Consider the following 113,187-nt stretch of genomic DNA (forward strand, 5'->3'; position numbering starts at 1 on the left):
GGTCGAGCAGCGTCAGCTCTTGATCGACGCACCGACAAGCCAGATTAATTATGCGAACTTGAGAATCGCCACACTAGAAGACCTTCCCGAAAATGGCACTACCCTAATTGCCAAGCGCGTCGAGATCGCCATGAAGCAGCGCCAGGGAAAAGAACTTAAGAAGAAGAATGTGCTCGTGGAGATGCTGAAGGAATTCGACAGCTGGACGACAATCAGTGACCTACCAACAGGCACCGCTGACAATGCCGAACGTTTATTCAAGAATATCAATGCTGCATTTGGGGTGGAGAGCTAGCTTGTCTTAAACAACAAAGCAGCCATTGATTTATGCCTCATGGACTGCGGCTCTTAGCCGTATGTGGAATTTTAGTCCATCCTGATGAGGTAGCTGAGGCAGTTGACGACCCAAAGCCGACATGTCGGGAAATGCGGAATACTCATTCATCTGTGTTTAACAAATGCGGAGGAAAAGGAGGCATTGCCGACCTTCATCACCCCCGCGCGGTAATTATTAATGGAAGGGTTTTGTATACATGCTTAATAGGTTGATCGATAAAATAATCAAAGGTGGCTCTCGGCCTGTTTTTAATGAGCTAACAAAGGCTGAGATAAAAGATAGAACAAAAATTCTGTTCATAGATGACAATAAGTTCAAGGTCATAGATATCTTGAAGAACAATGGGTGGAGAAATACTCAGTGCTTAGACGATATTGAGGACCTTGATGATATCAGAGTTAGGGAGTCACACATATTATTCATTGATATTCACGGCGTTGGGAGAGGGCTTGGTTTTTCAAACGAAGGTTTGGGGTTGGTTAAGGCACTAAAGGAAAGGTATCCCGAGAAGAAGGTTGTAGTATATTCTTCTGAAAGTAAGGGGGACAGGTTTGAAGAGGGTTTTGAATATGCTGATTCACGGCTTAAGAAAAACGTGGATCCGATAAGGTTTTTAGCCTTGGTGGATGATTATTCAGATGAGTTTTTTTCTTTGGATGCATGTGCGAATAGATTAAAGGAGATTCTCAGGGAAGATTTCAAGGTTTCTATGACTGTGGATGAAGTTAAGCAGAAAATTTATCAATTTCAGAAGAAAGGGGATTTTTCAGAAGACTCTGTTTCGCGTGCTTTTAATATTGGCAACGCAGGGAGTGTTGCCTCTATCATAGGGCTTTTCCTTGGAGCTTCGAGTTGAAATTCATTTATTTATATGATGCTTCCGTTGGTAGGTCCGATAATTTGGAAGATGGGTGTAAAGGCTGTGTATCAAAAGCTAATGCTTCCGTTAACTCCTTGAAGTGCCCAGTATTCCACGATAATAGAATGCATACGAAGAGGTCGAGTGAAGAAGGTGTTTTTTTCTTCTGCACATCTTACGAAGAAAAGTCGAAAAACAGTTTTCGAGGAAAGCTTGAAGGCTATGAGGAGTTAATTCGTCAGCTTGTCATTGAGAAGAACGAGCAGCGAGAAGAAGAAGCTGTTGGTTTTAAAAGACATTTACATAACTTGGTGAGCTTAAATGCTGTTGCTATTCAGTCGATTTATGCAAACATTCCACAGGAGAGCTTTATCCAGAGTAGGCGCGAAGAGCTCTTGTCGACTATCACTGAGCATGTCCGCTCTTCCCCTGAGATCTCTGCAAAGCTAATAGTAGACCTGCTTAAAAATGAAGTATTAAAGAAGGCTGAGCTTTCGGCTTATAATAAGATTTTCCACGATGAATCACCAGACTTTTTCTACTATTCTGCGCACAAGATTGTTTTGCTTGTTCTCAATTCTTTTTGGGATGAGTTTAAGGAGAAAGATGTCAGGGTATCTATGGATAGTTTTTATGGGAAGGTTAAGATAGACTTTGATGCGTTTGCAGCTGTTCTGACTCATGTCTTCCATAACTCAGCAAAATACATTCTTCCGAGAAGTAAGCTCTCCATATTTTTTCAATCTACAGGAGAAGGGGCTGTTAGGATAAGTTTTGAGATGATTAGTCTGAGAATAAAAAGAGAAGAGGAGGATCTGATTTTCAAAAAGAGCTTTTCCGGTGAAGAGCCAAGACGTTTAAAAAGAGATGGTGAGGGTCTTGGTTTGTGGGTTGTTAAAGAACTGCTCGGTTCAATGGGGGGGAGTATATCTGTTGAAACTGATATCGACAAGAGAAAGAGGAGGAATAAAATGGGTGTTAATTATGAGCTGAATAGATTTAATATCTTTCTTTTGCAGAGTTGATGGCCTCAAGCGACCCCCTCCAAAGCTGCACAGGCTACAGTGCAGCGATCAGAAAAGTGAGTCCGCCTTATGCACCAAGATGCTGAATGAGGTGGGCTTATACTAAGTGTTTGTGCGCGTCCGCTTCTGGCCGATAGCGGCTGTATGCAATATGGTCGTTTTCTTTACGCATGCTAACCGCCCCTCCAGGACGCCCTGGAGGGGCGGTTTTGTGTAAAGAAATCGCGTAAATGTTTCTACGCACAGGAAAGGTGGGTTTTGTTTCTGGCTTTCTGGTCAGCTTTGACTTCCGGCGCCTAATGACGCATGTCGAAAGCCACGCAGCGAATCAGGGCTTTCACCGGCATGCCTTGCCTGAGCCCTAACTCGTCATAGGACTTCCGTGTCAGGCGTGCTCGCAGGTGGTGTCCGCCCACACACAGTAGCAGCTCAATCGAGGTCGGGTTGTCCTGCAGGGTGCCGACTTGCTTGATGACAGCGTCAAGGTGGTTGCGATAGCTGCTTTGGGCAGTCTCCGAGAGTGCCAGAGCCACGTCGCGCACCGGTACTCTGACTCTGCATCTGGCCCCCACCTGGGCCTCGATGTGCGGTACCACCAACGTCTGGTCATCGCCAAGGTCCAGGTGCGTGAGAGCGTACTCACGATCATGGCTGGCGACTCGCGTGTCGAGCACCGAGGCAGCATCGAAGCCACCCACCTGTGCCGTCAGGTCGATGCGGTTAAGCACTCTGTCCAGGCTATCGCTGGCGGCGATCGTGCCGTTGTCGATCAGCACCAGATGATCGGCGATGGCGCTGATCTCCTTGGGGTCATGGCTGATGTAGACGATGGGGATTTCAAGGTCGCGGGTCAGCGACAGGATGTAGCGCAGCAGCTCTTGCTTGCGCGGACCATCCAACCCGGTCAACGGCTCATCCATCAGCAAGAGTTCCGGGTCGGTCAGCAGCGCTCGGCCGATGGAAACACGCCGGGCCTCGCCGCCCGAGAGCATCCCCGGCATGCGATCCAGCAGATCCCCGATGCCCAGCAGGTCGACGATCGGATCGAAGCGTAAACGGGCCGACGCCGGCATACCGTAGGTGAGATTGCCCCGTACTCGGTAGTGAGGAAATAGCCTGGCCTCCTGGAAGACCACTCCGACCCGTCGACGATGTGGCGGCAGGAAGTGGCTACGAGAGGTGTCCACCAGGCAGCGCTCGCCAATCTGTATGATGCCTTTGTCAGGACGATCCAGCCCGGCAATCAGGCGCAGCAGGCTCGTCTTGCCGCTTCCGGAGGCACCAAAAAAGGCTGACACTCCGTGAGTCGGAAGCGCCAGATCAACGTCCAGCGTAAAAGTGCCCAGCTGCTTGCTCACATCCAGCCGCAAGCCGTGTTCGTGCCTCGTCGAGGTGGGCATGCCCCGGCCCAGGGTGGCATCCATGAGAGACTCCTCAGGCGTCACGTTCGCGCAGACGATGGCGCGCATGGCGGGCCAGCCACTCGGAGGCCAGCAGAGAGAGCATGGCGATGATGATCGCCAGCAGGCACAGTCGAGCGGCGGCGGCCTCTCGGCCGGGCGACTGAATCAGGGTGTACAGGGCCAGCGGCAGGTTACGTGTCTCGCCGGGGATGTTGGAGGCAAAGGTGATCGTCGCGCCGAATTCGGAGAGGGCTCGCGCAAAGGCCAGCAGGGTGCCGGTGAGTAGACCGGGGATGGCCAGCGGCAGAGTGATGGTCACGAAGATCCTCCAGCGGCCGGCTCCCAGCGTACTGGCCGCGGCTTCCAGTTTGGGGTCGACTGCCTCCAGCGAGAGGCGGATGGCACGTACCAAAAGGGGGAAAGCCATCACGCCGCTGGCCACGGCAGCGCCCTGCCAAGTGAAGGGCAGGCCAATACCGAACAGATCGTGTAACCAGCGGCCCAGCCAGCCCTGGCGACCCATCGTGACCAGCAGCAGGTAGCCAACTACCACTGGGGGCAGCACCAGGGGCAGGTGCACGAGTCCATCGAGCAGCGCTTTGCCACGAAACTCGTGGCGTGCCAATAGCCAGGCGATGGCGATACCCGGCGGCAGAATCCATACCACGGCACTGATACCGATCTTCATGCTGAGGAGAATGGCTTCCCACTCGGCCGGAGTCAGCATCGCCTGCCTCGCTTAGCGGGAGGTGTCGGCAGGCGAGAAGCCGTGTGTTGCGAAGATGTTTCTCGCTTCTTCGCTTTCCAGCCAGGAACGGAAGGCTGCCGCTGCCGCGTTGTCTTCGGCATCGATCAGAGCGACCGGATAGACGATGGGCTCATGAGTATCCAGAGGGAACAGGCCCAGGGTACGCACGGCGTCACTCGCCTCGGCGTCGGTCTGGTAGACAATACCGACGGGGGTTTCGCCACGCTCCACCAAGGCCAGTGCGGCTCGTACGTCATTGCCACGGGCCAAGCGATCCTCGAGGTCTTGCCACTCGCCGAGTGCCTCCATGGCCTGCCGGGCATAGATGCCCGCCGGCACATGGTCGGGATCGCCAACCGACAGGCGCTCGCCCGAACCGAGTAGGCTCATGAGAACCCCGTCTTCACCCGGGATGAAGTCGTGGATCTCGCTGCTGGAGGGGGCCACCAGGGCGAGGCGGTTCTGCAACAGGTTGGCGCGTTCCTGAAGCAGGACACCCTGCTCTTCGAGCCAATCCATCCAGCTGATATTGGCGGAGATGAACAGATCCGCGGGGGCACCATTCACGATCTGGCGAGCCAGCGTGGACGACGAGGCATAGACCGGCACGATGGTGAGGTCCTGATGCTCCGACGTGTAAGCCGCGATGATGTCATCCATGGCGTCGGTCATGGAGGCTGCCGCAGACACCTGCAGGGTCGCCGCCTGAGCTAGCGATACGGTACCGAGTAATGTCAGGGCCAGCAGCCCGCAGCGAGCCAGGCGATGAGTTGTAGCGTCGAATGAGGGCATACGGGCACCGTTATGTACAAGTGAACATAGCGGTACTGTAACGAGCGGCTGCCGGTTTGCCAAGCCATTGGCTACTCAGTCTTCAGCAGCTAAGGCGTCGGGTCGCATGAGCTTCAATAAGGCGTCGGCATGTTCGCAGACGTCACGGTCCAGGCGACGTTGTAAGGCGCGGTAATGGTCGAGTACCTGGCGCCCGAGAGGTGTCACCTGGGCCCCTCCCCCCTCGGCTCCACCAGCCGCGGTAGTAATCAAGGGAGAGGGGAAGTGCCGGTTCATGGTGTCAATCAGCTGCCAGGCTTTCTTGTAGCTCATGCCCAGCTCACGACTCGCGGCGGAGATCGAGCCGCAGGCGTCGATCCGGTCGAGCAGGTCGGCCTTACCGGGCCCCAGAACGACGTCCTTCTCGGCCACGAGCCGAAGCTGGAAACAGGGCTGGTCATGGTAGGTGCGAGTCATGCGGGTATCACAGCCAAGGAGTTTGACTTCATCTTACTGCGCGTGGGCGATGACCAGTAGGCCAACCCAGCTGCGGGTATCTTGTCCTGGCATGACCACCAACATGACGTCATTATGTAAAGAAAACCAAGGTTTTCTTGTGGTGGAATGCAACCATTCAGATGGGGGAAAGGTTTAATCCAACTATAATAGCCCCCGAGGGTTAGTCCGCTTTTGGCCGATAGCCCGGATGTTGCATCGGGCTGATCAGAAGTGCTCAGGTTTCAGGCTCGGAGAGTGTGATCCCTCTTTGGGCCTGAAATTGGCTACATATTGATCAAATTACTGAGTTCAAGATGCACTGCCCCCAACCCCCATGTGTTTTCTGTGCCGGGGACAGCACGCCGCGGCGCTATCCCGGCACCAGCTTGCTGGCCAACTTCAGAAAGAGGTCCTGCTCCGGGTACTGGCTGCTCAACATCAGCCGAATCGTGCGCGTGTTGCGGGTGATGACGGCGCCGATCTTCAGCAGCTTCAGGCGGAGGGTGTTGACCTGGGCCTGGGCGAAGGCTGTGCGCCTGAGGTAAACCCGACGCAGCCGCTCCAGGAGTAGGTAGGCCAGCCCCGAGAGCAGCAGTCGGTACTGGTTGGGCCACCATTCGTGGCAGCTGGTGCGGTCGGAGAACAGGAACTGCTGCTCCTTGATACGGTTCTCCATCTCGCCCCGGGCACAGTAGCGGTGGTCATAGAGCCACTCGGCGCTGCAGCCGCGCAGGCTGGTGACCACATAGCGGGTGTTGAAGCCACGCCGGCTGGTCTCGGACTTGACGATCACCCTTCGTCGACGCTCCTTCCAGCTCTTGGCAGCGTACTCGATGAAGCCGAAGACACGTTCCTTCTCCCAGCTCTTCTCGAAGCGGATGGCCGATTCGTAGTCGATGTCCAGAGCCAGCTTGGCCAAGCGCTTGTTGCCGGCGAGGCCGATGATGTAATCGACGCCATGGCGGTCACACCAGTTGAGGATCAGCGGACGGCAGAAGCCGCTGTCGCCTCGGAAGACGATCTTCACCTCAGGCCACGCCTGGCGCAGCCGACGGACCAACAGAGCGAGGATGGCACCGGCGTGGTGAGCGGCATCCAGCGAGGCCGGACGCAGGTAGCTGACCAGCAGCTGGTCGCCACAGAACACGAACAGCGGCAGGAAGATGTAGTGGTTGTAGTAGCCGTTGAAGTGCCGCCCGAGCTGCTGGCCATGCACCCGATCGTCGGTAGCATCGAAGTCGAGGTAGAGCGGCTTCTTGGGTGGCCGCCGGAACGAGCGGATGAACTGCTCGATCATCTCCTCGTGGATGGTGATCGCCCAGTCCCGGTCAGCTTGCTGCTCGAAGCGGCACAAGGTGGACTGACTGGCCAGCACGCCATCGGTATCGACGGCGGTCTGCAGGGCGATGTCGTGACGCAACGCATGGTGGTCATTGAGATCCTCATAGCCCAGTGCCAGGCCGAACACGCGCTGCCGGACCAGGGTTTCGGTGCGGTGCAGGCAGCGCTGAGCGTCGCGCTCGTCGCTGAGTCGGCGAGCGACGGCGCGGGTCAGGCCCATCTCGCGATCGAGCTGCCGCAGCAGCAGGATACCGCCGTCAGAAGTGACATCACCGCCATCAAAACGGGCGATGATCTGACGACCTTTGCAGCGTGGAAAGGAAGCGGATGGCGTGGTACATTTTGTCATGGCGGCTGAAGCGGTTGGTTCTTGTGTAGGAGCTTGAATTATAACCGATTTTCAGCCGCCTTTTTCATGTCTGATGCAATATCCAGGATAGCGGCTATGCCCCAAATGATCGCTTCCTTCATTCACGGCGTTTCAAAAAGGCACTTCGCTTGCTGAGGAATTCCTTCCCTTGATTTTGTCCCATGATAGTCAGCAAGAGACTTTTGTAATGCCGACTGTCTGAAAAAAATGGGTATTCGGGCAATAAGATAGGCGGACGGAATAGCGGACAAAAGGGATGCCACTGGCACTGATCGGCTATTCCCAGGCTTGCCAGCTGAGCCGAAACCGATCTATATTCGGCTCACTATATGAGCCGAAAGATGTGCGATTCGGCTCATCCGTATTCTCGGAGGTCTGGCATGACCGATCACGCCTCGACATGGATCTGGCAGCATCCTGGCTGGCCGAACTTTACCTGGCAGGCGGCAGAGATTCAGCCACGGGTCCAGGCATGCTGGAGGGATCTCGGTATTTTGGTCGGTCGGTCTGGGGCCCTGACATCCGCGGATGACCAGGACGCCGATGCGAGAGCCGCACTGGATACGCTGTTGCAGAGCATTGTCACGTCCTCGGCCATCGAGGGGGAGCGGCTCAATGTGGCCTCAGTCCGCTCATCCTTGGCCCGACGCCTTGGCGTGGAGGAGCCTGAGGGCGTTACCTCACCACGTTCCGAAGGCCTGGCGGAGCTGATGCTGGATGCGACCCTCAATCCTGACACGTCGCTGGACACCGAGAGGCTGTTTCAGTGGCATCGCTGGTTGTTCCCTGATGCTAACGCTGGCCTGACGACGCTAAGGCCCGGACAGTGGCGCGGGGTCGAGCCCTTGCAGGTGGTCTCGGGTCGCCTGGATCGTCCCAAGGTGCATTTCGAGGCACCGCCGAGAGAGGGGTTGGAACACGAGGTTGCCCAGTTCCTCGCGTGGTTCGAGTCCAGCCGGCATGACCCCGAGCTCGATCCCCTGGTTCGGGCGGGCCTGGCACACTTCTGGTTTTTGACGCTGCATCCGTTTGAAGATGGCAACGGCCGGATTACCCGGGCCATCGCCGATCGCGCCTTGGCGCAGGCGGATCAGCAGAGTGTCCGCCTGTATGCCATGTCGGCGGCCATCCTGGAGCGCCGCGCTGACTACTATCGCCGCCTGGAAGCGAGCCAGCGTGGCACACCAGACCTGACGGCCTGGCTTGTCTGGTTCCTGGAGACTCTGGATGCCACCTTGCTGGATGTCCTGGCGCAGGTCGAGCGGACGCTGGCCAAGGCCCGCTTCTGGCAGCACTTCAGGGCGGCTGGCCTGTTGCCTGAGCAGGTGAGGGTGCTGAACCGCCTGCTGGATGGCGGTGAGAGAGGCTTCGAACACGGTATCAGTGCGTCGCAGTACCAGAAAGTCGCCAAGGTCAGTAAGGCAACCGCCACCCGTCACCTCGCTGGGCTGGTCGAGAAGGGTTGCTTGGTTAAGCTTCCCGGAGGTGGCCGCAGCACGCGCTATCAGGTGCCGGAACGGCTCCGTCAGGACGGCGGGGAATAGACGTCCCCCATGACGACGGGGCGATCCTGAAGATACTCACCATCCGCCCTGCCGTATGGCCGTGAAGCCCGTCACGTCGGGATTGTAGAGATAGAGCCAGGCAGGGCCGAAGGCGGTGGGGTGAACGGCGCGATCATAGAGGCCCTGCCGGGGCTGGTGGGGGCGGTAGTCCTCCAACTGGTCGAGGCCGGTCAGCAGCCGGACTTCCACCTCGAAGACCTCGATCTCCACTCCGTGCGAGGACTCGAGCTTGGCCCCGGGGAAGGGGCCAAGGTCGTATAGGGTCACGTCGGCCAGGCGGTCGCTGCCCATGAAGCCGGCGCCATCAAGCCAGTGGTGATTGCGCAGGCCGCGCTTGAGGGTGCCGTAAACGGCGACCAGCGGCGTGCGGGGGATGGCCAGAGCAGGGGGCGGCATGTCGGGTCTCTCGTCAGCCGTCGATGCTAGAATGCTAACACGCTGCCTGGCGACGGGGCTGGCCTTACAGCCTTGGTGCGTCGTAGTTGATCGGCTCGTCGGTATAGACACAGACGTTGGCGTCGGCGATGTCGCCGGCGGGGTCTTCCAGGTGGGTGGCGAAGAACTCGCGGATCTCGCGGCGCTGGCAGTGGGCCTCGAAGGCCTCGCGGTTTGCCCAGATCTCGTGGAAGACGATGGGGTAGCTGTCGCCCTGAGCGAAGGGGTTGTCGATCTTGCGGGTCACCGTGTAGAGCAGGCAGGCATCTTCCCGGTGGGCGTTGGGCTCCAGCGCCTGCAGGGCGCGGAAGAGCGCCTCCTCACGGCCGGGCTTGGGCTTGAAGCTGGCGGTGCAGTAGATCTTCTGTGACATCGCGGCTGTCCTGATGAGTGAGTAGGGCGCCGACGATACCACCCCAAGGCAGAGCGAACGAATCGCGGGCAACCGCGTGCAGGCCGAACCCGGGGAGAGGTGTGGCGCCAGGCCCTCAGGTCAGGCGCTTGAAGCCTTCACGAAAGCGCTGCCGGGCGTGTTCCCAGCGGGAGGCGGGCGGTGCGGCAGGCGCCTGGGGCAGGGCCGCGCTGGCGCGCTGCAGGGCATCGAGGATGGCATCCAGGTGGCGGTGGCAGAGGGGGGCATCCAGGCCACCCGGGCAGCGCTTCAGCAGGGCGTCGCACTCGTCGCTCGCCTGGGCCAGGGCGCGGCGGGCCTCGTCGTTGTCCTCGGCCTGCGCCTGGCACTCCTTGAGCTCCCGCGAGAGCATCATCAGCATCTTGCTGTCGAGCCAACAGGGCATGGTGTCGCTGGCCTTGCCGGCCATGGAGTTCTTGATCGCCTGGAAGGAGACCTGCAGGAAGACCGCCGTGTAGTAGGCCTTGGGACGTTGCAGGCTCATGGGGGTCGGCTCTTTCAGGGAAACAAGAATTGTTATCGATAATGGCCAAAGCCGGGCCCGGGGTCAATGCCCCGATCAGCGACATGGGGCCGCAGCATGTGGCGAGTGTGATCGGGAGGGAGGAATACTTTTTTACGATAGGAAACTATTTTTCTTATCGTATACTTCGTGCACCCTAAGGTTCCGTTGGCACCCGCTCCCTGTTGCCGGTGCCAGTCCATCCCCGATCTGGAGCGGCGCGCGCCGGCTTCCGGCCCGAGCCGGGTTCCCGATCCCTCGCGGACGGCGTGAGCCCGAGTGCAACGAGGTATTTCTGATGAGCAAACAACCCTTCCTGATCGCCATGACCTTCATGTCGATCATTATCGGCGGTGGCTTCGCCTCGGGCCAGGAGGTGCTGCAGTTCTTCACCGGCTACGGCGTCATCGGGATCGCCGGCACCCTGGTAAGCGCCCTGCTGTTCGCGTTTCTCGGCATGCAGATCGCACGGATGAGCTCCAGCATGCAGGCGCGTTCCCACAAGGAGGTGCTGGTGGCGCTGTTCGGCACGCGGGCGGGGCTTGCCATCGACCTGGTGCTTTCCTTCTTCCTGTTCGGCGTCGGCGTGGTGATGCTGGCCGGCAGTGGCTCCATCTTCGCCCAGCAGTATGGCCTGCCGCCGCTGTTCGGCGGGGTGCTGCTCAGCGTGCTGGTCATCCTGACCCTGTGCCTGCGGGTCCGGGGAATCATCAACCTGATCAGCGCCATCATGCCGGTCCTGCTGCTGCTGGTGCTGACCATCACCGTCTACTCCTTCTTCACCAGCAGCGCCTCGCTGGAGACGCTGGAGGCCGTGGCGACCGAAGTGCCGACCATCAGCAAGGGCTGGCCGGTCTCGCACTGGTTCATCGGCGCACTGCTCTACGCTTCCTTCAATATCGCCGTGGGCTTCCCCATGCTCTCGGTGATCGGCGGGCTGACCCGCGATTCCCGCGAGGCGGCGCTGGGGGGCATCCTGGGCGGGGTTGGCCTCGGCGTGCTGATCTTCCTGCTCAACATCGGCCTGTTCGCCAACCTCGAGCGCCTCGTCGGGGTCGATATGCCGTCGCTGATGCTGGCCACGGCGGTGTCGCCGCTGGTGGCCATGGTCATGTCGCTGGCCCTGATCTGCATGATCTACAGCACGGCGGTGGGCATGTTCTTCGCCTTCACGGCGCGTTTCGCGACGCCGGAGACCAGCCGTTTCAAGGTGTTCAGCGTGCTCTTTACCACTGTGGGGCTGGTGCTCAGCCAGTTCGGGTTCAGCACCCTGATCGGCACCGTCTATCCCATGCTGGGCGTGGTGGGGCTGGTCCTGATCGTGGCGCTGGGCTACCGCTGGCACACCGCCCGCCGCGAGGCCAGGGCGGGTCTGGCCAGTTCGTCCAGCTATTGAGCATCCTGATGACTCGCCCGGGCTTCGACACGGTTTCTGCCGAGTTCTTTGACCCGGTAGAGGCTGCCGTCGAGCCTGAGCACCACCATGCCATCCCAGGACGCCTCGAACAGGGCGTTCCAGAGGATGGTCTCGTTATTCCCGGATGATGGCATGGGCGGATTCCCGAGCCTCAAGGTGTGGGTGACTGGTTATCATAGTACCTCACGTTGCGTCATCCTGGTGCACTGTTGACCGGCGAGGTGGTGGCGGCGGGAGTGGTCTACGCTTGGCACCACACAGCGAGGTTCGGAGCGAGTCCATGCGCTATCTCTACCTGATGCGCCATGCCAAGGCGAAGTCGTCACGTGCCGATCTGGCCGATCATCGGCGTCCCTTGCGGCGGCGAGGCCGGCATCAGGCCGAGGCGATGGCCGCTCCACTGCAGCGCTGGGGTGCACTGGAGGGTGACATTCACGTCAGCAGCGCCAGGCGCTGCCTGCAGACCCTTGAGGCCGTGGACAGCGTATTGCCCGGCCTCGGGGTCGCCGATCGGGTACAGCTTCACGATGATCTCTATACCTTCGAGGGGCAGGCGCTTCTCGAGTGGCTGAGACGCCTGCCGGAGGCGAGTGAGCGCGTGCTGGTGATTGGTCATAACCCGGCCCTGCTGCAACTGGCCCGCTGGCTGTGTCCCGAGGCGCCGGCGTCGCTGCCGACCGGCGGCCTGGTGTGCCTGGCGTTGCCCGTGCCCTCATGGCAGGCGTTGGCCAGGCATGGCGCCGAGCTCACGGCCAGCCTGACGCCCGCCGAGGCAAGCCATGGTCTCTTCAAGCGCCGGGCCCCGGTCGCACCCGATCTGCGCAAGGCCGACCCGGCGAGCCGGGTTCACGCGCTGCTGTGCCACCAGTATCGCCTGGTCCTTGCCCTGGAGCCGGGCGTGATCGCCGGCATCGATCCCGAGTTCCTGCACCAGTATCGGGTCAATCTGCGCCGCAGCCGTGCCATCGGCGAGTCTCTGCTCGCCATCGCCAGGGTGCCCGGGTTGAAGAAGCGGCTGAAGCGGCTCAAGCGCCGTGCCCAGGCCACCAGCGAGCTGCGCGACCTGCACGTCTTCCTGGAGAGCCTGGATGCTCGGCCGGCGCCGCTCTCGGAGCGGATCCGGATGACCCTGCATGACTGGCTGGCCGCCCGCGAGCGGGAGCGGCATGAGGCGCTGTGCCGGCAGCTCGGTGAATCCGAGTATGCCGAGGAGATGGCGGCATGGCAGGCCTTCCTCGATGGCAACCGCTTCCAGCAGGCGCTGGCTGGCCTGGATTCACGGCGCGTCGACAGGGTGCTCGTGGAGCGCATCGCCGAACACGATCGCGAGCTTGCCGCCCTCGGCGTCGCCAGCCCCGACGAGGCCTTCCATGACCTGCGCAAGGGGGTGAAGCGCATCCGCTACCTGGCCGAACTGGACCCCAAGCGCCATCGGCGGCTGCTGAAAGGGCTGAAGCGTCGCCAGGGAGTGCTCGGCGATTTCCAGGACCTGTGCAGCCGCCAGGCCTGGATCGAGGCCTTTGCCGCCGCTTCCCGCAATGCTCCCAGGCGCCGGCAGGAGTGCGCTGCCTGGTGTGCCGCCCTCGAGGAGCAGAAGCGCGACCTGCGTGAGCAGGTTGTCGCCCTCGCGCCGCTGGCATCCTGAGCCCAGGCGCAGGGCCGGGTTGAACTGCGTGGCCGGCTCCTCCACCTTTGACCTTTTCCCATCATCTATCCAGGAGTTGAGATGACTGCCACTGTACTGATCACTGGCGCCAACCGCGGCGTCGGCCTGGCCCTGGCTCGCCACTATCACGCCGCCGGCTGGGCGGTGATTGGCGTCTGCCGCAGTGGCGGTGAGGAGGCCGCCGAGCTGCGCGACGTCGCCGAGACGCTGATCGAGGGCATCGAAGTGACCCGCGCCGAGGATGTCGAACGCCTCAAGGGGGAGCTGGCGGGTCGCCGCCTGGACCTGCTGATCAACAATGCCGGGATGCTCAGGGATGAATCACTGGGCGAGATCGACTTCGACTCCATCCGCAGCCAGATGGAGATCAACGCCTATGCGCCGCTGCGGGTGAGCGAGGCGCTGCTGGGGAACCTGGGCGAGGGCGCCAGGATCGCCAACATCACCAGCCGCATGGGCTCCATCGCCGACAACGACTCCGGCGGCCGCTACGGCTATCGCGCCTCCAAGGCGGCGCTCAATGCCTTCGGCAAGTCGCTGGCCATGGACCTCAAGCCGCGCGGCATCGCCGTGGCCCAGATCCACCCCGGGTATGTGAAGACGCGCATGGTCAACTTCGGCGGCATGATCAGCGCCGAGGAGGCCGCCGCGGGTATTGCCCAGCGCATCGAGGAGCTGACCCTGAAGAACAGCGGCGGTTTCTGGCACAGCAACGGCGAGGCGCTGCCCTGGTGACGGCGACGCCGTCCAGCGCCCCGGCGCCCGGCTTGGCGCAGGGAACAACCGGAGGAGCGCCATGGCGTCCACGAACGGTGCGATGAGCACCGGCAGCCCGGCATGGCCGGTGGCCACCATCGCCCTTGCCCAACTGCTCGGCACCTCGCTGTGGTTCAGCGCCAACAGTGCGACGGATGACCTGATGCGCGCCTGGCAGGCCAGCGCCGCCGATATCGGCTGGCTGACCAGCGCGGTGCAGAGCGGTTTCATCCTCGGCACCCTGATCATGGCGCTGGGCGGCCTGGCGGATCGCTATCGTGCCAGTCGTATCTTCGTGTGCAGTGCCATCGCCGGAGCGCTGTTCAACGCCGGCTTCGTCTGGCTCTCGGAGGGGCTGGCCAGCGCTATGCTGTTCCGCTTCCTGGTGGGCCTGTCACTGGCGGGCATCTACCCGGTGGGCATGAAGCTGATCGTCAGCTGGGCGCCGGAGCGAACCGGCCAGGCGCTGGCGCAGCTGGTTGCCATGCTGACGCTGGGCACGGCGCTGCCCCATGGGCTGCGGGAGGTGGGGGCCGAGCTCCCCTGGCAGGCCGTCATCCTCGCCTCCTCGGGGCTGGCGCTGCTGGGAGCCCTGCTGATCCTGTGGCTGGGGGATGGGCCGCACCTGCCGGATGCCCGCCAGCGCCAGGCGTCGGCCAGCGGGGCGGCGCGTCGCGCCACGGTCCTGGATGCCTTCAGGCTGCCGCGTTTTCGCGCGGCCGCCCTGGGCTACTTCGGCCACATGTGGGAGCTCTACGCCTTCTGGACGGTGGTGCCGCTGCTGGTGTCGCACTCGGTGCTGGCCGCTGAGTATGGCGTGCTCGGGGTCTCCGGCATGGCGTTCGGCATCATCGCCGTGGGCGCGCTGGGTTGCCTTGTCGGCGGCCTGCTGTCGCGCCGTCTGGGCAGCGCCAGGGTGGCCCTGGGTGCCCTGGCCGGTTCGGGCCTCTGTGCCCTGCTTTTCGCGCTGTTCTGGGAGGGGTTGCCGGCTCCCGCGCTGGGCCTGCTGCTGCTGGTGTGGGGGGCCACCGTGATCGCCGACTCGCCACAGTTCTCGGCGCTGGCGGCCAAGGCCTGCCCGCGCGAGCTGGTGGGGGCCGCCCTGGCGATCCAGAACTCCATCGGCTTTGCGATTACCGTCGTCTCGATCGCCGCCACCACGGCGCTGTTCGAGCGGGTCGGGCTGAATGCCGCCTGGCTGCTGGTCCCCGGACCGATCTTCGGCCTGCTCGGCTTTGCCTGGGCGTCCCGGCAGGGCGCTCACGACGACGGCGGCGCCCCCCTCAGGCGCTGACAATGCTTGCCCGGCTGGTGCCGTTACCCTGCGGTTCGACCTGGATCTGCACCGGGATGCGCTCGTGCATCTCCTGGACGTGGGAGATCACGCCCACGCGACGGCCCAGCGCCTGCAGGCCGTCCAGGGCATCCATGGCCAGGGCCAGCGACTGCGGATCGAGGCTGCCGAAGCCCTCGTCGATGAACAGTGACTCGATGGTGAGCTCCCCCGAGGCCATGGAGGCGAGCCCCAGCGCGAGGGCCAGCGAGACCAGGAAGGTCTCGCCGCCGGACAGGGAGTGAACCGAGCGGCGCTCGTCGGCCATGTCCTGATCCACCACCAGCAGGCCGAGGTCGCTGCCGCCGCGGACCAGCCGGTAGCGACGGCTGAGCCCGGCCAGGTGAGCATTGGCGTGCTCGAGCAGCTGCTCCAGGTTGTAGGCCTGGGCGATACGCCGGAAGACCTTGCCGTCGGCGGAGCCGATCAGCTCGCTGATGCGTCCCCAGCGGCGGTATTCGCTGCGGGCGGCCTCCAGTTCGTCCTGGGCGGCCTTCTGGCGCTCGAGCCTGCGCTGGTCGTCACTCAAGGCGAAGGCCGATTCATCCCGGGCCCGCTGGGCCGCCTCCAGCCTGGGACCCAGTTCGGCCCAGGCCTCGTCGAGGGCCGCGCGGCGCTGCTGCAGTGTCCCGGCGACCGCCTCATCCAGCAGCGCCTGATCATCCTCGTCCTCGGTCAGCGCCTGGTCCCTGCGGTGGCGCAGCAGGGCGTCGCGCCGCTCGGCCAGGGTGGCGGTGGCCCGCTGGCGTTGCTGGTCGCTTGCCTCGATCCGCCGTTCCGCCTCCCTGGCCTCGTCCTCGGATTGGCTCAGCAGCCGCGCCAGGGTGTCATCATCCAGCCCCGGGTGGGCGCGGCGCCACTCGTCGAGCTGCTGCGTCAAGCGCTGCTGCTCCTGGCGTCGCTGCTCCAGCTGCCGGGCCTCATGCTCCGCCAGCTGGGTGAGGCGCTGGTTCTCTCGCTGGACGTCGTGGAGGTGAGCCAGGGCGTTGTCGCGTGTCTGGCGGGTGCTCTCCTGGTGCGCCTCGAGCTGCTGCTGCCAGGCGTCGGGTGAGGCGTGGTCGCCGAGTCGCTCGGCGAGGGTGCGGGCGAGCTCGTCGCGCTGCTGGCGCAGCGGGGGCAGCTGCCCCTCGAGTTCGGCCAGCTGCCGGTCGGCGCCGGTCTTCTCGGCCTCCAGGCGGGTCAGCGCGAGACGCCCCTCCTGGAGCGCCTTCTCCAGCGGGGCCAGCTCCGCCTCGGCCCGGTTCAGCTCGTCCAGTGCCTGGCGCTGCCGGTGGCGCTGCGCCTCGCTCTGCTCGCGCTGGGCCTGCAGCCAGCCGTCGCGCTCTGCCTCGTCGACGGCGGTGAGCTCCCCGTGCAGCGGATGTCCCACCAGCGCCTGTCGGGCGCTGTCCAGGCGCTGCTCGGCGGCCTCGAGATCGGCAGCCAGCTGCTTGAGCGAGCGCTCCACGCCGCGATAGTCACCCACCAGTTCGTCGCGTCGCTTCTGGGCGGTATCGCGGGCATTTCGGGCCTCGTCGAGCTGGCGCGCTTCCTCCTGCTCCTGGGCGGCCAGCTGGGCCGCCTCGGGTGTGGCCGGTGGCCGCTGCCGCCAGGGGTGGTCGAGTCCACCGCATACCGGGCAGGGCTCATCCTGCTTCAGGGCCTCGCGCAGGCGCACCACGCTCTCGCTGCGCACGGCGCGGCTACGCTCGATCAGTGCGCTGACGCTCTCGAAGTTGGCCTGGCTGCGGTCGAGGCGTTCACGGGCGGTCTGACCCTCGGCCAGCAGCCTGTCCCGGCGTGAGCGCTGCTCGTCGAGCTGGCCTGTCAGCCGCGTGTGGGCCTGGGTGGCACGGCCGAACTCCTGCCAGCGACTGGCCAGCTCCTCCAGGGCGAGGTTACGCCGGGCAGCCTGGTCATGAGCCTGCTGAGCGGCCTGGCGGGCGCTGTCGAGGTCGGCGTGGCCGCCCAGCAGCCTGTGCAGCGCCGCCTGCCAGTCGTCGCGCTGGCGCTGGCGGTCCTGCTGTGCGGCCTGGGCCTGGCGGTGTTGACCGGCCAGCTCATCGGACTGTCGTCGTTGCCGGTCCAGAGACGCCTCCAGCTCGCCGAGTCGCTGCTCCAGGGTGGCCAGGCGCTGGGCCTGTTCGCGGGCCTGGCGCAGTTCGGGTTCGGCCCGTCGGCGGGCCTCGCCGGCCTCCTCAAGCGCCCGCTCTGCCTGTTCGAGGGCCTGGCCGGCGGCCTGCTGCTCGGTGTCGGCCTCCTGCCGCGCCTTCAGGGTGCCGGCGTGGGTCGCCTGCAGGGCGGCGATCTCGTCGGGCAGCTCGGCCTGTCGGCCGAGGGCGTGGCGCTGCGGGGCGATCAGCCGGTGCCAGTCGCGGTCGGCGCGCTGCCCGGCGAGTGCCTGCCACTCCTCCTCGGCGGCCTGCCGCTGGACAAGGCCGTCACGCCAGGCCTTGTTCAGGCGGTCATCGTCGTCGTGCCAGCGCCGCTCGGCCTTGAGCGATTCCGCCTGCTTCTGCAGCTCGTCGAGGGCCCGGCGGCTGGCCTCGGCGGTGCGCTCCAGTTCGGCGCGGACCTCGGGCGCGGCGGGCAGGTCGTCGGCGAGCCGTGTCTCCAGGGCCTCCACGGCCTTCTTCGCCTGGCTGGCGCGGCGGTAGGCGGCCATGGAGATCTCGGAGTATTCGCGGGTGCCGGTGAGGCGCTCGAGCAGGTCGCTGCGCGCGTTGTCGTCGGCCTGCAGGAAGGCGGCGAATTCGCTCTGGGCGAGCAGCACGGCGCGGGTGAACTGTTCGAAGGTGAGCCCCAGGCGCTCCGGCAGCAGGCGATCGAATTCGCGCTTCTGGGCGGTCAGCAGGCGGTCGTCGTCGAGGTCGGTCAGCGACTGCTCCACCGCCTGCAACCGCCCGCCGGGCTTGTGGCGGGCCCGGCGCACCGCCCAGCGGGCGCGGTAGCGACGCCCGTCGCGGCCCAGGAAATCCACCTCGGCGTGGCCCCCGGCGGTGCCGCGGCGCAGCAGGGTGCGTGCATCGCCGGTGGTCAGGGTGGAGTCCGCGGTGTCATCGATCTGGCTGTCGCGGCTCGGTGCCTGGCGCAGCCGCGGGGTGCTGCCGTAGAGCGCCAGGCACAGGGCGTCGAGCAGGGTGCTCTTGCCGGCACCGGTGGGCCCGGTGATGGCGAACAGGCCGGCATCGGCCAGCGGTGGCGCGGTGAAGTCGAGCTCCAGCGGGCCGGGCAGGGAGGCCAGGTTCTCCAGGCGCAGGGCGAGGATCTTCACGCCGGCTCCTCCCCGTGGTCGGCGTCCTGTACCTCCTGGCGCAGGCGGTCGAAGTCGGCCAGGATCTCGTCGTCCGGTGGCTCGCCCCAGCGCCCCTCCCAGGTGCGCTCGAAGAGCTTGCGCGGGCCCAGGGTCTCCAGGTCGACTCGCGCTTGGCCATGATCGCCGTCGACCCGGGGCAGGCGACGCTCCAGGCGCAGCAGCCGCAGTGCCTTGCCCGCCAGGGCGGCATCCATCCGGGCACGCAGGTCGGGAATCGGCGCGTCCAGCTCCACGCGTACCTCCAGCCAGGGCCATTGCTCCCTGGACAGTCCCGGGTCATCTTCCAGCGTCTCGAGTTCGGCCAGCACCGCCTCGAGCGGGCCGGGGCCGATGCGATGCATGGCCACCGGGCGCGGCACGGGGATCGCCGTGGCCTCGAGAAGCGCCTCGCCATCGAGGGTCACCTCCACCACCTGGTGGGGATAGGCGACCTCACTGAAGTCCAGCGGCAGGGGGCTGCCGCTGTAGCGGATGCGCGCCTCGCCGACCTGCTGGGCGCGGTGCAGGTGGCCCAGGGCCACGTAGGCGATCTCGGCCGGGAAGAGAGCGGCGGAGATCGACTCCTCGCCACCGATCACGATGGGGCGCTCGCTGGCCTCGGAGACCGCGGCGCCATGCAGGTGGGCATGGCTCATGGCCACCAGCGCCTGGCCGGGCAGGCGCCGGTCGCGAGCGGCCTCGATCAGCTGACGATGCACGCGGGTGATGCCCGCTACATAGTCGTTGGGGCCGTCGTCCTTGGGGGAGGCGTCGCTTGAGGCGTCGTCGTCGCTGGCCACTCTTGCGCCGGTGACCTCGGCTGGGCGCAGGAAGGGCAGTGCCAGGCACCAGGCGCGAGTCTCGCCTGTCGCGTCGGTGAGCGGCACCAGCAGTCGTTCGGCGTCGAGTCGGCCGTCGTCCAGCCAGCTGACCCGACCCAGGGCGTGGGTACGCAGGCGGCGCATCAGAGGGGCGGGCAGCTCGATGCGGTTGCCGCTGTCGTGATTGCCGGCGATCAGCACGAGATCCAGGTGCGGCAGCCGCTCATGGGCGGAGACGATGAAGTCATAGAGCAGTTCCTGGGCGCGCAGGGAAGGGTTGACCACGTCGAAGATGTCGCCGGCCACCAGCAGGGCGTCTGCCTCGCGTTCCACCAGGGTGTCGAGCAGCCAGGTCAGGAAGGCGCGGTGCTCGGCGTGGCGCTCCTGGCCGTGGAAGCTCTGGCCCAGGTGCCAGTCGGCGGTGTGGATCAGCTTCATGGTGGTCTCCCTTCCTGCCGGTATCCGGAAGGCGATAGTCTACGCCACTCGATAGCGGCTGTTCAGGAGGCCCCATGTCTCTCTCCCCCCTCCATGAGTGGAATCTTGCGCCTCGCGACGCCATCGCCCTGCAGCGGCGCCTCTCCGGCCGCGTCGAGCGCGAGGATCGCCTGGGTGAAGTGTGTCATATCGCCGGGGTGGATATCGGCTTCGAGGACGGCGGGGATATCACCCGGGCGGCGGTGGTGGTGCTGGCCTGGCCGCCCGGCGAGGACGGGCGGTTCGAGGTGGTGGAGCAGGTGGTGCAGCGCGAGCCCACGCGGATGCCCTATATCCCGGGACTGCTGTCATTTCGCGAGGTGCCGGCGGCGCTGGCGGCCTTCGATCGGTTGAGCGTGCGCCCCGAGCTGGTGATGGTGGATGGCCAGGGCATCGCCCACCCGCGCCGGCTCGGGGTGGCCAGCCACCTGGGGCTGTGGCTCGACCTGCCCACCATCGGCGTGGCCAAGTCGCGGCTGTGCGGACGCCATGGCGAACCGGGTCCGGCGCGGGGCGACTGGACGCCGCTGGTCGACGGCCCCGACGACGAGGTGGTCGGCGCGGTGCTGCGCTCGCGGGTCGGGGTGAAACCGCTCTTCGTCTCCACCGGTCACCGGGTCGCGCTTTCGACGGCGCTGGCGTGGGTGGTCGCGTGCTTGGGGCGTACCAAGCTGCCGGAGCCCACGCGGCTGGCGGATCGTCTGGCCTCTCGGCGCGGGGGTGTGCGTTAGTCGACGGTCGGCGGGGCAGGGGAGGGGAGCCGCCACTGCGCTATACTGCCGGCCCACCCTCCTGCCGAGCCGACCATGACCCAAGCCGTTGATCCCCTCGCCGCTACCCGCCAGTGGGTGGAGACCTTCGTGGTCGCCCGCAACGTCTGCCCCTTCGCCGGACGCGAGGTGGCCCGCGACACGATCCGCTACGTCATCCTGGACGCCGGTGACTGGGAGCAGGCCCTGCTGACCCTGGTGGCCGAGTGCGAACGCCTCGACGAGACCCCCGCTATCGAGACCACCCTGCTGGTGCTCACCCCAGGCCTCGAGGCCTTCGACGACTACCTGGACTTCCTGGAGGTGGCCGAGGCGCTGCTGGCCGACCAGGGCTATGAAGGCACCTACCAGCTGGCGAGTTTCCATCCGGAGTATCGCTTCGCGGATGCCGAGCCGGAGGATCCCGCCAACTTCACCAACCGCTCGCCCTTCCCGATGCTGCATCTGCTGCGCGAGGCGGGGCTGGAGCAGGTGCTCTCGCACTACCCGGATCCCGAGGCGATCCCCGAGCGTAATATCGCGGCGCTGCGCGAGGTGGGCCAGGCGCCCCTCGCCGCGGCGCTGGCCCGGCTGCGCGGCGGCGACTGAGCGCTTGGTCGGGCTAGACGATATCCAGTGGCACCTTGCGGCCCGGGGCCGGAAGGGCGGCGTCCAGCCGGGCCAGGGCGTCGTCATCGAGCCTGACGTGCAGGGCGGCGGCATTCTGCTCCACATGGTCGACCCGAGCCGCCTTGGGGATGGCGATGACGTCCCGGCGGCCATCGTGAGGGCGGATCGCCCAGGCCAGCAGCACCTGGGCCGGGGTGATGCCGTGGCGTGCGGCGATGCCCAGCACCTCGGGGTGGCCGAGCAGGTCCTCGCGCAGGCCGCCGGCCTGGGCCAGCGGGCAGTAGGCCATGGTCGGCATGCCATGTTCGCGTTGCCACGGCAGCAGTGAGTGCTCGATGCCCCGGGAGCCCAGGTGGTAGAGCACCTGGTTCACCGCGCAGGCCTCGCCGCCGGGCAGGGCATGCAGCGCGCGCATCTCGTCGATGTCGAAGTTGGAGACCCCGAAGCGGCGGATCTTGCCGGCCTCGCGCAGGCGATCGAAGGCCTCCAGGGTCTCATCCAGCGGGATGCTGCCCGGCCAGTGCAGCAGGTAGAGATCGAGGTGGTCGGTGCGCAGGCGCTTCAGGCTCGCCTCGCAGGCGGCGATGGCCGAATCCCGGCCCGCGTTCCAGGGGTAGACCTTGGAGACCAGGAAGGCCTCGTCGCGCCGCCCGGCCAGTGCCTCACCCACCACCTCCTCGGCGCCGCCATCGGCATACATCTCGGCGGTATCGATCAGGGTCAGGCCCATGGCCAGGCCGTGCTGCAGGGCGCGTATCTCGCCGCTGCGAGGGGCAAGCCCCTCACCCATGTACCAGGTGCCCTGGCCGATGGCCGGCAGCTCGATGGCGGGTTCATGGGCGGTAGCGGGCAGGGTGACGCCGGTGGCGGACAGCATGGCGTGGCTCCTTTTATTTATTGGAAAATTCTTCCATGTATTCTGGATGCTGGTCGTCGGCGTTGCAATCAGCCCTTGAGTCATGGGAATCCGAGCCCCATGATCTATGGTGTGAAGGTGAGATATCCCATCGCACAACACAAGGAGCCGATATGTCGATCGAGAACTTTGCCAGCGCACAGTGGAAGGGCAGCCTGAAGGAAGGAGGCGGTACGCTCTCTACCCGAAGCGGGGTGTTGAAAGATACGCCGTATGACTTCCGCCGGCGCTTCGAGGGTGCCGAGGGCACCAATCCGGAGGAGATGATCGGCGCGGCGCATGCCGGCTGCTTCACCATGGCCCTGTCGCTGGTGCTCGGTGAGGCGGGCTACACTGCCGACAGCCTCGATACCAAGGCCAAGGTGACCCTGGATCCGGACACCCTGTCGGTCACCGCGGTGCACCTGACCACCGTCGGTCGGGTGCCGGGCGCCGATCAGGCGGCCTTCGAGGAGGCGGCGAATGGCGCCAAGGAGAACTGCCCGATCTCCAAGCTGCTCAAGGCCGAGATCACCTTGGAGGCGACGCTGGAGGGGTGACGTCAGCGCCGCTGATCCAGCCCAGCGCATCAAGCATCGGGGCCACCTGTGGGTGGCCCCGATGTGTTCTGGGGCAGTGCAGGCAGAGTCACGCCGGGCGCCAGGAGGCCCGTGCGGCACTCACCAGGGCGCGAATCAGGCGCTGCTGCGGGCGGTTGAAAACCAGCCACTCGGGGTGCCACTGCACGCCGATCAGGAAGTCGTGGTCGCGGGACTCGATGCCCTGTACCAGGCCGTCGCGGTCGCGGGCGACGATCTCGATGCCGCGTCCGGCCTGTCTGACGGCCTGGTGGTGGAGGCTGTTGATGCGACACCAGCTGACCCGCAGGATGCGATGCAGCTGGCTGTCACCGACGATATCCACGGTCTTGCGCGGCAGTACCGTGCGCCGCCGCTTGAGTCCCTCATGGCTGGTGTAGATGTCCGGGTCCAGGGTGCCGCCGAGGTAGACGTTGATCAGCTGGGCACCACGGCAGATGCCGAGCACCGGGATGCCCTGGGGGATGAAGGTCTCGAGCAGCTCCAGCTCCAGCTCGTCGCGCTGGGGATCGACGCGCACATCGATCTGCACCTCGGCATCGTAGAGGTGCGCCTGGATGTCGTCGCCGCCGCCGATGATCAGGCCATCGAGGCGCTCTGGCCAGGGGCGTGAGGGCGACAGCCGCCGTGGCCGGCCACCGTGGCGCCATACGGCAAACCAGTCGAACAGCCAGGCGATATGGCTCTTGCGATCCGAGGTGGTGATGCCGATCAGCGGGCGCTCGCTCATGTGGCCTTCACCCAGCCGCGCAGACGCAACCACAGGCGGGTGAGCGGCGAACGGGTGTGCTTGGCGACATAGCCGGCGGCACGCTGGCGGAGCGTATCCGTGTCGGCGGCCAGCTTCTCCACCTCCAGCCAGCGATTCCACTCCACCGCCGATCCCCAGCCCGGCTGCGCGAGGCGCGCGTCGGGTAGCCGGTAGTGGAAGGTGGGACGGGCCTTGACCAGCTTGTTGCGGAACAGCTCGTGAGGGTAATCCGGACGCAGATGGGCGAACAGCGGGGTCATGTCGAGCTCGCGGTTGCGGGTCGGGTTGTCGGCCAGGTAGTCGCCGATCAGGGTGTCGAGGTCCGGCGAGTAGTCGGCGGCCAGCACCTTGAGGGCGTAGGCCTTGGGGAAGGGGTTGGCATGGGGCAGCACCTCGCGGGTGATGTCCACGTCGATCTGCTCGCGCAGCCACTCGGCGGTAAGCAGATAGGCACGCAGATGATCGAGCAGGCTCTCCACCTCGAGGCTGGGTACCTCGGGGTTGAGGTGCAGGCCGAAGCCGTAGAGCAGGCTGGCGTCGGTCCCCTTGGCGCCATGCTCGCGCAGGGCCTCGAACAGCCTATCCAGCTCGCCTAGCTCGTCCCAGGGGATCGGCGGACAGACGATCTCGGTGGGCACGAGCCCGGTGACCACATCGCCGATCAGCTCGCGGGTGCGGTTATGGAAGTCGATGCGCATCTGGTGGCGATGGCGCTCCCACTCGCTGTCGCCGCTGGGCATGGCCTCCAGCACTTCCGCATCGGGATGGGCATACTGGGTATCGAGCTCGATGGTGAAGGTGCCCCAGCGAGTCTCTTCCACCTTGAGGCGGTGAGGGCTGATCACCTTCACCTCGCCACCGAACAGCTCGCACACCATCGCAGCGGTATCCTGGGGAGGCAGGCCGGCAAACTCGATCTCGACCCCCACGCGGCGGGTCTCGCCGTCGGGGGTATGCGGTTCGGGTGGCGGTAGCGGCGTCATGGCGGCATCCTGTGCGTCACATGGGAGCGTCTGAGAGCGTATCATATCGGCCTTTCCTCACGACGCCTCGATTCCCATTGCCTGAATCTGCCAACGCCTCGATCCGTCAACAACAGGGAGATGTGATGTTGCCCCACCGCCGCCTCGGTTCCTGTACCACTGCCTGGATGCTTTTCTACGGACTGCTGCTGGGGCTGGCCGTCTGGCTGCTGCCCGCGGCGGCGGTTCAGGCCCAGGCAGTCAACCTGCCGGGCCTGGTGACCTCCGCGGAAGATCAGCAGCAGCATGATCCCCAGGCCTTCCAGGAGTCGCTGGAGCGCATCATCGTGACTCTCGAGGACGCCGAGCGGCGCAGCCAGCTGCTGGAGAGCCTGCAGGACCTGCAGAAAGTGCACGGCGAGGCCACCGAGGAGAGCGGCATCACCCCGCGCGAGGGGCTGCTTGGCGCCCTGGCAGAGACCATCAGTGACCTGGGCCAGCAGGCCGAGGGGCAGGATTCCCCGCTGGCGCGCTGGCAGGCCCAGCTGCAGCAGGGCTGGCGTGACCTGAGTGCCCTGGTGGCCGAGACCGGCAATGCCGACCTGATCCGCTTCGCGGTGGAGGCGGCGGTGCTGCTGGTGATCTGGGGCGGTCTGCTGGTGATCCTGATCGCCCTGGGCCGCCTGCTGGCGAGGCGGCGCGGTTGGCCCCTGGACCTGCCCCGCGAGCCGCGGGCCTGGCTGCTTACTGTGCACTTCCTGCGCCGCATGCTGCCCTGGGCACTGGCCTTCGCGCTGGTCCTGGGGATCGCCCAGCTGGTACCGCCCAGCAGCGGTCGCGTGCTGGCGCTGGTGGTGGCCTATATCGCGCTGTGTGGTCGCACCCTGTCGGTGGTGGTGGAGACCTTCGTTTCGGAGTTTACCCGCGGCCACCGCTTCGTGGCGGTGCAACTGGTGCAGCACTACGGCCTGCGACCCCTGTTCGTGATCGGCGCCCTGGTGGCGCTGGGCGATGCCTTCAATTCCGGGCGTCTCACCGGTCTGCTCGGTGCCGAACTCGCCGGGCTGCTCTCGGTGCTGGCCAACATGCTGGCGGCGCTGCTCAGTGTGCGCTTCATCCTCAGCTTCAAGCGGCCCATCGAGCACATCATCCGCAACCGCCCCTGGCGCGAGCGCCGCGAGACCGGCGCCAGTGCCAGCATCGTGCAGGTACTGGGCAGCCTGTGGCACGTGCCGGCGCTGCTGCTGGTGGGGGGCTCGCTGGTGGCCATCTTCGTCACCGGTGGTGATGTGGGCACCGCCCTGGCGCGCTCGATCATCTCGGCGGCGCTGCTGATCCTGGCCCTGGTGGTCACCGGCCTGGTGCGTCGCCATGGTGAACGCCGCAAGCGTCAGCAGCGCCGGCGGCGTGTCAGCCAGTACCGCGTTCGCCTCGAGCGTTTCGGCTATGTACTGGCCCACGTCGCTACCTGGCTGGCCTTCGCCGAGCTGTCGTTGCAGGTGTGGGGCGGATCCCTGCTGGGCATCGGCAGCCAGGGCGTGGCCAGTGCGCGCATCGGCCAGGCACTGCTGGCCATTGCCCTGACCCTGCTGCTGGCCTGGCTGGCGTGGATCTTCGCCGACACCGCCATCCAGCGGGCGTTGACCAGCTCGGCGCGCTCCCGCGGGCGGCGGGTCAACCAGGCCCGTGCCCAGACCATCACGCCGATGATCCGCAACGTCATCTTCACCGCCATCGTGATCATCGCCGGCATCGTCGGGCTGGCCAACCTGGGGGTGAACGTCACACCGCTGCTGGCCGGTGCCGGTGTCATCGGCCTGGCACTCGGCTTCGGCGCCCAGACGCTGGTGCAGGACCTGATCACCGGCATCTTCATCCTGATCGAGGACTCCCTGGCGGTGGACGACTTCGTCGAGATCAACGGTCACATGGGCACGGTGGAGGGGCTGACCCTGCGCACCGTGCGCCTGCGCGACCTCGACGGGATCGTGCATATCATCACCTTCAGCCGCATCGACTCGATCCACAACATGTCGCGGCAGTTCGGCATCGCGCTGATGAAGATCCGCATTCCCTACGAAATGAAGATCGACGATGCCATCACCCTGATGCAGGAGACCGCCCAGGCGCTGCGCCAGGACCCCATGATGCGCCACTACATCTGGTCACCGCTGGAGATGCAGGACATCCATGCCTTCGAGGATGGCTGCCCGATCCTGCGTATGCGCTTCCGCACTGCACCGGAGATGCAGTGGGACGTGGCGCGGGCCTTCAACCTGCTGCTCAAGCAGCGCATGGAGTCCCAGGGCGTCGACCTCGGCGTGCCGCGGCTCAGCGTCAGCATGGAGGGGCGTGGCGGTGGCCGCCTGGATGGTTCCAGCGAGCATGGCGATGAGCGGGCCAGCGAGCGCGATGCCGCCGGTCGCGCCCCGGGGCGTGCCGGGGTTGCCGACCCGCACCATCAGACGAGCAGCAGCGGCGGCTCGCCGGACCCGGGGCAGTAGATGCGCAGGTATCGTGAACCTTGCAGCGAGGCCCATGCGTGATCCACGTCGAACGCCAGGACAGCCTGCACCTCAAGGTCTCCCGCGTGCTGCAGGAGGAGACCTCGCACCGGCTCGATCTCTACCTGTTCGTGCCCGGCGAGCTGGGGCTGACCGGCCAGGTGATCGCCGAGGAGGACTTCTACCACGCCGCGATCCAGGTCAAGCGCACCTACTTCAGCGATCGCTACCGGCTACCGCTGGTGCTCAGCCGCCTGGCCGAGCGTGGCAGGCTGGATGCCGAGCACTACCGTCTCAGCCTGAGCCTCTACGCCTATCAGTACGTGGTGGCCATGGAGAGCGCCGCCGGGCCGTTGATCGATGATGCCCGTCGTGCGCTGAAGGCAGAGAAAGCCGAGAAGGCAGAAAAGGGAGAAAAGGCAGATACAGCCACCAACGGGCGGGCGTCGGAGGGGCGTAGCCAGCCGGTGAAGGAAGAGGCGGGCGAGCAGCCCCCCAGCCTCGAGCAGCGCCTGGCCGAGCATGTTGACCTGGCGGTGAGCATCCTGCGCCGCCTGCGCCGTCATGAGCCCAGCGAGGAGAGTCTGCACCGCTATTTCGCCACCATCGACAACTACCTCTCCTGGTTCACGGAACAGCGCCTGCTGGCACTGCTCGCCGGACTGCCGCGGGGGGCGCGTTTCCGGCCGGTGCGCGCACGCCTGGTGGCGATCTGCCGCGCCGAGGACGACTACCGTCGCGAGCGCGAGTACAACTCCGAGCGGGTGACGCGTGACCCCACGCGGATGTCCAACAAGATGCGCCTGCTGCGTAGGCTGATCGAATACCCGGTGACCCTCAAGCAGAAGACCCAGGAGCTGGGTAACGCCGAGCAGAAGGCAGTGAAGGCGCTGGCCACCGCGGTGGTGATGGTGTTCGTCTCGCTGGGTCTGCTTCGCGTGCGCGACACCCTGGCCGATATCACCGCGCTGTTCGTGCTGGCCATGGCCGGCATCTATGCGCTGCGCGAGGTCTTCAAGGACGACCTGCGCAACACCCTGTGGCGACTCCTGCGCCGTGGCCGACCCAAGTGGCGCCGCCAGTATCTGGACCCGACCCGCAATCAGGTAGTGGGCCGCCAGCTGGAGTGGTTCGACTACAAGCGCTACCCCAGGCTCGACGAGGAGATCAAGCGCGTGCGCAAGCGCAGCGTGGCCCAGCGTGAGGAGATCGTGCTGCACTACCGCTCACGTTCGCGGATGTCGCCGACGCGCTTCCTCAGCGGCTATGACCACACCCGCGAGACACTGGCCCTGGACCTGTCGCCGATCGCTCGACTGATGGACAAGGGCAGCCGGCGGGTCTACCGGCTGGAGGAGGGCGACCAGGTGGTGCGCGAGGAGGTGGAGAAGCGCCACCTCCTCAATCTGGTGATCCGCGAGACCCAGGGCGATGGCCCACCCACCCTGCAGCGCTGGAAGGTAGTGATGAGCCGTTCGCGGATCGTCGACGTGGAGCGGGTCCACGCCGAGGGTCCAGGGCATGAGGACGAGCCGGGCGGGTGAGTCTCCGGAAGGGGCAGCCGCTCAGAGGGCTTGGCCGAGGTTCTCCGGCCCGAAGGCGTCGGGGAGCAGCTCGGCCATGCTGTACTCCTTCAGCAACTCGCCGTCGGCATCCACCACGCGGATGCGGGTGTGCTCGTCGGCGAACTCGCGGATGCGCTGGCGGCAGTCACCGCAGGGGGTGCAGAGGTGTTCGCCGGGCCCGATCACCCACACTTCGCGCAGGCGGCGCTCGCCGGCGCTGACCATGGCGGAAATGGCCGAGGCCTCGGCACACAGCCCCTTGTAGTGGGCCACCTCGACGTTGGCGCCGGCGTAGCGGGTGCCGCTCTCGCCGATTACCAGCGCGCCCACCGGGTGGCGGGAGTAGGGGGCGTAGGCGTTGCCGCGCACCGCCACCAGGGTCTCGATCAGGGTCGCATCGGCTGCGCTCACGCCTTGCCTCCGGCCGGTGCCACTGCCATGCCCAGGGCGACCAGCAGGTCATCGAACAGGTCGGAAGCACCGAAGCGGAAGTGTCCGGGGGTGATCCAGTTGGCGCCCATCACCCGCTCGGCCAGTGCCAGGTAGGCCTGGGCATCCTCGGTGGTGCGCACGCCACCGGCGACCTTGATGCCGACGTCGCGGCCGCTGGCCTTGATCGCCTCGAGCAGGATCTCGGCAGCCTCCAGGGTGGCATTGACGGTCACCTTGCCGGTGGAGGTCTTGAGGAAGTCGGCGCCGCCCTCGATGGCGAGCTCGGCGGCGCGGCGGATCAGCGCCGGGTCCTTGAGCTCGCCGGTCTCGAGGATCACCTTGAGGGTGGCATCGCCGCAGGCCTGGTGGCAGCAGGCGACCAGTTCGCGACCGGTCTCCTCGTCGCCGGCCAGCAGGGTGCGCCAGGGGAAGACCACGTCCACCTCGTCGGCCCCGGCGGCCACCGCCTCGCGGCTCTCGCGGGCGACGGCCATGATGTCGTCACCGCCATGGGGGAAGTTGGTCACCGTGGCCACCCGCACCTTGCCGGCGAGATCCAGCGCCTTGAGGGTGCGTTGGGCGGTGGTGACGAAGGCCGGGTAGACACACACCGCGGCGGGGGTGCCGGCGGGGGTGCGAGCACGACGGCACAGCGATTCGATGCCGCGGTCTGTGTCGTCGTCGTTGAGGCTGGTGAGGTCCATCAGGGGCAGCGCCTGGCGGGCGGTGCGCTGGAGGTCATTGGTCATGGAAGCATCCATTGGTCGCGGGGTGTCAGGGTGTCTGGTGGCGCCCCGGGGGCGGGGCGCGAAGGCGGGGCGGACGCCGGTATCAGCCGGCCGCCGCCAGCGCCATGAAGAAGCCAGCGATGGAGGCCGACATCAGGTTGGAGAGGGTGCCGGCCAGTACCGCCTTGAGGCCGTAGCGGGCGATCTCGTGGCGGCGAATGGGAGCGATGCTGCCCAGGCCGCCGAGCAGGACGGCGATGGAAGAGAGGTTGGCGAAGCCGCACAAGGCAAACGACAGGATCGCCATGGTGTGAGGAGTCATCACCTGGCCGGTGGCAGCCACCACTTCCTCGCCGCTCAGGTAGGGGCCGAGGTTGATGAATGCCACGAACTCATTGACCACGATCTTCTGGCCGATGAAGGAGCCGGCCAGGGTGGCCTCCTCCCAAGGGATGCCGAGCAGGAAGGCGAGCGGTGCGAACAGCCAGCCGAGTATCCACTCCAGGCTGAGCTGCTCGAGGCCGACCCAGCCGCCGATGCCCCCCAGCATGCCGTTGATCAGGGCGATCAGGCCGATGAAGGCGAGCATCATGGCGCCGATGTTGGCGGCCAGCATCAACCCCGAGGAGGCTCCTGCTGCGGCGGCGTCGATCACGTTGCTGGGCTTGTCGACGTCCTCCTCGTGCTCCTCCTCGATCTTCGAGACGCTGTCCTCGGGTTCGCGGGTCTCGGGCATGATCAGCTTGGCGAACAGCAGCCCGCCCGGGGCGGCCATGAAGGAGGCGGCCACCAGGTACTCCATGGGCACACCCATGGCGGCGTAGCCGGCGAGCACCGAGCCGGCCACCGAAGCCAGCCCCCCGCACATCACCGCGAACAGCTGCGAGGGGGTCATGCGGGCGATGAAGGGGCGCACCACCAGTGGCGCCTCGGTCTGGCCGACGAAGATATTGGCGGTGGCGGAGAGCGACTCGGTGCGCGAGGTGCCCAGCGCCTTCTGCAGGGCGCCCCCCAGGATGCGGATCACCCACTGCATGATCCCCAGGTGGTAGAGCACGGCAATCAGCGAGGAGAAGAAGATGATCACCGGCAGCACCTTGATGGCGAAGACGAAGCCGATGTTGTCGACCTCGGCCAGCCCGCCGAAGACGAAGCCGATGCCGTCGTTGGCATAGAGCACCACCTGGCTGACGGCGTCGGAGATGGCCTTGAGCACGGTCTGGCCGAAGGGCACGTAGAGCACGAAGGCGCCGATGCCGACCTGGATGGCGAAGGCGCCGCCTACCGTGCGCAGGCGGATCGACCGGCGGTCGTAGGAGAAGATCAGGGCGATGATTATCAGCGTCACCATCCCGACGAGGCTCATGAAGAGTGTCATGGGAGTCCTGCCCGTTTGTCGTGGATTGTTGCAGCAGACGGTGCCAAGCGAAGCGGGCAAATATACCAGTCTGGCCGGCAGGCTTCGACCGGAGCCCTCGATCCTGCGTTGACAGTTTTTGGCCTGGATCAAGGCGAAGCGTTCAGGGCATTGCTATGTTGCTTGTACAAGCCCCTGAACCCGCTGGAGAACATCGATGCAAGCCGCCGATATCATGACCCGTAATGTCATCACCGTAGGCCGAGACAGTGAAGTGCGCGAGATCGCCAGCCTGCTGCTCGAACATGGCATCAGTGCCGTGCCGGTGGTGGACGAGGCCGACAAGGTGCTGGGCATCGTCAGCGAGGGCGACCTGATCCGCCGCGTCGAGGACGACAAGCGCAACAAGTCCTGGTGGCTGCGGCTGTTCGCCGTCAACGATCCCGGCGAGTACGTCAAGTCACACGGGCGTCGCGCCCACGAGATCATGACCCCCGACCCGCTCACCATCGACGAGACGATGCCACTGGCGAAGATCTCGCGCCTGCTGGAGAAGCACCACATCAAGCGTGTGCCGGTGGTGAAGGAGGGCAAGCTGGTGGGCATCGTCAGCCGCGCCAACCTGCTTCAGGGCTTCGCCGTGGCCGGCCCCGAGGCCTCTGCCAGTGCCGATGATCGCGAGATCCGCGAGGCGATCCTCAAGGAGATCGACGAGAACACCGGCGTGATGGTCGACCGTATCAACGTCATCGTCAGCCAGGGCAAGGTGGAGCTCTGGGGGCTGGTGGAGAGCGACAAGGAGCGCATGGCGGTGCAGGTCGCGGCCGAGAACACGGGAGGCGTCAAGGAGGTCAAGAACAACCTGGGCTACGTACCGCGTGGTTTCGGGGCAGCCTGATCGTCGCATCAACGAGTGACAGCAAGCGAAGCCTGACAACGTGAAGAGGGCGGCCCAGGGGCCGCCCTCTTCGTATCATGCATGCCGTGATCGCCTGCGGATCCCCTCACGCCTCGTCGGGCGGAGTCGAGACCGGCTCCGAGACCTTCTCCAGAGCCTGGCGCAGGGTGTCGATGGTGCGCTGGTGATGGTGGAGCTTCTCGAGGCCGAACAGCCCGATGCGGAAGGTCTGGAAACCTTCCCCTTCGTCGCACATCAGCGGTACGCCGCCGGCGACCTGCAGCCCCGCCTCGGCGAAGCGGCCGACGATGCCGGGGTCGTCGGTATAGCAGACCACCACGCCGGGGGATTCGTAGCCGGGGGCGGCCACGCTCTTGTAGCCGAAGTCGGCGAGCACTTCACGCACGCCGCTACCCAGCGCCTGCTGCTCGTCACGGACCTTGTCGAGGCCGTACTGCTCGATCTCCAGCATGACGTCGCGCAGCGTCACCAGGCCATCGGTGGGCAGGGTGGCGTGATAGGCATGGCCGCCATTCTCGTAGGCTTCCATGATCGAGAGCCACTTCTTCAGGTCACAGGCGAAGCTGGTGCTGGTGGTCTCCTCGATGGTCTCGCGGGCCAGGCGGGAGAGCATCACCATGGCGCAGCAGGGCGATGCACTCCAACCCTTCTGCGGCGCGCTAATCACCACATCGACGCCGAGGTCCTGCATGTCCACCCACATGGTGCCGGAGGCGATGCAGTCGAGCACGAACAGGCCGCCCTCCTCGTGGATGGCATCGGCCACCTGACGGATGTAGTCGTCGGGCAGCATCATGCCCGAGGAGGTTTCCACGTGGGGGGCGAAGACGATGTCGGGCTGGGTGTCGCGAATGGTGTCGATCACGTCCTGCAGCGGCGCGGGGGCAAACGGCGAGGTAGTGTCATCCTCGTCGAGGCGACGCGCCTTGCGCACGTTGATGTCTGCCGGGATGTGGCCCATCTCGAGGATCTGGCTCCAGCGGTAGCTGAACCAGCCGTTGCGCAGTATCAGGGCGCGCCGGCCCTTGGTGAACTGGCGGGCGACGGCCTCCATGCCGAAGGTGCCGCTGCCGGGGACGATGACCACACTATGGGCGTTGTAGACTTCCTTGAGGTGCGAGGAGACCTCGCGCATCACCTCCTGGAAGCGCGCCGACATGTGGTTCAGCGAGCGGTCGGTATAGACCACCGAGTATTCCAGCAGGCCATCGGGGTCGACATCGGGAAGCAAGCCGGGCATCTCTTTCTCCATCTTGGTTCTGGCCTTCCAGGACGAAGGCAACGGGTTCCTCAAGCATATTCCGATTGGCCAGCCGCGGCCAGTCACCGCGGCTGCTGCCTGGATGGCTCAGTCTGCCTGGGCCGCCTGGATGGCGGTCAGCGCAATGGTGTAGACGATGTCATCCACCAGGGCGCCCCGGGAGAGGTCGTTCACCGGCTTATTGAGGCCCTGCAGCATGGGGCCGACGCTGACCACATGGGCGCTGCGCTGCACCGCCTTGTAGGTGGTGTTGCCGGTGTTGAGGTCGGGGAAGACGAACACCGTGGCGCGGCCGGCCACCGGGGAATCCGGTGCCTTCTGGCGGCCCACGCTTTCGATGGCTGCGGCGTCGTACTGCAGAGGGCCGTCGATGCATAGGTCCGGTGCGCGCTCCCGGGCCAGCCGGGTGGCCTGGCGCACCTTCTCCACGTCGGCGCCGGAGCCGGACTCGCCGGTGGAGTAGCTGATCATCGCCACCCGCGGCTCGATGCCGAAGGCCGCCGCCGAGCGGGCGCTCTGGATGGCGATCTCGGCCAGGGTCTCGGCGTCGGGGTCCGGGTTCACCGCGCAGTCGCCATAGACCACCACCTGTTCGGGCAGCAGCATGAAGAAGATCGACGACACCTGGCGGTAGTCCGGGGATGTCTTGATCAGCTGGAAGGCGGGACGCACGGTGTTGGCCGTGGTGTGCACCGCCCCGGAGACCAGGCCGTCGACCTCGTCCTCGGCGAGCATCATGGTGCCGAGCACCACGTTGTCCTGCAGCTGATCCTCGGCGGTGAGCTCGTTCACCTTGCCGGCACGGCGCTCCACCATGGGCGCCACGTAGCGCTGGCGGATGGCGGCGGGGTCGATGATCTCGAGCCCCTCTGGCAGCTCGATGCCGCGCTGACTGGCCACCTCCTGGATCTCCTCGCGCCTGCCGAGCAGCACGCAGCGGGCGATGCCGCGCTGCTGGCAGATCACCGCGGCCTCCACGGTGCGTGGCTCGTTGCCTTCCGGCAGCACGATGCGCCGGTCGGCACGCTGGGCCAGCTGTACCAGCTGATGGCGGAAGGCGGCGGGGGAGAGCCGGCGCGGATAGCCCCGACTCAGGGTCTCCTTGAGCCATGGCAGGTCGAGGTGGCCGGCGACGAAGCGCGTCACCTGCTCGGCGCGTTTGGCATCGTCGATGGGGATGTCGTTGGCCATGCGGTCGAGGCGCTTGGCGGTATCGAAGCTGTCCGAGTCCACCGCCAGCACCGGCAGGCCACTGCGCAGCGCGGGACGGCAGATATCCACCATCGACTCGCTGGGCCGCTCGCCGTGGGTGAGCAGTACGCCTGCCAGCGGCACGCCATTCATGGTGGAGAGTGCGGAGGCCAGCAGGATGTCGTCGCGATCGCCCGGGGAGACGATCAGCCGCCCCGGCTTGAACACGTGAAGCGCCCGGGAGGCGCTGCGCGCACACAGGCTGGTGCCCATCACCCGGCGCGTGGAGGCCTCGCCCTCGTGCAGGAACTGGGCGCCCAGCGCGCGGGCCACATCGATGACCCGCGGCGCGGAGAGGGCGTCGTGCCAGGGCACGGCGCCGATCAGCCGGAACTGCTGGCCATCCAGGGCGGGCAGGTACTGGCGCAGGGTGTCGGCCAGTTCGCCGTTGGTGTGCGCGGCCAGTTCGGGAGCGGCGAGCGGGGGCGCGGTGGCCGTTTCCGGCAGCGGGCGCACGCGCATCAGGATGCAGCCCAGGGTGCGCGAGGAGCGCGCGCCGTCGAAGGGCTGGGCATGGATATCGAGCTGCTCCGCCAGCTGGCGGGGATCGCTCAGGTCACCGTCGGCCACCAGGATCACCCTGGCATCCAGGGCGCGGGCCAGCTCGGCGTTGAGCTGGCCGGCATAACTGCTCTGAGGGCTGGCCACCAGGCCCTCGACCACCACCAGGTCGGGGCGTGTCTCCTCCTCGCCGGCGGCGGCTCGCGTGTGCCTGGCGACCGCCTCCTCCATCAGGTCGGCGATGCGGTCGTCGCGCAGCAGCCGCTCCACGCGCATCTGTGGCAGTGGCTCGGGGGGTGTCAGCCCCAGGGTGCTGCGAGCCAGCGCCGTTGAGCGGTCCGGACCGGGCCCGTTGAACTCATCCTGACGGAAGGGTCGCAGGAAGCTGGCCTTGAGGCCCAGGGTGTCCAGGGCGCGAATCAGCCCCAGGCAGGCGGAGGTGAGGCCGACACCGGTGCCGGTGGGCACCAGCAGCAGGGTGCGGGGATCGGGACGCGTCATGCGGGAGTCTCGCTGAGGAGTTGGCGGGTCTCGAAGGCGATCTGGCCCTCTTCGTCGGTAGGGATCACCCAGAGTTCGGGCCCGGCGGCGCCGGCATCGATGCGCCCTTCCTGGCCGCCCACGGTCTCGGCGTTGGCCGTGGCCGAGAGGCGCAGCCCGAAGTGGGGCAGGGCCTCTATCACCCGGGCACGCACCGCGCTGGCATTCTCGCCGATGCCGCCGGTAAAGACGATACCGTCGAGTCGCGGCAGGGAGCAGGAGAGGGCGGCCAGGGACTTGGCGATGCGATAGCAGAACACCTCGATGGCGAGTTCGGCGCCGGGATGGTGCTCGGCGGCGGCCTGTTCCAGGCGGCGCATGTCGTTGGAGATCCCGGAGAGGCCCAGCAGGCCGCTCTCCTTGTTGAGCAGGGTGTCGATACGCTCCAGCGACCAGCCGAGCTGCCGGCCCAGGTGGGCGTGCAGCCCGGGGTCGACGTCGCCGCTGCGGGTGCCCATCACCAGGCCCTCCAGGGGAGTCAGGCCCATGCTGGTATCCACGCTCTGGCCCTGCCACACGGCGCAGGTCGAGCAGCCATTGCCCAGATGGGCAACCAGCCAGCCGCCATGGGCGCGGGTGGAGAGATGATCGACGCGCCCGCTGACGTAGGCGTGGCTGCTGCCATGGAAGCCGTAGCGACGGATGCCGTGCTGGGCATAGAGGTGCTGGGGCAGGGCGTAGCGGTAGGCGCGCGGCGGCAGGCTCTGGTGGAAGGCGGTATCGAACACCGCGACCTGGGGCAATGCCGGGAACAGCGCCAGGGTGGCGCGCACCCCCACCAGGTTGGCGGGGTTGTGCAGCGGAGCCAGGGCGCCGGTGGTCTCGATGGCGCGCAGCACGGCGGGGTCGATACGCGTGGCGCCGGTAAAGCGCTCGCCGCCGTGCACGATACGGTGGCCCACCGCGGCGGGGGGCGGGCCGCCCAGGCGCTCGAGGATCACGGCCATGGCTTCGGCGTGGTCGGCGCCGTGCAGGGGCTGCGAGAACTCGCGTCCGTCGGCATCGACCCCCTTCAGGCGCGCATCGTTGCCGCCCAGGCGCTCGGCCAGGCCCGACTGGCGAGGCAGGGCCGGGTCCTCGGGTACCAGGGCATACTTGATGGAGGAGGAGCCGCAGTTGATCACCAGGACCGGGTCGCGCATCGGGTAGTCTCGTGGACAGGGTGAGACGTTAGGCTAACATGGTGACCCGCCACCGGCAGTGGCCGTTGCTTGATACCCGTCATGTTCCGGGTCGAAGGCCCTGCCCACCAGACCGTTCGCGCAAGGAAGCCCCATGTCTCAAGCCTCCGCTCTCCCTCGCCCGCTGGCCATTGCGCTGCTGTGCAGCGTGGCCACACTGTTTGCCACCAATCATGTCGCCGCCCGGGTCGCCTTCGATGAGGGCACCGGGCTGCTGCTGGCGATCCTGGTACGCTCCAGCGTGGCGGTGGTGGTGCTCGGTACCCTGGTGATGCTCCAGCGCAAGTCGCTGCGTCTGCCGGCAGGTACCGCTGGCTGGCAGCTGCTGGTGGGGCTGCTGGTGGTGGTGCAGAGCCTCTCCCTCTATTCGGCGGTGGCACGCATCCCGGTGGTGGTGGCGCTGCTGCTGATGAATACGCTGCCGATCCAGCTGGCGTTGATCAGCTGGGCGATGGGCGGGCCGCGCCCGACAGCGCGAGCGGCACTGATCATGGGGGTGATTCTCGCCGGGCTGGTGGTGGTGCTGGACGTGCCGACCTGGCTCGCCGACCCCGATGCCATGGGCCCCGACTGGTTCCTCGGCGTGGGGCTGGGGCTGGCGGCCGCCTTCGTCTTCGCCTGGGCGCTATGGATCACCGAACATCGCCTGGCCGAGGTGGGCAGCACCCTGCGTAGCCTGCTGACCATGCTCACGGTGCTGGTCAGCATGCTGGCGGCTGGCGCCGCCGGCCTGGTTCCGGGTGGCATGGATCTTCCGCAGAGCCTCGCCGGTGCCTGGGGGCTGGCCGCGCTGGGACTCTTCTATGGCGTGGCCTTCTCCATCCTGTTCATCAGCGTGCCGCGCCTGGACATGGCGCGCAACGCCCCGGCGATGAACATGGAGCCGGTGGCGGCGCTGGTTCTGGGTTACCTGGTCCTCGGCCAGACGCTGTCGCCCATTCAGCTGCTGGGGGGCGGTATGGTACTGGCGGGCATCGTGATCCTCGGGCTGTCGAAGCAGGAGTGAGGGCGGCTCAGCAGGGCCCGACAATCACTCGTAGCGCCGCAGGCTCGACGCGTAGCGTCAGCTCCCGGAAGTGGCCCAACGACTCGCCGTCGGCGGTCACCCGGTGCCCGTGATGCATGGCGATGCGGCATGTCGACGGCCGGCGCACCAGCACGCTGTCGTCATCCTGCGGCGTATGGCCGAGCAGGCGAGTGACCATAAAGGTCCACAGCAGCCGCCACCAGGGTCGGGGGCGCACAACGACCAGGGTCAGGTGGCCATCCCGGGCACAGGCGCCCGGCACCTTTGAACCGCCACCGAAGAAGGCCCCGGAGGCGATGGCCAGCGACAGCCAGCGCTCCTCGAGGATCTCGTGGTCGATCTCGAGGCGCGCCTGGAAGCCCCGCATCAGCCCCAGGCGACGCAGCTGAGGCAGCACGGCGGCATAGCTGAAGCGCCCCAGCCAGCGCTTGAGGCGCGGTGAGGCCTGAGTGGCTGGCAGGGTGCCGAGGCCTACGTGGACCACGTTGAGGAACAGCTGGTCATCGAGCCAGCCGACATCGACCCGTGCGATCGGGGCCCGCGCGACCAGCTCGCAGAGGGCATCGGGATCCTCCGGCAGGCCGAGGTTCCTGGCGAAGTCGTTGGCGGTGCCCGACGGCAGCACGCCCAGGATGGCCCCGCAGGCATGACACGCGCGAGCAGCCCGGTTGACCGAGCCGTCGCCGCCCGCGACCAGCACGATATCGTCGGCCGAAAGCGTCGTCTCCCAATCATCCTCGGCGAGATCACGCACCTGCAGCGAGGTGATGCCGGCGCGCTCGAGGCGTGGCTTCCAGAAGCCCGCGCCGCGGGAGCCGTTGCCGGCCCGGGTATTGGCGATCAACCAGTGGCGCATCCTCGGGTCCTGTCCAGCGTGAAGGCTCAGTATAGCCGGGAGGGCAGGTGGGCGGCATGTCGCCACTCGGCGACGCGGCGTAGCGCAACTTTACACATTTGTCCCTTGATACATTGTCGTAGAGGGACCACACTTATCGGCGTTAGGAAACGGTGTTCATTAATGAGGAGTACGTCATGAAGACCCTGACCATTGCCGCTCTGACTTCCGCCCTGTTCGCCGCCGGCGCCACCGCTGCCCAGGCCCAGCAGCCTCCCTATCCCCAGGGCTATGTGGGTGGTGACGCCATGTTCTGGGAGGTCGATCCCGATGGTCGTGCCGACAGCCGTGATGGCACCGGCCTGCGCGTCAACGGTGGTCTGAAGTTCAACGACTACTTCGCCGTGGAGGGCCACCTGGGTGGCGGCGGCTCCGATGGGAGCGTGGAGCTCGACTCCCTGGTGGGCCTCTATGCCAAGGGCATCCTGCCGGTTTCCCAGGAGTTTCGCCTCTACGGCCTGGCCGGCATGACCGACGTGGACTTCGACGTCGACAGCGAGTCTGGCTTCTCCTACGGCGCCGGTGCCGAGTTCGATGTGGCGCCCAACCTGGCCCTGGGTGCCGACTATATGCGCTACCTCGACGAGGACCAGTACGACTTCGACGCGGCCAGCGTGGGTGTGCGCTACCGCTTCTGATCGTCGCTGGCAGTAGCCACCAATGACGACGCCCCCACCGATTGGTGGGGGCGTCGTCTTGTCAGACCGGCTTGTAGAGTTCGGCACCCTGGGCGCGGAACTTCTCCGCCTGGGCCTCCATGCCCTGCATCACGGCCTCGGCATCGCCGTCCAGGTTGTGCTTGGCCGCATAGTCACGCACCTCCTGGGTGATCTTCATCGAGCAGAACTTGGGGCCGCACATGGAGCAGAAGTGCGCCACCTTGGCCGAGTCCTTGGGTAGCGTCTCGTCGTGGTACTCCCGGGCGGTATCTGGGTCCAGGCCGAGGTTGAACTGGTCCTCCCAGCGAAACTCGAAGCGCGCCTTGGACAGGGCGTTGTCGCGGCGCTGGGCGGCCGGGTGGCCCTTGGCCAGGTCGGCGGCGTGGGCGGCGATCTTGTAGGTGATGATGCCGGTCTTCACATCTTCCTTGTTGGGTAGACCCAGGTGCTCCTTGGGGGTCACGTAGCAGAGCATGGCGCAGCCATACCAGCCGATCATCGCCGCACCGATGCCGGAGGTGATGTGGTCGTAGCCCGGCGCGATGTCGGTGGTCAGCGGCCCAAGGGTGTAGAAGGGCGCCTCATCGCACTCGATGAGCTGCTTGTCCATGTTCTCCTTGATCAGGTGCATCGGCACATGGCCCGGGCCCTCGATCATCACCTGGACGTCGTGCTTCCAGGCGATGCGGGTCAGCTCGCCCAGGGTCTCGAGCTCGGCGAACTGCGCCTCGTCATTGGCGTCGGCCACCGAGCCCGGGCGCAGGCCATCGCCCAGCGAGAAGGCGACATCGTAGCGCTTGCAGATCTCGCAGATCTCCTCGAAATGGGTGTAGAGGAAGCTCTCCTGGTGATGGAAGAGGCACCACTTGGCCATGATCGAGCCGCCACGGGAGACGATGCCGGTGACCCGCTTGGCGGTCAGCGGCACGTAGCGCAGCAGCACCCCGGCGTGGATGGTGAAGTAGTCGACGCCCTGTTCGGCCTGCTCGATCAGGGTGTCGCGGAACACCTCCCAGGTGAGATCCTCGGCCACGCCGTTGACCTTCTCCAGGGCCTGGTAGATCGGCACGGTGCCGATCGGCACCGGGGCATTGCGGATGATCCACTCGCGGGTCTCGTGGATGTTCTGCCCGGTGGAGAGGTCCATGATGGTGTCCGCGCCCCAGCGGATGCCCCAGGTCATCTTGTCGACCTCGTCCTCGATCGAGGAGGTGACCGCCGAGTTGCCGAGGTTGCCGTTGATCTTCACCAGGAAGTTGCGGCCGATGATCATCGGTTCGGATTCGGGATGGTTGATGTTGCAGGGAATGATGGCGCGGCCGGCGGCGACCTCATCACGCACGAACTCGGGTGTGATCTCTTCCGGCAATCGGGCACCAAACCCTTGACCGGCGTGCTGATGGCCGAGGATGCGCTCCACCTCCTGGCTGCCGAGCTGCTGTCGCCGCTGGTTCTCACGGATGGCGATGAACTCCATCTCCGGGGTCACGATGCCCTGGCGCGCGTAGTGGAGCTGGGTGACGTTCTTGTCCGCCTTTGCGCGTCTTGGAGAGCGAGTCAGGTCGAAGCGCAGGTTGGCGAGCATGGGATCATTGGCGCGGCGCCGTCCGTACTCGGAGGTCGGGCCATCGAGCCACTCCGTGTCGCCGCGCGCCTCGATCCAGTCGCGGCGCAGCTCCGGCAGGCCGCGGCGCAGGTCGATCTCGGCCTCGGGGTCGGTGTAGGGGCCGGAGGTGTCGTAGACCAGCAACGGCGGGTTTTCTTCATCGGCGCCGGAGGTTCTGGTCGGCGACAGCGCGATCTCGCGGAAGGGGACGCGGATATCGGGGCGTGAACCCGTCACATAGACCTTGCGCGAGCCGGGTAGCGGCTGGATGGCGGCGGCGTCGACGCGGGCGCGTTCGGCGAGGAAGTGGTTGGTGTTGCTCATCGGTGCTCTCCCCTTGGGTTTGGCATTATCAGGGAGGACAGCGGACAGGGGGCGCGGCAGGTGGTCCTGCTCGGTCGCTTGATCCCTACGCTGGTCCTAACCAGTTCAGGTTCAACGGGATCCATGCTGTGTCTCTGGTAGAGAGGCATGATCTCAGCCGTCTTCAACGGCACCCCGTCAAGCGTGGTTGCCGACGACTCGGGGTCGTCGACGGGTGTTTGCCGGTCGCGTCGCTAGACGCTGCTGGCAGTGTGGTGCTGGGTAAGCATGGCGTCGCTGTCGATAGCGGCGATGGCGTTAGCGGCTCGCTGAAGTGCCGGCAGGCACTCCAGCGCCTTCTCTCGCGTGAGGCGCATGATAGGTGCCTGAATCGCGATGCCGATATTGGACTTGCCGCCCTGGGGGTTGTTGGCCAGCACGGCAATGCATAGCAGCCCTGACAGGAACTCCTCGTCGTCGAAGGCGTAGCCCTGTTGGCGTACCGCGTCGATCTCCTGTTCCAGCTGGTCCATATCGGTCAAGGTGTTTGTCGTGAAGGCCTTGAGAGGCGCCTCGCCCAGCAGGCGTCTACGCTGGGCCGGCGACATCTGTGCCAGAAACAGCTTGCCGCTGGCGGAGCAGTGCACCGGCACCCGTGATCCGGGATGGAGGTAAAACCGCAGGGCCTCCGAGGTTTCGACCCGGTCCAGGTAGAGGACTTCGCTTCCCGACAAGGCGGTGATGTTACAGCTCTCGCCCACCTCGTCGACCAGCTGACTCAGCACGGCGTGACGCGCGCCATGCACGGTATCGTTGAGCAGCAGGTTCTCGGCCAGCCGGCGCAGGCGATTGCCCTTGCCATAGTGGCGGCTGTCGGCCTCACGCTGCAGCATGCCGGAGCCCTCGAGCTGCTGCAGCATGCGGTGCAGCGTCGGCTTGGGCATGCCGGTCTCCTCCACCAGGCTTTGCAAGGTGAAGAAATGATCCTTGTCAGCGATGACTTCCAGCAGCGCCAGCAGGCGCTGTGCAGGAGTGTCGCCTTCTATACGCGTCGTCTCGGTCTTGTGACTGGTCATGGCAGGTCTCCCTTGTGTGCTCAAGGTAGCGTGTTCTGTAAAAGAAATCAATTTGTACCGTTTTACGAGATTTAGTGTTGACCTTTCTCGGGGAGGCGGCTAGATTTGAGTCAAGTTTCGTTATACGGAACTTTTCATACCATAAAAAATATATCGATCGCATTCAGGAGGCCCCATGAGCACAGACAACACCACAGATACCCGTCAGGTCGTGGAAGGCAAGCAGAAGATGACGCCCTCGGAGGCCTTCGCTCTGCCTTAGGGGCTTCGGCCTTGGGCGCTTCGGGCTTGGGCTCTGCCTTCGGTGCTTCGGCCTTGGGTGCCTCGGGCTTGGACTCTGCCTTCGGGGCTTCGGCCTTGGTTACCTCGGGCTTGGCTTCTGACTTGGGGGCTTCAGCCTTGGGCGCCTCGGGCTTGGGCTCTGCCTTCGGGGCTTCGGCCTTGGGTGCCTCGGGCTTGGACTCTGCCTTCGGGGCTTCTGCCTTCGGCGCCTCGGACTTGGCCTCGGCCTTCACGGGCTCGGCCTGGCTGGCGTCGTCCTGGTCAGCGGCCTTGGCGGCTTCCGCCTGCAATCGCTGCTGCTCTTCGAGCGCCTTGGGGCTGATGGCGTGCTGACGGCTGCGGTTGCGCGGGTTGTTGCGCGTCCGCTTGGGCTTGCCGTCATCGACCGGTGCATCGCTCCTGGCGTCGGCCGACTTGCTGGCGTCATCCTGCTTCTGGGGTTCGGCCGGCTTCTGGGTGGCACGCGGGTCGCGCTTCTCACCACCGTTCTGGCGGCGGTTGTCGTCGCGCCCCCTGGTGGCGTCCTGCTGTCGCGCCTGGCGGCTCTCTTCCTGGCGATTGCTGTCCTGACGGCCACGGTTGCGGCCGCCGCGGCTACCGCGGTTGTCGTTGCCTTCCGCCTTGCCGTCAGTGCGCTCGTTGTCCTGGCGCGACGCGCCACGCCGCTCCTCGCTGCGCGGGCGGCGCTGACGGGTGTTGCGTCCGCCGCGCTCCTCCTCACGGGGGGCGGACTTGCGCTCACCCTTGTCGCTGCCTGCGGGAGCCGCAGCAGGGGTCGACTTCCTGGCGGTGTCGCCCGATGGCGCCTCATCGCCACCCAGCAGCTTGCTGAGTCCCTTGACCAGACGACCGAGCACGCCGCCCTGGGGCTCCACGGCTACCGGCGGGGCACTGCGTCGGGGTGCGGCGGCCTTGGCAGGGGCGGCCGGCGCTTCCTGCTTCGCCGGCGCCTCCTGCTGCAGGGAGGCAGGTGCCGGTTCGTGGTGAATCACGGTCTTCACCGCGGCTTCGGCGCGCTGCACCGGCTTGCCGAAGGAGGCCTCGGGCTCCTTGCCTACCTCGGTGTCGAGGGGGAGCTCGAAGCTGGATTTCTGGCTGCCGTCCTCCTCGACGTGGTCGTCACGCAGGCGCTGGACGTCGTAGTGGGGGGTGTCCATATCGGGGTTGGGCAGCAGCACGACCCGGACATCCTGGCGACGCTCGATGTCGGCCAGCACCTTGCGCTTCTCGTTGAGCAGGTAGGTCGCCACCGGCACCGGCAGGATGGCGCGGATCTGGGCGCTGCGCTCCTTCATCGCCTCTTCTTCGATGAGACGCATGATGGAGAGCGAGATGGAGCGCACGTCGCGGATGGTGCCCTGGCCGTTACAGCGCGGGCAGACCACGCCACTGGTCTCGCCCAGCGAGGGGCGCAGGCGCTGGCGTGACATCTCCATCAGGCCGAAGCGCGAGATGCGGCCGATCTGCACCCGAGCCCGGTCGAGCTTGAGGGCGTCGCGCATGCGGTTCTCGACCTCGCGCTGGTTGCGCGCAGGGCTCATGTCGATGAAGTCGATCACCACCAGGCCGCCGATATCACGCAGGCGCAACTGGCGAGCGGTCTCGTCGGCCGCCTCCAGGTTGGTCTGCAGGGCCGTCTCCTCGATGTCGCTGCCACGGGTGGCGCGCGCCGAGTTGATATCGATGGAGACCAGCGCCTCGGTATGGTCGATGACGATGGAGCCCCCGGAAGGCAGCTTCACCTCGCGCTCGTAGGCGGTCTCGATCTGCGACTCGATCTGGAAGCGCGAGAAGAGCGGCACCTCGTCGACGTAGAGCTTGATCTTCTGCTGGTAGGAGGGCATCACCTGGCGGATAAAGGCCAGCGCCTCCTCGTGTACCGCGGGGCTGTCGATCAGCACCTCGCCGATATCCTGGCGCAGGTAGTCGCGCATGGCGCGGATGATGACGTTGGACTCGCGGTAGATCAGGAAGGGGGCAGGGCGCTTGCCGGCCTCGGCGGTGATCGACTCCCACACCTGAACCAGGTAGTCGAGGTCCCACTGCAACTCCTCGGGGCTGCGGCCGATACCCGCGGTGCGCACGATCAGGCCCATGCGGTCCGGCACGCTGAGCTGGTTCATGGCCTCCTTGAGCTGGCTGCGCTCCTCGCCCTCGATGCGCCGCGAGATGCCGCCGGCCTTGGGGTTGTTGGGCATCAGCACCAGGAAGCGGCCAGCCAGGGAGATGAAGGTGGTCAGGGCGGCGCCCTTGTTGCCACGCTCTTCCTTGTCGACCTGAACGATCACCTCCTGGCCCTCTTTCAGCACCTCCTTGATGCTGGGGCGACCATCGGGATCCTTGACGAAGTACTCGCGGGAGATCTCCTTGAGGGGGAGGAAGCCGTGACGGTCGGCGCCGAAGTCGACGAAGGCGGCTTCGAGGGAAGGCTCTATGCGGGTGATCTTGCCCCGATAGATATTGGCTTTCTTCTGTTCCCGGGCACCGGATTCGATGTCCAGATCGTAGAGGCGTTGTCCATCGACCAGCGCGACGCGCAGCTCTTCGGGCTGGGTCGCATTGATGAGCATCCGTTTCATGTTGACTCGCACTATATGGCGCCGGCGAGCGCGACGTGGCGAACCGCTGTGTGCTGCGTGCCTGTGCTCAGCGCATGTCACGGATGCGCAGCTGCGTCCGACCGCGTCGCTCCCGGTGGGGCAGCGCCGCGGCATGAGCCTGTTGAGTACGGGGCGGGGGCAGGACATGTCTCGGCGGGCGTCACCCATCCGGCCCTGCGGTCACCGCCAACACCTGGCATTCATCGATTCGCCTACGCCGGCCTCCGGCACGCTGTTGAACGTGTCCCGTGGCCTGCCGTCGCTCCGTGACTGGGGTAGCGGCGGGGGGATCCGGGCGTGGCGCGTTTATCGCTGTATCGCTTGTCTCTTGCAACGGGCGGCGGGACGTCTTGGCGTCGTCGCGGCCTGATATTTTCGCTCCGGCCTGCGTGTCTGTCGGGCAGGCGCCTTGCGGGTGCAATGATGCCCATTGGAGCGACTTGGCAATATAACAGCAAGCACGGTTACCAGCAATTGGCGCGGCGGGGCGAACACTGCGTTAGAATGCGCCCTTTCGCAGGTTCTGAGCAGTGGAGTCTCGGCATGGCCGAAGGGCGCGACGTACAGTGGATAGAGGTCACGGAAGGGCAGGACGGCCAGCGGGTCGACAACTTCCTGATGACGCGCATCAAGGGAGCGCCGCGAGCGCTGATCTATCGCATCGTGCGCAAGGGCGAGGTGCGTGTGAACAAGAAGCGCGTCAAGCCCGATACCCGTCTGGCCACGGGGGACCTGGTGCGTATCCCGCCGCTGAAGCTGTCGCCTCGCGAGGCGGTACGCGAGGTGAGCGATAACCTGCGCAACCTGCTGGCCGGCAGTGTGCTGGTGGAGGGGCGTGACTGGCTGGTGATCAACAAGCCCTCGGGGCTGGCCGTGCACGGCGGCAGCGGGGTCAAGATCGGCCTGATCGAGGCGTTGCGCCAGGTGCGCGAGGATCTCGACTTCCTGGAGCTGGTGCACCGGCTGGATCGCGATACCTCGGGCTGCCTGCTGCTGGCCAAGTCACGGCCGGCCCTGCTGGCGCTCAACACCTCGCTCAAGCAGCAGCAGATGGACAAGCGCTACCTGGCGCTGGTGGCGGGGCGCTGGCCCGCACGCCGTGACTTCGTGGCGGCTCGCCTGGATCGCTACACCCTGGCCAACGGCGAGCGCCGCGTGCGTGTCGACGCCGAGGGCAAGGTAGCCCGCACCCGTTTCGCGGTGCATGAGGCCTTTCCGAAGGTGAGCCTGCTGGAGGCGGAGCCGGTCACCGGTCGTACCCATCAGATCCGCGTTCATGCGGCCCACGCCGGACACCCGCTGCTCGGTGACGACAAGTATGGTACCCGGGAAAGCCAGCAGCTTGCCGCGCGGCTCGGCCTCTCGCGACTGTTCCTGCATGCCGAGTCGCTGGCCTTTCCCGAACCGACCAGCGGCCGTGAGGTGCGTATCCGCGCGCCGCTGCCCGACGATCTCGAGTCGGTGTTGACCCGCGCCCGCGAGGCCCTCTGAGGAGACGACATGCGCTATCGACTGGTGATCTTCGATTGGGACGGGACCCTGATGGACTCCGCGGCGCGGATCGTCGCCTGCATGCAGGCGGCCTCGCGGGACGCCGGCTGGGGTGAGCTCGCGCCGGAGAGCATCCGCAATATCATCGGCCTGGGGCTTCCCGAGGCCATCGCCTCCCTGTGTCCGGGCATCGATGCGGAGCGCGCCGAACTGCTGCGCAGCCGCTATGCCTGGCATTTCGTCGAGGGCAACGACACGCCCATGTCCTTCTTCCCCGAGGTGGAGGGTGGGCTGGCCGAGCTGCATATGCGGCCCGGGCAACGCCTGGCGGTGGCCACCGGCAAGAGCCGCCGCGGCCTCGACCGCGTCTTCCTGGAGAGCAACAGCGGGCACTGGTTCCACGCCAGTCGGACCGCCGACGAGACCCGCTCCAAACCCCACCCGCTGATGCTCGAGCAGCTGCTTGCCGAACTCGAGGTGCCGCTGGCGGAGGCCGTCATGGTGGGTGATACCGAGTATGACCTGGAGATGGCGCGCGCCATCGGCATGGATCGCGTGGCGGTTACCTGGGGTGTGCATGCGCCCGAGCGCCTGTCGGCGAGCCTGCCGACCTTCACCGCCGAAGCGGTGCCGGAACTGTTCGACTGGCTACAGGGGAGATAGACGATGTCCGATGAGCGCAACGAGCATGAGGAGGGGCGCGACCCCTGGACTCAGGGACCCGAGCTGAGTCGCGACGAGGCCCGGGAACGGCGCCGGGCGAGCGATGCGGATGAGCTGCCTGCCGCCGAGGATGCCGAGGCGCTGCGCGAGCGCCAGCGCCTCGAGCAGACGGCGATGATGGGCCGCTGGATCGACGGCGTGCTTGCCGAGCAGCGTCGTTCACGCCGCTGGAAGCTCTTCTTTCGCTTCCTGTTCGCGGCGCTGATCGCGGCCTCCCTGTCGGTGACCCTCTACGGCCTGCTGGCCGGGCCATCCGCGGTGGGTGGGGCGGAGGGCCCGCACCTGGGCGTGGTCAAGGTGGAGGGAGTGATCGATGCCGACGGAACCGCCAGTGCGCAGCGCATCAATGCGGGGCTTAAGCGCGCCTGGGAAGCCGAGCAGAGCCGGGCGGTGGTGCTGCATATCAACAGCCCCGGGGGTAGCCCGGTGCAGTCCCAGCGCATCTTCGACGAGGTCATGCGGCTGCGCGGCGAGGGCGACAAGCCGATCATCGCGGTGATCGAGGATATCGGCGCCAGCGGTGCCTACTATATTGCCGCCGGTGCCGATGAGATCATTGCCGCCCCGGCCAGCCTGGTGGGTTCCATCGGGGTGATCTACTCGAGCTTCGGATTCCAGGAGGCCATCGACCGGTTGGGCGTCGAGCGTCGGGTCTACACCGCCGGAGACAACAAGGCCTTCCTGGACCCCTTCTCGGAAGTGGCTCCGGAGCAGCGTGAGTTCTGGCAGTCGGTGCTGGAGAGCACCCATGACCAGTTCATCGCCGCGGTACGCGAAGGGCGAGGAGAGCGGTTGAGTGATGACGACGCCCTGTTCAGCGGCCTCGTCTGGAGTGGTGAGCAGGCCCTGGAATTCGGCCTGGTGGACGCCCTGGGCAGTCTCGATACCCTGGCGCGGGAGCGGCTTTCCGAGCCCAAACTGCGCGACTACACCCCTCGCCTGGATCCCTTCGAGCGCCTGTCGCGCCAATTTGGCCGGGTGGCCATGGAGTGGCTGGGGCTGCCGCGGGCCGAGTCGCCGGTGCGTTATCAGCTGCCTTGAAGCAGGTTGCTGAAGACGCGGCTTTTCCGGCGGCAGGCCTACGAGGAGGCGCTGTGAACCCCTCCCTGGGCGCTACCGATGCCATCCCTGGCATAGGACCTCCTCTTCGGCCTGCCCCCGGCGCCGCTGCCTACTCGGTGGCAGCGCCTAGCGGGTCGAGGCCCGCCTCGCGCAGCAGGGCGCAGAGCCGGATCAGTGGCAGGCCGATCAAGGTGTTGGGGTCGTCGCCCTCGAGGCGTTCGAAGAGGGTGATCCCGAGCCCCTCCATACGGAAGCTGCCGGCGCACTCCAGCGGCTTCTCCCGTTCCACATAGTTCGCGATCTCCTTTTCGCTGAGCGCGCGAAACACCACGTCATAGGTCTCGTGGCAGACTCGGTGACGGCCGTGGCGGGTATCCACCAGCGCCAGGCCGGTCACGAAACGCACCCGGTTGCCGGAAAATCGTGCCAGCTGGGCGCGAGCGGCGGCAAGGTCGGCGGGCTTGCCGAGGACCTCGCCTGCGAACAGCGCAATCTGGTCGGAGCCGATGATCAGGTGCTGCGGCCACTCGTCTGCCAGGTGCTGTGCCTTGGTCAGCGCCAGGCGGTGTACCAGGCCGCTGGGTGATTCGCCGGGACGCGGGGTCTCGTCGATGTCGGGGCTCTGCCAGGCGTAGGGGAGTTCCAGGCGGTCGAGAAGCTGGCGTCGCCAGCGCGAACCGGAGGCGAGGACGAGGCGCGGCATGCAGGGGTCTCCAGGGTGTCGATAGCGCCGCAGGGTAGCATGAAGCCAAGTGCCACGGCGGCTTTGACAGGGGCGGGGGGAGTGCCTATCATTGCGCGCCTATGTTGACCACACGACTCCCTGGCAGGGTCGAGCCCTACAAGCTCGCCGCCCGCGCCGAACACCTGGAAGGGCTGATGGCCCTTGACGCCTTTGCGCGATTGACCGAAGCGGTCGGTCAGCAGCATGGCGACGTCGAGGTGTGGCTGGATTTCAGCGTCGACCCCCAGGGGCGTCGCGAGATCCACGGGCGGCTGCGCGCCACGCTGCAGCTGCCCTGCCGGCGTTGCCTGCGCCCCATGGCGCAGGACGTCGAGAGCCAGTTCCTTCTCGGCATGGTCACCAGCGACGCCCTGGCGGCCGAGTTGCCCAGCACCCATGAGCCGGTGCTGGTGGAAGACGAACAGCTGAACCTGCTGACGGTGGTCGAGGATGAACTGATCCTCAGCCTTCCCCAGGTGGTTTACCACGATGAGGCCGACTGTGCGGTCTCACGCGACCAGCTGACCAGCGGGGAGGATGCCGTGGCATCCAGCGAGCCCGCAGCCAGCCCCTTCGACGTGCTCCGGCACCTCAAGGGAAAATCCTGATTCATTACCGATTCACTCTGGAGTGACATCCCATGGCAGTTCAACAGAACCGCAAGACCCGTTCCAAGCGCGGCATGCGTCGCAGCCACGACGCCCTGAGCGCCCCGGCCCTGTCCCAGGACAAGGAGACCGGTGCCACTCACCTGCGCCACCACGTCTCTCCGGATGGCTTCTACCGTGGTCGCAAGGTCGTCGACGCTTAAGTCGACGACGCGACCTGCGGTGACCCCTGGCTCCTGACCCCCTTCATGCGGATCGCTATCGATGCGATGGGGGGGGACCTCGGACCCCGTGCCACAGTGCGCGGTGCCGCCGGGGCAGCCCTCCAGGACACCCGTCTCGCGCTGCGACTGTTCGGCCCACGGGCTCGACTGGAGCGTGAGATTGCCAGCCTGCCGCGGCGTCTCGCCGCGGCCGGTTCGCGTCTGGAGGTCGTGGATGCCCCCGATGAGATTGCCCCGGGGCTGCGCCCCTCCGAGGCGCTGCGCCATGGCCGCGACAGCAGCATGGCGCGCATGCTTGATTGCGTAGCCTCGGGTGAGGCCTGTGCCGGGGTCAGTGGCGGCAACACCGGGGCCTTGATGGCCCTGGGGCGGCGCGCGCTCGGGACCGTGGCCGGTATTCCCCGGCCAGCGATCAGCACCGCGATTCCCACGCGCGACCAGGGGCGTTGCTACCTGCTCGACCTGGGCGCCAATGTCGAGGCCTCCGCCGACCGTCTGGTGGACTTCGCCCGCATGGGCGAGGTAATGGCGCGCCATGTGGATGGCCTGGTGCGGCCGCGGGTGGCGCTGCTCAACGTCGGCGTCGAGGGCACCAAGGGCACCGCCAGCGTGCGCCAGGCAGATGCCCGGCTGCGCGAGCTGCCGGAGTTCGCCTACGGCGGCTACGTCGAAGGCGACGGTATCTTCGCCGGGGCCGCGGATGTGGTGGTGTGCGACGGCTTCGTCGGCAACGCCGTGCTCAAGGCCAGCGAGGGCCTGGCTCGGATGCTGGTCGCGCGGGTCCAGCAGACCTTCGAGGCCCACTGGGGGAGTCGCCTGGTGGGTCTGGCGGCACGACCAGCGCTGCGTCGCCTGCGTGGCGAGCTCGACCCGGTGCGCTACAACGGGGCCAGCCTGTTGGGGCTTTCGGGTATCGTGGTGAAGAGCCACGGCGGCGCCGACGCCGAGGGCTTCCGCTATGCCGTGCTGCGCGCCGTGCAGGAGGTGGAGCATGATCTCCCGCGGCGGCTGGCGCGGGAGTTGGGCGGAGCTCCACGGCATTCTACTTCTCGCCTCGGTGTGACCGGCGGCGATGACAGGCAATAAAAGCAAAGGTGACCAAGATGACTCAACCGCTCGCCCTCGTGTTTCCCGGACAGGGTTCCCAGCAGGTCGGCATGCTGCGGGAGCTGGCGGAGCGCTACAGCGTGGTGGGCACGACCTTCGAGGAAGCCTCCGAGGCCCTCGGGTATGACCTCTGGCAGGTAGTCCAGGAGGGCCCCGCCGAGGCGCTGAACGCCACCGCCTGTACCCAGCCTGCGCTGCTCACCGCCAGTGTGGCGATCTGGCGCATCTGGCAGGAGCTCGAGGGGCCGCGCCCCGGTGCCATGGCCGGCCATAGCCTCGGCGAGTACAGCGCCATGGTCTGCGCCGGGGTGATGCCCTTCGCCGAGGGGGTCAGGCTGGTCAAGCTGCGCGGTGAGGCCATGCAGGCCGCGGTGCCGGCGGGGCAGGGTGCCATGGCGGCGATCCTGGGGCTCGACGACGCGGTGGTGGAGCAGGCCTGTGCCGAGGCGGCTCATGGCGATGTGGTCTCGGCGGTGAACTACAATGCTCCGGGACAGGTGGTGATCGCCGGCAGCAAGGCGGCCGTGGAGCGCGCCATCGTGGGCTGTCAGGAAGCGGGCGCCAAGCGTGCCATGCCGCTGCCGGTCTCGGTCCCCTCTCACTGCGCGTTGATGGAGCCGGCCGCCGAGCGCCTGGCTGCCGCGCTGGGTGAGGTGACACTCAAAGCGCCGCGTTATACCGTGATTCAGAACGTCGATGCCCAGGCCCATGCCGATGTCGAGACCCTGCGCACGCGGTTGATCGAACAGCTCTATCGTCCGGTACGCTGGACTTCCTGCGTCGAGGCCATGAGCGAGCGCGGTGCCGAGGTCTTCATCGAGTGTGGGCCGGGCAAGGTGCTCACCGGCCTGGGCAAGCGTATCGCTCGCGGCAGCAAGGGCCTGGCGGTCAATGACCCCGACAGCCTCGATGCGGCCCTGGAGCTGGCGCGCGGCGTGGCAGCCAACCACGGTTGATCTCTTTTCACAGGACGAAGGCGTAACTTTCATGACTAGCGAAACCAGAGTCGCCCTGGTCACCGGGGCCAGTCGCGGCATCGGCCGGGCCATCGCCCACGAGCTGGGCCGCCAGGGGCGCATCGTGATCGGTACCGCGACCAGCGATGCCGGCGCCGAGAAGATCGATGCCGACCTCAAGGCCCGGGGCATCCAGGGTGCCGGTCGGCGTCTCGATGTCACCGACCAGGCCAGCGTCGACGGCCTGGTCAAGGCGATTACCGAGGAGTTCGGCGCACCGACCATCCTGGTCAACAATGCCGGGATTACCCGTGACAACCTGCTGATGCGCATGAAGGAAGGGGAGTGGGACGACGTCGTCGACACCAACCTCAAGTCGGTCTATCGCGTCAGCAAGGCTTGCCTGCGCGGCATGACCCGGGCGCGCTTCGGCCGCATCGTCAGCATCAGTTCGGTGGTGGCCAGCATGGGCAACCTGGGGCAGACCAACTATGCTGCCGCCAAGGCGGGCATGGAGGGCTTCACCCGGGCTCTGGCTCGTGAAGTGGCCTCGCGTGCTATCACTGTCAATGCGGTGGCGCCGGGCTTCATCGCCACCGACATGACCGAGGCGCTGCCCGAGGAGCAGCACAAGGCACTGCTCACGCAGATTCCGCTGGCGCGCCTCGGCCAGCCCGAGGAGATCGCCGCGGCGGTGGGCTTCCTCACCGGCGAGACAGCCAGCTACATCACCGGCGAGATTCTGCATGTCAATGGCGGCATGAACATGCGTTGAGAGGTGCCGGGTCCGGCGGTTGCGCCGGCCCCGGGGGCTCTATACACTACCCCGCAGCTTCCGGCTTGCGGATCTGGAACCCCAAACGGCTGGTCATCTGGACGGCCAATGTGAACGACTGGAGTACGTCATAATGAGCACCATCGAAGAGCGCGTTAAGAAGGTTGTGGCCGAGCGCCTGAACGTCAAGGAAGAGGACATCCAGAACAGCTCCTCCTTCACCGAGGACCTGGGTGCCGACTCCCTGGATACCGTCGAGCTGGTCATGGCGCTCGAGGAGGAGTTCGATACCGAGATTCCCGACGAGGAAGCCGAGAAGATCACCACCGTTCAGGAAGCCATCGACTACGTCAACGCCCACCAGTAAGTCTGGTGGCGGTCGATACCGCTTGCTGATGCTCGGGGCCGTCCTCGCCGGAACGGCCCCTGGAAAGCCGCCCCGAGGGGCGGCTTTTTCGCACCCGGACGGTTCTCATGTGCGCCGCCGGGGCGGCATCTCGCGGGGAGACTCGTTATAATGCGCCGAAACAGGCGGCCCGGTCGGGCCGCAATCATCCTGGACGCCTGGAGGAACGCTGATGACACGTAGACGGGTAGTGGTGACCGGCTTGGGCCTGGTCACGCCGGTGGGGAATTCCGTGGAAGAGAGCTGGCGCAACATCGTGGCCGGCAACAGCGGTATCGCCCCCATCGAGCACTTCGATGTCAGCGGCTTCAACACGCGCTTCGGCGGTTCGGTGAAGGACTTCGATATCAGTCCCTACCTGAATCCCAAGGAAGCCCGCAAGATGGACCTGTTCATCCAGTATGGGGTGGCGGCCGGGGCGCAGGCGATCCAGGATGCCGGCATCGAGTGCACGGAAGAGAACGCCGATCGCATCGGTGTGGCTATCGGTTCCGGCATCGGCGGGCTGCCGATGATCGAACACAACCATAGTGCCCTGCTCAAGAGTGGGCCGCGGCGCATCTCGCCGTTCTTCGTGCCGGGGTCGATCATCAACATGATCTCCGGCAACCTGGCGATCCAGCATGGCTTCCGCGGTCCCAACATCGCGATCACCACCGCCTGCACCACCGGTACCCACAACATCGGCTACAGCGCCCGCACCATCGCCTATGGCGATGCCGACGTGATGGTCTGTGGTGGCGCGGAGATGGCCACCACCCCGCTGGGCCTTGGCGGCTTCTCGGCGGCGCGGGCGCTGTCCACGCGTAACGATGATCCCCAGGCGGCCAGTCGGCCCTGGGACCGCGACCGCGATGGCTTCGTGCTCTCCGACGGTGCCGGCGTGCTGGTGCTGGAGGAGTATGAGCATGCCAAGGCGCGCGGAGCGACCATCTATGCGGAAATGGCCGGTTTCGGCATGAGCGATGATGCCTATCACATGACCGCCCCGCCCGAGGACGGCAGCGGTGCGGCTCTCTCCATGGCCAACGCCGTGCGGGATGCACGTCTCGACCCGTCCTCGATCGACTATATCAACGCCCACGGCACCTCGACCCCCGCCGGCGACCTGGCCGAGAGCCGGGCGGTGCAGAAGGTGATGGGCGAGGCGGCCAGGTCGGTGGCGGTGAGCTCCACCAAGTCGATGATCGGTCACCTGCTGGGGGCGGCCGGCGCCGTCGAGGCGGTGTTCTCGATTCTCGCGATCCGAGACCAGGTGGCGCCGCCCACCATCAACCTGGACAACCCCCAGGAGGGCTGCGAGCTCGACTATGTGCCCCACACTGCCCGTGAGATGAAGATCGACGTGGCGCTGTCGAACTCCTTCGGCTTTGGTGGTACCAACGGCACCCTGGTCTTCACCCGGGTCTGAGGCGGGTGGAGCCGCGCGTGAGTGAGCAGGCTGCCTGGCCGCTGGACGATCGCGGCGCCGCTTACGGTGATGGCCTCTTCGAGACCATCCTGGTCAGGGGTGGCCGCCCACTGCTGTGGGACGAGCACTTGGCGCGGCTGGCCCGGGGATGCCATGTTCTGGGCATTCCCATGCCGGCAGAGCATGACCTGGCCGCCCCCCTGGCCGAGGCGGGGCCTGGGCTCGAGGTGCTCAAGCTGACTCTCACCCGGGGCAGCGGCGGGCGCGGCTATCGCCCGCCGGCGGCCCCCGAACCGCGGCTTCGCTGGCAACTCGCCGACTTCGCCCCCGCCGAGTCGCGCTGGCAGACGGGGGTGCGGGTACGTCACTGTCGGCTACGCCTCGCCAGCCAGCCGCTGCTCGCCGGGATCAAGCACCTCAATCGTCTCGAGAATGTGCTGGCACGTGCCGAGTGGAACGATGATGCGATCGCCGAAGGGCTGCTCCGCGATGACGCAGGGCGGCTGGTCGAGGCCACTGCCATGAACCTCTTCTGGCAACGCGCCGGTCGCCTGGAGACCCCGCACCTCGCACGTTGCGGGGTGGCGGGCACCCTGCGCGAGGCGTTGATCTCCCGCCTCGATATCCATGAGGTCGAGGCGGGGGACGAGGCGCTGACGAATGCCGAGGCGGTTTGGCTTGGCAACTCCGTGCAGGGCGTCTGGCCGGTCGTGTGCCTCGATGATGCCGCGGGTGTCGAACGGCGTCGCTGGTCGCTCGGGGTCACGCATCGCACCTTTCAGGCCGAGGCCCATGCCTTGCTGGGCTATCCCTGCCCCTGAACCCTACTGACTCACGAGGACTCCGATGCGGCGAGTGCTGATCTTCCTGCTTGTGCTGGCCATGGTGGCCGCGGCGGCGCTGTTCGGTGGCTATCGCTACTGGCAGTCGCGCCTGGCGGCTCCCATCGCGATCAGCGAGACGATGCTCTACGAGGTGCCCCGCGGGGCCGGCTACCATCGTGTGGTGGGCGACCTGGCGGCCCAGGGCGTGATCGAGGATGACTGGGCCTTCCGTGCCCTGGCGCGCCTCGAGCCTGAAAGCCTGCCGCGACTGCGCCCCGGGGAGTTCCGGCTGGAGCCCGGCATGAGCGGTCGCGAACTGCTCGAGCTGCTGGGCAGCGACCGCCTGGTGAGCTATCCGCTGACCATTCCCGAGGGCTGGACCTTCCGCCAGATGAGAGCCGCCCTGGATGCGGCGCCCAAGCTGGAGCACCGTACCGAGGGGCTCGACGCCGAGGAGGTGATGGCGCTGCTCGACCGCGAGGGTACGCATCCGGAGGGCTGGTTCTTTCCCGATACCTACCTCTACCACAAGGGCGCGAGCGACCTGGAGATTCTCGAGCAGGCGCTCTCGCGCATGGAGGAGACCCTCGAGGAGGTCTGGGCGCAGCGCGCCGACGACCTGCCGTTCGAGACCCCCTACGAGGCGCTGATCATGGCCTCACTGATCGAGCGCGAGACGGGGGCCCCCGAGGAGCGTCGCGAGATCGCCGGGGTCTTCAAGCGTCGCCTGGAGCGTGGCATGCGCCTGCAGACAGATCCCACCGTGATCTACGGCATGGGGGAGCGCTACGAGGGCAACATCACCCGCGCCGACCTGCGCGAGGCCACACCCTACAACACCTATGTCATCGCCGGCATGCCGCCGACGCCGATTGCACTGCCGGGGCGGGCCTCGCTGGAAGCCGCGGTCGACCCGCTGCCCGGTGAGACGCTCTACTTCGTCTCCAAGGGCGATGGTACGCACCATTTCTCGCGCACCCTGCGCGAGCACAATAATGCGGTGAACCGGTATATCCGTAACCGCTGACGGGAGCCGGCATGAGCAATAGAGATTCGGATGTGCCAGCGAGCGACGTCGGGGACACTCCGGAGAGGAGGTCCTACGCCAGGGATGGCGTCGGTAGCGTACAGGGAGGTATTCACAGCGCCTCCTCGACGGTCCGGCGCTCCGGGGAGTGTCGCCGAGAAAGTCGCGAGCGGAATATTGCTCCTGATCAACGAGGCCGTTTCATTACCCTGGAAGGGGGCGAGGGGGTGGGCAAGTCCACCAATCTCGCGCGGGTCGTCGGCTGGCTCGAGGCACGGGGCCTGGAGGTCGTGAAGACCCGCGAGCCCGGCGGCACGCCACGCGCCGAGGCCATCCGCCGCCTGCTGCTCGACCCCGAGGAGCCGGAACCACTGGATGATGATGCCGAGTTGCTGCTGGTGTTCGCCGCCCGCGCCCAGCACCTGGCCCAGGTCATCCGTCCGGCCCTGGCGCGCGGCGCCTGGGTAGTGTGCGACCGCTTCACCGATGCCACCTTCGCCTACCAGGGCGGCGGGCGTGGGATAGACAGCGCGCGCATCGCCGCACTCGAGACCTTCGTCCAGCGGGGCCTGTCCCCCGACCTGACCCTGCTTCTCGACATGCCCATGACGGCGGCCCAGCGGCGCCTGGATCAGCGCGGGGAGCGGCGTGACCGCTTCGAGCAGGAGCGTGCCGAGTTCTTCGAGTCGGTCCGCCAGGCGTATCTCGCGCGTGCGGCCAGTGAGCCGCAGCGTTTCGCTGTCATCGATGCTTCCGGTTCCCGGGAGGTTGTCGGTGAGCAGATCGAGAGCGTGCTCGAGGCACGGGTGGCTACATGGCAGAGCTGAACGCGACGCCGATCACCACCCTGGAGCCGCTGCCCTGGCTGGGCGAGCGCTTCGACGAGCTGGTCCGCCTGGCCGACAGCGGGCGGCTGCCCCATGCGCTGCTGATCTCCGGGCCGCGAGGAGTGGGCAAGCGCTCTCTGGTGGATGCCCTGGCCGCCCGGACCCTATGTGCCGAGCCCGGCAGACTGGCCTGCGGTCACTGCCATGGCTGTCGCATGCTGGCTTCCGGGTATCACCCTGACCTGATGAGTGTCGAACTCGAGGAGGGCAAGCGCCAGATCCGTATCGATGCCATTCGCGAGATCAACCATGTCGTCTCCCAGACCGCCCAGCAGGGCGGCTATCGGGTCATTCTCATCGCTCCGGCCGAGGCGCTTAACGTGGCGGCCTCAAACGCACTGCTCAAGAGCCTCGAGGAGCCTGGCGAGCGGACCCTGTTCCTGCTGCTCTCGGATATTCCCTCCCGACTGCTGCCGACCATTCGCTCGCGCTGCCAGCATTGGAACCTGACGATTCCCACCGCGACCGACTGCCTCCCCTGGCTGACCGAGCGCCTTGGCGATGCCCAGGAAGCGCGCTTCTGGCTGACGGTGGCCGGTGGCATACCGCTCGAGGCGCTGCGGCTGGCCGACCCGGAGGCCAGGGCCCTGCGTCAGCAACTGGTGGAGACCTTCGAGGCGCTGGTACGGGGGGGCGAGCCGGTGGCTGAGGCGGCCCGGCTCGACCGCCAATCCATCGATGCCATCCTGTGGTACGGTATCGCCTGGCTCGAGGATCTGATTCGCCTGGGGCTCTCCGGCGACAGCGGCGGGCTGTGCAACCCCGACTTGTTGCCGCTCTATCGCCAGGCGGTCAAGAATGCACGGGTACGCGACTGGTTCCGTCTGCTCGACTATGCCCGTGAGGAGCGCCGGCTGCTGGCCGCCGGCGGCAACCCCAATCCCCAGCTGGTGCTGGAAGCCTGGCTGGTCCGCTGGTCCGCGCTGCTGCGCTCATGATGGGGCGCACGAGAACGTTAAGGAGGGGCCCATGGCCGCCCAGAAGGCTCTGTCGCTGAATATTCAGGACGTCCAGACCCTGCTGTCGGCCTATATGCCGGCGCTCGAGCGGGGTGGGATCTTCGTGCCCACTCGCGAACGCTATGAGCTGGGCCAGCAGATCTACCTGCTGTTGACCCTGCCCGGCGAGAGCGAGCGGGTGCCGATCACCGGCCAGGTGGTGTGGGTCTCGCCGGAGGGCGTCACCGGCCGGCGCATGCCCGGAGTGGGCATCCACTTCAGTGCCGCCGACCAGACCGTGCGCGACCGCATCGAGAACCTGCTCGCCGGGCACCTCGACAAGGGCACGCCGACCTATACGCTTTAAGCAGCTTCGAGCCATTCATCTGTCATCCGGATACACCGCATGTTTGTCGACTCCCACTGTCACCTCGACCGCCTCGATCCCGCCACTCACGGCGGAGACCTCACCGCTACCCTGGATGCCGCCCGGGCACGCGGGGTCAAGCAGTTCCTGGCCATCGGCGTCACCCTGGATGAGGTGCCCGGCGTCGCCGCCATCGCCCGTGAACACCATGACGTGGTCATCTCCGCCGGGGTCCACCCGCTGCACCGGGTCGACGAGGAGCCTGACGTGGAGGCGATCAAGGCGGTCGCGGACCGCTTCGGCGCGGTGGCTATCGGCGAGTGCGGGCTGGACTATCATTATCTGGAGAAGGCGCCGGGTCAGGTGCCGTCGCGGGAAATCCAGCGCGAGCGTTTTCGTCGCCAGCTGATCGCCGCCAACGAACTGGAACTACCGGTGATCATCCATACGCGGGAAGCCCGTGACGAGACCCTGGCGCTGATCCGCGAGCATACCGACCCCGCTGTTGGCGGCGTGCTGCACTGTTTCACCGAGGACCTCGAGATGGCTCGTGAGGCGGTGCGCCACGGCTTCTATATCTCGCTGTCCGGGATCGTGACCTTCCACAGCGCCAAGGCCCTGCGCGAGGTTGCCAGGCAGGTACCCCTGGACCGGCTGCTTATAGAGACCGATAGCCCCTACCTGGCCCCGGTACCCCATCGTGGCAAGCCCAATGAGCCGGCCTGGGTGGTGGAGGTGGCCGAATGCATCGCCGCTGAGCGCGGGATCAGCGTGGAGGAGGTCGCCATGCAGACCACCGCCAACTTCTATCGGCTGTTCCGTGCCGCCGCCCCGGAGGCCAGCGAGGAGATGCGTGGCATCCTGCAGGGTGCCGGGCTGGTCACGTAGGAGGAAGACAATGGACCTGGAGCCGCTGGTGGCCCGGATCGATCCCGAGGGCGAGATTCCTCCGCTGGGGGACTGGCACCCCGAACATGCCGGCGAGATGGACCTGGTGATAGCAGCCGACGGGCGCTGGATCCACGAGGGTACCGTCATGTCACGCCCGCGACTGGTGCGATTGCTTTCCACCATCCTGCGCCGGGAAGCCGACGGCCGGTATGCGCTGGTTACCCCGGTCGAGAAGCAGCTGATACACGTCGAGGATTGCCCCTTCCTGGTCGTCGATGCCGAGCCCGACGCCGACGGCCTGTGGTGGCTGACCACCAATATGGGCGATCGCCTGACGCTGGATGCCGACCATCCCTTCACCCTCAGCCAGACCCCTGCCGGAGAGTGCGTGCCCGAGGTCCCGGTGCGCTTCGGCCTGGCCGCTCGCCTCGGTCGCAATGTCTTCTACCGGCTGGTCGAAGAGGCCGTGCCGTTTACCCTGGATGACGGGCGCGACGCCCTGGGACTCCATAGCGGAGGCGTATGGCATCCGCTGGGCCTGGTCGACGGCGAAACTGCGTGCGGCTGACCGATGAACAGCGCGCCGTGGTCGAACATGGCGTCGGGCATGCGCGTGTCGCCGCGGTGGCGGGATCCGGCAAGACCACCACCATGGTGGCGAGGGTGCTGCACCTTCTCGAACGGGGGGTGGCGCCGCAGCGTATCCTGGTGCTGATGTTCAACCGGTCGGCACGCGAGGACTTCCAGGCGCGCCTGGCAGCCATGGCGCCTTCGGGCCAGCGGTTGCCGGATGTGCGCACTTTCCACTCCCTGGGCCACCGACTGAGTGGCAGCCTGACCCGCTGGGGGGCGCTGGCGCCTCGCCAGCTGCTGACCGCAGACTGGCAGCTGGAGCGCCTGCTGCGCCAGGCCACTCAGCTCACCCTGAGCGACCAGGACGCCGAGGCCAGGGAGTCGGCGCTGGATGCCGAGCGGCTCGAGGCACTCGCCCACTTCTGCGCTCTGGTCAAGGCCGAGATGGTTCCCGCCGGCGAGCTCCACGAGCGACTGGATTATGGCGAGGAGACCCGCTACTTTCCGGCCGCCTTCGAGCAGGTCGAGGCGCTGCTGGAGCAGCATGGCCTGATGGGCTATGCCGACCTGCTCTATCGCCCCCTGCGCGCGCTGGAAGCGGATGCCAGCCTGCGCGGTCGCATCCAGGGCTACCTCGATCATGTGATCATCGACGAGTACCAGGACATCAACGTCGCCCAGCAGCGTCTGCTGGCGCTGCTCGCCGGCAAGCATGCCGAAGTGATGGCGGTGGGGGATGCCAACCAGTGCATCTATGAGTGGCGTGGCGCCCATCCAGAGACCATGCTCCAGCGCTTCACCGCCACCTTCGGGGAGGCCGTGGACTATCCGCTCTCCACCACCTTCCGCCACGGCCATGCCCTGGCGCTGGCCGCCAACCATGCCATCGACGCTAATCGCCGGCGCCCCGACCAGCAGTGTCTGGCGGCCCCAGGGAATCCGCTGACCCGGATCGCGGCGGGCCAGGGCAGTCGTGGCCTGCTGGATGGCCTGGCCGCATGGCAACGGGAGGGACGGGCGCTGCATGAGGCCTGTGTGCTGGTGCGCAGCTGGGCCCTCTCCGTGCCATTGCAACTGGCGCTGCTGCGCGAGGGGATCCCCTTTCGCCTGGCTCGGGAGGACCGCTTCGTCTTTCGTCTGCCCCTGGTCCAGGCGCTGGCCGGCTACCTGCGCCTGGCGCGTGAGCCGGGGCTGCTGCGTGACCCCGCACACCTGGCGCTGCTGTTCAGCCAGCCGACGTCCTTCGTGGCTCGCGAGCGGATCGAGGCGCTGGCCCTGCGTCTGGCCGAGAGTCAGCGCTGGCCGGAGCCCCATGATCCGTTACTGGCCCCCCTGAGACCCCACCAGAAGCGCACCCTCAAGAAGCGCTGGGCGCTGCTCTGTGAGCTGCCGCGGCTGGCGGCCCGTCCCCCGGCCGAGCTGCTCGAGCACGTGGTGGCCGAGGTCGATGCCGAAAAGGTCCTCAAGCGTGCCGCGGCGCGACGCGACAAGGGCGAGGAGGACGTGCGCCTGCTCGACGTGCTCAAGGAGCAGGCCAGCGAACTGGGCAACGATACCGAGGCCTTTGTCGAGTTGCTCAGACGGCCGGTGGAGAACCGTGACGATGGCGTGCTGATCAACACCGTACACGGTGCCAAGGGGCTGGAGTGGCCTCTGGTGGCCCTTGCCGGCGTCAACGAACAGGACTTTCCCCACTATACCCGTGACAATCCGCTCTCCCCGCAGCGGCTCGAGGAGGAGCGCAGGCTCTTCTATGTGGCGATCACCCGTGCTCGGGAGCGGTTGCTTCTGTTGCATGACGGTGGCGACCACCGTCCCAGCCGCTTCCTCGCCGAGAGTGCCTGGGAGGAGTGTGATCGCCTGGCTCGCCGACTGGACGGCGTGGGTGAAGGGGCACTCGAGGTGTCCCGCCCCGGGCTGGTACGTCACTATCTCGCCAGGCTGGGCGAGGAGCTTCCGCTGGTCGGCAGCGAACCGGGAGTCGCCGAGGGCGGAAGTGACTATCGCTCCTTCGACGTGGGGCAGCGCCTGCGCCATGCTGTGTTCGGTGAAGGCGAGATCGACCTGGTGGAGGGGGATCCGGACAATCCGGTGATCGAGGTGCGTTTTCGCCATGCCGGTCGACGGCGGTTGATCGCTCGCCGGGCGCCCATCGAACTGCTCACTGGAGAAAACGCATGAGTCAACCGCTGATTGCCGCCTGGGAACTGGAAGAGGCCCTGGAGGGGGCACATCCCCCGCGGCTGCTCGACTGCCGGGCACGCCTGGGGCAGCCCGACGCTGGCCACGGCCTGTGGTGGAAAGCCCATCTGCCGGGCAGCCACCACCTCGACCTGGATCGCGACCTCGCGGGACCACCGGGGGAGGGCGGGCGACATCCCCTGCCACGCCAGGAGGCATTTACCGCGACGCTTCAACGGCTGGGAGTGGCGCCGGATGTGCCGGTGGTGGTGTATGACGACATGGGCGGCCAGCTGGCTGCCGCTCGGGCCTGGTGGATGCTGGCCTGCTGGGCCGGTCACCCCGATGTCAGGGTGCTGGACGGAGGCATCCAGGCCTGGCTGGGGCACGGTGGCGAGCTGCGCGAGGGTGATGGCGTGGCGCCCCGTCCCGGCGACTGGTCTCCCGCCTACCGCGACGATGCCTGGATGGGGGCCGATGCGGTCTTCTCCGGACGCGGTCTCAAGCTGGACGCCCGCAGCCGAGAGCGTTTCAGCGGTGAGGCCGAGCCCATCGATCCGGTGGCGGGCCATATCCCGGGGGCGGTATGCCGCCCCAGCGCCGAGAACCTGGGCGCGGACGGGCGCTTCAAGCACCCGCACCGCCTGGCCGAGGAGCTGCCCCAGGCCGATGAGGCAGTGGCCTACTGCGGCTCGGGGGTCACCGCCTGCCACACCATTCTTGCCTATGCCGTGGCGGGCAGGCCGCTGCCGCGCCTCTATCCCGGCTCCTGGAGCGAGTGGATCCGCGACCCGGCGCGCCCGGTAGCCACCGGTGAGTAATCCGGGCGTAGCCGGGCTTCGCCCGGAGCGCTAAGCCTTAAGCTACTGCAAGAAAAAACCGCCGCCGGGTCTTGCCCCGGCGGCGGTCTTGTTCAGGCTGTTATCCAGCCTCTCGCTTACATGTTCGGATAGTTCGGTCCGCCGCCGCCCTCCGGCGCCACCCAGGTGATGTTCTGGGCCGGGTCCTTGATATCGCAGGTCTTGCAGTGCACGCAGTTCTGGAAGTTGATCTGGAACCGCGGCTTGCCGTCGTCCCCCTCGACCACCTCATAGACCCCGGCCGGGCAGTAGCGTTGGGCCGGCTCGGCGTACTCCGGCAGGTTCTCGCGAATCGGCAACTCCCGGTCGGCCAGCTGCAGGTGGCAGGGCTGGTCCTCCTCGTGGTTGGTGTTGGAGAGGAACACCGAGGAGGGCTTGTCGAAGGAGAGCTTGCCATCTGGCTTCGGGTAGTCGATCTTCTCGAATTCGCTGGCCGGCTTCAGTGCGGCATGGTCCGGGGTGGTGTCGTGGACGTTGGGCAACTTGCCGCGCAACAGCTGGTCGGCGAAGTTGTAGGCGCCGCCCATGACGGTGCCGTACTTGTGGATTGCCGGCCCGAAGCTTGAGCTCTCCTTGAGCTCGGCGTAGGCCCAGCTCGCCTCCCACTTCTCGGTGAAGGCGGTCAGTTCCTGGCCACCCTCGTCGCCCTTGGCCACTGCCTCGAATACCGTCTCGGCGGCCACCAGGCCGGACTTCATGGCGGTGTGCAGCCCCTTGATCTTGGCGAAGTTGAGGGTGCCGGCGTCGCAACCGATCAAAAGGCCACCCGGGAAGGTCATCTTCGGCAGGCAGTTCAGCCCGCCCTTGGCGATGGCCCGAGCGCCGTAGGCGACCCGCTTGCCGCCCTCGAGATGTTTCGCCAGCACCGGGTGGTGCTTCATGCGCTGGAATTCGTCGAAGGGCGAGAGCCAGGGATTCTGGTAGGAGAGGTCCATGATCAGGCCTACCACCACCTGCTGGTTGTCACCATGGTAGAGGAACCAGCCGCCGTGGGTGTGCTTGTCCAGGGGCCAGCCGGAGCCATGCAGCACCAGTCCGGGTTCATGCTGCTCGGCGGGCACGTCCCACAGCTCCTTCAGGCCGATACCGTAGTGCTGCGGGTCCTTGCCCGCGTCGAGGCGATACTCCTCGATCAGGCGCTTGCCGATATGGCCCCGGGCGCCCTCGGCGAACAGGGTGTACCTGGCGCGCAGCTCCATGCCCGGCATATGGCCATCCTTGGGCTGACCGTCGGCGCCCACGCCCATGTCGCCGATCAGGATGCCCTTGACCACGCCCTCCTCGACGATGGCCTCCTGGGCGGCGAAACCCGGGAAAATCTCGACCCCCAACCCCTCGGCCTGCTCGGCCAGCCAGCGGCACAGGTTGCCGGCGCTGATCACGTAGCGGGGCATGTCCCCACCGGTGTTGTGCATGGAGGGGGGCACCAGGGCATTGGGCAGCTTCTGGCCCTTCTCGGCGTCCTTGAGCAGGTAGACCTCGTCGCGACTGGCCGGGGTGGTCAGCGGCGCGCCACGCTCGGCCCAGTCGGGGAACAGCTCCTGCAGGGCGCGGGGCTCGAAGATGGCACCGGAGAGGATATGGGCGCCGACCTCGGAGCCCTTCTCCACCACGCACACGGAGAGCTCCTGTTCCGCCTCGTTCGCCTGCTGCATCAGCCGGCACGCGGCAGCCAGGCCCGAGGGCCCGGCCCCGACGATGACCACATCGAATTCCATGGATTCGCGTTCGACTTGTTCTTCCATCTGTTCTCTCCTGACTGCCGGCTCGACGGTGCGGTTCATGCCACCAATGTCGAATCAATTTAAAACGGTCGTTTGCTTCTAGCCTGTCCCCATGATAGGCATAATAGGTCAACAAGGTCACCCCCTGCGATCGCGCAATCTTGGTGTCATGCCGGCCAGGGATCCGGGGAGTGGCGATATTGGGATTGTTGCCATGCGCAAGGGTATGGCACATTGAGACAGTTTTTTCGATGTGGCGCCTATCAAACGCTTGCATGAAACATATAAGAGCATGCCACGCCGTTCTATGCGGCTGTTCCAGGAAGGTGCGGTCGGCAGTGGCAGTACCGCACCATTGGATTTGTGATGGTTCAACTTCCGAGAACCAAGCGAGGAAATCATGAAAGTACTCGTCGCGGTCAAACGCGTCATCGACTACAACGTCAAGATCCGCGTCAAGCCGGATAACTCCGACGTCGATCTCACCAACGTCAAGATGGCCATGAACCCCTTCTGCGAGATCGCCGTGGAAGAGGCGGTGCGCCTGAAGGAAAAGGGTGTGGCCACCGAGATCGTCGCCGTCACCGTCGGTCCCAAGGCCGCCCAGGAGCAGCTGCGTACTGCGCTGGCGCTGGGCGCCGACCGCGCCATCCATGTCGAGACCGACGAGCGCGTCGAGTCGCTAGGGGCGGCCAAGGCGCTGGCCAAGCTGGTGGAAGAGGAGCAGCCGGGTCTGGTGATCCTCGGCAAGCAGGCCATCGACACCGACAACAACCAGACCGGCCAGATGCTCGCCGCCCTGACCGGTCTGCCCCAGGGCACCTTCGCCTCCGCCGTGGATGTGGACGGCGAGAAGGTGCAGGTGACCCGTGAGATCGACGGCGGCCTGCAGACCGTCGAGCTTTCCGTGCCGGCCATCGTCACCACCGACCTGCGCCTCAACGAGCCGCGCTACGCCAAGCTGCCCGACATCATGAAGGCCAAGAAGAAGCCGCTGGACGTCAAGAGCCCGGCGGACCTCGGCGTCGAGGTGGCCTCGAAGGTCAAGCTGCTCAAGGTCGAGCCGCCGGCCGAGCGCCAGGGTGGCGTCAAGGTGGGCTCGGTGGACGAGCTGGTCGACAAACTCAAGAACGAGGCGAAGGTGATCTCATGAGCATCCTGGTACTTGCCGAACATCACGACGGCGCCCTGGCCGGCGCCACCGCCCATGTGGTGGCCGCCGCACAACAGATCGGCAGCGATATCGACGTGCTGGTGGCCGGTGAGAATGTGGCCGCCATCGCCGAGTCCGCCGCCAAGCTCGACGGCGTCAGCAAGGTGCGCGTGGCCGACAATGCCGCCTATGCCCACCTGCTGGCCGAACCCACCGCGGCGCTGATCGCCGAGCTCGCCGGAGACTACAGCCACGTGCTGGCGGTGGCCTCCACCACCGGCAAGAACGTGCTGCCCCGGGTCGCCGCGCTCAAGGACGTAGCGCAGATCTCCGAGATCATCGCCGTCGAGTCCGCGGATACCTTCAAGCGCCCGATCTACGCCGGCAATGCCATCGCCACGGTGCAGAGCGAGGACGCGCTGAAGGTGATCACCGTGCGCACCACCGGCTTCGACGCCGTCGGCGAGGGCGGCAGCGCCGCCATCGAGGCCGTGGACTTCGTGGCCGACAACGCCCAGTCCACCTTCATCAAGGAAGAGCTGGCCCAGTCCGACCGTCCCGAGCTGGGTGCCGCCAAGGTGGTCATCTCCGGTGGCCGCGGCATGGGCAACGGCGAGAACTTCAAGCTCCTCGATGGCATCGCCGACAAGCTGGGGGCCGCCATCGGTGCCTCGCGTGCCGCGGTGGATGCCGGCTTCGTGCCCAACGACATGCAGGTGGGCCAGACCGGCAAGATCGTCGCCCCGGACCTCTACATTGCCGTGGGCATCTCGGGTGCCATCCAGCACCTGGCCGGCATGAAGGACTCCAAGGTGATCGTCGCCATCAACAAGGACGAGGAGGCGCCGATCTTCCAGGTGGCCGATTACGGGTTGGTGGCGGATCTCTTCGAGGCCCTGCCGGAATTGGAAAGCAAGCTGTAAGGCATGACCCGATAGGCATGAACGAAAGCCGGTTCCGTCAGGGACCGGCTTTCTGCTATCTGCGATAGCCCTGCCTTCGTCTGGTCTGCGCTAGACGGATTCGCGCTGCCTGGGGTAGGGTGGCCGAAGGATAAAAAGTGCGTGCGGTGCGGTTGAAATCCCCATGCGGCGACCGCATCTCAATGAGTTGCAGCACAATGAAAGCCACCAAAAGGAGATGATCAACATGGCACATACCCTCCCTGACCTTCCGTATGCCTACGATGCGCTCGAGCCCCACATCGATGCGCTGACCATGGAGATCCACCACTCGCGTCACCACCAGACCTACGTCAACAACCTGAACGCTGCCCTCGAGGGCACCGGCCTGGAAGACGTGCCGGTCGACGAGCTGCTGGCCGATCTGGACAAGGTGCCGGCTGAGAAGCGTCAGGCGGTGATCAACAACGGTGGCGGCCACTCCAACCACTCCATGTTCTGGCAGATGATGTCGCCCAATGGCGGCGGTCAGCCCAAGGGCAAGGTGGCCGAGGCCATCGACAGCGAGCTGGGTGGCTTCGAGGCCTTCAAGGATGCCTTCACCAAGGCCGCTCTGGGTCGCTTCGGCAGCGGCTGGGCCTGGCTCTGCGTCACCCCGGAGAAGAAGCTGGTGGTGGAGAACAGCCTGAACCAGGACAGCCCCATCTCCAACGGCAACACCCCGGTGCTGGGTCTGGACGTGTGGGAGCACGCCTACTACCTCAAGTTCCAGAACAAGCGCCCGGACTACATCGCCGAGTTCTTCAACGTGATCAACTGGGACGAGGTCGAGCGTCGTTACCAGGCGGCCACCGCCTGATCGACTGACTGACTTCCGGTCTCACCATGCAGCGCCGCGGCCCCTGGGCCGCGGCGCTGTTTTTATATTTGGCCCTTGTCCCTCTCTACTGCCCCTTTCCCCTGCCGCTTGGCTGCAGCCACTTGTGCCTCGTTCCTTTCTATACCACTACATATGGTATTTAAAGAGTGACGAATTCTATATATGGTGTATCCTTGCCTCTGTAGACGCCATATATAGTTTTCCTGCCAACAGGGAGTGTCACCATGGAGATCGAGGTCTATACCCGTCCCGCCTGCCCCCAGTGCACCGCCACCTGCCGCACCCTGGAGCGTCAGGGCATCGCCTACCGCCTGATCGACCTGGAGCGTGAGCCCCAGGCCCGCGAGCGGGTGATGGCCCTGGGCCATCGCCAGCTGCCGGTGGTGATTGCCGGCTCCGAGCACTGGTCCGGATTCCGTCCGGATCGCCTCGGCCACCTGGCCCGGGCGTGAGTGTGACGGCCGTCTCGGCGCTGCCACCGGAGCTGATCTACTTCTCGACCCGCTCCGGCAATACCCATCGCTTTATCCGGAAACTGGACCTGCCCGCTCGGCGCATCCCGATTGAGCGGGAGGCACCGACGCTGGCGGTGACGCGCCCCTTTATCCTGGTGACGCCCACCTACGGCGGGGGCGAGGCGAAGGGTGCTGTGCCCGCGCCGGTGATCCGCTTCCTCAACGAGGCCGATAACCGTGCGCTGCTGGTGGGGGTGATCGCCGCTGGCAATACCAACTTCGGCGCCGCCTACGGGCTGGCCGGACGCATCATCGCCGAGAAGTGCGGCGTACCGCTGCTGTATCGATTCGAATTGCTGGGCACGGACGAGGACGTGACCCGGGTTCGCAAGGGAGTGAGAGAGTTTTGGACACGACCATCCTGACCCCGTCGCCCCGCCAGGGGGAGGCCGCCGCGCGTGAGCTGGATTACCACGCGCTCAACGCCATGCTCAACCTGTATGGTGCCGACGGACGCCTGCAACTGGAGCGCGACCGCGAGGCGGTGCGCCAGTATTTCCTGCAGCACGTCAACCAGAACACGGTGTTCTTCCATTCGCTGGAGGAGAAGCTCGACTACCTGGTGGAGCAGGAGTATTACGAACCGGAGGTGCTCGCGGCTTATGCTCCAGGCTTCGTCAAGGCGCTTTTCGAGCAGGCCTACGCCTGGAAGTTCCGCTTCCCGAGCTTCCTTGGCGCCTTCAAGTACTACACCAGCTATACGCTGAAGACCTTCGACGGGCGCCGCTACCTGGAGCGTTTCGAGGACCGGGTGTGCATGGTGGCGCTGACCCTGGCCCGCGGTGACGAGGCCCTGGCCCGCTCGCTGGTGGACGAAATCATCGGCGGCCGTTTCCAGCCGGCCACGCCCACCTTCCTCAATGCCGGCAAGCGCCAGCGCGGCGAACTGGTCTCCTGCTTCCTGCTGCGCCTCGAAGACAACATGGAGTCCATCGGTCGGGGCATCAACTCGGCGCTGCAGCTCTCCAAGCGCGGTGGCGGAGTGGCATTGCTGCTCAGCAACATCCGCGAGGCGGGGGCCCCCATCAAGCAGATCGAGAACCAGTCGTCGGGAATCATCCCGATCATGAAGCTGCTCGAGGACGCCTTCTCCTACGCCAACCAGCTGGGCGCCCGCCAAGGGGCGGGCGCGGTCTACCTCAACGCCCACCATCCCGATATCCTGCGTTTCCTCGACACTAAGCGCGAGAATGCCGACGAGAAGGTACGCATCAAGACCCTCTCGCTGGGGGTCACCATCCCCGACATCACCTTCGACCTCGCCCGGCGCAACGCGCCCATGTACCTCTTCTCGCCCTATGACGTGGAGCGTGTCTACGGCGTGCCCTTCGGCGACATCAGCGTCACCGAGAAGTACCACGAGATGGTGGACGACCGGCGCATCCGCAAGACCAGGATCGACACCCGGGCCTTCTTCCAGACCCTGGCCGAGGTGCAGTTCGAGTCGGGCTATCCCTATGTGATGTTCGAGGACAACGTCAATCGCGACAATCCCATCGCCGGCCGGGTCAACATGAGCAACCTCTGCTCGGAGATCCTGCAGGTCAACACGCCCAGCGAGTTCAACGAGGATCTCGGCTACCGCCGCGTGGGAGAGGACATCTCCTGCAACCTTGGCTCATTGAATATCGCCCGGGTGATGGATGGCGGGGATATCGGAGCCAGCGTCGAAGTCGCCGTGCGCGGCCTGACCGCGGTGGCCGAGATGACTGACATCGCCTCGGTGCCTTCGGTGGCTAACGGCAATGCCCGCTCCCGGGCTATCGGCCTGGGTCAGATGAACCTGCATGGCTTCCTGGCTCGGGAGCATATTCACTACGGCTCCGAAGAAGCGCTCGACTTCACCGGCGTCTACTTTGCCTGCGTGGCTTACCATGCACTGCGCGCCTCCAACCGGCTGGCCATGGAGCGCGGCGAGAGCTTCGCCGGCTTCGCGGCCTCCGCCTACGCCAGCGGTGCCTTCTTCGACAAGTACACCGAGCGTGACTGGCGACCGAGCACCGAACGCGCCCGGGCGTTGTTCGAGCGTCTCGGCATCGTGCTGCCCACTCGCGATGACTGGGCGGCCCTCAAGGAGTCGGTGATGGCGCACGGGCTTTACAACCGCTACCTGCAGGCGGTGCCTCCCACCGGATCGATCTCCTACATCAACCACGCCACCTCCAGCATTCATCCAGTGGCCTCGCCCATCGAGATCCGCAAGGAGGGCAAGCTGGGGCGGGTCTACTACCCGGCACCCTACCTGGACGACGACAACCTGGCGTTCTACCGCGACGCCTACGAGATCGGACCCGAGGCGATCATCGACACCTACGCCGCGGCCTCGGAGCACGTCGACCAGGGGTTGTCGCTGACGCTCTTCTTTCCCGATACCGCCACCACCCGGGACATCAACCGTGCCCAGATCTATGCCTGGCGAAAGGGGATCAAGACGCTCTACTACGTGCGCCTGCGCCAGAGTGCCCTGGAGGGCACCGAGGTAGAAGGCTGCGTTTCGTGCACACTCTGACGGAGGGATCCGACATGACGACGGCAACATCGCGATTGACCCGTGTCCAGGCCATCAACTGGAACCGGCTCGAGGACGACAAGGATCTGGAGGTGTGGAACCGCCTGACCAGCAACTTCTGGCTACCCGAGAAGGTGCCGCTCTCCAACGACATCCCGTCGTGGAACACCCTGAGCGAGCCGGAGCGGCGGCTCACTATCCGGGTGTTCACCGGACTGACGCTGCTCGACACCATCCAGAGCAGCGTCGGGGCGCCGACGCTGATGCCCGATGCGCGCACCCCCCACGAGGAGGCGGTCTATGCCAATATCGCCTTCATGGAGGCGGTACACGCGCGCTCCTACAGCTCGATCTTCTCGACGCTGTGTGCCACGCGGGAGGTGGACGACGCCTTCCGTTGGAGCGAGGAGAATCCGACCCTTCAGGCCAAGGCCGAGCTGGTGCTCGAGCGCTACCGCGCCGAGGACCCGCTGATGCGCAAGGTGGCCAGCGTCTTTCTGGAGTCGTTCCTGTTCTATTCGGGCTTCTACCTGCCGATGTACTGGTCGAGCCACGCCAAGCTGACCAACACCGCCGACCTGATCCGCCTGATCATCCGCGACGAGGCGGTGCACGGCTACTACATCGGCTACAAGTTCCAGCAGGCCCTGGCCGAGGCGAGCCCAGAGCGCCAGGAGGAGGTCAAGGCCTATGCCTATGACCTGTTGCTGGCGCTCTACGACAACGAGGTGGCCTACACCGAGTCGCTCTACGACGAGGTGGGATTGACCGAGGACGTCAAGGCGTTCCTCCACTACAACGCCAACAAGGCACTGATGAACCTGGGCTTCGAGGGTCTCTTTCCCCAGGCGCTGTGCGACGTGGATCCCACCATCCTCGCCGCACTCTCGCCGGGGGCTGACGAGAACCACGACTTCTTCTCCGGTTCCGGTTCGGCTTATGTCATCGGGCGGACGGTCGCCACCGAGGATGAGGACTGGGCCTTCTGATCTGCGTCATTGATAATTGTTATCATTTTTGCGATGATCCGGCGTCATTCGAGATCGCTCAGGGAGCCTGACGTGAAGAGGACCGGACATCTGCTGATCGGGGTGGCCACCGGCTTGATGCTGGCGGCCACCCCGCTGATGGCCCAGGAGCTGCTGGAAGCCACTGGTGAGGCCCAGCGCGCCCAGGCCGAGCTACAGCAAAGGATCGATGCCGCCGACGACGCCAGTCGCGAGATGTTGGCCGAGCTACGTCGCCTGGAAGCCGCTACCCGCCGGCTCGAGGCGCGCAGCGACACCCTGGCGCCACGGCTCGAACGCCAGGCGCAACAGCTGGACGCTCGGGAAGCGGCACTGGATACCCTGTCCGAGACGCGTGAGACGTTGCCCGAGGTCGAGCAGGCGCTGACCAGGCGCCTGGGCACATGGGTCGAAGGCGATCTGCCGTTCCTGACGGAAGAGCGCCTGGCCCGGGCCGAGGGCCTCGAGAAAGGCATGACGGACCCCGACACTACCACCGCGGAGCGCCTGGATCATCTGCTTGCCGCCTGGCGCAGCGAGCTGGACTACGGCCGCGAGCTCGACGCCTGGCGCGGTACCCTCGGGCAGGGCGAGCAGCGCCGCGAGGTGGACTTCCTGCGCCTGGGGCGGGTGGGGCTCTACTACCTGACCGCCGACGGACGAGAGGGTGCGGTCTGGCGCAGCGATGCCAAGCGCTGGCAAGCGCTGGATGAGGCGGCCCGCGTCGAGCTGCGCCATGGCCTGCGCATGGCCCGTGACCAGCGAGCACCGGAACTGCTGACCCTGCCGGTTTCCCACCCCATCACGCCGGCCAACGAGGGGGATGCCTCATGATGGCGACCGTCACATCCGCTGCCGGGCGCATGGTAGCGACAGCCCTGGCCGCATTGTTGCTGGTCACGGCACTGCCCGCAGCCGCTCAGGAGGATCCCCTGACCACGCTGCGCGCCGAGCGCGAGGCCGCAGAGGCCCGGGACGCCGCCCGACTTGCCGCGCTGGTCGAGGATCGTGAGGCGCTGGAGTCTGCCCTGGACGAGGCCCGCCAGGTGCACGCTGCGGCTGAAGCACGAGGTGCCGAGCTCGAGTCACGTCAGGCCGAGTTGCAGGCGCGGGATTCGGCCCTGGATGAACGCCAGGCCGAGCAGGGGGGTGACCTGGCGGCGGTACTGGACGTGCTGGCCCGGCACAGCGGCGAGCTGCGCGACTCCCTGGGACAGAGCTGGATCACGTTGGGAGGCCCTGATCTACCGCCACGCCTGGATGATGCCGAGGTGCTGCGTCCGGAACACCTCGAGACCCTGGGCGATGCGCTGATGGCGCTGACCGCCGAGACTGGCCGCATTCGGGCGTTAACGGCGCCTGTTGCCGGCAGCAACGGCGAGATCCGCCCCCGCGAGGTGGTGCGCCTGGGCGACCTGGCGGCATTCAGTGGCGGCGAGCTGCTCCAGCGCGGGGCCGAGGAGGGCGTACTCTCCACGCTGGCGCGCACGCCGGCTGAGGTCAGCGAGCACTTGAGCGCCTTTCAGGCCGGCAACGCCGAGACCGTCGTGCTGGACCCCACCGGTGGCGATGTTCTGGCGGCCCTGGGCCAACGCCCCAGCCTGGTGGAGCGTTTCCATCAGGGGGGGGCTGTGGGCTATGTCGTGGTGGGGCTCGGCGCTTTCGGCCTGCTGGTGGCACTGGCCCAGTATGCCTATCTGCTCCGTGTCAGCCTGGTGGTAAGGCGTCAGCGTCGTGACCTGGCCGACCTGCGTCAGGACAACCCGCTGGGCCGTGTGCTGCTGCGTTTCCGGGCACTCAGCGACGAGCCGGTTCCCGAGGCGCTGGAGGCGCGGCTCGACGAGGCGGTGCTGGCTGAGATGCCACGCCTGGAGCGCGGTCAGCCGCTGGTCAAGCTGCTCGCCGCGGTCTCCCCGTTGCTCGGCCTGCTGGGCACGGTGACCGGCATGATCGTTACCTTCCAGGCGATCACCGTGTTCGGCACCGGCGATCCGCAGCTGATGGCCGGTGGCATCAGCCAGGCCCTGGTGACCACCGTGCTGGGACTGGTTACCGCCGTTCCGCTGCTGTTTGCACATACCGCCCTGACCGGGCGCAGCCGTCAGCTGGCCGGCATTGTCGAGGGCCAGGCCAGTGCCGCCCTGGCCGAAACCCTCGAGCACCGCCAACCCTCATCCGTCGCGTCCAGGAACAAGCGCCGTGCTGATGCCCTGGCTTGAGCCGATCGCACGGCTGATCGATGCCGGTGGCGTGGTGCTGGTCGGCATCGCCGCGGTAGCGGCCCTGCTCTTCAGCCTGGCACTCGAGCGGGTGCTGTTCTTCCGCCTCGCCTACCGGGGAGCCCGCCAGCGCCTGATCCGGCGCTGGACGGCGCGCGCTGACCACCACAGCTGGAGCGCCCTGACCCTGCGTGAGGTGTGGACCCGCCAGCTGATCGCGCGACTGCGCCGGCCGTTACCCTGGCTCAAGCTGCTGGTGGCGCTCTGTCCACTGCTCGGCCTGCTGGGTACCGTCACCGGCATGATCAGCGTCTTCGACAGCCTGGCATTGAGCGATACTCACCAAGCCCGCGCCATGGCCGATGGGGTCGCCCGGGCGACTCTGCCGACCCTGGCCGGAATGGCCGTGGCCGTGGTGGGGCTGCTGTTCACCAGCCGACTGGAACAGATCATCCGGCGCGAGGACCAGCGGCTGCATGACCGCCTGGCTCGAGCCGTGGAGGAGAGTGATGCGTAGACGTCGCAGCGTTGCCGGCGAGCCGGGGGATGCCGGAGAGATCAACCTGACCCCGATGCTCGATGTGGTCTTCATCATGCTGATCTTCTTCATCGTCACCACCAGCTTCATCAAGGAGAGCGGGGTGGAGATAGAACGTCCCGAGTCGAGTGCTGCCACACCGCGCCCGGATGCCCAGCTGATGGTGGCGATCACGCCGGAGGGAGCCGTCTGGGTGGATGGCGAACCGGTGGACGTGCACCGGGTGGGTGACGAGGTGGCCGCCCTGGTCAGCGACGATGGCGCTGTGGTGATCCAGGCCGATCGAGAGGCCACCACGGGCCTGCTGATCGAGGTGATGGACCGCCTGCGCCAGGCGGGAGTGGAGAACGTGGCGGTGGCCGCCACGCGAGGCGCCTCATGACACGGGTTGTTGTCTCGGTGCTCTCCGGCCTGGGACTGGCGCTGCTGCTGTTCTGGCTGCTGGCGCTGCTGGTCACGCCTCCCGAGGCGGAGGTCGAGGTCATGGAAATGACCATGGCGCTGACCAGTTTTGAGACAGCCGAGCCCGAGGCGACTCCGCCGCCCGCCGAGGCCGAGCCCCCGGCGCCCGTGGAGCCGGCGCCGCCGCCTCCCTTGCCCGAACCGGCCCCGCTGCCCCGCAGCGAGGTGACGCTGCCGGAACCCGAGCTGCCGCCAGAGACCGCCGAGCCGCCGGAACTGGATACTCGTCTGCCGGAGTTGAGCGAGGTTCAGCCCGAGCCTCGCCTGGAGCCGCGGCCTGCCTCTCCGCCGGAACCCCGTCCCCAGGCAGAGCCCGAACCCCAGGCGAGCCCGGCACCACAGCCGAGCCAGGAATCCTCGGTGCCATCGTCCGCGCCCTCTGAACCCGCACAGGCCGAAGCGGCCAGCAATGCGCCGGTGGATGTGGGGCAGGTCGCGCCCACCAGTCGGGTGCCGCCCGAGTATCCCGCGCGGGCCCAGCGCCGCGGCCTCGAGGGGCATGTCGAGGTGGAGTTCGTGATTCGAGCCGACGGTAGCGTCGACCCCTCGAGCATCCGCGTGCTCTCCGCCCGGCCATCCAATGTCTTCGACCAGGCGGCCAAGCGAGCCGTATCACGTTGGCGCTTCGAATCCGCTGAGGGGCTGCGTCGCGCTCGCCAGCGCCTGGAATTCGAGCTGAGGTAATGCCATGTCGAGAGTTCTCCTGCCTGTTGCGCTGCTGGTCACTAGCTGGTTGGGGGGCGCCACCGTGGCCTGGTCGGCGCCACCGCTACCGGCCTCGTTTATCGCCGATCTCGAAGGACTCCAGGCGCGCCTGGAGGCCGGTGACCTGGCGGCAGTGATGGAGCGATCCGTGGCCCAGGCCGAGCGTCTGGCCGGGGGCAATGCCGCCGATCGCTGGGCTCGCGCTCTCTATCTGCAACTGGCGGCGGGGGCGGCGGCACGTGACGGGGATCTCTCCTTGGCCGCCGACTACCTCGGCCAGGCGCGTCGCGTATCCGGCATCGAGCCGGATCATCGCGATCGCTGGCAGCACGACGAGGCCGGGTTGCGCCTGGCCGCGGGCGAGACCCGGGATGGCGCCAACCTGCTGGCCGAGTGGCTCGAGGGCCACTCGGGCGAAGCCCGGGATCACTGGCGTTTGGCTCGCGCCAGGGCCGAACTCGAGCAGTGGGAGCTGGCCGCCGAGCATGTGCGGCATGCGCGTGGCATGACTGAGCAACTGGATGAGGGGCAGCGGGAACTGGCCGTCACGGTGCTGCGCCGCGCCGGGGACGAGGCAGAGGCTCTGGCGCTCCTGGGTGGCGGGCTCGCCACGAGCCGCGACCCTGAACGCTGGCGAGTTGCTGCAGCCCTGGCACAGCGTGCCGGCAATACCGGTCAGGCGGCATCGATCTGGGAGGCGGGCTGGCGCGCCGGCGTATTCACCGGGGCCGATGACCTTCGCCGGTTGGTCGAGCTGCATCTGGCCGGGGGCACGCCGGCCCGGGCCGCCGAGCACCTCGAGGCCGCCCTGGCAGAGGGGACCCTGGAGGACAGCGAGGCGAACCGGCGCCTGCTGGCCCAGGCCTGGGAGCGGGCTAGGGATCGCGAGCGCGCCCTGGCCGCCTGGCAGCGGGTGGCCGAGCAGAGTGGGGCCGGCGACGATTGGGCGAGGCTTGGTCAGCTCGCCCATGCCTGGGGACGTGATCAGCTGGCCGAGCGGGCTCTGGACCGCGCCGGGCTGCGCCCGGAGCTATAAGCTGTGAGCTTTAAGCTTTAAGAAAAAAACCGCTGCCACCGCTTATCTCGGTGACAAGATCCCGGCTTACGGCTTACGGCTTACGGCTTACGGCTTACGGCTTACGGCGCCTGCTGTACCCCGTCGATCTCGCGGACGAAGGGCGGTAGCGAGTCGAGCAGTGCCCGCCCGTAGCGCCGGGTGAGTACTCGCCGGTCGAGGAGGGTGATGCGGCCGTGGTCGGCCTCCTTGCGGATCAGACGGCCACAGGCCTGGACCAGCTTGATGGAGGCGTCCGGCACGCTGATGCGCATGAAGGGATTGCCACCGCGGCTCTCGATCCATTCGGCGAGCGTCGCACCCACCGGATCGTCGGGCACCGCGAAGGGCAGTCGGGTTATGACCACATGGGTCAGGTAGTCGCCGGGCAGGTCGATGCCCTCGGCGAAGCTCGCCAACCCGAAGATGATGCTGCCTTCCCCGGCATCTACCCGCTCGCGGTGGCGGTTGATCAGCTCGCGCTTGGGCAGCCGGTCCTGGGCCAGTACCCGTTCGGCCAGGGACCTGGGCAACGCCTTCTCCACGGCGCGCAGCTGGGCCCGGGACGAGAACAGCATCAGCACCGCCTCCTGCTTCCCGAGCCCCTGCACGAAGTCGACGATGGCGCGCTCATGGCCCTCGCGATCGGCGGGGTCGACGGCCTCCCGGGGCACGCTGAGCACCGCCCGCGAATAGTCGAAGGGGCTGGGCAGGCGCTGATAGCGATAGCGGTTGGCCAGCCCGGCGCGCTCCTGCAGGCGTTCGAAGCGACCCAGGGCGGTGAGCGTCGCCGAGGTGACCACGGCGCCGAAGGTGGTCCCCCACAGGCTCTTGGCCAGGGTGTGGGCGGCCGACACGGGGCTCGCCGCGAAGGTCAGCTCCGGCTCGCCGCCGAAGCGTTCCAGTGTCAGCCAGCGCGCCCGCGGTGGCTCTCCCTCGGGGTCGACCTCGCTGAAGGCCTGCCACAGGGCGTGGGCCTCCAGGGCGCGGCCATGGAGCAGCGCCACCAGTGGCAGCCACGCCTCGGCGGCGTCTCGAGGCAGGCCGGTGTGCTTCTCGGGGTCGAGGCTCTCGCGCAGGATATCCGCCATGCTCTCGAGGGTGCGGGAGAGCTCGGCAAACAGCGTGACCAGCGCCGCGGCGTGCTCGCGCAGTGCCTCCGGGGCGCGTCCCATCTCGAAGCGGTGCTGATGGAGCTCCTCGCCGTCGCCGAGTCCCTGGGGACGCCCGGCCAGCTGATGGCCCAGGGCGAAGGCCTCGCCGAGTCGTGGCTCGGCGGCATCCATCGCCTGGGGCAGGCTGGCCAGCAGCCGGGCCAGGGTGGGCTGTACGCCCAGGGCGGCGTTGAGCTCGCTGAGCGACTTCCTGAGATTGCGCAGCCAGCGCAGGCCGGAATTCACGCCGAAGCGATAGGTGAAGTGGTTGAGGGCCTTGTCGGGAAGGTGATGCCCCTCGTCGAAGACGTGGATGCAGTCACCCGGGTCGGGCAGTACCACGCCGCCGCCCAGGGAGAGATCGGCCAGCACCAGGTCGTGATTGGCGACGATGATATCGGCCTGTTCCATGTCGCGGCGGGCACGGAAGAAAGCGCAGGCACCGAAGTGGCCACAGCGCCGGTTGGTGCACTGCCGGTGGTCCACGGTCAGGCGACGCCAGTGCTCATCCTTGATCGCCTCGGGCCAACTGTCGCGATCCCCCTCCCAGCGGCCACTTCCGTAGGCGTCGCCCAGGGTCTTGACCAGCGCTTGGAAGTCGTCACCGCCACTGTCCAGGGCCTGCTCGAACATCGACAGGGTGGGGTTCTCCTCGCCGCCATCGAGGGCCTGGTCGAGGCGTGCCACGCACACGTAGCGGCCACGTCCCTTGGCCAGGGCGTAGCTGAAGTCGATCCCGCTGTGGGCCTTGAGCGCCGGCAGGTCCTGATGGAGTACCTGCTCCTGCAGCGCCACCGTGGCGGTGGAGATCACCAGCCGCTTGCCGCGGGCCTTGGCCACCGGCAGGGCGGCCAGCAGATAGGCCAGGGTCTTGCCGGTGCCGGTGCCCGCCTCGAGCACGCAGACATGCTCGTCGCTTGTGCGCTTGCCGGACTCGTCAGCCTCGATGCCTGCCAGGGTGCGGGCGATCTCGGCGATCATCAGGCGCTGGCCGTAGCGGGGCGTCAGCCCGAGGCCCTCCAGCGCATGGCGGTAAGCGGTCTGGATCTCGCGCTTGAGGGCCTCGTCGAGCATCGTGGCTACAGCAGTCCTTCGGGCGGATGCTCGCAGGGCAGCTTGTCGCCGATGAAGCGCTCGATCTCGGGCAGCGAGAAGGCATCTTCCTCGCCCACGAAGCTGATCGATACGCCCTTGGCGCCGGCGCGGCCGGTGCGGCCGATACGGTGGACGTAATCCTCCGGGTCTTCCGGCAGGGTGTAGTTGATCACGTGGCTGACGTCCTCGATATGGATGCCGCGACCGGCCACGTCGGTGGCCACCAGCACCTGGATCTCACCTGCGCGGAACTTCTCGAGCGTTTCTATGCGCTGGTTCTGCGGCACGTCGCCGGAGAGCATGGCCACGTCGATCCCCGCCTTGCGGAGCAGGTCGTCGAGCTTGCGCACCAGGTCACGCCGGTTGCCGAACACCATCACCCGATCGAAGCTCTCCTGCTGCAGCAGCTTGACCAGCAGACGCTGCTTGTCGGCATCGCCGACCATATAGACGCGCTGGTCGATATCGGCGGCATTGTCGACGGTCACCGCGATCTCGACGTGGGCCGGTTCATGGGTCCACTGGCTGGCGAGCTCCAGGATGTCCTCGGTGAAGGTGGCCGAGAACAGGAAGGTCTGCCGCTCTTCCTTCTTCGGCGTATGGCGGATGATACGCTTGACGTCGGGAATGAAGCCCATGGAGAGCATGCGGTCGGCCTCATCGAGCACCAGCACCTCGACCTGGGTCAGGTCGACGTCGCGCTTCTGATGGAAGTCGAGTAGGCGTCCCGGCGTTGCCACCAGGATGTCGAGCTTGCCGCCCAGGGCGTCACGCTGCTTCTGGTAGTCCATGCCGCCGACGACACTGGCCACCTTGAGATCGGTGAAACGGGCCAGTGCCTTGGCATCCTTCTCGATCTGCAGGGCGAGCTCCCGGGTCGGCGCCACGATCAGCGAGCGCGGCGCCCCGTTCTTCTGGCCGTTGGGACGCTCTTCCTCGAGGAAGTAGGCGATGATCGAGATCAGGAAGGCGGCGGTCTTGCCCGTGCCGGTCTGGGCCTTGCCGACGATATCTCCGCCGAGCAGGGTGTGCCCGAGGGCCTCGGCCTGGATCGGCGTGCAGTACTCGAAGCCCAGCGCATGGATGGCGCGCATCAGCGGCAGGGGCAGGTCGAAGTCGTGAAAGCGCCACTTGCCGGCCACCGGGGGTACCTGGAACTGGCGCAGGTCCCAGTTCGACTGGCGACGGCGCGGCTTGCGACGACGACGCTTGGGCTTGCGGTTCTCGGCCGGGGCCGTGGTCTGTTCCGACTCGCTCATAGGCTTGCTGTCTTTCCGTATCGATAGGGTAGTCGTGTGATGCAAACGGACATTGTACCAGTCTATGCGACGAAGGGCGCGTCTCACCGCGAAGGGCTGGTAGAATGCGCGCCAAAGCAGAGGAGTTTCCCCATGACACGTCGCAAGAAGACCCGTTCGCTGGCCGACAAGGTGCAGATTCGCACCGGTCGACGCAAGGATTACAAGAAGTGGCGCCACGAGAATCCCGATCAGGTGACCTCGTCGACCCGCTATACACAGAAGAAGCGTCAGCAGCGCAAGCTGCAGGCTGCCCGCAAGCAGGCCCGCCAGGAGGCTGGCCAGGAGATCGCCATTCACCCTGAGCACGAAGGCGGCCAGGGATCGGATCAGGGAGGCCCGTCGAACTGATGCGCCTGGTCTCGTTCAATATCAACGGCATTCGCGCGCGTCTCCATCAGCTGGAGGCGCTGGTGACTACCCAGCGCCCGGCCGTGATCGGTCTGCAGGAGACCAAGGTGCAGGACGCCGAGTTTCCCCGCGAGGCGGTGGAAGCGCTGGGCTACCGGGTCGTCTATCACGGCCAGAAGGGCCACTACGGGGTGGCCCTGATGATCGATGTCGCCCAGTGCGGTGAGCCCGAGGAGGTGCACTACGGCTTTCCGGATGACGGCGAGGAGTCCCAGCGACGCATGATCGGCGTGGTGCTGCGCCTGGCCGATGGTGAGCGGCTGACGGTGTGGAACGGCTACTTCCCCCAGGGCGAGAACGTCGAGCACCCGCTGAAGTTCCCCCACAAGCGTGAGTTCTATGCCCAGCTCCAGCGCCTGCTGGAGGGCGCCCAACGCCCCGACGAGCGGCTGGCGGTGATGGGCGACTTCAACATCTCACCCGAGGACATCGATATCGGTATCGGCGAGGCCAACCGCAAGCGCTGGCTGCGGGAGGGCAAGACCAGCTTCCAGCCGGTGGAGCGCGAGTGGCTCGCCGGGATCAAGGCCTGGGGACTCACCGACAGTTACCGCCTCTGCTATCCGGCGGTGGACGACCGCTTCAGCTGGTTCGACTACCGCTCGAAGGGCTTCGAACGGGAGCCGAAGCGTGGCCTGCGCATCGACCATATCCTGGTGACCGCTCCGCTGGCCGAGAAAGTGACCGACGCGGGTATCGACTACGACCTGCGCGGCATGCAGAAGCCCTCCGACCATGCCCCGGTATGGGCCGAACTGGCACTGTAGAGGCGAGACCTGACCAGAAGAAACCCCCACGCCGACTGCAGTGGCGTGGGGTTCAGTCATCCCTCGATGCGCTTGGCCAGCACCGGCGCCAGCTTCTCGTCCATCTCCTTGAAGGCCCGTTCGGTGGTCTCCCAGTCGATGCAGGCATCGGTGATGGAGACACCGTACTTCAGCTGGCTCAGGTCCTCGGTCAGCTTCTGGTTGCCCCAGCCGATGTTGGACTCGACCATCAGGCCGATGATCGAACGGTTGCCCTCGAGGATCTGGTTAGTGACGTTCTCCAGCACCAGCGGCTGAAGCGCCGCATCCTTGTTGGAGTTGGCGTGGGAGCAGTCGATCATGATGTTGGGCTTGATGCCGGCCTTGTTGAGTTCCTGCTCGGCCAGGGCCACGCTGACGCTGTCGTAGTTGGGCTTGCCGTTGCCGCCGCGCAGCACCACGTGGCCGTAGACGTTGCCGCGGGTGCGGATGATCGCCACCCGGCCCTTGTAGTCGATGCCCAGGAAGTTATGGGGATGCGCCACCGACTGCAGGGCGTTGACCGCGACATCCAGGCTGCCGTCGGTGCCGTTCTTGAAGCCCACCGGGCAGGAGAGGCCGGAGGACATCTCGCGGTGGGTCTGGGACTCGGTGGTGCGCGCACCGATCGCCGACCAGCTGATGCAGTCCTGGATATACTGCGGCGAGATCGGGTCGAGGGCCTCGGTGGCCAGCGGCAGGCCCATCTCGGCGAGCTCCACCAGCAGCCGGCGGGCGATATGCAGCCCTTCCTCGATCTCGAAGGAGCCATTGAGGTGGGGGTCGTTGATCAGGCCCTTCCAGCCCACGGTGGTGCGCGGCTTCTCGAAGTAGACGCGCATCACGATATACAGGCTGTCCTTCACCTCGTCGGCCAGGCGGCGCAGGCGGCGCGCGTAGTCGAGGGCGGCGTCCACGTCGTGGATGGAGCAGGGGCCGACCACGACCAGCAGGCGCGGATCCTCACCGTCGAGGATGCGCTGGATGGTGTGGCGCCCCTCGATGACCGTCTTCTCGGCGGCGTCGGTAAGCGGAATCTCCTGCTTGAGGGCTTCCGGAGTGATAAGCACGTCCTGGGAGAGGACGTTGAGGTTGCTGACCTGCTGATCTGTCATTCTGATTCCTGTATGTCGTGTCTGCGCTGAGGGCCTGACGGCGTGATTCTTGTGCGCCTACTATACACCGGGCGGGGTGTGGCGGATCAATCGCGGGAACCTCCTGAGCATGCGCATTGTCTCAGCGCCCGCGTCCGCTAACGACCACCGCTTGATGGATGAACTGGAAAAGGGAACACTTGTGCGACTCTTGTTGACGGTCATCGACCCCCATCCGCCCAGGCTCCAGGTAGACGCTATGCAAGCACGCCACGCTGTTGAAGTTTCAAGGCCTTCCGGACGACGATGCCTTTCCCGTCGCCTGATGACGGGGAGGGTCTAGATGGGCGCCAGGGAAACCGACCAGCAGCTCGTCGAGCGTGCCCAGAAGGGCGATACTCGCGCCTTCGACCTGCTGGTGAAGAAGTATCAGCACAAGATCATCGGCCTGATCGGTCGCTATGTGCACGATCATGCCGAAGTGCAGGATGTGGCCCAGGAGGCCTTCATCAAGGCCTATCGTGCCCTGGGCAAGTTCCGCGCCGAGAGTGCGTTCTATACCTGGATGTACCGTATTGCCATCAATACGGCGAAGAACCATCTGGTGTCCCGGGGACGGCGTCCGCCGGGCAGCGATCTGGATATCGTCGATGCCGAGATCCTCGACCAGAGCGGGCGTCTCTCAGATACCGAGACCCCCGAGGCGGCCATGGCCCGCGACCAGCTGGAGGCGGCCATCTTCGAGGCGATCGAGGCGCTGCCCGATGACCTGCGCACGGCGATCACGCTTCGCGAGCTGGATGGCCTCTCCTACGAGGATATCGCCAATATCATGGAGTGCCCGGTCGGCACGGTACGTTCGCGTATCTTCCGGGCACGGGAGGCGGTGGATGCGCATATCCAGCCGCTGGTCACCACTGCACGTAATCGCGAGGCGGACGATGAGTGAGCTGCGCCAGGAAATTGTCGATTTCTTGTCGATTCGCTGAACTGTCCGGCGCCTTTGGCGTCACATGCAGTGTTCGATCCGCCCATGGCGGTTCAGGATGTCGGCATTCCCGGAGCAGCTTCCGCGAATGCCGATATCAGGCTGATAACGGATGCAAGGCCAAGGCCTTGCCAGGCTGAGGTGTAGAGAATGAGTCAGAACGCACGGGAATCGCTTTCTGCCCTGATGGACAACGAGGGCGACGAGCTGGAACTTCGCCGCGTGCTGAAGTCGCTGGAAGACGAACCGGATGCCGCCGAGGCGTGGCGACGCTATCACCTGATGCGCAGCCTGATGCGGCGTGAGACGGAAGTGGATGTCAGCGTCGACCTTTCCGCGGGTATCCTGGCGCGTCTCGAGAGTGAGCCGGCGCCGGTCCTTGACGCCACCACCACGCCATCCGCCCACCGGCGCTCGCTACCATTCGCGCGCAGTGCCGGCATCGCCGCCGCCGTATCGTTGATGGTGATCACCGGCGTGCAGTTCTACAACGGCGGGGGCCTTCCCGGCGAGTCCACGTCATCCGAACTTGCCGCCGGCGCCGGAGAGGGGTCGCAGATCTCACCCGCCGGCCTCTCGGACCCCAGCCTCTCGGACCCCAGCCTCTCGGACCAGAGTGTTCAGCGACCCTCCCTGGCCGATCTGCCGCTCTTCCAGCTTCCCCAGGGGAGTGGCAGTGGTCTGATGACCGTGGGTGCCAGCATGCCGAGCACGCCGATGTTCATGGCCCCCAGCCAGCGGCAGTCGCTGATGGCAGACGAGGAGCAGGCGCGTCTGCTCCAGTCCTATCTGGATCGCCACGCCGAGGGGGCTGCCTATCGCAGCGGAGACTCCTGGATGCCGCTGCTGCGCGCCAGCGGTGGCGATAGCCTGGGCCAGCGCTGAACGGGAGGCAGGCGATGCGCGTTCTTCGCAGCTGCGCCGCGGGCCTTCTGCCGTTTCTTTTGGCAACCGCAGTGCCGGCAGTGGCGCTGCAGGTGACACCCGAGGCGGATAGGTTCGATTGTCGTTCGCTCGAGAAGGAGCCTGTACCCCAGAGTGCGCTCGACTGGTATGAGCTCAGCCTCTGGGCGGGTCACTGCTACCGCTACGACGCTCACGCGGTGCGTATCGGCTTCGACGGCGTGCGTACCCTCGTGCTCAGTCACGAGGTCAGCGGCGGTCTCGAACATGGCCAGGTCCGTTTCCTCGATGGCCCCCCCATGGCCGTCGAGCGTCGCAGCCGCATTGGCCGCCTGGGCTGGTCGGGGGGTAGCGAGGCGCCCGCCACACCCAATGGGATCGCCTCCAGCATTGCCTCCCACTACCGGCTGAGCCTGGGCGAAGAGGAGCGCATCGCCAACCGGCGTGCGCGTCGCCTGGATGTCTCACCGCTCGACAGTTTTCGCTACGGGAAGCGGCTGTGGCTCGATGTCGATACCGGATTGACCCTCAAGCAGAGCCTGCTCGACGAGACCGGGCGGGTCGTGGAGACCTTCCAGCTGACGGTGCTTGAGCGGCCGCGGTTGCACCAGGGTGAGGTGAGCGTCGACGCCCCCCGCGAGGCGCCCCAGGATGCGTGGAGCCCCGGCTGGCTGCCCGCCGGTTTCCTGCCGCAGCCGGTAGAGACCCGCAGCGGGCTCCATGGCAGTGATGTGACCCACCGTCTCTACAGCGATGGTCTCTCCACCTTCAGTGTCTTCGTCTCGCCCCTCGACGGCATCGAGCCCCTGGCCCCCGGTCTGCACCGGCTCGGCGTCTCCCACGCCGTGGTGCGTCACCGCGAGCTGGGCGGCTCCCCTCGCCAGGTGGTGGTCATGGGCGAGATGCCGCCGCGGGTATTGCTGCAGGTTGCCGATACCCTGAACTGGGAAGCCGCCGACTCCTGACCCCCTGGCGAGTCGATGTCGTTACCCCGTTATCTTCGCATTGCCCAACCAAAACCACGCAGGAGCTAACATGATGCGAACGTTGCGACACCTTTCCCTGTGGATGCTGCTGGCCGGGACCCTGCTGGCCTGGCAGAGCGCCATGGCCCGTGAGCTACCCGACTTCACCGAACTGGTGGAGGAGGCCGCCCCCGGCGTGGTGAACATCTCGACGACTCGCATGGTCGAGAGCCGAAACCCCTTCCAGGGGTTCGGCAACGAGGAGATCCCCGAGATCTTCCGGCATTTCTTCGGCGACCGTTTTCCGATGCCGCCTGGCCAGGCGCCCGGAAGGCCCCAGGAGCGTCAGTCGCTGGGGTCCGGCTTCATCATCAGCAATGATGGTTACATCATGACCAACGCCCACGTGGTCGATGGGGCCGACGAGATCCTGGTGCGCCTCAACGATCGCCGCGAGCTGGCGGCGGAGCTGGTGGGCAGCGACGAGCGAACCGACGTGGCGGTGCTCAAGGTCGACGCCAGTGACCTGCCAACGCTGCGTCTGGGCGACTCCGATGACCTCAGGGTCGGTGAGTGGGTGGCCGCCATCGGCTCCCCGTTCGGCTTCGACCATTCGGTTACCGCGGGCATCGTCAGCGCCATCGACCGCACTCTGCCCCGGGATGCCTATGTGCCGTTCATCCAGACCGATGTGGCCATCAATCCGGGCAATTCCGGCGGGCCGCTTTTCAACCTCGACGGGGAGGTCGTGGGCATCAACTCCCAGATCTTCACCCGCAGCGGTGGCTTCATGGGGCTATCGTTCGCGATTCCCATCAACGTGGCCATGGACGTCGCCGACCAGCTGCGGGATGGCGGCGAGGTGCGCCGCGGCTGGCTGGGGGTGATGATCCAGCCGGTATCGCGTGACCTGGCCGAGTCGTTCGGCATGGACGAGCCGCGTGGTGCCCTGATCGCCGACATCGACCCCGAGGGTCCGGCGGCCGAGGGCGGCCTGCAGGCCGGCGACGTCATCCTCGCCGTGGATGGTGCGCGAGTGCATGACTCCAGCACCCTGCCACGGCTGATCGGGCGCACCGCGCCGGGCAGCGACGTCGAACTCGAGCTGATGCGTGATGGCGAGCGCCAAACCCTCGAGCTGACCCTGGGTGATTGGCCCGACAGCGGCAGTGCCGCCGCCGGCGAGAGCCGCGACAGTCAGCAGGCGCGCCTGGGTATCTCCGTTGTCGAGCTGGATGCCACCGAGCGCGAGCGCCTGGGTATCGAGGGTGGCGTGCGCATCGCCGAGGTCGACCCCACTGGTGCCGCGGCGGCGGCGGGCCTGCAGCCCGGCGACATCCTGGTCAGCATCGATCACCGGGCCGTCACCAGCGCGTCACAGCTGGTCTCCCTGGTGAGTGAGCTGCCCGCGGATCGCGCCGTGCCGGTGCGACTCTATCGTGATGGTCGTTCGCTGTTCGTGGCCCTGCGCCTGGCCGGCGACTGACCCTCTCCTTCACGCCACGCCCCTGCAGCCCGACGGTCCTCCCGTCGGGCTGCTGTATCTGGCACCAGCATCCCGGTACAATGCGCCTATCCTGGCCGCCGGCCAGCGCTGCTCTGCTCGGCCCCGGCCCGAACCCCATCAGGTAGAAGTCCATCGATGTCCCAAGACACCTCCTCCGACAAGCTCAAGCATATCCGCAACTTCTCGATCATCGCGCATATCGACCATGGCAAGTCCACGCTGGCCGACCGGTTGATCCAGACCTGCGGCGGTCTGACCGAACGCGAGCTCAAGGAGCAGGTGCTCGACTCCATGGACCTGGAGCGTGAGCGGGGCATCACCATCAAGGCGCAGTCGGTGACGCTCGACTACCACTCGCCGGATGGCAATACCTACCAGCTCAACTTCATCGACACTCCCGGGCACGTCGACTTCTCCTACGAGGTGTCGCGTTCGCTGTACGCCTGCGAGGGGGCGCTGCTGGTGGTGGATGCGGGCCAGGGCGTCGAGGCGCAGTCGGTGGCCAACTGTTACACCGCCATCGAGCAGGGCCTCGAGGTGCTGCCGGTGCTCAACAAGATGGACCTGCCCCAGGCCGACCCCGACAAGGTCTCCCACGAGATCGAGGAGATCATCGGCCTGGACGCCACCGACGCTTGCCAGGTCTCGGCCAAGAGCGGGATGGGCATCGATGCGCTGCTCGAGCGGCTGGTGCGTGATATCCCGCCGCCCAAGGGAGATCCCGAGGGTCAGCTGCAGGCCCTGATCATCGACTCCTGGTTCGACAACTACCTGGGCGTGGTCTCGCTGGTGCGGATCTTCGATGGCACCCTGAAGAAGGGCGAGAAGATCCGCATCAAGTCCACCGGTCGCGACTGGCAGGTCAACGAGGTAGGCATCTTCACGCCCCAGCGCAAGGAGACCGGTGTGCTGCGTGCGGGCGAGGTGGGCTTCATCGTCGCCGGCATCAAGGAGATCCAGGGGGCACCGGTGGGTGACACCATCACCCACACCAAGACCCCGGATGTGGCGCGCCTGCCCGGCTTCCAGAAGGTCAAGCCCCAGGTCTATGCCGGCATGTTCCCGGTCAGTGCCGACGACTACGAGGACTTCCGCGACGCCCTGGAGAAGCTGGCACTCAACGACGCCTCCCTGGAGTACGAGCCGGAAAACTCCGATGCCCTGGGCTTCGGCTTCCGGGTCGGCTTCCTCGGCACCCTGCACATGGAGATCATCCAGGAGCGTCTCGAGCGCGAGTATGACCTGGACCTGCTGACCACGGCGCCCACCGTGGTGTATGAGTTGGCGCTCAAGAATGGCGAGGTGATCTACGTCGCCAACCCCTCCAAGCTGCCCGACATGGCCGACGTCGAGGAGATGCGCGAGCCCATCGTGCGTGCCAGCATCCTGGTGCCCCAGGAGTTCGTCGGCAACGTCATCACCGAGTGTGAGCAGCGCCGCGGCACCCAGAAGGACATGCAGTTCCTGGGCAGCCAGATCCAGCTCACCTACGAGCTGCCGATGAGCGAGGTGGTGATGGACTTCTTCGATCGCCTGAAGTCGATCTCCAAGGGCTATGCCTCGCTGGAATACAACTTCGAGCGCTTCGAGGCCGCCAAGCTGGTGCGCCTGGATGTGCTGATCAACGGCGACAAGGTCGATGCCCTGGCGGTGATCATCCATCGCGATCATGCTCACTCCCGTGGTCGCCTGCTGGTCGAGAAGATGAAGGAGCTGATTCCGCGCCAGATGTTCGACGTGGCGATCCAGGCGGCCATCGGCGGCCAGGTGGTGGCCCGCTCCACCGTCAAGGCGCTGCGCAAGAACGTCACCGCCAAGTGCTATGGGGGCGATGTCTCCCGCAAGAAGAAGCTGCTCGAGAAGCAGAAAGCGGGCAAGAAGCGCATGAAGCAGGTCGGTCGGGTCGAAATTCCCCAGGACGCCTTCCTCGCCGTGCTCCGGGTCAACGACTGATTCCACCAGCCAGGGACAAACAACTGCCATGGACTTCTCACTGCTGCTGGTGATCGCCGTCGCCGTCACCGGCGTGATCACCCTGCTCAACCTTATCTGGTGGCGTCCGGCGCGCCGCCAGTCGCTGCAGGCCGCCGAGGCCGGCACTACCGAAGGCTTGACGCCCCATGCCCGGGAGCAGGTGCTGAAGGAGCCGTGGCCGGTGGACTACGCCCGCTCCTTCTTCCCCGTCTTGCTGGTGGTGTTGGTGCTGCGAAGCTTCGTGGTGGAGCCGTTCCAGATCCCCTCCGGCTCCATGCGCCCGACCCTGGAGATCGGTGACTTCATCCTGGTCAACAAGTTTGCCTACGGGCTGCGCCTGCCGGTGGTGCATACCGAGATCCTCGACCTGGGCGAGCCCGAGCGTGGCGATGTCATGGTGTTCCGCTTCCCCAGCGAGCCATCGGTCAACTTCATCAAGCGCGTGGTGGGACTGCCGGGCGATCGCATCCGCTATGAGGGCAAGCAGCTCTACATCAATGGCGAGGCGGTGCCCAAGGCGCTGCTGGCCGAGGGGCCGGCCAAGGCACCCGGTGAGCTGATGCTCGCCGAGCAGCTGGGCGAGGTGGAGCACCGCATCTACAATAATCCCCGGGATCCGGGACCCCAGATGCGCGAACTGGTCGTGCCGGACGGCCACTATTTCACCATGGGCGACAACCGCGACCACTCCAACGACAGCCGCTATTGGGGCTTCGTGCCGGAGGACAACGTGGTGGGTCGTGCCTTCGCCGTCTGGATGCACTGGGACGGCGGCCTGCCCAGCTTCACCAGCATGCGGCGCATCCACTGACCGTGCCTTGCACACTCAGAATCAGACGACAGAAACAGACAACAGGATTTTCGTGAGCCAAACCCTCAACGCCTTCAGCCGACGTCTCGGCCACGACTTCGGCGACGACTCGCTGCTCGAGCTTGCCATGACCCACCGCAGCTTCGGTGGCCAGAACAATGAGCGCCTCGAGTTCCTGGGTGACTCCATCGTCAACTTCGTCATCGCCGAGGCCCTGTTCCGGCGCTTCCCCGAGGCCCGGGAGGGGCAGCTCTCCCGCCTGCGCGCACGCCTGGTCAAGGGTCAGACCCTGGCCGAACTGGCCCGTGAGATGGGCTTCGGCGAGCACCTGCGCCTCGGCTCCGGGGAGATGAAGAGCGGCGGGCACCGCCGCGAGTCGATCCTTGCCGACGCCGTCGAAGCCATCATCGGTGCCATCTATCTGGACGCCGGCATGGAGGCGGTGCGCGCCCGGATACTCTCCTGGTATGCCACGCGGCTCGAGGAGATCAGCCTGCAGGATACCCAGAAGGACCCCAAGACGCGGCTTCAGGAGTTCCTGCAGTCGCGCCAGGTACCGCTGCCGCGCTACGAGGTGGTCAGCGTGGAAGGCGAGGCCCATGCCCAGACCTTCACCGTGGAGTGCCACGTGGAGTTGCTGGAGAAGCACACCACTGGCATCGGCTCCAGCCGCCGGCATGCCGAGCAGCAGGCCGCCGAGATGGCCCTGAAGCAACTCGAGCCGAAAGGAGTCCGGTCATGACCCAGACCTGTGGATTCGTGGCCATCGTCGGCCGTCCCAACGTCGGCAAGTCCACGCTGATGAACCGTATCCTCGGCCAGAAGGTCTCGATCACCTCTCGGCGGCCCCAGACCACTCGCCACCAGGTGATGGGCATCAAGACCGAGGGGGAGGCCCAGTTCATCTACGTCGACACCCCTGGCATCCATATCATGGCCCGCGATCGCAACAAGGCGATCAACCGCTTCATGAACCAGGCGGCCACCCAGGCCCTGCGCGACGTCGACTGCGTGGTCTTCATCATCGACCGCACCCGCTGGAGCGAGGAGGACCAGGTGGTTCTGCAGCGTCTCGAGCATGTGGAGGCGCCGGTGATCCTGGCCGTCAACAAGGTCGACCGCCTCAAGGACAAGGCGGAACTGCTGCCCTGGCTGGAGTCGGTGGGGGCACGCCGTGATTTTGCCGCCATCGTGCCGATCTCCGCCAAGCACGGTACCAACGTGCCGGAGCTCGAGGCCGAGGTCGCCAAGCACCTGCCGGAGAGCGTGCATTTCTTCCCCGAAGACCAGATCACCGACAAGAGCCAGCGTTTCCTGGCCGCGGAGCTGGTGCGTGAGAAGGTCATGCGCCAACTCGGCGACGAGCTGCCCTACCAGATGACCGTGGAGATCGAGGAGTTCCGCGACGAGGGCAGGGTGGTGCATATCAGCGCCCTGATCCTGGTCGAGCGCCAGGGGCAGAAGAAGATCCTCATCGGCGAGAACGGCGAACGCATCAAGAGCATCGGTCGCGAGGCGAGGCTCGACATGGAGCGTGCCCTGGGCGCCAAGGTAATGCTCAACCTCTGGGTCAAGGTCAAGCGCGGCTGGTCCGATGACGAGCGGGCGCTGAAGAGCCTGGGTTACGACCTCGACTGAATGACCCCCGAACCGGCGTTCCTGCTGCATAAGCGGCCCTACCGAGAGGCGAGTGCTCTGGTGGAGCTGCTGACGCTGCACCACGGGCGGGTGCGGGCCGTGGCCCAGGGTGTACAGCGCCCCGGCTCACGCTCCCGCGGCCGGTTGCAGCCGTTCGCTCCGCTGCATGTGACCTGGGTGGGCGAGGGTGAGCTCAAGCGACTGCGGCTGATGGAGAGCCGCGGCGCGGTGGCGCTGCTGGCCGGGGAGGGGCTGCTGTGCGGCCTCTATGCCAACGAGTTGCTGACACGCGCGCTGCCGGTGGAACTTCCGGTGGCCGAGGTCTTCGCCTTCTATACGTCGCTGCTCGAGGCGCTGCCGCGGCCCGACTCCCGCGCCGGTGCCCTGCGCTGCCTGGAGTTCTCGCTGCTCGAGGCGCTGGATGCCGCTCCGCGCTTCATCGACGCCGAGGGTGGCGAACTCGACCCTCAGGCACGTTATGTCTATGACGCCACCAGCTGCGCCTTCCGACCCGGTCAGCCGGGCCTCGACGGGCGCACCCTGCGCCTGCTCGCCGCCGGCGACTGGGCCGCACCCGGGCTCGCCGGGCCTGCCAAGGCGGTGGCCCGCGCCGCCCTGGCACCGCTGCTGGGCGCTCGCCCACTGCGCTCCCGGGAGCTGATGCGCCAGCTTGCCGAGCGACGCAGGGGCGGTTCACACTGATTGCTTTCTTGCGACTCTCGTTTTGGCCGCCGGATCAGCCCCGTGATCACGGCTATCTATCAAGCGTGACTTCCTGCTGACTCTTTGACACTCCTGGAGCCATTCATGCATCCCCCCCGTATCCTTCTCGGCGTCAATATCGACCACATCGCCACCCTGCGTCAGGCCCGTGGTACCCGCTACCCGGACCCGGTCCAGGCGGCGCTGCTCGCGGAGGAGGCCGGCGCCGATGGGATCACCGTCCACCTGCGCGAGGACCGCCGGCATATCCAGGAGCGCGATGTGCGCCTGCTGGCCGAGGTGCTCAACACCCGCATGAACCTCGAGATGGCGGTGACCGAGGAGATGATCGCCCTGGCCGAGGAGGTGCGCCCGGCACACGTCTGCCTGGTGCCCGAGAAGCGCGAGGAGCTCACTACCGAGGGCGGCCTCGACGTGGTGGGAGGCTTCGAGACGATCCGCACCGCCTGCCGCCGCCTGGCCGCCGCGGGCTGCGAGGTGTCGCTGTTCATCGACCCGGAGCCTGCCCAGATCGAAGCCGCCGCCAAGGCCGGTGCCCCGGTCGTCGAACTGCATACCGGGGGTTACGCCGAGGCCACGAGAGACGCGGCAGCCCGCGAGCATGCGCGGCTCTCGGCGGCTGCCGAGATGGCCATGGAGCTGGGCCTGACCGTCAATGCGGGGCACGGGCTGCACTACCATAACGTCGAGGCAGTGGCCGCCATCCCGGGTATCCATGAGCTCAATATCGGCCACGCCATCATCGCCCGCGCGCTGTTCGTGGGCCTGAAGGAGGCGGTGGCGGAGATGAAGCGCCTGGCGATCGCCGGCCAGGAGGCGGGCTTCGTCGCCGCCCTCGAGGAGCATGACCATGACCACGAGCATGCGCACGACCACGACGACCGCGTGCACTGAGCGATGATTCTGGGGATCGGTACCGATATTGCCAGGGTGGCGCGCTTCGAGGCCGCCCTGTCACGCCGGGGCGAACGCCTGGCGGGGCGCCTGCTGGGGGAGCTGGAGCGCGAGCGGCTCAACGAGCAGGTCCGGCCCGCGGCCTTCCTGGCCAAGCGCTTCGCGGCCAAGGAGGCCTTCGTCAAGGCGCTGGGTACCGGCCTCAGGAACGGCATGCGCTGGACCGAGATCCAGGTGGTCAATGACACCCTCGGCAGGCCCTCGCTGCTGCTCGCCGGCAAGGCCCACGAACTGGCGCGAGCCGCCGGGGTGCGTGCCACTCACCTGTCGCTATCCGACGAGGTGGAGTTCGCGGTGGCCTTCGTGGTGCTGGAGGGGTGAGGGTCCAGGGGATGCTCGCTACGCCAGCGGCGCAGCTCCCCCATGGCGCTGAACAGGTCCTCCAGCAGTGGTGTCACGGCCTCGCGCCCGCGGGTTCTCAGGCGGGTCTCCATGGTCTCGGCAAGCAGCCCCAGACGCGGCGCACCGCAGTAGCGGCAGGCGCCATTGAGGGCGTGAATCGCGTCCAGTAGCGCCTCGTCATCCTGCTCGGCGTGGGCACGACGTATCGTGGCTTCGCCCTCGTCGAGGGAGTCGATCAACTGGTCAAGCAGCTGTCGGGCCAGCGATTCCCGGCCGCCGGCCAGGTCCGTGCCCAACGACAGATCCACCGCGCGCAGCTCCGAGCCCGGGGGCTGGTCCGGCGGGGCGGTGCGGCTGGTGAGCGGTGCCGTGAGATGCTCGGGCGCTCTGCCCAGATGGCGAGTCAGCAGGGTGGCCAACTCCTCGGCGTCCAGGGGCTTGACCAGTACGTCATCCAGGCCACTGGCCAGCAGGCGTCGACGCTCGTCCTGCAGGGCATGAGCAGTCACGGCGACGATCGGCGTGCGGCTCCATGCCTCCCCGAGATGACGCAGCGCGTGGCTCGCCTCGATGCCGTCCATGCCCGGCATGCGGATATCCATCAGCACCAGGTCGAATTGCTGCCGGCGCCCCAGGGCCACGGCCTGCTCACCGCTGCTGGCCAGGGTGACTTCCATGCCGGGGCCGGCCAGCAGTTCGCTCATCAGCCGGCGGTTGGCGTCGTTGTCGTCCACGGCGAGCAGGTGCAGGCGGGTGTCGGGGCCGCTCGATGCGTCGCCGCTACCGGAGGCGTCCTGCTTCCGGGGCAACAGTCGCTCGATGGCGTCGGCCAGGGTATGTCGGGTCACCGGCTTGGCCAGGATCTCTCCGCCATGGGGCAGCGCCAGGTCGGGGAAGTCCAGCGGACTGGCGGTGCACAGCAGCAGGGCCGGACAGGGCAGCTCGGCGAGGCGTTCGCGCCAGTGGCGCAGCTGCTCGGAGGAGTAGGGCGGGGCACCCAGGCTGGCCACCAGTAGGCTGGCCGAAGAAGAGGCCGACGCCTTGGCGTCCAGTGCCCTGGCTCCCCAGCGCCGTAGGAGGTACTGCAGGGCACGCCGCGTGGCCGGGTGCGGTTCCTCCAGCAGGATACTCGCCCCCGCCAGATGCAGCTCCGCTGGCCGCTCTGTTCCGGTTTCGCCGGCCAGTGGCAGGGTGAAGGTGAAGGTGCTGCCGTGTCCCGGCTCGCTCTCCACCCCGATCTCACCGCCCATCTGCTCCACCAGCTGGCGGCAGATGGAGAGCCCCAGCCCGCTGCCGCCGAACTCCCGCGAGTGGCTCGGGGCCGCCTGCTGGAAGGCATCGAACAGCCCGCGGCAGTGCTCCGCCGACAGGCCGATGCCGGTGTCCGACACGCTGACGCGCAGGGTGACCCGGCCGGGCTCGGTTTCCTCCACCATGACGCGCACCAGGACCTCGCCGCGCTCGGTGAATTTCACCGCATTGTTCACCAGGTTGGTCAACAGCTGGCGGATGCGCATGGGGTCGCCATGCAGTATCGTCGGCACGTCGTCATAGACCATGCCGACCAGTTCCAGTCCCTTCTGCTGGGCCGTGGGGGCTTGCAGGGCCAGTACCTCGTCGACCAGCTCCACCATCTCTACCGGCAGCCGCTCGAGCTCCAGCCGGCCCGCCTCGAGCCTGGAGTAGTCGAGCACGTCATTGACCAGCAGCAGCAGGTTGCCGCAGGCACGGTTGACGTGCTCCAGCCACTCCTGCTGCCGTGCATCCAGTGGTGAACGGCCCAGCAGCCGACAGAAGCCCACGATACCGTTGAGCGGGGTGCGGATCTCATGACTCATGTTGGCCAGAAACTCCGACTTCACCCGGTTGGCTTCCACGGCGCGCCGATGGGCCAGGTCGAGCTGCATGTTCTGGACCTCGACGGTCTCCATCGACTCCTCGAGTTCCGCGGTGGCCTGGGCGATCTGGCGCTGCATCTCCTCGCGGGCCTCCTCCAGTCGCGTGGCCAGCGTATTGATACGGCTGCCCAGGGGAGGTAGCTCGGTGGGCGAGGGGGGCAGAGGGCGTACAGGCTTGCCGCGGGTCAGGCGTTCCAGGGTGGCATCGATCTCCTCGAGGGGGCGTTGCAGGCGCCGATAGCTGACGCTCGTGGCCAGCCCCAGCACGCCCGCACCCAGCAACAGCAGCAGGCCGGCACCCGCCAGCTGTCGGTAGTGCTCGAGGAGCAGCCCGCTGGCGTCGATATCCATGACCAGGCGTTCGCCGCTGCCATCGAGGGGGGTGCTCAGTCGCCAGTGGCCGTCGCCATGACGCTGCCACCCCGGCGCGTCGTCGAGGGTCACGCCCGTCTCGAGGCGCCCGATCTCCACGCGTGGCGTGCCGCCGGCATCGACCACCGCCACGGCCCTGACCTCCCTGAGATCCAGCAGACGGCCGGCGCCCGCTTCCAGGGCTTGAGTGTCATTGTCCTGCAGTGCGGCCGTCAGGCCGGGCTCGATCAGACCCACGGCCCTTGCCAGTTCCGCCTCAAACCGCGCCTCATGCTGTCCGCGGTGCAGGGGCAGAGTGATAAGCGCCACGCTGACCATCAGCAGCAGGGGCAGTACCAGGGCGATCAACAGCAGGCGCAGCTTCAGTGACATGGGAACTCTCGGGTAGGGATGACACCAAATGCCACGCGGCCGAGGATGCCTGTCCACCCCGGAGCCACGCGGATATAATGTTGAAAATACCTTTAGAGAAGGATGCTTGCATGCATTTTCCCACCATCGAGGAGATTGTCGGCCACACTCCGCTGGTGCGCCTCAAGCGGATCGGCGCCGGCCGCAACAATGTGCTGCTGGCCAAGCTCGAGGGCAACAATCCGGCGGGCTCGGTAAAGGATCGTCCGGCCCTCTCGATGCTCGAGCAGGCGGAGGCTCGCGGCGAGATTGTGCCGGGTGACACCCTGATCGAGGCCACCTCGGGCAATACCGGCATCGCGCTGGCCATGGCCGCGGCCATCAAGGGCTATCGCATGGTGCTGATCATGCCCGAGAACGCCTCGGAGGAGCGCAAGCAGTGCATGGCCGCCTATGGCGCCAGGCTGATCACGGTCAGCAAGGAGGGCGGCATGGAGGAGGCTCGCGACGTCGCCGAGGCGATGCTCGCCCGCGGCGAAGGCAAGCGGCTGGACCAGTTCGCCAACCCCGACAACCCGCTCTCTCACTACCGCGGCACCGGCCCGGAAATCTGGGAGCAGACCGGCGGCACGGTGACCCACTTCATCAGTTCCATGGGCACCACCGGCACCATCATGGGCGTCTCCCAGGCGCTCAAGGAGCGCAATCCCGGGGTCGAGATCATTGGCCTGCAGCCCGAGGATGGCGCCAGCATCGCCGGCATCCGTCGCTGGCCGGCGGAGTACCTGCCGAGCATCTTCGATGCCAGTCGCGTCGATCGGGTACTCGATATCGGCCAGCGCGAGGCCGAGGTGCATATGCGCCGCCTGGCCCAGGAAGAGGGCATCCTGGCCGGCGTCAGCTCCGGTGGCGCCCTGGCCGGTGCCCTGCGCGTCGCCGAACAGGTGGAGGATGCGGTGATCGTGTTCATCGTCTGCGACCGCGGCGACCGCTACCTCTCCACCGGCCTGTTCGCCCCGGAGGCCTGAACCATGGCGATGCTGGGCAAGCGGCGGCCGCGCCGTGAGCGGTCGGGGGTCTCCGGCCTGCAGGGCCGTCAGGCAGACGCCAGGACGGCGGCCAAGGCGCTGGAACACGGTGAGGCGCCGGGCCTGCGGATCGAGCGCCTGGCCCATGACGGCCGGGGGCTGGCCCACGATGCCGCCGGCAAGGCGCTGTTCGTCGAGGGGGCGCTGCCCGGCGAGCGCGTCGAGGTGGCGGTCCATCGCACCCGCAAGCGCTTCGACGAGGCTCATGTGCGTGAGGTGCTCGAACCCTCGCCGCAGCGTGTCGACCCGCCCTGCGCGTACTATGCCCGCTGTGGCGGCTGCGACCTCCAGCACCTGGCGGTACCCGACCAGCGTCGCCACAAGCAGGCGGTGCTCATCGACCTGCTGGCCCGTCAGGGCATCGAGATCGACGGCGAGCCCGAGTTGCTGGCCGGCGCCAGCCAGGGCTATCGCCGGCGTGCGCGGCTGGGGGTGAAGATTGATGCCGAGGGCCAGCTCCACCTGGGCTTCCGGGCGCGGCATACGCACCGCCTGGTAGATATCGAGCACTGCACCATCCTGGTGCCGGCGCTAGAGGCGCTGCTGGTTCCCCTGCACCGTCAGGTAGCATCGCTCCAGGCGCCACGCCAGGTGGGGCACCTGGCGTTGCTGGCCAGCGACCAGGGCACCACCCTGGTGGTGCGTCAGCTGAAGGAGAACACCGCGGATCGCGAGGCCTGGCGTGCATTCGGCGTCGAGCACGGGGTACACCTGGCCTGGCTGTCGGGACGCGACGCCCCCGTGCTCGAGTGGCTGACCCCAGCACCGGCGCTGAGCTGTCGTGTGCCGGGGGCCGCCGGCGAGCTGACCCTGGGCTTCTCGCCGGGTGACTTCCTGCAGGCCAATGCCGAGGTCAACCGGCAGATGGTCACAACCGCCCTCGAGTGGCTGGGCGCCCTCGAGGGCGCCGCGCTGCTCGACCTCTTCGCCGGGGTCGGCAACTTCAGCCTGCCGCTGGCCTCCGCCGGGGCTCGGGTGACCGCGGTGGAGGGCAGCCCGGCCATGGTCGAGCGCCTGGAGCGCAATGTCCTGGCCAACGCTCGGGAAACGGCCCTGTCGGTCGCGGCGCGTCAGGCCGATCTGGCGCAGGAGGGCGCCGTGGCGGCGCTGCTCGCGGAGGTCCGACCCGAGGTGGTGGTGCTCGACCCGCCGCGAGACGGTGCCGCGGAGGCCGCACGGGCGCTGGTGGCTGCGCCGGTCCCGCGGGTGCTCTATGTCTCCTGTGATCCGGCCACCCTGGCCCGGGATGTGGCACACCTCGTGCATGGGGGGTATCGGGTCACGCGTATCGCCGTGGCCGACATGTTCGTGCACACCTCACACCTGGAATCGATGCTGCTGTTCGAGCATTCACGGGCTCAGCAGCAGCGGCAAGGAGCATCAGCCGATGGTTAAAGTCCGTGAGGACCAGCCTCTCACCGCGTCGGGGCGTGTGGATATCGACCTGTGGGTGGCGCGCCTGCAGGAGGACGTCAGGCTGCGCGACCCGGCCAGGATGGTCGAGGCCTGCCGCCTCGCCGAGCGACTGGACCGCGAGTCGGAGCGGCCCCATCGCGACTGGCTGGCGGATGGCTCCAGCTTTCGCATGGGCCTGGAGATGGCCGATATCCTGGGAGAGCTCAAGCTCGACCAGGCGGTACTCGAGGCCGCCGTGCTCTATCGCGCGGTTCGCGAGGGGCTGATCGGCCTGGAGGCGGTCGCCAAGCAGTTCGGCGGTGAGGTGGCCAGCCTGATCGACGGCGTGCTGCAGATGGCGGCGATCAGTGCCACTCAGCTGCCCAGCCACGAGATGAGCCAGCATGACCAGCAGGACAACCTGCGCAAGATGCTGGTCAACATGATCGATGACGTGCGCGTGGCGCTGATCAAGATCGCCGAGCGCACCTGTGCGCTGCGCCAGGTCAGGGATGCCCCTCGCGAGAAGCAGCTGCGCGTGGCCCGTGAGGTGTTCGACATCTATGCGCCCCTGGCGCATCGCCTGGGCATCGGTCACCTCAAGTGGGAGCTGGAGGACCTCTCCTTCCGCTACCTCCACGAGGACGACTACAAGGCCATCGCCCGCCAGCTGGCCGAGAAGCGCCTGGATCGCGACCGCTACATCGCCGATGTGGTCGACACCCTCAAGGCGCTGCTCGAAGCCCAGGGCATCAACCGCTATGACGTCGAAGGTCGGGCCAAGCACATCTACTCGATCTGGCGGAAGATGAAGCGCAAGCGCATCGACTTCTCCCAGGTCCACGATATCCGCGCGGTGCGCATCCTGGTGCCCGAGGTGGCCGACTGCTACACCGTGCTGGGACTGGTGCATTCGCGCTGGCACCACGTGCCCAACGAGTTCGACGACTACATCGCCAACCCCAAGAAGAACGGCTACCAGTCGCTGCATACGGCGGTGATCGGACCCGAGAACAAGGTGCTGGAGATCCAGATTCGCACCTTCGCCATGCACGAGGAGGCGGAGCTCGGGGTGTGTGCCCACTGGCGCTACAAGGGCCACGATACCAGGGCCAAGAGCAGTAGCTACGAGGAGAAGATCGCCTGGTTGCGCCAGGTGCTGGAGTGGCAGGAGGAGGTCGGCGACTTCGGCGACCTGCGCGAGGGGCTCAACAGCGACGTCGCCCCGGATCGCATCTATGTCTTCACACCCGACGGCCATGTCATCGACCTGCCGCGCATCGCCACCCCCATCGACTTCGCCTACCGGGTGCACACCGAGGTGGGTCATCGCTGCCGGGGTGCCAAGGTCAACGGCCGTATCGTGCCGCTCACCTACCGGCTCAAGACCGGCCAGCAGGTGGAGATCCTCACCGCCAGCAAGGGAGGCCCCAGCCGCGACTGGCTCAACCCGAGCCTGGGCTATGTGCGTACCTCCCGTGCCCGCGCCAAGATCCAGGCCTGGTTCAAGCACCAGGCCCGCGACCAGAACCTCGAGGAGGGGCGTGGGCTGTTCGAGCGCGAGATGAAGCGCCTCGACCTCGAGGACATGGACCTCGATACCCTGGCCCGCAAGGTCAACTACCAGAGCCCGGATGACATGTACGCGGCGCTGGGGGCGGGCGATCTGCGCATTGGCCAGGTGCTGCATCAGGCCCAGCAGCTGTTCGGCGAGAACGACGACCAGGAGCAGCTCGAGCGCCTGCTGGCCAAACCCAGGCGTTCTCCGGCCAAGGGGGCACAGAGCGATATCACCGTGCTCGGGGTCGGCAACCTCAAGACCAGCATGGCCAACTGCTGCCACCCGGTGCCCGGGGAGCCGATCGTCGGCTTCATCACCCAGGGGCGCGGCGTCACGGTCCATCGTCAGGACTGCCCCAACATCCTCCAGCTGCGCCTCGACGAGCCCCAGCGCATCATCGAGGTGGAGTGGGGCGAGCGGGCCCGTACCCAGTATCCGGTCAATATCGAGGTGCAGGCCTGGGACCGCTCCGGCCTGCTGCGCGACGTCACCGGGGTGCTCGGCAACGAGAAGGTCAACGTGCTGGCGGTGAACACCCTCACCGACAGCGACGACGGCATCGCTCGCCTGCAGATCACCGTGGAGGTGGATGGCCTGGAGACCCTGGGGCGACTCTTCTCGCGCATCCAGCAGCTCTCCAATGTCATCGAGGTGCGGCGCCTGCGCAGCGGCGCCGGCGGTGGCGGCCGCAAGGGCAGGAAGAAGGAGCGCAGATCATGAGCCATCGCCACTCCCTGGAGGAGCTGCTGACCCTGATGGCGGTGCTGCGCGACCCCGAGCAGGGCTGCCCCTGGGACCTCGCCCAGGGGTGGGACTCCATCGTGCCGCACACCCTGGAGGAGGCTTACGAGGTTGCCGACGCCATCGAGAGGCGCGCCTGGGACGAGTTGCCCGGCGAGCTCGGCGACCTGCTCTTCCAGGTGGTCTACTACGCCCGCTTTGGCGAGGAGGAGGGGCGCTTCGATTTCCACGACGTCGTGGATACCCTGACCGCCAAGATGCTGCGCCGCCACCCCCATGTCTTCCCCGACGGCACCCTGGCCTCGCGGCGCCCGCCGGGCGTTTCTGCCGCGGAGATCGAGCAGCGTCAGGTCCACTCCCGCTGGGAGGTGCTCAAGGCCGAGGAGCGCGCCGCGCGGGCTGCCCAGGGAGCGGGCGCATCGGCGTCTGGCTCGGCGTCGGTGCTGGATAGCGCCGCGGCTTCGGTTCTGGATAGCGCCGCGGCTTCGGTTCTGGATGATGTCCCGCGCACGCTGCCGGCCCTTTCCCGCGCCGCCAAGCTCTCGAAGCGTGCCGCCCGGGTGGGCTTCGACTGGCCCGACTCCCGCGGAGTGATCGCCAAGATCCGCGAGGAACTCGACGAGGTGGAGGAGGCGCTGGCCGCGGGTGATCGGGACCACGCCGCCGAGGAGGTCGGTGACCTGCTGTTCGCGGTGACCAACCTCGCCCGCACCCTCAAGGCCGACCCGGAGCAGTGCCTGCGCGCCACCAACGCCAAGTTCGAGCGTCGCTTCCGTCACGTGGAGGCTGCCCTGGCCGCCGAAGGTGGCAGCCCCGATGCTGCCGACCTCGACACCATGGAGCGTCACTGGCAGGCCGCCAAGCGCACCGAAGTCCGGCATTCGGACGCCACCGACGATATCGATAACAACGTCACCGCCATCCCCGGAGAGTCACGGCAATGAGCCACGATCTACACGAATCCCTGCGCGACAACGTCCGTATCCTGGGTGACAGCCTGGGACGCACCATCGCCGACCATCTGGGCCATGGTTTCGTCGACCGGATCGAGGCGATCCGTGGCTTCGCCAAGCGCGGTCGCCAGGGCGACGAAGCGGCCCAGCGTGAGCTGATCGACTACCTGCGCGGCCTGCCCGACCGCGACCTGCTGCCGGTGACGCGGGCGTTCAACCAGTTCCTCAACCTGGCCAACATCGCCGAGCAGCACTACCGGGCGCGCTTCCGCCGCGTGGAGGACTACCGCCCGGGCACCCAGCCGGTGCTGTCGGAACTGGTGGAGCGGGCACGTCGTGCCGGCAACTCGCCGCGCAAGCTGGTGGAAAGCCTGGCCGGCATGCGGGTCGAGCTGGTGCTCACCGCCCATCCCACCGAGGTCATCCGGCGGACCCTGATCCAGAAGTACGACGCCATCGACGACTGCCTGACCGCCATCGAGTCCTCGGCGGATTATCCCGAACGAGGTGCCCGGGCCAAGGGGCGCCTCGAGGAGCTGATCAGCCAGGCGTGGCATACCGACGAGATTCGTCATGAGAGGCCCTCCCCGGTAGATGAGGCCAAGTGGGGCTTCGCGGTGATCGAGAACTCACTGTGGCAGGCGGTGCCCGACTTCCATCGCGACCTGGACAACCTGCTGCTGGAGACCGCCGGTGAGCGCCTGCCGTTGGACGCCGCGCCGATCCGCTTCGCGTCATGGATGGGCGGCGATCGTGATGGCAACCCCAATGTCACCTCCCGGGTGACCCGCGAGGTGCTCCTGCTGGGGCGCTGGATGGCGGCCGACCTCTATCTGAGAGACCTTGAGCAGCTCAAGGCGGAGCTCTCCATGTGGAAGGCCAACAGTGCCCTGAAGGCCGAGGTCGGCGATGCGGCGGAGCCCTATCGCGAGCTGCTGCGCCGGCTGCTGGCGCGGGTCGAGGCAACTCGCGACTGGGCAAAGGCGAGCCTCGACGGCAAGCCCTACGACGGCGGCCCGATCATCGAGAGTCGTGACCAGCTCTATGCGCCCCTGCTTGCCTGCTACCGTTCGCTCTGCGACGTGGGGCTCGACACCATCGCCAACGGCGTGCTGCTCGACACCCTGCGCCGGGTCGCGGTGTTCGGGGTCACCCTGACCAAGCTCGATATCCGCCAGGAGGCGGGGCGCCATGCCCAGGTGATGGAGGAGCTTACCGATGGCCTGGGGCTCGGGCACTATCGTGAATGGAGCGAGGAGCAGCGGCAATCCTTCCTGCTCGAGGAGCTCGCCTCGCGACGGCCGCTGATTCCGCGTCGCTGGGAGTGCTCGCCGGAGTCCCGGGAAGTGGTTGATACCTTCAGGGTGATCGCCGCCGAGCAGCCTGAGGCGCTGGGCACCTATATCATCTCCATGGCGGCACAACCCTCCGACGTTCTGGCTGTGGCGCTGCTGATGAAGGAGGTGGGGGGCGAGGTCAAGCTGCCCATCGCGCCGCTGTTCGAGACCCTCGACGATCTCAACCATTCCGGCGAGGTGATCGACCGGCTGCTGGCGCTGCCCGGCTACCGTCGTCACGCCGGGGATCGCCAGGAGGTGATGATCGGTTACTCGGACTCGGCCAAGGATGCCGGCCAACTGGCCGCCGCCTGGGCCCAGTACCGCGCCCAGGAGAGCCTGGTGGCGGTGTGTCGCCGATACGAAGTCGACCTGACCCTGTTCCACGGTCGCGGTGGCACCGTGGGGCGCGGTGGTGGCCCCGCCCATGCCGCTATCCTCTCCCAGCCGCCAGGCTCGGTGAACGGCAGCCTGCGGGTAACCGAGCAGGGCGAGATGATCCGCTTCAAGTTCGGCCAGCCGGAGATCGCCTTGCGCTCCATGGAGATCTACGCCTGTGCGGTGCTGGAGGCGACCCTGCTGCCGCCACCGGATCCGGAGCCCCAGTGGCGTGAGGAGATGGACCGCCTGGCCGAGATCGCCCATGGCGCCTATGTGGGAGTGGTGCGGGAGGATCCCGACTTCGTGCCCTACTTCCGGGCGGTGACCCCGGAGGGCTCGCTGGGACGACTGCCACTGGGTTCACGGCCTACCAAGCGCCGCCAGGACGGCGGGGTGGAGACCCTGCGAGCGATCCCCTGGATCTTCGCCTGGACCCAGATCCGGCTGATGTTGCCGGCCTGGCTGGGCAGCGGTGAGGCCTTCGCCACGCGCCTCGAGGAGGAGGGCGGCCGTGAGGTGCTTCAGGAGATGCGGGATCGCTGGCCCTTCTTCGGTACCTATCTGGACATGCTGGAGATGCTGCTGGCCAAGGCCGACGTGGGTATCGCCGCCTACTACGAGCATCGCCTGGTCGACGAGCCGTCCCTCAAGGCGCTGGGCCTGCGCCTGCGCGACCGCTTCGAACGTCTCAACGGAGTTCTGCTGGAGATACTCGAGCAGGAAGAACTGCTGGAGAAGACGCCGCTCATCCACCAGGCGATTGCGGTGCGCAACCCTTATATCGACCCGCTGCACGGCCTGCAGGCGGAACTGCTGCAGCGTAACCGCGACGCCGACGGGGCGATAAGCGCCGATCTCTCGCGGGCGCTGATGGTGACCATGGCGGGCATTGCGGCGGGGCTGCGTAATACGGGATAGGCCTTCGGCCAGGAGCAAGGGGTAAGTAAGCAAGGATGCGAGGGCGTTGCGTTCATGCCTGGTAGCATCGCTACGCTGCTTTCGCCTTGGCCTTGGCCTTGGCCTTGGCCTTGGCCTTGGCCTTTAAGCGGCGTAGCCGCGCTCTTAGAAGGGAATATTGATCGAGGCGGTCAGCAGGTTGAGGTGAGCCATGTCGGGGGCGTCGTACTCCTCAAGCTCCAGGCGGCTGGTAAAGCCCGGGAACTGCAGCCGGGCGCCGAAACCCTGCACCCGGGTGGTGCCGGCCTCATCGAAGTCGCCGCGGGGAATCACGGCATCTCCCTCCCAGCCCACCAGGCCGGATTTGGCATACAGGCCGAAGTGCCCCAGGCGAACGCCCGCCACCAGGCTGCCGCCGAGGCTGACGGTATTGACCAGCAGCTGCTGGTCGCCGAGGCGGGTGGGCACTTCGTCGCTCTCGCGGTAGCTGAACTCGGCACCGAGGTCGAGCTTGGGCAGCTGGAAGGGACTGAAACCGGCGATCAGCCGAAAGCCGGAGGTGAAACCATCGGGGCTTTCGATGTCCTGGCCGTCGATGACGACGCCGTTTTCCAGGCGCATGAGGTCTTCCGGCTGGCCGGCGTAGACGGGGCTTTCTCTATCCCCGCGTTTCGACTTCTTGGCAATGTCGTCACCGAGGCTACCCTCGGCGGCTGCAGCCCCGAGCGAGGCGGTGAGGGCAAGGCAGGCCAGCAGCACGGCGATGGTGTGACGGGATGTCATGGGTCCCTGTCCTTGCGCTACGGCCTGTCCCGAGGGGCAAGCCGCAGGGCGAGTAGCGATGAGATCTCTCTAGGCTAGCAAGCCGTCTCGAGATCTGCCAGCGACAGGATCGCCCTGATCGCCACTCTTCACTCATTCATGGCGGCTGGCGGCCCCCTTGGCTCAGCGTCCGTTCATGGTGGCCAATAGCGCTTCCAGCTGCGGTGTAGCCAGGCCGTGGCAGGTGGCAGCCGACACCAGGGGGCCCAGGATGGCCTCATGCTCGGTGGGGCGTCCCGCCAGAACATCCTGAAGCATTGAAGCCCGGTTGGCGGCGGTGGCCTCCACCACCTTCCAGACCAGGGCCCGCCAGCCCTCGAGTCCCGTGGCTGCGGGCGGGGCAATCCCTTCGGCCTGCATCACCTCTGCCACCTCGGCGATGATCCCCTCCACCTCCTTTCGGTAGCGCGCATCGCGCAGCTCGCCATTGCGAATCCGGTAGCGAGCGACCAGCGGGTTGATGGCGGCATTGACCGCCAGCTTCTGCCATAGCCGTTGCCGAATATCGGACACCGCCCGGGTCGGCAGCCCGGCGTCGCTCAGCAGCCCAGCCAGTGATTCGGCGAGGACAGTATGCCCTCCGTCCAGGCAGCCGATGGCGGTGTCGCCGTGGCCTGCGTGAACCACCCGGTCATCCGCTTCCACATAGGCGCCTTCGGTGGTGGTGGCGCAGAGCACCGGACCCGGGTGACGCGCGCTTAGCCGCGGCTGGGAGTGAAAGCCGTTCTGCCACAGCACCAGCGGGGTATGCGCAGGAAGGTGCCCGGCCAGGGCCGCATAGGCCGCCTCGGCGGCGTAGGCCTTGGTGGTCAGGTGAACCACATCCGGAAAACCCTGGGGTGGGCCGGTTCGGGTGGTGACCTCGAGGGTCGACGCTGCACCCTCGGGTGTGATCAGGGTCTGGTGGCCAGGGAGGGGCCGGCGACCGATCAGCATCACCCGCTGGCCGTGCTGGACCAGGCGTAGGGCCAGCAGTCGACCGATGGCTCCCGGGCCGATGATCCAGTGGGTTTGCCGGGGCATCAGTTACCCTCCTGGCGGCGTCGCGGTGCACGGCGCTTGCTGCCCCTGCTCGTCGCGCGTCCCGTGCCGCGCCGTCGTGACGCCCGCTGGGGTACCTTGGCTTCCTCACCCTCGGCACTATGCAGCGCCTGGCGCAGTCGGTTGGCGTCAGCGGCGCCGAGGAGGGCACGCAGGTCGCTGATCAGCGAGTCGAGGAAGGGGCCTGGCGCGCAATTCTGCTCGGCGATGGCAGTGAGTCGCTGTTCCCACAGGGCGGTGCGCTCGGGGCGACCGACCGCCTCGGGCAGCGAGGCGATCAGCGCACTGCCCAGACGGGTGGCGCGCAGCGCCTTGCCCTGACGCACCAGGTAACCGCGCTCGACCAGGGTCTCGATGATGCCGGCACGCGTTGCCTCGGTGCCCAGGCCATCGTGCTCGCGCAGGGTGCGCCTGACCGCGGGGTCATCCACGTAGCGGCCGATGTTCATCATCGCCTTGATCAGGCTGGCGTCGTTGAAAGGCTCGGGCGGGCGGGTCTCGCGATCCTCCACGCCGGCCTCCTGGACCCGGCACACCTCGCCCTCGGTGAGAGGCGGCAGCGGTGGCGCCTCGTCGCGGGTGGTGAACAGCGGCTTCCAGCCGGGGTCGAGGACCTCCTGGCCACGAGCGCGAAAGATCTCCTCGAGGATGCGGAACTCGGCCTTGACCTCGCGGGTGGAGAGCGTTGGGTAGAACTGGGCCAGCACGTTGCGGGCGATCAGCCGGAAGACATTGGCCTCGGTGGCCGAGAGCCGCGTCGGGTCCATGGGACGCCCGGTGGGCGCCAGGGCGTGGTGGGCGCCTACCTTGGTGTCGTTCCAGGCCCTGGAACGACGCGTGAAGTCGGCGCCGGAAAGCCACCCGCGCAGGGTCTCATCGTCCCGGCAGGCGCTCTGCAGAGTGCTGGGGGCGGCGGCGAAGTGCTCCTCGGGCAGGTAGCGGCAGTCGGAGCGCGGGTAGGTGATCAGCTGGTGGCGTTCGTAGAGCGCCTGGCAGGTGTCCAGTACCACCTTGGCGGAGATGCCGTAGCGCCTGGCGGCGTCGACCTGCAGTGCCGACAGCGAGTAGGGCAGAGGGGCGGCCTGGCGCTTCTGCTGGGTCTCCAAGGCCTCCAGTCGGCCCTCGGCCCCCGGCAGGCGCTCGGCCAGGGTCGCGGCGGGCTCCCGGGCCAGCAGGCGCCCCTGGTCGTCGAGCGGATGGTGCTCCCCGGGGGCCCACCAGGCGCGCAGCTCACCGTGCGCCACCGCGAGGTCGGCCCACAGCACGAAGAAGGGCCGGGGCGTGAAGTCGCGGATCTCGGCATCGCGGCGCACCACCAGGCCCAGCACCGGAGTCTGCACGCGGCCTACCGAGAGCACACCATCATGGCCGGCCTGGCGACCGGTCAGCGTCCAGGCCCGGGTCAGGTTGATGCCATACAGCCAGTCGGCACGCGAGCGCGATTCGGCGGCGCGGTAGAGCGGCTGGTAGCGGGCATTGTCCTCCAGGCGTGCAAGCGCCCGCTGCACCGCGGGGCGGTTGAGGTCGCTGACCAGAAGTCGGGATACCCTGCCCTTCCAGCCGAGGTATTCGATCACCTCCTGGACCAGCAGCTGACCCTCGCGGTCGGGATCCCCGGCGTGAACCACCTCGTCGGCCGTCTTGAGCAGCTTGCGAATCGCCGCCAGCTGGCCGCGAGCCTTGGGGCGAGGCGTGAGTTTCCAGCGCTCGGGCAGGATCGGCAGGGTATCCAGGCGCCACTGCTTGAGGGCGGGATCATAGGCATCGGGTGGTGCCTGCTCCAGCAGGTGGCCCAGGCACCAGGTCACGGTGGTATCGCCCACGGCAATCGCCCCCTCCTGCTTGCGGGGAGTGCCGGGCAGGGCGTCGGCGATGGCCCGGGCCAGGCTGGGCTTCTCGGCGATGATCAGGCGCATGGTGGCCTCGGCGGCGGTGAAGTATGGACATTCTTCCAGTGTTGGTGGTGATTGGCCAGGTGTCACGTCGCAATCATGGTGTACAATTGTTGTAACACTATTTTCCCGCGGAGCATGCGATGCGTGAGCGAGGCAGGACGAGGCGGTTGCTGGGACTGGGGGCACGCACCGGTGGGGCGCTGTTGCGCACCCGGATGGGCGGCCAGGCCGACTGGCGCGCCCTCGGCGAGGCGCTGTTCGAAGGGCTCTCCGAGCTCAAGGGGCCGGCCATGAAGCTGGCCCAGATCATGTCCCAGTGGGATGACCTGCTGCCGCCGGACCTCGCCGAGGAGCTGGCCCGGCTGCAGCGACAGGCCGAGCCGATGCCCTGGGAGTCGATTCGCCGCACTCTGGATGATCACTACGGCGATATCGATGACGTGTTTCGCGATGTCGAGACGCGCCCCTTCGCCAGCGCCTCCATGGGGCAGGTACACCGCGCAGTGACTCTCGACGGCGAAACGCTGGTACTCAAGGTGCAGTACCCCGGCCTTGCCGAGGTGCTGGAGGGGGATCTCGCCCAGGTCAGGCGTCTGATGCGTCTGGGGCGCTGGTTCAAGGTGCCCCAGGCGCGACTCGATGCGCTCTTCGAGGAGTTGGCGGCGAGCCTGCGCGGTGAGCTGGACTACCACGCCGAGGCCGCGGCGCTGGCACGCTATCGGCAGCGCTACGCCGACTGGCCGGGACTGGTGATCCCCGAGCCGCTGCCGGCGTACTCCGGTGAGCGGGTGCTGGCGATGCGCCATGTGCCTGGCACCCCGCTGCGCGAGCTGGAGGCCTCCGACGATGCCACCCGACAGCGCATCGCCCAGACCCTCGCCGACTGGCTCACCGAGGAACTCTTCACCCATGGCGAGCTGCACGCCGACCCGCATGCCGGCAACTTCGCCGCCGACGCCGAGGGGCGACTGGTGATCTATGATCTGGGTGCGGTCATACCCGTGCCCGAGGAGCGGCTCAAGGCGATGATGCGCCTGCTCGAGGCTACCCTGGCCGGAGACCCGATGGCCATGGACAGTGCGCTGCTCGAACTGGGCGGCCGTCAGGGGCAGGGTGCGCCGCTGGCGCTGTACAGGGAATCCTCCGAGGCGGTCTCGGCGCTGTTCGCCCCCGGCGAGCAGGACTTCGGCGACGTGCGGGTGCATCGTCGCCTGCGCGAGCTCTCGCCCAGGGTGTGGGCGGCCATGGACCGCCTGCAGCCTCCCGCTGATACCCTGCTGCTGTCGCGCACGCTCAACGGCCACTACTGGAACTTGGTGCGCCTCGGCGCCCGGCTCGATATGCGCTCGCGCACTGCCCCCTTGAGGGCGTGGGCCAGATCCTAGCGGTTATTCCGGGGAATGTTATCGTGGAAGGAACGCTCGTGGCTGTTCCGTCGACAGGCCTTCGGGGAGGCGCTGTGAACCCTTCCTTGGGCGCTACCGATGCCATCCCTGGCATAGGACCTCCCCTTCGACCTGTCCCCGGCGCCTCTCGCTTCGGGTAGCTGGATAGCTCGAACGCAGCAGCTAGCGGCTGCCAAGCCCCCGCGCGGACTGCTAGACTGTGCCGTTTTCCGGACGGTGGAGTGCGCAATGCTGGCGGTATGGGTCGAACAGCTGCTGGGATTTGCCTCGGGAGCGCTCAAGGCGATTCGCCAGGACGAGCGCTATCCGACGCTGATGGCCTGGGCTCGGGAAGAGGGACCCGCGCTGGTGGGTGGCAATCTGCCGCTGGCCCAGGCGCTGGCGCCGGAACTGTGGTCCCAGGCGCCGCTGGCGCGCCTGGATTTCCGCTGCGAGCCACTGGCGCGCCCGGGGCGTAACGAACCCTGCTGGTGTGACTCCGGCCGCAAGACCAAGCACTGCTGTGGCGCCGTGACACTGCCTGGCTCGGTGCCCGATCACTTGATGTGGATGCTCTCGCTGCGTGACTGGAAGGGCGACACCCTCAAGGCGGCGCTGGCCAGTGGCCGGGCCCCGGCCCAGGCGCTGCTCGAGGCGGGCTTGATCGCCGCCGAGACCGGCCAGCGCGGGCGCGCCCAGCAGATTCTCGAGTCGCTGTTCGAGCGTGGCGACTGGTCGCGGCTGCCGGAGCAGGCCGAACCCGCTTTCGAGATCCTCATCGACCTCTATCAGGAGCGCGGCTTCCATCGCAAGCGCGAGAGTCTGCTCGATGCCGTGCTCGAGCACGGTCCGCTGTTCCTGCGCGGCGTGGCCCTGGAGCGGCTGTGCCTGATGCACCTCGACAACGACGACCTGGACAGCGCCCGCGCCGCCTTCGTGCGCGCCCAGCAGGCCCTGCCCGACTCGCCCACTCTGGCCTATATCGAGGCCATGCTGCTGCTCCACGAGGGGCATGAAGAGGAGGCCGCCGAACGGGCCCGCTTCTGGTTCCGGCGCCTGGCTCGCCAGGGCGACCTGGATCCCGATCAGCTGCAGTTCCTCGCCGATCTGGCCGAGAATCCCGGCGCCACCCTGGCCGAACAGCTGCTCAACGCCGAGGAGGACTTGGCCGAGCCCCTGGCCTCCCTGCAGGCGCTCCTCGAGGAGCTGCCCATCGCGCCGCGCCTAGCCGTGTCATGCACAGCGGAAGGCCGGCTCGAATATCACACCACTGCCCGCGAAGACACCCTGCACGCTGCCTGGCGCCAGGTGTTTCCCGTGTCTGCCGTCTCCGACTCGCCGCTGGGGCTCGAGGATGACCCCTGGCCGAGCGCTGCGGAGTGGCTCCCCGAGCTCTGCAGCCACCCCGAATGGCTGGATGCCCCGGCGGTGGTCCAGGAGCTGGCGCTGGCGTTGACCACGCGCTTCGGCAGCCTGCCATGGATGGCTCCCAGCCTGTTTGTGCCGCTGGCCAGCCGGCTGGAGCGCTGGCTCGAACAGGTGGCGGCCGAAGGTCCCGGTACCCTGGCCTGGGAGGATGCCGACAACGCCCTGCTGTTGCGTACGGGGCTGGCGCTGGTGGTGGGCATGGAGCGCGGCGCCCGGGAGCGTTCCCGCCAGCTGGCCGAACGCCTGCTGGTCCTGGACAACCATGACAGCCTGGGCCTGCGGGAGCTGGTGCTCGATCAGCTGCTGCGGGATGGCCGCGACAGCGATGCCCTGGCGCTCAGCGAGCAGCCGCCCGAAGCCGAGGCCGAGGGGCCGGCACTGGGCGTGCTGATGGGGCGGGCCCTGGCACTCTATCGCCTCGACCGGCCCGACGAGGCCGTCCAGGCACTGGCCGAGACCCAGGCACACAACGCCCATGCACTGAAACTGCTGTGCGCCGACACTCCACGGCCGCTGTCGGGAAATGATGATGACCCCGCCGAGCCCGGCAGCCGCGCCGAGGCCTGGCAGTACCGCACTCTGATGCGCGACCAGTGGCGGGCGACCCCGGGGGCGCTCGCCTGGCTGCAGGGGTGGCTGGATGGCGAGGCGCATCGCCGATAAATCGGGCTCCCACGGGGTTACTGGGCGGTCGGCATCGGCGCCGGCACCAGTTCCCGGTCGCGGCTGATCCATAGCGCCAGCAGCACCGCCGGAATCCCCATGACGGCGGAGATCATGAAGAAGGTGGCGTAGCCCTCGACCTCGACCACCAGCCCACCGAAGCCGCTCAGGAACTTGCCGGGCAGGGTCATCAGCGACGAGAACAGCGCGTACTGTGTCGCGGTGTAGGCGCGCGATGTCAGGCTGGAGAGAAAGGCGATAAACACCGCACTGGCCAGGCCGTTGGCCAGGTTGTCGCCGATGATGGCCATCACCAGCAGCGGCAGGCTCTGGCCGGTGAGCGCCAGGGCGGTGAACAGCAGGTTGGTCAGCGCCGCCGCGGTGGCGCCCAGCACCAGGATGGGGCCGATGCCATAGCGTGCCACCAGCAGCCCACCCAGCATGCCCCCGGCGATGCTCATGGCGATCCCGAAGGCGTTGGTGACGTTGGCGATCTCGGTCAGCGTGAACCCCAGGTCGATATACAGCGGGTTGGCCATGGAGGCCATGGCCAGGTCGCTGATCCGGAATACCGCTACGAAGATCAGCAGCCACAGGGCCTTGCGCCGATAGCGGGTAAAGAAATCGGTGAAGGGGCAGACGATGGCGCCGATCCCCCAGGCGCCCAGGCGCCGCAGCGTCCTCGGCTTGCCGCGGCTGGCCCGCAGGAAGGCGCGCACGCGCGGCTCATGGATCAGCTGGCTGGTCAACGAGAGCCGCTCGGGCTCGGGGCGCACCAGCACCGTCACCACGCCGATGCCGACCAGCGCGGCCATGGTCAGGTAGGCCGCCTCCCAGGAGAGCCAGGAGGCGACATAGAGCGCTCCGGCACCGGCCGCCAGCAGGCCGCCGCGATAGCCGATGATATAGGTCGAGGCCATGGCCGCCTGGATGTCCTCCGGCGCCGACTCGATGCGAAAGGCGTCGATGGCGATATCCTGGGTGGCGCTGCCGAAGGCGACCAGCAGGGCGAAGGCGGCCACCAGTGGCAGGTGACCCACCGGGTCTACCCCGGCGAGTCCCACCAGGCCGGCGACGATCAGCGCCTGTGCCAGCAGCATCCAGCCGCGGCGCTGGCCGAGGTGGCGGGTCAGCAGTGGCAGTGGCAGGCGGTCCACCACCGGGGCCCAGAAGAACTTGATCGAGTAGAGCATGCCGATCCAGGCGAAGAAGCCGATCGCCGCTACCTCGACGCCGTCGCTGCGCAGCCAGGCCGAGAGTGTGGAGAACACCAGCAGGAAGGGCAGGCCGGCGGAGAAGCCCAGGAACAGCATGGTGATGACGGGGGCGCGCAGGTAGATCGCCAGGGAGG

General features: G+C 66.7%; 102 protein-coding genes and 1 riboswitch (1 of these 103 only partly in view). Of the genes, 68 read left to right on the forward strand and 34 right to left on the reverse strand.

Features of this window, described 5'->3' with window-relative positions; all coding sequences use genetic code 11:
• From GRB96_RS02640 to GRB96_RS02650, 3 genes are all read left to right on the forward strand, one after another.
• Positions 1 to 295 (forward strand): hypothetical protein (locus GRB96_RS02640; protein WP_205743470.1); only part of this gene is annotated, 295 nt, incomplete at its 5' end.
• A gap of 238 nt (positions 296 to 533) precedes the next feature.
• Entirely contained in the window at positions 534 to 1,193 is a 660-nt protein-coding gene (locus GRB96_RS02645; RefSeq protein WP_161430320.1) for a hypothetical protein, read from the forward strand.
• On the forward strand, positions 1,190 to 2,221 hold the full coding sequence (locus tag GRB96_RS02650) for a HAMP domain-containing histidine kinase (RefSeq protein ID WP_161430321.1): 1,032 nt from the start codon (positions 1,190 to 1,192) through the stop codon (positions 2,219 to 2,221). The genes GRB96_RS02645 and GRB96_RS02650 overlap by 4 nt, the downstream gene beginning before the upstream one ends.
• 296 nt (positions 2,222 to 2,517) lie before the next feature.
• Here GRB96_RS02650 and modC read toward each other — a convergent pair whose 3' ends face one another.
• The 5 genes from modC to GRB96_RS02675 all read right to left on the reverse strand — a co-directional run bounded on the left by modC (position 2,518) and on the right by GRB96_RS02675 (position 7,331).
• The gene (modC, locus tag GRB96_RS02655) at positions 2,518 to 3,645 is read right to left on the reverse strand and encodes a molybdenum ABC transporter ATP-binding protein (RefSeq protein WP_161430322.1); all 1,128 of its coding nucleotides are present in this window, start codon (positions 3,643 to 3,645) and stop codon (positions 2,518 to 2,520) included.
• 10 nt (positions 3,646 to 3,655) lie between these two features.
• A complete protein-coding gene (gene modB, locus GRB96_RS02660) occupies positions 3,656 to 4,351 on the reverse strand; it encodes a molybdate ABC transporter permease subunit (RefSeq protein ID WP_161430323.1) in 696 nt (231 codons plus the stop codon).
• 12 nt (positions 4,352 to 4,363) lie between these two features.
• A complete protein-coding gene (gene modA, locus GRB96_RS02665; protein WP_161430324.1) occupies positions 4,364 to 5,164 on the reverse strand; it encodes a molybdate ABC transporter substrate-binding protein in 801 nt (266 codons plus the stop codon).
• Positions 5,165 to 5,239: 75 nt separating this feature from the next.
• Positions 5,240 to 5,620 (reverse strand): winged helix-turn-helix domain-containing protein, encoded by a 381-nt coding sequence (locus tag GRB96_RS02670; RefSeq protein WP_161430325.1) that lies wholly within the window; start codon positions 5,618 to 5,620, stop codon positions 5,240 to 5,242.
• Positions 5,621 to 6,011: 391 nt separating this feature from the next.
• Positions 6,012 to 7,331, reverse strand: coding sequence for an IS1380 family transposase (locus GRB96_RS02675; protein ID WP_161430326.1), 1,320 nt, complete (start codon positions 7,329 to 7,331; stop codon positions 6,012 to 6,014).
• A gap of 401 nt (positions 7,332 to 7,732) precedes the next feature.
• On the opposite strand from GRB96_RS02675, the gene GRB96_RS02680 reads away from it, so the two are divergent.
• A complete protein-coding gene (locus GRB96_RS02680) occupies positions 7,733 to 8,896 on the forward strand; it encodes a Fic family protein (protein ID WP_161430327.1) in 1,164 nt (387 codons plus the stop codon).
• A 36-nt stretch (positions 8,897 to 8,932) separates the two neighbouring features.
• Here GRB96_RS02680 and GRB96_RS02685 read toward each other — a convergent pair whose 3' ends face one another.
• The 3 genes from GRB96_RS02685 to GRB96_RS02695 form a co-directional block, all read right to left on the reverse strand.
• The gene (locus tag GRB96_RS02685; RefSeq protein ID WP_161430328.1) at positions 8,933 to 9,313 is read right to left on the reverse strand and encodes a gamma-glutamylcyclotransferase family protein; all 381 of its coding nucleotides are present in this window, start codon (positions 9,311 to 9,313) and stop codon (positions 8,933 to 8,935) included.
• Between the two features lie 64 nt (positions 9,314 to 9,377).
• Positions 9,378 to 9,725, reverse strand: a complete 348-nt coding sequence (locus tag GRB96_RS02690) for a putative quinol monooxygenase (RefSeq protein WP_161430329.1) — start codon at positions 9,723 to 9,725, stop codon at positions 9,378 to 9,380.
• Positions 9,726 to 9,840: 115 nt separating this feature from the next.
• A complete protein-coding gene (locus GRB96_RS02695) occupies positions 9,841 to 10,248 on the reverse strand; it encodes a hypothetical protein (protein ID WP_161430330.1) in 408 nt (135 codons plus the stop codon).
• A 316-nt stretch (positions 10,249 to 10,564) separates the two neighbouring features.
• Here GRB96_RS02695 and GRB96_RS02700 point away from each other — a divergent pair, with 316 nt between their 5' ends.
• On the forward strand, positions 10,565 to 11,662 hold the full coding sequence (locus GRB96_RS02700; protein WP_161430331.1) for a YkvI family membrane protein: 1,098 nt from the start codon (positions 10,565 to 10,567) through the stop codon (positions 11,660 to 11,662).
• Here the strand turns inward: GRB96_RS02700 and GRB96_RS02705 are convergent.
• A complete protein-coding gene (locus tag GRB96_RS02705; protein WP_161430332.1) occupies positions 11,656 to 11,817 on the reverse strand; it encodes a hypothetical protein in 162 nt (53 codons plus the stop codon). The two genes, GRB96_RS02700 and GRB96_RS02705, sit on opposite strands and share 7 nt — an antisense overlap.
• Before the next feature lie 146 nt (positions 11,818 to 11,963).
• Between GRB96_RS02705 and GRB96_RS02710 the strand changes: the two genes are divergently transcribed.
• The 3 genes from GRB96_RS02710 to GRB96_RS02720 all read left to right on the forward strand — a co-directional run bounded on the left by GRB96_RS02710 (position 11,964) and on the right by GRB96_RS02720 (position 15,399).
• Positions 11,964 to 13,328, forward strand: coding sequence for a CHAD domain-containing protein (locus GRB96_RS02710; protein ID WP_161430333.1), 1,365 nt, complete (start codon positions 11,964 to 11,966; stop codon positions 13,326 to 13,328).
• Between the two features lie 81 nt (positions 13,329 to 13,409).
• A complete protein-coding gene (locus GRB96_RS02715) occupies positions 13,410 to 14,084 on the forward strand; it encodes an SDR family oxidoreductase (protein ID WP_161430334.1) in 675 nt (224 codons plus the stop codon).
• Between the two features lie 61 nt (positions 14,085 to 14,145).
• On the forward strand, positions 14,146 to 15,399 hold the full coding sequence (locus tag GRB96_RS02720) for an MFS transporter (RefSeq protein WP_161430335.1): 1,254 nt from the start codon (positions 14,146 to 14,148) through the stop codon (positions 15,397 to 15,399).
• Here GRB96_RS02720 and GRB96_RS02725 read toward each other — a convergent pair.
• Both GRB96_RS02725 and GRB96_RS02730 read right to left on the reverse strand, forming a co-directional pair.
• Complete coding sequence (locus tag GRB96_RS02725) at positions 15,389 to 18,691, reverse strand: AAA family ATPase (protein ID WP_161430336.1); 3,303 nt, start codon at positions 18,689 to 18,691, stop codon at positions 15,389 to 15,391. The two genes, GRB96_RS02720 and GRB96_RS02725, sit on opposite strands and share 11 nt — an antisense overlap.
• Entirely contained in the window at positions 18,688 to 19,971 is a 1,284-nt protein-coding gene (locus GRB96_RS02730) for an exonuclease SbcCD subunit D (protein WP_161430337.1), read from the reverse strand. The genes GRB96_RS02725 and GRB96_RS02730 overlap by 4 nt, the downstream gene beginning before the upstream one ends.
• Positions 19,972 to 20,045: 74 nt before the next feature.
• Here GRB96_RS02730 and nfi point away from each other — a divergent pair, with 74 nt between their 5' ends.
• Positions 20,046 to 20,741 carry a deoxyribonuclease V gene (nfi, locus tag GRB96_RS02735; RefSeq protein ID WP_161430338.1) on the forward strand — a complete coding sequence of 232 codons (696 nt, stop codon included), beginning with the start codon at positions 20,046 to 20,048 and terminating at the stop codon, positions 20,739 to 20,741.
• Between the two features lie 75 nt (positions 20,742 to 20,816).
• The gene (locus GRB96_RS02740) at positions 20,817 to 21,368 is read left to right on the forward strand and encodes a DUF1415 domain-containing protein (RefSeq protein ID WP_161430339.1); all 552 of its coding nucleotides are present in this window, start codon (positions 20,817 to 20,819) and stop codon (positions 21,366 to 21,368) included.
• 13 nt (positions 21,369 to 21,381) lie between these two features.
• Here the strand turns inward: GRB96_RS02740 and GRB96_RS02745 are convergent, their stop codons facing one another.
• Positions 21,382 to 22,266, reverse strand: a complete 885-nt coding sequence (locus GRB96_RS02745; protein WP_161430340.1) for an aldo/keto reductase — start codon at positions 22,264 to 22,266, stop codon at positions 21,382 to 21,384.
• Between the two features lie 152 nt (positions 22,267 to 22,418).
• Between GRB96_RS02745 and GRB96_RS02750 the strand changes: the two genes are divergently transcribed.
• Complete coding sequence (locus GRB96_RS02750) at positions 22,419 to 22,844, forward strand: OsmC family protein (RefSeq protein ID WP_205743471.1); 426 nt, start codon at positions 22,419 to 22,421, stop codon at positions 22,842 to 22,844.
• An 88-nt stretch (positions 22,845 to 22,932) separates the two neighbouring features.
• Here the strand turns inward: GRB96_RS02750 and GRB96_RS02755 are convergent, their stop codons facing one another.
• A complete protein-coding gene (locus GRB96_RS02755) occupies positions 22,933 to 23,613 on the reverse strand; it encodes a gamma-glutamyl-gamma-aminobutyrate hydrolase family protein (RefSeq protein WP_161430341.1) in 681 nt (226 codons plus the stop codon).
• Positions 23,610 to 24,617 (reverse strand): amidoligase family protein, encoded by a 1,008-nt coding sequence (locus GRB96_RS02760; RefSeq protein WP_161430342.1) that lies wholly within the window; start codon positions 24,615 to 24,617, stop codon positions 23,610 to 23,612. Before GRB96_RS02760 ends, GRB96_RS02755 begins: the two co-directional genes overlap by 4 nt.
• 125 nt (positions 24,618 to 24,742) lie before the next feature.
• On the opposite strand from GRB96_RS02760, the gene GRB96_RS02765 reads away from it, so the two are divergent.
• Together GRB96_RS02765 and GRB96_RS02770 are read left to right on the forward strand one after the other, a co-directional pair.
• Complete coding sequence (locus GRB96_RS02765) at positions 24,743 to 27,100, forward strand: mechanosensitive ion channel domain-containing protein (protein WP_420841737.1); 2,358 nt, start codon at positions 24,743 to 24,745, stop codon at positions 27,098 to 27,100.
• Positions 27,101 to 27,138: 38 nt separating this feature from the next.
• Positions 27,139 to 28,644, forward strand: a complete 1,506-nt coding sequence (locus tag GRB96_RS02770) for a hypothetical protein (protein ID WP_161430343.1) — start codon at positions 27,139 to 27,141, stop codon at positions 28,642 to 28,644.
• A 21-nt stretch (positions 28,645 to 28,665) separates the two neighbouring features.
• Here the strand turns inward: GRB96_RS02770 and cdd are convergent, their stop codons facing one another.
• The 3 genes from cdd to GRB96_RS02785 all read right to left on the reverse strand — a co-directional run bounded on the left by cdd (position 28,666) and on the right by GRB96_RS02785 (position 31,203).
• Entirely contained in the window at positions 28,666 to 29,076 is a 411-nt protein-coding gene (gene cdd / locus GRB96_RS02775) for a cytidine deaminase (RefSeq protein ID WP_161430344.1), read from the reverse strand.
• Positions 29,073 to 29,858, reverse strand: coding sequence for a deoxyribose-phosphate aldolase (gene deoC / locus GRB96_RS02780; protein WP_161430345.1), 786 nt, complete (start codon positions 29,856 to 29,858; stop codon positions 29,073 to 29,075). The genes cdd and deoC overlap by 4 nt, the downstream gene beginning before the upstream one ends.
• Positions 29,859 to 29,928: 70 nt before the next feature.
• Positions 29,929 to 31,203: a NupC/NupG family nucleoside CNT transporter gene (locus GRB96_RS02785; protein ID WP_161430346.1), complete on the reverse strand. Its 1,275-nt coding sequence runs from the start codon at positions 31,201 to 31,203 to the stop codon at positions 29,929 to 29,931.
• A 196-nt stretch (positions 31,204 to 31,399) separates the two neighbouring features.
• Between GRB96_RS02785 and GRB96_RS02790 the strand changes: the two genes are divergently transcribed.
• A complete protein-coding gene (locus tag GRB96_RS02790) occupies positions 31,400 to 32,080 on the forward strand; it encodes a CBS domain-containing protein (protein ID WP_161430347.1) in 681 nt (226 codons plus the stop codon).
• 106 nt (positions 32,081 to 32,186) lie between these two features.
• Here GRB96_RS02790 and GRB96_RS02795 read toward each other — a convergent pair whose 3' ends face one another.
• The 3 genes from GRB96_RS02795 to GRB96_RS02805 all read right to left on the reverse strand — a co-directional run bounded on the left by GRB96_RS02795 (position 32,187) and on the right by GRB96_RS02805 (position 36,796).
• Entirely contained in the window at positions 32,187 to 33,341 is a 1,155-nt protein-coding gene (locus tag GRB96_RS02795) for an aminotransferase class V-fold PLP-dependent enzyme (protein ID WP_161430348.1), read from the reverse strand.
• 108 nt (positions 33,342 to 33,449) lie between these two features.
• On the reverse strand, positions 33,450 to 35,615 hold the full coding sequence (gene pta / locus GRB96_RS02800) for a phosphate acetyltransferase (RefSeq protein WP_161430349.1): 2,166 nt from the start codon (positions 35,613 to 35,615) through the stop codon (positions 33,450 to 33,452).
• A complete protein-coding gene (locus tag GRB96_RS02805; protein ID WP_161430350.1) occupies positions 35,612 to 36,796 on the reverse strand; it encodes an acetate/propionate family kinase in 1,185 nt (394 codons plus the stop codon). Before GRB96_RS02805 ends, pta begins: the two co-directional genes overlap by 4 nt.
• 133 nt (positions 36,797 to 36,929) lie before the next feature.
• Between GRB96_RS02805 and GRB96_RS02810 the strand changes: the two genes are divergently transcribed.
• The gene (locus tag GRB96_RS02810; protein ID WP_161430351.1) at positions 36,930 to 37,841 is read left to right on the forward strand and encodes a DMT family transporter; all 912 of its coding nucleotides are present in this window, start codon (positions 36,930 to 36,932) and stop codon (positions 37,839 to 37,841) included.
• 7 nt (positions 37,842 to 37,848) lie between these two features.
• Here the strand turns inward: GRB96_RS02810 and GRB96_RS02815 are convergent, their stop codons facing one another.
• Complete coding sequence (locus GRB96_RS02815) at positions 37,849 to 38,718, reverse strand: diacylglycerol/lipid kinase family protein (protein WP_161430352.1); 870 nt, start codon at positions 38,716 to 38,718, stop codon at positions 37,849 to 37,851.
• A 176-nt stretch (positions 38,719 to 38,894) separates the two neighbouring features.
• On the opposite strand from GRB96_RS02815, the gene GRB96_RS02820 reads away from it, so the two are divergent.
• A complete protein-coding gene (locus tag GRB96_RS02820; RefSeq protein ID WP_161430353.1) occupies positions 38,895 to 39,395 on the forward strand; it encodes a porin family protein in 501 nt (166 codons plus the stop codon).
• Positions 39,396 to 39,456: 61 nt separating this feature from the next.
• On the opposite strand, the gene thiC is transcribed toward GRB96_RS02820, so the two are convergent.
• The 3 genes from thiC to rne all read right to left on the reverse strand — a co-directional run bounded on the left by thiC (position 39,457) and on the right by rne (position 45,262).
• Positions 39,457 to 41,346, reverse strand: a complete 1,890-nt coding sequence (thiC, locus tag GRB96_RS02825) for a phosphomethylpyrimidine synthase ThiC (protein WP_161430354.1) — start codon at positions 41,344 to 41,346, stop codon at positions 39,457 to 39,459.
• A 65-nt stretch (positions 41,347 to 41,411) separates the two neighbouring features.
• A riboswitch (TPP riboswitch) is annotated at positions 41,412 to 41,533 on the reverse strand.
• 46 nt (positions 41,534 to 41,579) lie between these two features.
• On the reverse strand, positions 41,580 to 42,401 hold the full coding sequence (locus GRB96_RS02830; RefSeq protein ID WP_161430355.1) for an IclR family transcriptional regulator: 822 nt from the start codon (positions 42,399 to 42,401) through the stop codon (positions 41,580 to 41,582).
• A 134-nt stretch (positions 42,402 to 42,535) separates the two neighbouring features.
• Positions 42,536 to 45,262: a ribonuclease E gene (gene rne, locus GRB96_RS02835; RefSeq protein ID WP_161430356.1), complete on the reverse strand. Its 2,727-nt coding sequence runs from the start codon at positions 45,260 to 45,262 to the stop codon at positions 42,536 to 42,538.
• A 564-nt stretch (positions 45,263 to 45,826) separates the two neighbouring features.
• Between rne and GRB96_RS02840 the strand changes: the two genes are divergently transcribed.
• The 3 genes from GRB96_RS02840 to sppA are packed head-to-tail and all read left to right on the forward strand — an operon-like array spanning position 45,827 to position 48,538.
• The gene (locus GRB96_RS02840) at positions 45,827 to 46,774 is read left to right on the forward strand and encodes an RluA family pseudouridine synthase (protein WP_161430357.1); all 948 of its coding nucleotides are present in this window, start codon (positions 45,827 to 45,829) and stop codon (positions 46,772 to 46,774) included.
• 9 nt (positions 46,775 to 46,783) lie between these two features.
• On the forward strand, positions 46,784 to 47,437 hold the full coding sequence (locus tag GRB96_RS02845) for an HAD-IA family hydrolase (RefSeq protein ID WP_161430358.1): 654 nt from the start codon (positions 46,784 to 46,786) through the stop codon (positions 47,435 to 47,437).
• A 3-nt stretch (positions 47,438 to 47,440) separates the two neighbouring features.
• On the forward strand, positions 47,441 to 48,538 hold the full coding sequence (sppA, locus tag GRB96_RS02850; RefSeq protein WP_161430359.1) for a signal peptide peptidase SppA: 1,098 nt from the start codon (positions 47,441 to 47,443) through the stop codon (positions 48,536 to 48,538).
• A gap of 130 nt (positions 48,539 to 48,668) precedes the next feature.
• On the opposite strand, the gene GRB96_RS02855 is transcribed toward sppA, so the two are convergent.
• The gene (locus GRB96_RS02855; protein ID WP_161430360.1) at positions 48,669 to 49,262 is read right to left on the reverse strand and encodes a Maf family protein; all 594 of its coding nucleotides are present in this window, start codon (positions 49,260 to 49,262) and stop codon (positions 48,669 to 48,671) included.
• A gap of 101 nt (positions 49,263 to 49,363) precedes the next feature.
• Between GRB96_RS02855 and GRB96_RS02860 the strand changes: the two genes are divergently transcribed.
• The 16 genes from GRB96_RS02860 (at position 49,364) to GRB96_RS02935 (ending at position 63,279) form a co-directional block, all read left to right on the forward strand.
• Positions 49,364 to 49,891 (forward strand): YceD family protein, encoded by a 528-nt coding sequence (locus tag GRB96_RS02860; RefSeq protein WP_161430361.1) that lies wholly within the window; start codon positions 49,364 to 49,366, stop codon positions 49,889 to 49,891.
• A gap of 32 nt (positions 49,892 to 49,923) precedes the next feature.
• Entirely contained in the window at positions 49,924 to 50,094 is a 171-nt protein-coding gene (rpmF, locus tag GRB96_RS02865) for a 50S ribosomal protein L32 (protein WP_161430362.1), read from the forward strand.
• Between the two features lie 45 nt (positions 50,095 to 50,139).
• Positions 50,140 to 51,201, forward strand: a complete 1,062-nt coding sequence (plsX, locus tag GRB96_RS02870; protein WP_161430363.1) for a phosphate acyltransferase PlsX — start codon at positions 50,140 to 50,142, stop codon at positions 51,199 to 51,201.
• 17 nt (positions 51,202 to 51,218) lie between these two features.
• The gene (gene fabD / locus GRB96_RS02875) at positions 51,219 to 52,178 is read left to right on the forward strand and encodes an ACP S-malonyltransferase (RefSeq protein WP_161430364.1); all 960 of its coding nucleotides are present in this window, start codon (positions 51,219 to 51,221) and stop codon (positions 52,176 to 52,178) included.
• Positions 52,179 to 52,209: 31 nt separating this feature from the next.
• Positions 52,210 to 52,953, forward strand: a complete 744-nt coding sequence (fabG, locus tag GRB96_RS02880) for a 3-oxoacyl-ACP reductase FabG (protein ID WP_161430365.1) — start codon at positions 52,210 to 52,212, stop codon at positions 52,951 to 52,953.
• Between the two features lie 133 nt (positions 52,954 to 53,086).
• Positions 53,087 to 53,320, forward strand: coding sequence for an acyl carrier protein (gene acpP, locus GRB96_RS02885; protein WP_008956801.1), 234 nt, complete (start codon positions 53,087 to 53,089; stop codon positions 53,318 to 53,320).
• A gap of 211 nt (positions 53,321 to 53,531) precedes the next feature.
• On the forward strand, positions 53,532 to 54,770 hold the full coding sequence (fabF, locus tag GRB96_RS02890; protein WP_161430366.1) for a beta-ketoacyl-ACP synthase II: 1,239 nt from the start codon (positions 53,532 to 53,534) through the stop codon (positions 54,768 to 54,770).
• A 17-nt stretch (positions 54,771 to 54,787) separates the two neighbouring features.
• Positions 54,788 to 55,591: an aminodeoxychorismate lyase gene (pabC, locus tag GRB96_RS02895; RefSeq protein WP_161430367.1), complete on the forward strand. Its 804-nt coding sequence runs from the start codon at positions 54,788 to 54,790 to the stop codon at positions 55,589 to 55,591.
• 25 nt (positions 55,592 to 55,616) lie between these two features.
• Positions 55,617 to 56,621, forward strand: coding sequence for an endolytic transglycosylase MltG (gene mltG / locus GRB96_RS02900; RefSeq protein WP_161430368.1), 1,005 nt, complete (start codon positions 55,617 to 55,619; stop codon positions 56,619 to 56,621).
• A gap of 227 nt (positions 56,622 to 56,848) precedes the next feature.
• Positions 56,849 to 57,448 carry a dTMP kinase gene (gene tmk / locus GRB96_RS02905; protein WP_420841738.1) on the forward strand — a complete coding sequence of 200 codons (600 nt, stop codon included), beginning with the start codon at positions 56,849 to 56,851 and terminating at the stop codon, positions 57,446 to 57,448.
• Positions 57,436 to 58,446: a DNA polymerase III subunit delta' gene (locus GRB96_RS02910; RefSeq protein WP_161430370.1), complete on the forward strand. Its 1,011-nt coding sequence runs from the start codon at positions 57,436 to 57,438 to the stop codon at positions 58,444 to 58,446. Before tmk ends, GRB96_RS02910 begins: the two co-directional genes overlap by 13 nt.
• A gap of 31 nt (positions 58,447 to 58,477) precedes the next feature.
• Positions 58,478 to 58,813: a PilZ domain-containing protein gene (locus GRB96_RS02915; RefSeq protein WP_161430371.1), complete on the forward strand. Its 336-nt coding sequence runs from the start codon at positions 58,478 to 58,480 to the stop codon at positions 58,811 to 58,813.
• Between the two features lie 39 nt (positions 58,814 to 58,852).
• Positions 58,853 to 59,701 carry a TatD family hydrolase gene (locus GRB96_RS02920; RefSeq protein ID WP_161430372.1) on the forward strand — a complete coding sequence of 283 codons (849 nt, stop codon included), beginning with the start codon at positions 58,853 to 58,855 and terminating at the stop codon, positions 59,699 to 59,701.
• 10 nt (positions 59,702 to 59,711) lie between these two features.
• Positions 59,712 to 60,272, forward strand: a complete 561-nt coding sequence (locus GRB96_RS02925; protein WP_161430373.1) for a DUF1285 domain-containing protein — start codon at positions 59,712 to 59,714, stop codon at positions 60,270 to 60,272.
• Positions 60,263 to 62,458 (forward strand): UvrD-helicase domain-containing protein, encoded by a 2,196-nt coding sequence (locus tag GRB96_RS02930; protein ID WP_161430374.1) that lies wholly within the window; start codon positions 60,263 to 60,265, stop codon positions 62,456 to 62,458. The genes GRB96_RS02925 and GRB96_RS02930 overlap by 10 nt, the downstream gene beginning before the upstream one ends.
• Entirely contained in the window at positions 62,455 to 63,279 is an 825-nt protein-coding gene (locus GRB96_RS02935; protein WP_161430375.1) for a sulfurtransferase, read from the forward strand. The genes GRB96_RS02930 and GRB96_RS02935 overlap by 4 nt, the downstream gene beginning before the upstream one ends.
• 116 nt (positions 63,280 to 63,395) lie before the next feature.
• Here GRB96_RS02935 and GRB96_RS02940 read toward each other — a convergent pair whose 3' ends face one another.
• Positions 63,396 to 65,063: an electron transfer flavoprotein-ubiquinone oxidoreductase gene (locus tag GRB96_RS02940; protein WP_161430376.1), complete on the reverse strand. Its 1,668-nt coding sequence runs from the start codon at positions 65,061 to 65,063 to the stop codon at positions 63,396 to 63,398.
• Between the two features lie 379 nt (positions 65,064 to 65,442).
• Here GRB96_RS02940 and GRB96_RS02945 point away from each other — a divergent pair, with 379 nt between their 5' ends.
• From GRB96_RS02945 to GRB96_RS03005, 13 genes are all read left to right on the forward strand, one after another.
• Complete coding sequence (locus tag GRB96_RS02945) at positions 65,443 to 66,195, forward strand: electron transfer flavoprotein subunit beta/FixA family protein (protein ID WP_161430377.1); 753 nt, start codon at positions 65,443 to 65,445, stop codon at positions 66,193 to 66,195.
• A complete protein-coding gene (locus tag GRB96_RS02950) occupies positions 66,192 to 67,118 on the forward strand; it encodes an electron transfer flavoprotein subunit alpha/FixB family protein (RefSeq protein ID WP_161430378.1) in 927 nt (308 codons plus the stop codon). Before GRB96_RS02945 ends, GRB96_RS02950 begins: the two co-directional genes overlap by 4 nt.
• A gap of 226 nt (positions 67,119 to 67,344) precedes the next feature.
• Entirely contained in the window at positions 67,345 to 67,956 is a 612-nt protein-coding gene (locus GRB96_RS02955) for a superoxide dismutase (RefSeq protein WP_161430379.1), read from the forward strand.
• 245 nt (positions 67,957 to 68,201) lie between these two features.
• Positions 68,202 to 68,429 carry a glutaredoxin-like protein NrdH gene (gene nrdH, locus GRB96_RS02960; RefSeq protein ID WP_161430380.1) on the forward strand — a complete coding sequence of 76 codons (228 nt, stop codon included), beginning with the start codon at positions 68,202 to 68,204 and terminating at the stop codon, positions 68,427 to 68,429.
• A complete protein-coding gene (nrdI, locus tag GRB96_RS02965; RefSeq protein ID WP_282040691.1) occupies positions 68,426 to 68,857 on the forward strand; it encodes a class Ib ribonucleoside-diphosphate reductase assembly flavoprotein NrdI in 432 nt (143 codons plus the stop codon). The genes nrdH and nrdI overlap by 4 nt, the downstream gene beginning before the upstream one ends.
• A complete protein-coding gene (nrdE, locus tag GRB96_RS02970; protein WP_240894113.1) occupies positions 68,839 to 71,001 on the forward strand; it encodes a class 1b ribonucleoside-diphosphate reductase subunit alpha in 2,163 nt (720 codons plus the stop codon). The genes nrdI and nrdE overlap by 19 nt, the downstream gene beginning before the upstream one ends.
• A 14-nt stretch (positions 71,002 to 71,015) precedes the next feature.
• Positions 71,016 to 71,990, forward strand: coding sequence for a class 1b ribonucleoside-diphosphate reductase subunit beta (gene nrdF, locus GRB96_RS02975; RefSeq protein WP_161430381.1), 975 nt, complete (start codon positions 71,016 to 71,018; stop codon positions 71,988 to 71,990).
• 72 nt (positions 71,991 to 72,062) lie between these two features.
• Positions 72,063 to 72,842 (forward strand): DUF3450 domain-containing protein, encoded by a 780-nt coding sequence (locus tag GRB96_RS02980; protein WP_338074000.1) that lies wholly within the window; start codon positions 72,063 to 72,065, stop codon positions 72,840 to 72,842.
• Positions 72,842 to 74,227 carry a MotA/TolQ/ExbB proton channel family protein gene (locus tag GRB96_RS02985; RefSeq protein WP_420841739.1) on the forward strand — a complete coding sequence of 462 codons (1,386 nt, stop codon included), beginning with the start codon at positions 72,842 to 72,844 and terminating at the stop codon, positions 74,225 to 74,227. Before GRB96_RS02980 ends, GRB96_RS02985 begins: the two co-directional genes overlap by 1 nt.
• Positions 74,214 to 74,744 carry a MotA/TolQ/ExbB proton channel family protein gene (locus GRB96_RS02990; protein WP_161432977.1) on the forward strand — a complete coding sequence of 177 codons (531 nt, stop codon included), beginning with the start codon at positions 74,214 to 74,216 and terminating at the stop codon, positions 74,742 to 74,744. Before GRB96_RS02985 ends, GRB96_RS02990 begins: the two co-directional genes overlap by 14 nt.
• Complete coding sequence (locus GRB96_RS02995) at positions 74,737 to 75,147, forward strand: ExbD/TolR family protein (RefSeq protein ID WP_161430383.1); 411 nt, start codon at positions 74,737 to 74,739, stop codon at positions 75,145 to 75,147. The genes GRB96_RS02990 and GRB96_RS02995 overlap by 8 nt, the downstream gene beginning before the upstream one ends.
• Complete coding sequence (locus tag GRB96_RS03000) at positions 75,144 to 75,911, forward strand: energy transducer TonB (RefSeq protein ID WP_161430384.1); 768 nt, start codon at positions 75,144 to 75,146, stop codon at positions 75,909 to 75,911. The genes GRB96_RS02995 and GRB96_RS03000 overlap by 4 nt, the downstream gene beginning before the upstream one ends.
• 4 nt (positions 75,912 to 75,915) lie before the next feature.
• Positions 75,916 to 76,968, forward strand: a complete 1,053-nt coding sequence (locus GRB96_RS03005) for a hypothetical protein (RefSeq protein ID WP_161430385.1) — start codon at positions 75,916 to 75,918, stop codon at positions 76,966 to 76,968.
• 101 nt (positions 76,969 to 77,069) lie between these two features.
• Here GRB96_RS03005 and dinG read toward each other — a convergent pair whose 3' ends face one another.
• Together dinG and rhlB are read right to left on the reverse strand one after the other, a co-directional pair.
• Entirely contained in the window at positions 77,070 to 79,214 is a 2,145-nt protein-coding gene (dinG, locus tag GRB96_RS03010; RefSeq protein ID WP_161430386.1) for an ATP-dependent DNA helicase DinG, read from the reverse strand.
• 5 nt (positions 79,215 to 79,219) lie between these two features.
• Positions 79,220 to 80,494: an ATP-dependent RNA helicase RhlB gene (gene rhlB / locus GRB96_RS03015; RefSeq protein ID WP_161430387.1), complete on the reverse strand. Its 1,275-nt coding sequence runs from the start codon at positions 80,492 to 80,494 to the stop codon at positions 79,220 to 79,222.
• Positions 80,495 to 80,626: 132 nt separating this feature from the next.
• On the opposite strand from rhlB, the gene GRB96_RS03020 reads away from it, so the two are divergent.
• Positions 80,627 to 80,884 (forward strand): hypothetical protein, encoded by a 258-nt coding sequence (locus GRB96_RS03020; protein ID WP_161430388.1) that lies wholly within the window; start codon positions 80,627 to 80,629, stop codon positions 80,882 to 80,884.
• Positions 80,884 to 81,711 (forward strand): exodeoxyribonuclease III, encoded by an 828-nt coding sequence (xthA, locus tag GRB96_RS03025; RefSeq protein WP_161430389.1) that lies wholly within the window; start codon positions 80,884 to 80,886, stop codon positions 81,709 to 81,711. Before GRB96_RS03020 ends, xthA begins: the two co-directional genes overlap by 1 nt.
• Positions 81,712 to 81,767: 56 nt before the next feature.
• Here xthA and GRB96_RS03030 read toward each other — a convergent pair whose 3' ends face one another.
• Positions 81,768 to 82,844: a 3-deoxy-7-phosphoheptulonate synthase gene (locus GRB96_RS03030; RefSeq protein ID WP_161430390.1), complete on the reverse strand. Its 1,077-nt coding sequence runs from the start codon at positions 82,842 to 82,844 to the stop codon at positions 81,768 to 81,770.
• A gap of 322 nt (positions 82,845 to 83,166) precedes the next feature.
• Between GRB96_RS03030 and rpoE the strand changes: the two genes are divergently transcribed.
• The 11 genes from rpoE (at position 83,167) to GRB96_RS03085 (ending at position 93,607) form a co-directional block, all read left to right on the forward strand.
• Complete coding sequence (gene rpoE / locus GRB96_RS03035; protein WP_161430391.1) at positions 83,167 to 83,772, forward strand: RNA polymerase sigma factor RpoE; 606 nt, start codon at positions 83,167 to 83,169, stop codon at positions 83,770 to 83,772.
• Between the two features lie 189 nt (positions 83,773 to 83,961).
• Positions 83,962 to 84,696: a sigma-E factor negative regulatory protein gene (locus GRB96_RS03040; protein WP_161430392.1), complete on the forward strand. Its 735-nt coding sequence runs from the start codon at positions 83,962 to 83,964 to the stop codon at positions 84,694 to 84,696.
• A gap of 14 nt (positions 84,697 to 84,710) precedes the next feature.
• Entirely contained in the window at positions 84,711 to 85,679 is a 969-nt protein-coding gene (locus GRB96_RS03045; RefSeq protein ID WP_161430393.1) for a MucB/RseB C-terminal domain-containing protein, read from the forward strand.
• Positions 85,680 to 85,749: 70 nt separating this feature from the next.
• Positions 85,750 to 87,165, forward strand: coding sequence for a DegQ family serine endoprotease (locus GRB96_RS03050; protein WP_161430394.1), 1,416 nt, complete (start codon positions 85,750 to 85,752; stop codon positions 87,163 to 87,165).
• A 156-nt stretch (positions 87,166 to 87,321) separates the two neighbouring features.
• Entirely contained in the window at positions 87,322 to 89,139 is a 1,818-nt protein-coding gene (lepA, locus tag GRB96_RS03055; protein ID WP_161430395.1) for a translation elongation factor 4, read from the forward strand.
• Between the two features lie 28 nt (positions 89,140 to 89,167).
• A complete protein-coding gene (lepB, locus tag GRB96_RS03060; protein WP_161430396.1) occupies positions 89,168 to 89,971 on the forward strand; it encodes a signal peptidase I in 804 nt (267 codons plus the stop codon).
• Between the two features lie 52 nt (positions 89,972 to 90,023).
• Positions 90,024 to 90,713 carry a ribonuclease III gene (gene rnc / locus GRB96_RS03065; protein WP_161430397.1) on the forward strand — a complete coding sequence of 230 codons (690 nt, stop codon included), beginning with the start codon at positions 90,024 to 90,026 and terminating at the stop codon, positions 90,711 to 90,713.
• Positions 90,710 to 91,609: a GTPase Era gene (gene era / locus GRB96_RS03070; protein ID WP_161430398.1), complete on the forward strand. Its 900-nt coding sequence runs from the start codon at positions 90,710 to 90,712 to the stop codon at positions 91,607 to 91,609. Before rnc ends, era begins: the two co-directional genes overlap by 4 nt.
• On the forward strand, positions 91,610 to 92,311 hold the full coding sequence (gene recO / locus GRB96_RS03075) for a DNA repair protein RecO (protein WP_161430400.1): 702 nt from the start codon (positions 91,610 to 91,612) through the stop codon (positions 92,309 to 92,311).
• 105 nt (positions 92,312 to 92,416) lie between these two features.
• Positions 92,417 to 93,226, forward strand: a complete 810-nt coding sequence (gene pdxJ, locus GRB96_RS03080) for a pyridoxine 5'-phosphate synthase (protein WP_161430402.1) — start codon at positions 92,417 to 92,419, stop codon at positions 93,224 to 93,226.
• Between the two features lie 3 nt (positions 93,227 to 93,229).
• On the forward strand, positions 93,230 to 93,607 hold the full coding sequence (locus GRB96_RS03085; protein ID WP_161430404.1) for a holo-ACP synthase: 378 nt from the start codon (positions 93,230 to 93,232) through the stop codon (positions 93,605 to 93,607).
• On the opposite strand, the gene GRB96_RS03090 is transcribed toward GRB96_RS03085, so the two are convergent.
• Entirely contained in the window at positions 93,547 to 96,270 is a 2,724-nt protein-coding gene (locus GRB96_RS03090) for an ATP-binding protein (protein WP_161430405.1), read from the reverse strand. The two genes, GRB96_RS03085 and GRB96_RS03090, sit on opposite strands and share 61 nt — an antisense overlap.
• Before the next feature lie 110 nt (positions 96,271 to 96,380).
• Between GRB96_RS03090 and cysM the strand changes: the two genes are divergently transcribed.
• Genes cysM through ppc form a run of 5 tightly spaced genes read left to right on the forward strand, consistent with a single transcriptional unit; the run spans position 96,381 to position 104,623 of the window.
• Entirely contained in the window at positions 96,381 to 97,277 is an 897-nt protein-coding gene (cysM, locus tag GRB96_RS03095) for a cysteine synthase CysM (protein WP_161430408.1), read from the forward strand.
• A gap of 3 nt (positions 97,278 to 97,280) precedes the next feature.
• Positions 97,281 to 98,732 carry a TRAM domain-containing protein gene (locus GRB96_RS03100; protein ID WP_161430410.1) on the forward strand — a complete coding sequence of 484 codons (1,452 nt, stop codon included), beginning with the start codon at positions 97,281 to 97,283 and terminating at the stop codon, positions 98,730 to 98,732.
• Positions 98,725 to 101,013, forward strand: a complete 2,289-nt coding sequence (gene relA / locus GRB96_RS03105; protein ID WP_161430412.1) for a GTP diphosphokinase — start codon at positions 98,725 to 98,727, stop codon at positions 101,011 to 101,013. Before GRB96_RS03100 ends, relA begins: the two co-directional genes overlap by 8 nt.
• Positions 101,010 to 101,978, forward strand: a complete 969-nt coding sequence (gene mazG, locus GRB96_RS03110; protein WP_161430414.1) for a nucleoside triphosphate pyrophosphohydrolase — start codon at positions 101,010 to 101,012, stop codon at positions 101,976 to 101,978. The genes relA and mazG overlap by 4 nt, the downstream gene beginning before the upstream one ends.
• Positions 101,975 to 104,623 carry a phosphoenolpyruvate carboxylase gene (gene ppc / locus GRB96_RS03115; protein ID WP_161430416.1) on the forward strand — a complete coding sequence of 883 codons (2,649 nt, stop codon included), beginning with the start codon at positions 101,975 to 101,977 and terminating at the stop codon, positions 104,621 to 104,623. The genes mazG and ppc overlap by 4 nt, the downstream gene beginning before the upstream one ends.
• A gap of 144 nt (positions 104,624 to 104,767) precedes the next feature.
• Here ppc and GRB96_RS03120 read toward each other — a convergent pair whose 3' ends face one another.
• The 3 genes from GRB96_RS03120 to GRB96_RS03130 all read right to left on the reverse strand — a co-directional run bounded on the left by GRB96_RS03120 (position 104,768) and on the right by GRB96_RS03130 (position 108,381).
• Positions 104,768 to 105,385 carry a hypothetical protein gene (locus GRB96_RS03120; RefSeq protein ID WP_161430418.1) on the reverse strand — a complete coding sequence of 206 codons (618 nt, stop codon included), beginning with the start codon at positions 105,383 to 105,385 and terminating at the stop codon, positions 104,768 to 104,770.
• Between the two features lie 162 nt (positions 105,386 to 105,547).
• The gene (locus GRB96_RS03125; protein ID WP_161430419.1) at positions 105,548 to 106,447 is read right to left on the reverse strand and encodes a ketopantoate reductase family protein; all 900 of its coding nucleotides are present in this window, start codon (positions 106,445 to 106,447) and stop codon (positions 105,548 to 105,550) included.
• Complete coding sequence (locus GRB96_RS03130) at positions 106,447 to 108,381, reverse strand: DNA topoisomerase III (RefSeq protein ID WP_161430421.1); 1,935 nt, start codon at positions 108,379 to 108,381, stop codon at positions 106,447 to 106,449. Before GRB96_RS03130 ends, GRB96_RS03125 begins: the two co-directional genes overlap by 1 nt.
• A 119-nt stretch (positions 108,382 to 108,500) precedes the next feature.
• Between GRB96_RS03130 and GRB96_RS03135 the strand changes: the two genes are divergently transcribed.
• A complete protein-coding gene (locus GRB96_RS03135; protein WP_161430424.1) occupies positions 108,501 to 109,745 on the forward strand; it encodes an ABC1 kinase family protein in 1,245 nt (414 codons plus the stop codon).
• A gap of 249 nt (positions 109,746 to 109,994) precedes the next feature.
• Positions 109,995 to 111,836 carry an SEC-C metal-binding domain-containing protein gene (locus GRB96_RS03140; protein WP_161430426.1) on the forward strand — a complete coding sequence of 614 codons (1,842 nt, stop codon included), beginning with the start codon at positions 109,995 to 109,997 and terminating at the stop codon, positions 111,834 to 111,836.
• Between the two features lie 17 nt (positions 111,837 to 111,853).
• On the opposite strand, the gene GRB96_RS03145 is transcribed toward GRB96_RS03140, so the two are convergent.
• A protein-coding gene (locus tag GRB96_RS03145; protein ID WP_161430428.1) for an AmpG family muropeptide MFS transporter crosses the window boundary here: on the reverse strand, positions 111,854 to 113,187 show its 3' portion. Its footprint extends 34 nt past the window's final position; only the last 1,334 of its 1,368 coding nucleotides appear in the window; its start codon lies beyond the right edge, outside the window; its stop codon occupies positions 111,854 to 111,856.

This window comes from Halomonas alimentaria, from assembly GCF_009902005.1.
GTDB classification, from domain to species: Bacteria; Pseudomonadota; Gammaproteobacteria; order Pseudomonadales; family Halomonadaceae; genus Halomonas; species Halomonas alimentaria.

Coding starts and splice junctions, on each gene's coding strand:
- GRB96_RS02675 (WP_161430326.1), bottom strand. CDS start 7,331: ATGACAAAATGTACCACGCCATCCGCTTCCTTTCCACGCTGCAAAGGT.
- thiC (WP_161430354.1), bottom strand. CDS start 41,346: ATGAGCAACACCAACCACTTCCTCGCCGAACGCGCCCGCGTCGACGCC.
- fabD (WP_161430364.1), top strand. CDS start 51,219: ATGACTCAACCGCTCGCCCTCGTGTTTCCCGGACAGGGTTCCCAGCAG.
- GRB96_RS03005 (WP_161430385.1), top strand. CDS start 75,916: ATGTCGAGAGTTCTCCTGCCTGTTGCGCTGCTGGTCACTAGCTGGTTG.
- GRB96_RS02935 (WP_161430375.1), top strand. CDS start 62,455: ATGAGTCAACCGCTGATTGCCGCCTGGGAACTGGAAGAGGCCCTGGAG.
- GRB96_RS03040 (WP_161430392.1), top strand. CDS start 83,962: ATGAGTCAGAACGCACGGGAATCGCTTTCTGCCCTGATGGACAACGAG.
- GRB96_RS02915 (WP_161430371.1), top strand. CDS start 58,478: ATGGCCGCCCAGAAGGCTCTGTCGCTGAATATTCAGGACGTCCAGACC.
- acpP (WP_008956801.1), top strand. CDS start 53,087: ATGAGCACCATCGAAGAGCGCGTTAAGAAGGTTGTGGCCGAGCGCCTG.
- GRB96_RS02790 (WP_161430347.1), top strand. CDS start 31,400: ATGCAAGCCGCCGATATCATGACCCGTAATGTCATCACCGTAGGCCGA.
- recO (WP_161430400.1), top strand. CDS start 91,610: ATGACCCCCGAACCGGCGTTCCTGCTGCATAAGCGGCCCTACCGAGAG.
- rne (WP_161430356.1), bottom strand. CDS start 45,262: ATGAAACGGATGCTCATCAATGCGACCCAGCCCGAAGAGCTGCGCGTC.
- GRB96_RS02920 (WP_161430372.1), top strand. CDS start 58,853: ATGTTTGTCGACTCCCACTGTCACCTCGACCGCCTCGATCCCGCCACT.
- GRB96_RS02720 (WP_161430335.1), top strand. CDS start 14,146: ATGGCGTCCACGAACGGTGCGATGAGCACCGGCAGCCCGGCATGGCCG.
- GRB96_RS02940 (WP_161430376.1), bottom strand. CDS start 65,063: ATGGAAGAACAAGTCGAACGCGAATCCATGGAATTCGATGTGGTCATC.
- mazG (WP_161430414.1), top strand. CDS start 101,010: ATGAGCCATCGCCACTCCCTGGAGGAGCTGCTGACCCTGATGGCGGTG.
- GRB96_RS02795 (WP_161430348.1), bottom strand. CDS start 33,341: ATGCCCGGCTTGCTTCCCGATGTCGACCCCGATGGCCTGCTGGAATAC.
- GRB96_RS02815 (WP_161430352.1), bottom strand. CDS start 38,718: ATGCGCCACTGGTTGATCGCCAATACCCGGGCCGGCAACGGCTCCCGC.
- deoC (WP_161430345.1), bottom strand. CDS start 29,858: ATGGATGCTTCCATGACCAATGACCTCCAGCGCACCGCCCGCCAGGCG.
- fabG (WP_161430365.1), top strand. CDS start 52,210: ATGACTAGCGAAACCAGAGTCGCCCTGGTCACCGGGGCCAGTCGCGGC.
- GRB96_RS02955 (WP_161430379.1), top strand. CDS start 67,345: ATGGCACATACCCTCCCTGACCTTCCGTATGCCTACGATGCGCTCGAG.
- GRB96_RS03045 (WP_161430393.1), top strand. CDS start 84,711: ATGCGCGTTCTTCGCAGCTGCGCCGCGGGCCTTCTGCCGTTTCTTTTG.
- GRB96_RS03050 (WP_161430394.1), top strand. CDS start 85,750: ATGATGCGAACGTTGCGACACCTTTCCCTGTGGATGCTGCTGGCCGGG.
- nrdH (WP_161430380.1), top strand. CDS start 68,202: ATGGAGATCGAGGTCTATACCCGTCCCGCCTGCCCCCAGTGCACCGCC.
- GRB96_RS02710 (WP_161430333.1), top strand. CDS start 11,964: ATGCGCTATCTCTACCTGATGCGCCATGCCAAGGCGAAGTCGTCACGT.
- modA (WP_161430324.1), bottom strand. CDS start 5,164: ATGCCCTCATTCGACGCTACAACTCATCGCCTGGCTCGCTGCGGGCTG.
- pta (WP_161430349.1), bottom strand. CDS start 35,615: ATGACGCGTCCCGATCCCCGCACCCTGCTGCTGGTGCCCACCGGCACC.
- GRB96_RS02985 (WP_420841739.1), top strand. CDS start 72,842: ATGGCGACCGTCACATCCGCTGCCGGGCGCATGGTAGCGACAGCCCTG.
- GRB96_RS02745 (WP_161430340.1), bottom strand. CDS start 22,266: ATGCTGTCCGCCACCGGCGTCACCCTGCCCGCTACCGCCCATGAACCC.
- GRB96_RS02990 (WP_161432977.1), top strand. CDS start 74,214: ATGCCCTGGCTTGAGCCGATCGCACGGCTGATCGATGCCGGTGGCGTG.
- GRB96_RS02945 (WP_161430377.1), top strand. CDS start 65,443: ATGAAAGTACTCGTCGCGGTCAAACGCGTCATCGACTACAACGTCAAG.
- GRB96_RS02840 (WP_161430357.1), top strand. CDS start 45,827: ATGGCCGAAGGGCGCGACGTACAGTGGATAGAGGTCACGGAAGGGCAG.
- GRB96_RS03020 (WP_161430388.1), top strand. CDS start 80,627: ATGACACGTCGCAAGAAGACCCGTTCGCTGGCCGACAAGGTGCAGATT.
- era (WP_161430398.1), top strand. CDS start 90,710: ATGACCCAGACCTGTGGATTCGTGGCCATCGTCGGCCGTCCCAACGTC.
- GRB96_RS02695 (WP_161430330.1), bottom strand. CDS start 10,248: ATGAGCCTGCAACGTCCCAAGGCCTACTACACGGCGGTCTTCCTGCAG.
- GRB96_RS02700 (WP_161430331.1), top strand. CDS start 10,565: ATGAGCAAACAACCCTTCCTGATCGCCATGACCTTCATGTCGATCATT.
- GRB96_RS02805 (WP_161430350.1), bottom strand. CDS start 36,796: ATGCGCGACCCGGTCCTGGTGATCAACTGCGGCTCCTCCTCCATCAAG.
- GRB96_RS03125 (WP_161430419.1), bottom strand. CDS start 106,447: ATGCCCCGGCAAACCCACTGGATCATCGGCCCGGGAGCCATCGGTCGA.
- GRB96_RS02690 (WP_161430329.1), bottom strand. CDS start 9,725: ATGTCACAGAAGATCTACTGCACCGCCAGCTTCAAGCCCAAGCCCGGC.
- lepA (WP_161430395.1), top strand. CDS start 87,322: ATGTCCCAAGACACCTCCTCCGACAAGCTCAAGCATATCCGCAACTTC.
- modC (WP_161430322.1), bottom strand. CDS start 3,645: ATGGATGCCACCCTGGGCCGGGGCATGCCCACCTCGACGAGGCACGAA.
- sppA (WP_161430359.1), top strand. CDS start 47,441: ATGTCCGATGAGCGCAACGAGCATGAGGAGGGGCGCGACCCCTGGACT.
- GRB96_RS02925 (WP_161430373.1), top strand. CDS start 59,712: ATGGACCTGGAGCCGCTGGTGGCCCGGATCGATCCCGAGGGCGAGATT.
- GRB96_RS02810 (WP_161430351.1), top strand. CDS start 36,930: ATGTCTCAAGCCTCCGCTCTCCCTCGCCCGCTGGCCATTGCGCTGCTG.
- GRB96_RS02645 (WP_161430320.1), top strand. CDS start 534: ATGCTTAATAGGTTGATCGATAAAATAATCAAAGGTGGCTCTCGGCCT.
- xthA (WP_161430389.1), top strand. CDS start 80,884: ATGCGCCTGGTCTCGTTCAATATCAACGGCATTCGCGCGCGTCTCCAT.
- GRB96_RS03000 (WP_161430384.1), top strand. CDS start 75,144: ATGACACGGGTTGTTGTCTCGGTGCTCTCCGGCCTGGGACTGGCGCTG.
- GRB96_RS03120 (WP_161430418.1), bottom strand. CDS start 105,385: ATGACATCCCGTCACACCATCGCCGTGCTGCTGGCCTGCCTTGCCCTC.
- GRB96_RS02765 (WP_420841737.1), top strand. CDS start 24,743: ATGTTGCCCCACCGCCGCCTCGGTTCCTGTACCACTGCCTGGATGCTT.
- cysM (WP_161430408.1), top strand. CDS start 96,381: ATGCATTTTCCCACCATCGAGGAGATTGTCGGCCACACTCCGCTGGTG.
- GRB96_RS03090 (WP_161430405.1), bottom strand. CDS start 96,270: ATGTCACTGAAGCTGCGCCTGCTGTTGATCGCCCTGGTACTGCCCCTG.
- GRB96_RS02755 (WP_161430341.1), bottom strand. CDS start 23,613: ATGAGCGAGCGCCCGCTGATCGGCATCACCACCTCGGATCGCAAGAGC.
- dinG (WP_161430386.1), bottom strand. CDS start 79,214: ATGCTCGACGAGGCCCTCAAGCGCGAGATCCAGACCGCTTACCGCCAT.
- nrdF (WP_161430381.1), top strand. CDS start 71,016: ATGACGACGGCAACATCGCGATTGACCCGTGTCCAGGCCATCAACTGG.
- rpoE (WP_161430391.1), top strand. CDS start 83,167: ATGGGCGCCAGGGAAACCGACCAGCAGCTCGTCGAGCGTGCCCAGAAG.
- GRB96_RS02670 (WP_161430325.1), bottom strand. CDS start 5,620: ATGACTCGCACCTACCATGACCAGCCCTGTTTCCAGCTTCGGCTCGTG.
- GRB96_RS02685 (WP_161430328.1), bottom strand. CDS start 9,313: ATGCCGCCCCCTGCTCTGGCCATCCCCCGCACGCCGCTGGTCGCCGTT.
- plsX (WP_161430363.1), top strand. CDS start 50,140: ATGCGGATCGCTATCGATGCGATGGGGGGGGACCTCGGACCCCGTGCC.
- GRB96_RS02830 (WP_161430355.1), bottom strand. CDS start 42,401: ATGACCAGTCACAAGACCGAGACGACGCGTATAGAAGGCGACACTCCT.
- GRB96_RS02995 (WP_161430383.1), top strand. CDS start 74,737: ATGCGTAGACGTCGCAGCGTTGCCGGCGAGCCGGGGGATGCCGGAGAG.
- nfi (WP_161430338.1), top strand. CDS start 20,046: ATGTCTCTCTCCCCCCTCCATGAGTGGAATCTTGCGCCTCGCGACGCC.
- relA (WP_161430412.1), top strand. CDS start 98,725: ATGGTTAAAGTCCGTGAGGACCAGCCTCTCACCGCGTCGGGGCGTGTG.
- GRB96_RS02845 (WP_161430358.1), top strand. CDS start 46,784: ATGCGCTATCGACTGGTGATCTTCGATTGGGACGGGACCCTGATGGAC.
- ppc (WP_161430416.1), top strand. CDS start 101,975: ATGAGCCACGATCTACACGAATCCCTGCGCGACAACGTCCGTATCCTG.
- GRB96_RS03100 (WP_161430410.1), top strand. CDS start 97,281: ATGGCGATGCTGGGCAAGCGGCGGCCGCGCCGTGAGCGGTCGGGGGTC.
- GRB96_RS02950 (WP_161430378.1), top strand. CDS start 66,192: ATGAGCATCCTGGTACTTGCCGAACATCACGACGGCGCCCTGGCCGGC.
- rhlB (WP_161430387.1), bottom strand. CDS start 80,494: ATGAGCGAGTCGGAACAGACCACGGCCCCGGCCGAGAACCGCAAGCCC.
- GRB96_RS03140 (WP_161430426.1), top strand. CDS start 109,995: ATGCTGGCGGTATGGGTCGAACAGCTGCTGGGATTTGCCTCGGGAGCG.
- rpmF (WP_161430362.1), top strand. CDS start 49,924: ATGGCAGTTCAACAGAACCGCAAGACCCGTTCCAAGCGCGGCATGCGT.
- mltG (WP_161430368.1), top strand. CDS start 55,617: ATGCGGCGAGTGCTGATCTTCCTGCTTGTGCTGGCCATGGTGGCCGCG.
- fabF (WP_161430366.1), top strand. CDS start 53,532: ATGACACGTAGACGGGTAGTGGTGACCGGCTTGGGCCTGGTCACGCCG.
- GRB96_RS02750 (WP_205743471.1), top strand. CDS start 22,419: ATGTCGATCGAGAACTTTGCCAGCGCACAGTGGAAGGGCAGCCTGAAG.
- GRB96_RS02785 (WP_161430346.1), bottom strand. CDS start 31,203: ATGACACTCTTCATGAGCCTCGTCGGGATGGTGACGCTGATAATCATC.
- GRB96_RS02715 (WP_161430334.1), top strand. CDS start 13,410: ATGACTGCCACTGTACTGATCACTGGCGCCAACCGCGGCGTCGGCCTG.
- GRB96_RS02760 (WP_161430342.1), bottom strand. CDS start 24,617: ATGACGCCGCTACCGCCACCCGAACCGCATACCCCCGACGGCGAGACC.
- GRB96_RS02680 (WP_161430327.1), top strand. CDS start 7,733: ATGACCGATCACGCCTCGACATGGATCTGGCAGCATCCTGGCTGGCCG.
- GRB96_RS02705 (WP_161430332.1), bottom strand. CDS start 11,817: ATGCCATCATCCGGGAATAACGAGACCATCCTCTGGAACGCCCTGTTC.
- GRB96_RS03135 (WP_161430424.1), top strand. CDS start 108,501: ATGCGTGAGCGAGGCAGGACGAGGCGGTTGCTGGGACTGGGGGCACGC.
- GRB96_RS02730 (WP_161430337.1), bottom strand. CDS start 19,971: ATGAAGCTGATCCACACCGCCGACTGGCACCTGGGCCAGAGCTTCCAC.
- GRB96_RS02740 (WP_161430339.1), top strand. CDS start 20,817: ATGACCCAAGCCGTTGATCCCCTCGCCGCTACCCGCCAGTGGGTGGAG.
- GRB96_RS03030 (WP_161430390.1), bottom strand. CDS start 82,844: ATGACAGATCAGCAGGTCAGCAACCTCAACGTCCTCTCCCAGGACGTG.
- pdxJ (WP_161430402.1), top strand. CDS start 92,417: ATGCATCCCCCCCGTATCCTTCTCGGCGTCAATATCGACCACATCGCC.
- GRB96_RS02860 (WP_161430361.1), top strand. CDS start 49,364: ATGTTGACCACACGACTCCCTGGCAGGGTCGAGCCCTACAAGCTCGCC.
- lepB (WP_161430396.1), top strand. CDS start 89,168: ATGGACTTCTCACTGCTGCTGGTGATCGCCGTCGCCGTCACCGGCGTG.
- modB (WP_161430323.1), bottom strand. CDS start 4,351: ATGCTGACTCCGGCCGAGTGGGAAGCCATTCTCCTCAGCATGAAGATC.
- GRB96_RS02910 (WP_161430370.1), top strand. CDS start 57,436: ATGGCAGAGCTGAACGCGACGCCGATCACCACCCTGGAGCCGCTGCCC.
- GRB96_RS02855 (WP_161430360.1), bottom strand. CDS start 49,262: ATGCCGCGCCTCGTCCTCGCCTCCGGTTCGCGCTGGCGACGCCAGCTT.
- GRB96_RS03130 (WP_161430421.1), bottom strand. CDS start 108,381: ATGCGCCTGATCATCGCCGAGAAGCCCAGCCTGGCCCGGGCCATCGCC.
- GRB96_RS03085 (WP_161430404.1), top strand. CDS start 93,230: ATGATTCTGGGGATCGGTACCGATATTGCCAGGGTGGCGCGCTTCGAG.
- GRB96_RS02820 (WP_161430353.1), top strand. CDS start 38,895: ATGAAGACCCTGACCATTGCCGCTCTGACTTCCGCCCTGTTCGCCGCC.